The organism is Martinezella sp. CNPSo 3732 (assembly GCF_057784515.1).
Window position 1 is genome coordinate 677,580 of record NZ_JBXSOO010000002.1, and the last position, 93,586, is coordinate 771,165.

92 protein-coding genes and 7 tRNA genes (1 of these 99 running past the window's edge) are annotated in these 93,586 nt (G+C 61.5%); 73 read left to right on the forward strand and 26 right to left on the reverse strand.

All coding sequences use genetic code 11. The annotated features are described in order from the left end of the window. The 33 genes from AC13RM_RS08160 to AC13RM_RS08320 all read left to right on the forward strand — a co-directional run. Nucleotides 1-1,966 carry the 3' portion of a strawberry notch-like NTP hydrolase domain-containing protein gene (locus AC13RM_RS08160; protein ID WP_488554783.1) on the forward strand. Its footprint begins 2,360 nt before the window's first position, so the window shows 1,966 of its 4,326 coding nt (coding positions 2,361-4,326); its start codon lies off the left edge, out of view; its stop codon occupies nt 1,964-1,966. Next, the gene (locus tag AC13RM_RS08165; protein ID WP_488554784.1) at nt 1,966-3,000 is read left to right on the forward strand and encodes a DUF7146 domain-containing protein; all 1,035 of its coding nucleotides are present in this window, start codon (nt 1,966-1,968) and stop codon (nt 2,998-3,000) included. Before AC13RM_RS08160 ends, AC13RM_RS08165 begins: the two co-directional genes overlap by 1 nt. 309 nt (nt 3,001-3,309) lie before the next feature. Beyond that, a complete protein-coding gene (locus tag AC13RM_RS08170; RefSeq protein ID WP_488554785.1) occupies nt 3,310-4,233 on the forward strand; it encodes a DUF2493 domain-containing protein in 924 nt (307 codons plus the stop codon). Nucleotides 4,234-4,255: 22 nt separating this feature from the next. Beyond that, nucleotides 4,256-4,891 (forward strand): hypothetical protein, encoded by a 636-nt coding sequence (locus tag AC13RM_RS08175; RefSeq protein ID WP_488554786.1) that lies wholly within the window; start codon nt 4,256-4,258, stop codon nt 4,889-4,891. A 218-nt stretch (nt 4,892-5,109) separates the two neighbouring features. Next, on the forward strand, nt 5,110-5,274 hold the full coding sequence (locus tag AC13RM_RS08180; protein WP_162894760.1) for a hypothetical protein: 165 nt from the start codon (nt 5,110-5,112) through the stop codon (nt 5,272-5,274). 141 nt (nt 5,275-5,415) lie between these two features. Then, nucleotides 5,416-5,859 (forward strand): hypothetical protein, encoded by a 444-nt coding sequence (locus tag AC13RM_RS08185; protein ID WP_488554787.1) that lies wholly within the window; start codon nt 5,416-5,418, stop codon nt 5,857-5,859. 562 nt (nt 5,860-6,421) lie between these two features. Next, nucleotides 6,422-6,748: a DUF736 domain-containing protein gene (locus AC13RM_RS08190; protein WP_440143249.1), complete on the forward strand. Its 327-nt coding sequence runs from the start codon at nt 6,422-6,424 to the stop codon at nt 6,746-6,748. A gap of 185 nt (nt 6,749-6,933) precedes the next feature. Beyond that, the gene (locus AC13RM_RS08195) at nt 6,934-7,200 is read left to right on the forward strand and encodes a hypothetical protein (protein ID WP_047523486.1); all 267 of its coding nucleotides are present in this window, start codon (nt 6,934-6,936) and stop codon (nt 7,198-7,200) included. A gap of 84 nt (nt 7,201-7,284) precedes the next feature. Next, nucleotides 7,285-7,551 carry a DNA -binding domain-containing protein gene (locus tag AC13RM_RS08200; protein WP_488554788.1) on the forward strand — a complete coding sequence of 89 codons (267 nt, stop codon included), beginning with the start codon at nt 7,285-7,287 and terminating at the stop codon, nt 7,549-7,551. A 128-nt stretch (nt 7,552-7,679) separates the two neighbouring features. After that, on the forward strand, nt 7,680-7,991 hold the full coding sequence (locus AC13RM_RS08205; protein ID WP_488554789.1) for a transcriptional regulator domain-containing protein: 312 nt from the start codon (nt 7,680-7,682) through the stop codon (nt 7,989-7,991). After that, the gene (locus AC13RM_RS08210; protein WP_488554828.1) at nt 7,969-8,433 is read left to right on the forward strand and encodes a DUF2285 domain-containing protein; all 465 of its coding nucleotides are present in this window, start codon (nt 7,969-7,971) and stop codon (nt 8,431-8,433) included. Before AC13RM_RS08205 ends, AC13RM_RS08210 begins: the two co-directional genes overlap by 23 nt. 135 nt (nt 8,434-8,568) lie before the next feature. Then, on the forward strand, nt 8,569-8,850 hold the full coding sequence (locus AC13RM_RS08215; RefSeq protein WP_488554790.1) for a helix-turn-helix transcriptional regulator: 282 nt from the start codon (nt 8,569-8,571) through the stop codon (nt 8,848-8,850). A gap of 11 nt (nt 8,851-8,861) precedes the next feature. Beyond that, nucleotides 8,862-9,746, forward strand: a complete 885-nt coding sequence (locus tag AC13RM_RS08220; RefSeq protein WP_488554791.1) for a replication initiator protein A — start codon at nt 8,862-8,864, stop codon at nt 9,744-9,746. A 208-nt stretch (nt 9,747-9,954) separates the two neighbouring features. Beyond that, nucleotides 9,955-10,593 (forward strand): ParA family partition ATPase, encoded by a 639-nt coding sequence (gene parA, locus AC13RM_RS08225; protein ID WP_488554792.1) that lies wholly within the window; start codon nt 9,955-9,957, stop codon nt 10,591-10,593. Continuing rightward, nucleotides 10,590-10,844, forward strand: a complete 255-nt coding sequence (locus AC13RM_RS08230) for a ribbon-helix-helix protein (protein WP_488554793.1) — start codon at nt 10,590-10,592, stop codon at nt 10,842-10,844. The genes parA and AC13RM_RS08230 overlap by 4 nt, the downstream gene beginning before the upstream one ends. After that, a complete protein-coding gene (locus AC13RM_RS08235) occupies nt 10,841-11,362 on the forward strand; it encodes a DUF2840 domain-containing protein (protein ID WP_488554794.1) in 522 nt (173 codons plus the stop codon). Before AC13RM_RS08230 ends, AC13RM_RS08235 begins: the two co-directional genes overlap by 4 nt. Continuing rightward, complete coding sequence (locus tag AC13RM_RS08240; RefSeq protein WP_488554795.1) at nt 11,359-11,904, forward strand: S26 family signal peptidase; 546 nt, start codon at nt 11,359-11,361, stop codon at nt 11,902-11,904. Before AC13RM_RS08235 ends, AC13RM_RS08240 begins: the two co-directional genes overlap by 4 nt. A 36-nt stretch (nt 11,905-11,940) precedes the next feature. Beyond that, nucleotides 11,941-12,276, forward strand: a complete 336-nt coding sequence (locus tag AC13RM_RS08245) for a DUF736 domain-containing protein (RefSeq protein ID WP_488554796.1) — start codon at nt 11,941-11,943, stop codon at nt 12,274-12,276. A gap of 93 nt (nt 12,277-12,369) precedes the next feature. Beyond that, a complete protein-coding gene (locus AC13RM_RS08250) occupies nt 12,370-13,056 on the forward strand; it encodes a lytic transglycosylase domain-containing protein (RefSeq protein WP_488554797.1) in 687 nt (228 codons plus the stop codon). A 244-nt stretch (nt 13,057-13,300) separates the two neighbouring features. Beyond that, entirely contained in the window at nt 13,301-15,037 is a 1,737-nt protein-coding gene (locus AC13RM_RS08255; protein WP_488554798.1) for a relaxase/mobilization nuclease domain-containing protein, read from the forward strand. A 28-nt stretch (nt 15,038-15,065) separates the two neighbouring features. Next, a complete protein-coding gene (locus AC13RM_RS08260) occupies nt 15,066-17,057 on the forward strand; it encodes a conjugal transfer protein TraG (RefSeq protein WP_488554799.1) in 1,992 nt (663 codons plus the stop codon). A 7-nt stretch (nt 17,058-17,064) separates the two neighbouring features. After that, nucleotides 17,065-17,496, forward strand: a complete 432-nt coding sequence (locus AC13RM_RS08265; protein ID WP_488554800.1) for a ribbon-helix-helix protein, CopG family — start codon at nt 17,065-17,067, stop codon at nt 17,494-17,496. 220 nt (nt 17,497-17,716) lie between these two features. Continuing rightward, nucleotides 17,717-18,652, forward strand: coding sequence for a P-type conjugative transfer ATPase TrbB (gene trbB, locus AC13RM_RS08270; protein ID WP_488554801.1), 936 nt, complete (start codon nt 17,717-17,719; stop codon nt 18,650-18,652). Beyond that, nucleotides 18,649-18,981, forward strand: a complete 333-nt coding sequence (locus AC13RM_RS08275) for a TrbC/VirB2 family type IV secretion system protein (RefSeq protein WP_028745376.1) — start codon at nt 18,649-18,651, stop codon at nt 18,979-18,981. The genes trbB and AC13RM_RS08275 overlap by 4 nt, the downstream gene beginning before the upstream one ends. Then, a complete protein-coding gene (locus tag AC13RM_RS08280; RefSeq protein WP_065654630.1) occupies nt 18,981-19,262 on the forward strand; it encodes a VirB3 family type IV secretion system protein in 282 nt (93 codons plus the stop codon). The genes AC13RM_RS08275 and AC13RM_RS08280 overlap by 1 nt, the downstream gene beginning before the upstream one ends. An 8-nt stretch (nt 19,263-19,270) precedes the next feature. Beyond that, nucleotides 19,271-21,709, forward strand: a complete 2,439-nt coding sequence (gene trbE, locus AC13RM_RS08285) for a conjugal transfer protein TrbE (protein ID WP_488554802.1) — start codon at nt 19,271-19,273, stop codon at nt 21,707-21,709. Further along, entirely contained in the window at nt 21,706-22,470 is a 765-nt protein-coding gene (gene trbJ / locus AC13RM_RS08290; protein WP_488554803.1) for a P-type conjugative transfer protein TrbJ, read from the forward strand. The genes trbE and trbJ overlap by 4 nt, the downstream gene beginning before the upstream one ends. A 10-nt stretch (nt 22,471-22,480) precedes the next feature. Further along, nucleotides 22,481-22,867, forward strand: a complete 387-nt coding sequence (gene trbK-alt, locus AC13RM_RS08295) for a putative entry exclusion protein TrbK-alt (RefSeq protein ID WP_488554804.1) — start codon at nt 22,481-22,483, stop codon at nt 22,865-22,867. A 4-nt stretch (nt 22,868-22,871) separates the two neighbouring features. Then, the gene (gene trbL, locus AC13RM_RS08300; RefSeq protein WP_488554805.1) at nt 22,872-24,233 is read left to right on the forward strand and encodes a P-type conjugative transfer protein TrbL; all 1,362 of its coding nucleotides are present in this window, start codon (nt 22,872-22,874) and stop codon (nt 24,231-24,233) included. Beyond that, complete coding sequence (trbF, locus tag AC13RM_RS08305) at nt 24,233-24,916, forward strand: conjugal transfer protein TrbF (protein ID WP_488554806.1); 684 nt, start codon at nt 24,233-24,235, stop codon at nt 24,914-24,916. Before trbL ends, trbF begins: the two co-directional genes overlap by 1 nt. Nucleotides 24,917-24,918: 2 nt before the next feature. Next, nucleotides 24,919-25,941, forward strand: coding sequence for a P-type conjugative transfer protein TrbG (gene trbG, locus AC13RM_RS08310; protein ID WP_488554829.1), 1,023 nt, complete (start codon nt 24,919-24,921; stop codon nt 25,939-25,941). Further along, nucleotides 25,938-27,146, forward strand: a complete 1,209-nt coding sequence (locus tag AC13RM_RS08315) for a TraB/TrbI/VirB10 family type IV secretion system protein (protein WP_488554807.1) — start codon at nt 25,938-25,940, stop codon at nt 27,144-27,146. The genes trbG and AC13RM_RS08315 overlap by 4 nt, the downstream gene beginning before the upstream one ends. A 1-nt stretch (nt 27,147) precedes the next feature. After that, entirely contained in the window at nt 27,148-27,366 is a 219-nt protein-coding gene (locus AC13RM_RS08320) for a DUF2274 domain-containing protein (protein WP_488554808.1), read from the forward strand. Nucleotides 27,367-27,473: 107 nt separating this feature from the next. On the opposite strand, the gene AC13RM_RS08325 is transcribed toward AC13RM_RS08320, so the two are convergent. Next, entirely contained in the window at nt 27,474-28,430 is a 957-nt protein-coding gene (locus AC13RM_RS08325; protein WP_488554809.1) for a cupin domain-containing protein, read from the reverse strand. Nucleotides 28,431-28,925: 495 nt separating this feature from the next. Here AC13RM_RS08325 and AC13RM_RS08330 point away from each other — a divergent pair, with 495 nt between their 5' ends. Both AC13RM_RS08330 and AC13RM_RS08335 read left to right on the forward strand, forming a co-directional pair. Then, nucleotides 28,926-29,918, forward strand: coding sequence for a zinc-dependent alcohol dehydrogenase family protein (locus AC13RM_RS08330; protein WP_488554810.1), 993 nt, complete (start codon nt 28,926-28,928; stop codon nt 29,916-29,918). A gap of 419 nt (nt 29,919-30,337) precedes the next feature. Next, entirely contained in the window at nt 30,338-31,336 is a 999-nt protein-coding gene (locus AC13RM_RS08335) for a LysR family transcriptional regulator (protein WP_488554830.1), read from the forward strand. Nucleotides 31,337-31,384: 48 nt separating this feature from the next. On the opposite strand, the gene AC13RM_RS08340 is transcribed toward AC13RM_RS08335, so the two are convergent. Further along, nucleotides 31,385-31,903 carry a type IV toxin-antitoxin system AbiEi family antitoxin domain-containing protein gene (locus tag AC13RM_RS08340; RefSeq protein WP_488554811.1) on the reverse strand — a complete coding sequence of 173 codons (519 nt, stop codon included), beginning with the start codon at nt 31,901-31,903 and terminating at the stop codon, nt 31,385-31,387. Nucleotides 31,904-31,990: 87 nt separating this feature from the next. Here AC13RM_RS08340 and AC13RM_RS08345 point away from each other — a divergent pair, with 87 nt between their 5' ends. Together AC13RM_RS08345 and AC13RM_RS08350 are read left to right on the forward strand one after the other, a co-directional pair. Next, nucleotides 31,991-32,410 carry a DoxX family protein gene (locus AC13RM_RS08345; RefSeq protein WP_113233471.1) on the forward strand — a complete coding sequence of 140 codons (420 nt, stop codon included), beginning with the start codon at nt 31,991-31,993 and terminating at the stop codon, nt 32,408-32,410. Between the two features lie 296 nt (nt 32,411-32,706). Continuing rightward, a complete protein-coding gene (locus AC13RM_RS08350; RefSeq protein ID WP_374816992.1) occupies nt 32,707-32,895 on the forward strand; it encodes a hypothetical protein in 189 nt (62 codons plus the stop codon). Between the two features lie 199 nt (nt 32,896-33,094). Here the strand turns inward: AC13RM_RS08350 and AC13RM_RS08355 are convergent, their stop codons facing one another. From AC13RM_RS08355 to AC13RM_RS08370, 4 genes are all read right to left on the reverse strand, one after another. Beyond that, complete coding sequence (locus tag AC13RM_RS08355) at nt 33,095-33,229, reverse strand: hypothetical protein (RefSeq protein ID WP_285172779.1); 135 nt, start codon at nt 33,227-33,229, stop codon at nt 33,095-33,097. A 372-nt stretch (nt 33,230-33,601) separates the two neighbouring features. Next, nucleotides 33,602-34,708, reverse strand: coding sequence for a porin (locus AC13RM_RS08360; RefSeq protein WP_285172778.1), 1,107 nt, complete (start codon nt 34,706-34,708; stop codon nt 33,602-33,604). A gap of 960 nt (nt 34,709-35,668) precedes the next feature. Beyond that, nucleotides 35,669-35,742, reverse strand: a tRNA-Cys gene (locus AC13RM_RS08365). Nucleotides 35,743-36,576: 834 nt separating this feature from the next. Next, on the reverse strand, nt 36,577-37,017 hold the full coding sequence (locus AC13RM_RS08370) for a Rap1a/Tai family immunity protein (protein ID WP_285172777.1): 441 nt from the start codon (nt 37,015-37,017) through the stop codon (nt 36,577-36,579). 448 nt (nt 37,018-37,465) lie between these two features. Between AC13RM_RS08370 and AC13RM_RS08375 the strand changes: the two genes are divergently transcribed. From AC13RM_RS08375 to exoR, 5 genes are all read left to right on the forward strand, one after another. After that, on the forward strand, nt 37,466-38,116 hold the full coding sequence (locus AC13RM_RS08375; protein ID WP_488554812.1) for a protein-L-isoaspartate O-methyltransferase family protein: 651 nt from the start codon (nt 37,466-37,468) through the stop codon (nt 38,114-38,116). Nucleotides 38,117-38,369: 253 nt separating this feature from the next. Then, nucleotides 38,370-39,248 carry a PopZ family protein gene (locus AC13RM_RS08380; protein WP_488554813.1) on the forward strand — a complete coding sequence of 293 codons (879 nt, stop codon included), beginning with the start codon at nt 38,370-38,372 and terminating at the stop codon, nt 39,246-39,248. A 122-nt stretch (nt 39,249-39,370) separates the two neighbouring features. Further along, nucleotides 39,371-42,214 (forward strand): valine--tRNA ligase, encoded by a 2,844-nt coding sequence (locus AC13RM_RS08385; RefSeq protein WP_374816994.1) that lies wholly within the window; start codon nt 39,371-39,373, stop codon nt 42,212-42,214. A gap of 473 nt (nt 42,215-42,687) precedes the next feature. Next, nucleotides 42,688-43,947, forward strand: coding sequence for an OmpP1/FadL family transporter (locus tag AC13RM_RS08390; protein WP_113233354.1), 1,260 nt, complete (start codon nt 42,688-42,690; stop codon nt 43,945-43,947). Between the two features lie 683 nt (nt 43,948-44,630). Continuing rightward, on the forward strand, nt 44,631-45,434 hold the full coding sequence (exoR, locus tag AC13RM_RS08395) for an exopolysaccharide production regulator ExoR (protein WP_113233356.1): 804 nt from the start codon (nt 44,631-44,633) through the stop codon (nt 45,432-45,434). Between the two features lie 61 nt (nt 45,435-45,495). Here exoR and xth read toward each other — a convergent pair whose 3' ends face one another. Beyond that, a complete protein-coding gene (xth, locus tag AC13RM_RS08400; RefSeq protein WP_113233357.1) occupies nt 45,496-46,287 on the reverse strand; it encodes an exodeoxyribonuclease III in 792 nt (263 codons plus the stop codon). Between the two features lie 129 nt (nt 46,288-46,416). After that, a complete protein-coding gene (erpA, locus tag AC13RM_RS08405; protein WP_069611967.1) occupies nt 46,417-46,749 on the reverse strand; it encodes an iron-sulfur cluster insertion protein ErpA in 333 nt (110 codons plus the stop codon). Nucleotides 46,750-47,056: 307 nt separating this feature from the next. Here erpA and AC13RM_RS08410 point away from each other — a divergent pair, with 307 nt between their 5' ends. The 13 genes from AC13RM_RS08410 to AC13RM_RS08470 all read left to right on the forward strand — a co-directional run bounded on the left by AC13RM_RS08410 (nt 47,057) and on the right by AC13RM_RS08470 (nt 62,429). Beyond that, nucleotides 47,057-48,274: a deoxyguanosinetriphosphate triphosphohydrolase gene (locus AC13RM_RS08410; RefSeq protein ID WP_488554814.1), complete on the forward strand. Its 1,218-nt coding sequence runs from the start codon at nt 47,057-47,059 to the stop codon at nt 48,272-48,274. 56 nt (nt 48,275-48,330) lie between these two features. Next, entirely contained in the window at nt 48,331-50,091 is a 1,761-nt protein-coding gene (gene argS / locus AC13RM_RS08415) for an arginine--tRNA ligase (protein WP_113233472.1), read from the forward strand. Between the two features lie 61 nt (nt 50,092-50,152). Next, a complete protein-coding gene (locus AC13RM_RS08420) occupies nt 50,153-52,942 on the forward strand; it encodes an SPOR domain-containing protein (protein ID WP_488554815.1) in 2,790 nt (929 codons plus the stop codon). Between the two features lie 124 nt (nt 52,943-53,066). Further along, nucleotides 53,067-54,080, forward strand: a complete 1,014-nt coding sequence (nagZ, locus tag AC13RM_RS08425) for a beta-N-acetylhexosaminidase (protein WP_488554816.1) — start codon at nt 53,067-53,069, stop codon at nt 54,078-54,080. Between the two features lie 74 nt (nt 54,081-54,154). Next, on the forward strand, nt 54,155-54,952 hold the full coding sequence (locus AC13RM_RS08430; protein WP_488554831.1) for a segregation and condensation protein A: 798 nt from the start codon (nt 54,155-54,157) through the stop codon (nt 54,950-54,952). 40 nt (nt 54,953-54,992) lie between these two features. After that, nucleotides 54,993-55,685 carry an SMC-Scp complex subunit ScpB gene (scpB, locus tag AC13RM_RS08435; protein ID WP_374817080.1) on the forward strand — a complete coding sequence of 231 codons (693 nt, stop codon included), beginning with the start codon at nt 54,993-54,995 and terminating at the stop codon, nt 55,683-55,685. Nucleotides 55,686-55,929: 244 nt separating this feature from the next. After that, on the forward strand, nt 55,930-56,142 hold the full coding sequence (locus AC13RM_RS08440) for a twin-arginine translocase TatA/TatE family subunit (protein WP_488554817.1): 213 nt from the start codon (nt 55,930-55,932) through the stop codon (nt 56,140-56,142). A 55-nt stretch (nt 56,143-56,197) separates the two neighbouring features. Next, nucleotides 56,198-56,923 carry a Sec-independent protein translocase protein TatB gene (tatB, locus tag AC13RM_RS08445; RefSeq protein ID WP_440478662.1) on the forward strand — a complete coding sequence of 242 codons (726 nt, stop codon included), beginning with the start codon at nt 56,198-56,200 and terminating at the stop codon, nt 56,921-56,923. Continuing rightward, on the forward strand, nt 56,920-57,747 hold the full coding sequence (gene tatC, locus AC13RM_RS08450) for a twin-arginine translocase subunit TatC (RefSeq protein WP_113233365.1): 828 nt from the start codon (nt 56,920-56,922) through the stop codon (nt 57,745-57,747). The genes tatB and tatC overlap by 4 nt, the downstream gene beginning before the upstream one ends. 99 nt (nt 57,748-57,846) lie before the next feature. After that, complete coding sequence (gene serS, locus AC13RM_RS08455) at nt 57,847-59,130, forward strand: serine--tRNA ligase (protein WP_440478663.1); 1,284 nt, start codon at nt 57,847-57,849, stop codon at nt 59,128-59,130. A gap of 15 nt (nt 59,131-59,145) precedes the next feature. Beyond that, entirely contained in the window at nt 59,146-59,910 is a 765-nt protein-coding gene (surE, locus tag AC13RM_RS08460; RefSeq protein ID WP_113233367.1) for a 5'/3'-nucleotidase SurE, read from the forward strand. Between the two features lie 4 nt (nt 59,911-59,914). Next, nucleotides 59,915-60,568, forward strand: coding sequence for a protein-L-isoaspartate(D-aspartate) O-methyltransferase (locus tag AC13RM_RS08465; RefSeq protein ID WP_440478664.1), 654 nt, complete (start codon nt 59,915-59,917; stop codon nt 60,566-60,568). 169 nt (nt 60,569-60,737) lie between these two features. Further along, on the forward strand, nt 60,738-62,429 hold the full coding sequence (locus tag AC13RM_RS08470) for a peptidoglycan DD-metalloendopeptidase family protein (RefSeq protein ID WP_285172767.1): 1,692 nt from the start codon (nt 60,738-60,740) through the stop codon (nt 62,427-62,429). Between the two features lie 82 nt (nt 62,430-62,511). Here AC13RM_RS08470 and AC13RM_RS08475 read toward each other — a convergent pair whose 3' ends face one another. Next, nucleotides 62,512-63,384, reverse strand: a complete 873-nt coding sequence (locus AC13RM_RS08475) for an ATP-binding protein (RefSeq protein ID WP_095436266.1) — start codon at nt 63,382-63,384, stop codon at nt 62,512-62,514. 206 nt (nt 63,385-63,590) lie between these two features. Between AC13RM_RS08475 and yajC the strand changes: the two genes are divergently transcribed. The 5 genes from yajC (at nt 63,591) to AC13RM_RS08500 (ending at nt 68,447) form a co-directional block, all read left to right on the forward strand. Beyond that, the gene (yajC, locus tag AC13RM_RS08480) at nt 63,591-63,938 is read left to right on the forward strand and encodes a preprotein translocase subunit YajC (protein WP_488554818.1); all 348 of its coding nucleotides are present in this window, start codon (nt 63,591-63,593) and stop codon (nt 63,936-63,938) included. Between the two features lie 158 nt (nt 63,939-64,096). Next, nucleotides 64,097-66,640, forward strand: coding sequence for a protein translocase subunit SecDF (gene secDF / locus AC13RM_RS08485; RefSeq protein WP_488554819.1), 2,544 nt, complete (start codon nt 64,097-64,099; stop codon nt 66,638-66,640). A gap of 4 nt (nt 66,641-66,644) precedes the next feature. Beyond that, nucleotides 66,645-67,031 carry an Mth938-like domain-containing protein gene (locus AC13RM_RS08490; RefSeq protein WP_113233371.1) on the forward strand — a complete coding sequence of 129 codons (387 nt, stop codon included), beginning with the start codon at nt 66,645-66,647 and terminating at the stop codon, nt 67,029-67,031. A gap of 16 nt (nt 67,032-67,047) precedes the next feature. Continuing rightward, a complete protein-coding gene (locus tag AC13RM_RS08495; protein WP_440478667.1) occupies nt 67,048-67,908 on the forward strand; it encodes a phytoene/squalene synthase family protein in 861 nt (286 codons plus the stop codon). A 77-nt stretch (nt 67,909-67,985) separates the two neighbouring features. Then, nucleotides 67,986-68,447, forward strand: a complete 462-nt coding sequence (locus tag AC13RM_RS08500) for a hypothetical protein (protein ID WP_440478668.1) — start codon at nt 67,986-67,988, stop codon at nt 68,445-68,447. Between the two features lie 21 nt (nt 68,448-68,468). Here the strand turns inward: AC13RM_RS08500 and trmFO are convergent, their stop codons facing one another. The 4 genes from trmFO to AC13RM_RS08520 all read right to left on the reverse strand — a co-directional run bounded on the left by trmFO (nt 68,469) and on the right by AC13RM_RS08520 (nt 71,265). Further along, on the reverse strand, nt 68,469-69,905 hold the full coding sequence (gene trmFO, locus AC13RM_RS08505; protein WP_374817004.1) for a methylenetetrahydrofolate--tRNA-(uracil(54)-C(5))-methyltransferase (FADH(2)-oxidizing) TrmFO: 1,437 nt from the start codon (nt 69,903-69,905) through the stop codon (nt 68,469-68,471). A 117-nt stretch (nt 69,906-70,022) separates the two neighbouring features. Then, a complete protein-coding gene (locus AC13RM_RS08510) occupies nt 70,023-70,379 on the reverse strand; it encodes a VOC family protein (RefSeq protein ID WP_374817005.1) in 357 nt (118 codons plus the stop codon). Between the two features lie 290 nt (nt 70,380-70,669). Beyond that, entirely contained in the window at nt 70,670-70,813 is a 144-nt protein-coding gene (locus AC13RM_RS08515; RefSeq protein WP_015339701.1) for a DUF1127 domain-containing protein, read from the reverse strand. A 305-nt stretch (nt 70,814-71,118) separates the two neighbouring features. Then, entirely contained in the window at nt 71,119-71,265 is a 147-nt protein-coding gene (locus tag AC13RM_RS08520) for a DUF1127 domain-containing protein (RefSeq protein WP_015339702.1), read from the reverse strand. Nucleotides 71,266-72,127: 862 nt separating this feature from the next. Between AC13RM_RS08520 and AC13RM_RS08525 the strand changes: the two genes are divergently transcribed. The 4 genes from AC13RM_RS08525 to tig all read left to right on the forward strand — a co-directional run bounded on the left by AC13RM_RS08525 (nt 72,128) and on the right by tig (nt 75,874). After that, nucleotides 72,128-73,267 (forward strand): DUF2157 domain-containing protein, encoded by a 1,140-nt coding sequence (locus AC13RM_RS08525; RefSeq protein ID WP_374817006.1) that lies wholly within the window; start codon nt 72,128-72,130, stop codon nt 73,265-73,267. Further along, nucleotides 73,264-73,878 (forward strand): GDYXXLXY domain-containing protein, encoded by a 615-nt coding sequence (locus AC13RM_RS08530; protein ID WP_374817007.1) that lies wholly within the window; start codon nt 73,264-73,266, stop codon nt 73,876-73,878. The genes AC13RM_RS08525 and AC13RM_RS08530 overlap by 4 nt, the downstream gene beginning before the upstream one ends. 144 nt (nt 73,879-74,022) lie before the next feature. Beyond that, nucleotides 74,023-74,107: transfer RNA gene (locus AC13RM_RS08535), tRNA-Leu, on the forward strand. A gap of 279 nt (nt 74,108-74,386) precedes the next feature. After that, entirely contained in the window at nt 74,387-75,874 is a 1,488-nt protein-coding gene (tig, locus tag AC13RM_RS08540) for a trigger factor (RefSeq protein WP_374817052.1), read from the forward strand. Nucleotides 75,875-76,008: 134 nt separating this feature from the next. On the opposite strand, the gene AC13RM_RS08545 is transcribed toward tig, so the two are convergent. From AC13RM_RS08545 to phaC, 7 genes are all read right to left on the reverse strand, one after another. Next, nucleotides 76,009-76,818, reverse strand: coding sequence for a phytanoyl-CoA dioxygenase family protein (locus AC13RM_RS08545; RefSeq protein ID WP_374817053.1), 810 nt, complete (start codon nt 76,816-76,818; stop codon nt 76,009-76,011). A gap of 223 nt (nt 76,819-77,041) precedes the next feature. Beyond that, on the reverse strand, nt 77,042-78,445 hold the full coding sequence (gene sthA / locus AC13RM_RS08550; RefSeq protein ID WP_374817055.1) for a Si-specific NAD(P)(+) transhydrogenase: 1,404 nt from the start codon (nt 78,443-78,445) through the stop codon (nt 77,042-77,044). A 108-nt stretch (nt 78,446-78,553) separates the two neighbouring features. After that, the gene (locus tag AC13RM_RS08555; RefSeq protein ID WP_113233379.1) at nt 78,554-79,150 is read right to left on the reverse strand and encodes a dual specificity protein phosphatase family protein; all 597 of its coding nucleotides are present in this window, start codon (nt 79,148-79,150) and stop codon (nt 78,554-78,556) included. Nucleotides 79,151-79,407: 257 nt separating this feature from the next. Then, the gene (gene radC, locus AC13RM_RS08560; protein ID WP_113233380.1) at nt 79,408-80,265 is read right to left on the reverse strand and encodes a RadC family protein; all 858 of its coding nucleotides are present in this window, start codon (nt 80,263-80,265) and stop codon (nt 79,408-79,410) included. Between the two features lie 3 nt (nt 80,266-80,268). Further along, nucleotides 80,269-81,105, reverse strand: coding sequence for a type I methionyl aminopeptidase (gene map / locus AC13RM_RS08565; RefSeq protein WP_440478670.1), 837 nt, complete (start codon nt 81,103-81,105; stop codon nt 80,269-80,271). A gap of 2 nt (nt 81,106-81,107) precedes the next feature. Next, the gene (gene sfsA / locus AC13RM_RS08570; RefSeq protein WP_374817057.1) at nt 81,108-81,854 is read right to left on the reverse strand and encodes a DNA/RNA nuclease SfsA; all 747 of its coding nucleotides are present in this window, start codon (nt 81,852-81,854) and stop codon (nt 81,108-81,110) included. 11 nt (nt 81,855-81,865) lie between these two features. Beyond that, nucleotides 81,866-83,713 (reverse strand): class I poly(R)-hydroxyalkanoic acid synthase, encoded by a 1,848-nt coding sequence (phaC, locus tag AC13RM_RS08575; protein WP_374817058.1) that lies wholly within the window; start codon nt 83,711-83,713, stop codon nt 81,866-81,868. Between the two features lie 160 nt (nt 83,714-83,873). Here phaC and AC13RM_RS08580 point away from each other — a divergent pair, with 160 nt between their 5' ends. The 4 genes from AC13RM_RS08580 to recJ all read left to right on the forward strand — a co-directional run bounded on the left by AC13RM_RS08580 (nt 83,874) and on the right by recJ (nt 89,005). After that, nucleotides 83,874-84,326, forward strand: a complete 453-nt coding sequence (locus tag AC13RM_RS08580; protein WP_113233383.1) for a hypothetical protein — start codon at nt 83,874-83,876, stop codon at nt 84,324-84,326. 222 nt (nt 84,327-84,548) lie between these two features. Continuing rightward, nucleotides 84,549-85,769, forward strand: a complete 1,221-nt coding sequence (locus AC13RM_RS08585) for an LL-diaminopimelate aminotransferase (protein WP_374817060.1) — start codon at nt 84,549-84,551, stop codon at nt 85,767-85,769. A gap of 56 nt (nt 85,770-85,825) precedes the next feature. Next, nucleotides 85,826-87,145: a homoserine dehydrogenase gene (locus AC13RM_RS08590; RefSeq protein ID WP_113233384.1), complete on the forward strand. Its 1,320-nt coding sequence runs from the start codon at nt 85,826-85,828 to the stop codon at nt 87,143-87,145. 54 nt (nt 87,146-87,199) lie between these two features. Further along, complete coding sequence (gene recJ / locus AC13RM_RS08595) at nt 87,200-89,005, forward strand: single-stranded-DNA-specific exonuclease RecJ (protein WP_374817061.1); 1,806 nt, start codon at nt 87,200-87,202, stop codon at nt 89,003-89,005. Nucleotides 89,006-89,080: 75 nt separating this feature from the next. Here the strand turns inward: recJ and AC13RM_RS08600 are convergent. The 5 genes from AC13RM_RS08600 to AC13RM_RS08620 all read right to left on the reverse strand — a co-directional run bounded on the left by AC13RM_RS08600 (nt 89,081) and on the right by AC13RM_RS08620 (nt 91,128). After that, nucleotides 89,081-89,155, reverse strand: a tRNA-Glu gene (locus AC13RM_RS08600). A 128-nt stretch (nt 89,156-89,283) separates the two neighbouring features. Then, nucleotides 89,284-89,358, reverse strand: a tRNA-Glu gene (locus AC13RM_RS08605). Nucleotides 89,359-89,441: 83 nt separating this feature from the next. Further along, a tRNA-Glu gene (locus AC13RM_RS08610) sits at nt 89,442-89,516 on the reverse strand. A gap of 174 nt (nt 89,517-89,690) precedes the next feature. Beyond that, nucleotides 89,691-90,482, reverse strand: coding sequence for a hypothetical protein (locus tag AC13RM_RS08615; RefSeq protein ID WP_488554820.1), 792 nt, complete (start codon nt 90,480-90,482; stop codon nt 89,691-89,693). Between the two features lie 205 nt (nt 90,483-90,687). Next, nucleotides 90,688-91,128 (reverse strand): VOC family protein, encoded by a 441-nt coding sequence (locus AC13RM_RS08620; protein WP_374817063.1) that lies wholly within the window; start codon nt 91,126-91,128, stop codon nt 90,688-90,690. A gap of 197 nt (nt 91,129-91,325) precedes the next feature. Here AC13RM_RS08620 and AC13RM_RS08625 point away from each other — a divergent pair, with 197 nt between their 5' ends. The 5 genes from AC13RM_RS08625 (at nt 91,326) to AC13RM_RS08645 (ending at nt 93,293) form a co-directional block, all read left to right on the forward strand. Beyond that, entirely contained in the window at nt 91,326-91,904 is a 579-nt protein-coding gene (locus AC13RM_RS08625; RefSeq protein WP_015339721.1) for a cold-shock protein, read from the forward strand. 1 nt (nt 91,905) lies between these two features. Then, the gene (locus tag AC13RM_RS08630) at nt 91,906-92,418 is read left to right on the forward strand and encodes a DUF192 domain-containing protein (RefSeq protein ID WP_374817064.1); all 513 of its coding nucleotides are present in this window, start codon (nt 91,906-91,908) and stop codon (nt 92,416-92,418) included. Nucleotides 92,419-92,564: 146 nt separating this feature from the next. Beyond that, nucleotides 92,565-92,641: transfer RNA gene (locus tag AC13RM_RS08635), tRNA-Pro, on the forward strand. Nucleotides 92,642-92,819: 178 nt separating this feature from the next. Next, a complete protein-coding gene (locus tag AC13RM_RS08640; RefSeq protein WP_113233387.1) occupies nt 92,820-93,125 on the forward strand; it encodes an ETC complex I subunit in 306 nt (101 codons plus the stop codon). A 91-nt stretch (nt 93,126-93,216) separates the two neighbouring features. Next, nucleotides 93,217-93,293: transfer RNA gene (locus tag AC13RM_RS08645), tRNA-Arg, on the forward strand. Nucleotides 93,294-93,391: 98 nt separating this feature from the next. Here the strand turns inward: AC13RM_RS08645 and AC13RM_RS08650 are convergent. Further along, nucleotides 93,392-93,586 (reverse strand): hypothetical protein (locus AC13RM_RS08650; RefSeq protein ID WP_488554821.1); only part of this gene is annotated, 195 nt, incomplete at its 5' end.

Consider the following 93,586-nt stretch of genomic DNA (forward strand, 5'->3'; position numbering starts at 1 on the left):
CTTCGGCCATCTCCTCACCAGCATGAAGACCCCGACGCTAGTCCGCTCGATCGAGCAGGACCTGGCGGCCGGCCATTCCGCCGTCATCCAGATCGTCTCGACCGGCGAGGCCCTGATGGAGCGCCGGCTGGCCGAGATCCCCACCGAAGAATGGAATGACGTCCGCGTCGACATCACGCCGCGGGAATATGTCCTGGACTATCTCGCCCATTCCTTCCCGGTACAGCTCCACGAGCCGTTCTCCGACAGCGAGGGCAACCTGTCGTCGCGGCCAGTCTATCGCGACGGCCAGCCCGTCGAGAGCCGCGAAGCCGTCGCCCGCCGCGACGAGCTGATCGAACGCCTCGCATCGCTTCCACCGGTCCCCGGCGCGCTCGACCAGATCGTCCAGCGCTTCGGCACGGACGTCGTCGCCGAGGTGACCGGACGCTCGCGCCGCGTCGTGCGCAAGGGCGACCGGCTTGCCGTCGAGAATCGGGCAGGATCGGCCAATCTCGCCGAGGCGGCCTCGTTCATGGACGACGACAAGCGCGTCCTCGTCTTTAGCGACGCCGGCGGCACGGGCCGCAGCTATCACGCCGACCTCGCTGTCCGGAACCAGCGCCTGCGCATCCACTATCTGCTGGAGCCCGGCTGGAAGGCCGACGCGGCGATCCAGGGGCTCGGCCGCACCAACCGGACCAACCAGGCGCAGCCGCCGCTCTTCCGGCCGATCGCCACCGACGTGAAGGCGGAAAAGCGCTTCCTCTCGACTATCGCACGGCGGCTCGACACGCTCGGCGCCATCACGCGCGGACAGCGCCAGACCGGCGGCCAGGGCCTGTTCCGGCCCGAGGACAATCTCGAATCCCACTATGCGCGCGATGCGCTCCGCCAGCTCTACCTGCTACTCGTGCGCGGCAAGGTCGAGGGTTGCTCCCTCGATCGGTTCGAGACCGCTACCGGCCTGAAGCTGATGGACGACAACGGCATCAAGGACGAGTTGCCGCCGATCACGACCTTCCTCAACCGGCTGCTGGCGCTCACCATAGAGCTGCAGGGTATCCTGTTCACCGCCTTCGAGCAGCTCCTGACCGCCAAGATCGAGGGTGCGATCCGCAGCGGCCACTATGACATCGGATTGGAGACGCTGCAGGCCGAGAGCTTCGTGGTCACCGACAGCCAGGTCATCCATGTCCATCCCGGCACGGGCGCTGAGACGCGGCTGCTGACCATCACCCGCCGGGAGCGCAATCGCCCCGTCACGCTGACCGCCGCGCTCGACCACCTTGCCGATCCGCGCGCGCGGCTCCTGGTCAACGGTCGCTCCGGCCGGGCCGCAGTGCAGATGCCGGCCCCGTCGATGATGCTCGACGACGGCGAGATCGAACGCCGCGTCTGCCTGATCCGGCCGATGGAGCAGCATTATGCGCCGTTGCGGATGATGGACGAAAGCCATTGGGAGGACGCCGACCGCGACCGCTTCGCCGCCGCATGGGAGGCGGAGCTTGCCGACATCCCGGACTTCTCCGACAGCACGATCCATATCGTCGCCGGCCTGCTGCTGCCCATCTGGAAGCGCCTGCCGGACGAGTCGACCAGGGTCTACCGGCTCCAGACCGATGCGGGTGAGCGCATCATCGGTCGCCGCGTCTCGCCGGCCTGGGCTGCGAACGCCGCCACGCAGGGGGCTGGCACGCTGACGCCGGAACATGCCTTCGCCGCGCTGATGGAGGGCCGCACGATCCTCGACTTGGCCGAAGGCCTCCAACTTCGCCGCGCCCGGGTCATGAGCGCCTATCGGCTGGAGCTGACCGGCTTCACCGAGGCGATGCGCGAGCGACTGCGGGCCTATGGCCTGTTCAGCGAGATCATCTCCTGGAAGCTGCGCTTCTTCGTGCCGGTCGACGGCACCGGACCGGGCATCCTCACCAAGCTGCTCGACACCTATGCGGTGACGCGCATCTCAGAACGGGAGGCCGCGTGATGTCGCGTCACGATGCTTCCGATCTCGCGCAGCGTCTCGGCCGGCGGGCCGAAGCAGTGTGCCGCCATTACCTCTCCAGTGGACGGCGTGAAGGCCGCTACTGGCTGGTCGGCGATGCGCGCAACACGCCGGGCCGCTCGATGTATGTGCGGCTCAAGGACTCACCCAAGGGCCCGGCCGGCAAATGGACCGATGCGGCGACCGGCGAGCATGGCGATCTTCTCGACGTGATCCGCGAGAGCTGCGGCCTGGTCGATTTCAAGGACGTCGCCGATGAGGCACGGACCTTCCTCTCGATGCCGCAGCCAGAACCATTGCCGGCAAACCCGCGTCAGGCGCCCGCACCGCACGGGTCGCCCGAGGCAGCCCGCCGTCTGATCGGCATGTCGCAGCCGATTACGGGCACGCTCGTACAGGCGTATCTACGGGAACGCGGCATTACGGATTTACGCGGAACCGGAAATCTGCGCTTCCACCCGCGCTGCTATTATCGGCCCGACGAGCATTCCCCGACCGAGACCTGGCCGGCAATGATCGCCGCCGTCACCGACCTCCGCGACAGGATCACCGGGGCGCACCGGACCTGGCTCGACCCGCGACGCCGCGACAAGGCGCCGCTCGACACGCCGAGGCGGGCGATGGGCGATCTTCTCGGCAACGCGGTGCGCTTCGGCATCGGCGACGAGGTGATGGCGGCCGGCGAAGGCATCGAGACCGTCCTGTCCGTCAGGCAGGTCTTGCCCGACATGCCGATGCTGGCGGCGCTCTCCGCAGCCCATCTCGCCGCTATCCTGTTCCCGGACACGCTACGGCGGCTCTACATCCTGCGCGACGACGATCCGGCCGGTGACGGTGCGCGGGACAGCCTGGTCGAACGGGCGAACGCGGCCGGGATCGACGCGATTGTCATCTCTCCGCAGCTCGGCGACTTCAACGAGGATCTCCGCACCCTCGGCATCGACGCGCTCAGAAGCCAGACCCGGATGCAGATCGGGCCACAGGACGTGGCGCGCTTCATGGCTCTCGCGGCATAGCCGGCAAGGAGGAAAGTGGCGGCGGTGCCGTCATGCCCGTCCGGATGCCCCATATCGTCCGAGAGGACCGCGCCTCGGCCTTCGAGGGGGCGATCGGCCCACAGTCGGGCCGGCCCGGCAATGGCGGCGGCCGACTATTTTCCGGCGGCGCGTGCCGCGCCTTTCCATCGCGAGGCAAAATAGCCGGCCTTCGCCATCCTCCGCTGACGCTCCGGCCCTGCGCTGCGCTTCGGGTGCAGGGCCGTCTCGCCGGTGGGCTTCGTCGCCATGAAGGCCGCGACGGTCGCGGTCCTACCGACGGAGCATCCCATGAACGCGCATGACGACTTCGAACCACACCACGAATCCTCACCTACCGACCATGTCCTCAACGAGTTGCAGCTCCACGGCTACAGGCCCTTTTCCGACGAACCGGATCAGCGGCTTCTTCCGGACGGCAACGCGGTTGCGGGCGCCATCGCCGACATCTTCGACGCCCTGATCTCCACCCTGGAGGACACGCGCCTCGAACCCGACCTCGACGATCTCCTCTGGTCGACCGTGAACGTCTTCCATCGCGCCACCGACCGGATCGCACGCGAACTCGACGACAATGAGCAAGCCCAGAAGCGTTCGCAGAGGGAACAGGACGGCAGCGAGGTGAAGTCGGTCGAACTGGAGCGCCAGATCGCCGAGGGCCAGACGCTCATCGAGCGCCAAGCCGCTTTCGAGCTGATGCGTGATCAGGCCGCCGAACACTACGAACGCCACGTCGGCAAGGCATGGCTTCCGCGCAGCGGATCGAAGGTCAACCATCGCAATCTCACCTCGGCGATGATCGATAGCCGCGACTTCCTGATGGCGAAGAAGCGCGCCGATCAGGAGGTCCTTCTTCCTCCCGGCCCGAAGATCGTCGTCACCGGCGGGCTCGACTTCAACGATCACCGGCTCATTTGGGCCAAGCTCGACCAGGTGCATGAGAAGCACCCCGACATGGTCCTCGTTCACGGCAAGTCACCAAAAGGCGCCGAGAAGATCGCGTCGCTCTGGGCGAAGAACCGCAACGTGCCGCAGATCGGTTTTGCACCCGACTGGACGAAGCACGGTCGCGCCGCGCCCTTCAAGCGCAACGACGGGATGCTGGAGATCGTGCCGAAGGGCGTGATGCATTTCCCCGGCACGGGCATCAACGACAACATGGCTGACAAGGCCAAGAAGCTCGGCATCCCGGTCTGGAAGTTCGGCGGCGCGTGAGCGCCGTCAGACTTCGCAATACTTGCCGATCGCGAGTATTATTGCACGCCCGGATATCAGAAAGGAGACGCCGCTGAATCTCGACCTGGACCTTCCGCCGCGCTCAGAACCACTCGTCATTCCCTGGCCATCGCCGGGAATGCCCGGTGGATTCCTTCAATTCGACGATCCCGAGACTTGGCGGAAATTCATCGTCAGCCTCGGCATCGACGAGCGCATCCCGGACATCGTGCGCGCGAAGTTCGCACGAGCGCAGACGCTCTACCTCCTCGGCTGGGTCGACCTCGACGTGCTGAAAGCCGGCGAGCTTGCGGCGCTGATCGCCCTCGAACTCGCCACGATGGACCGATATGGCGACAAGATTCCAAAGAAGAGCCGGACCTTTGCGGCGTTGCTGAAACATATGGTCGACGTCGACGGCCTGACCGACGCGCACATCCCGATGACCGTCCGCACCGGCGGCACCGCGATCGGCTTCGTCACCGGAGACGCGAAGCCCAGCCTCAGCCAACGGCGCAACGGCATGGCGCATGGCGATCCCTTCGACGGACTGCCGGTCGGCGGGCTGCTCGAGCTGGTTCGCGACCTGGTCAACTATGCCTACCGGGACTTCATCGCCAACGCACCGGCATGGCGAATGCAGGCGCTTCCGGACTGACGGGACAGGGCCGGCTCCCGGCGCCGAGCACCACACCCGCTTCTCTGCGCTGATCCTTGGTCAGACTGGCCGCTTGGCGCCATCAACCCGTAAAGGGTCGGCTATGCGAGCATGCCGCCGCTACGGCTGCGCCTGCGCGGTGATTGCAGCGACCAGTCCGACACTTCGGGCGCCTGTCAGCGGGGGATGGTCCACCGCTCGAAACAGGAGCCGGGTCGATGTCCCTCAAGCAAGCGCATGCCTTCGCCTTCAGCCTCGCCACGTCGCTGATGGCCGCCATCGTCATCTTTCAGGCCGGCGACGGAACCCATTCGGTGATGCCCGCCAGCGAGTACGATGGCGACACCGCCGCGATCGTCCATGAGATCGATCCTTTCGCCTGACCGGGGCAACCCGGTCCGCCGAAGCGGAAATCGGCCGCGATTTCCGCTCCCGGCGCAGTCGATCTTCAGCTATAGTGCGGTCGCGCCGTGGTGGTGGTGGCAGGCGCAACCGTCAGACATTTTGGCACGGAGGCCACCACTATGATCATCCTCGCAATACTTGCATCTCTTGCAGCTATAGGCCTGCTTTGCTGGCTGTTGTTCACGCTGGCCGTCTTCGCGCTGCCAGCCTTCGCCGGCTTCGCCGCAGGAGGCTGGGCCCACGGCACCGGCGCCGGTGTTCCCGGCGCGATCCTGGTCGGCCTCATCGCCGCGGCCGTTACCTTCGCGGTCGGCCAGCTCCTCATCACCTTTGCGCGGCCGATGTGGCTAAAGCTCGGGGTCGCCGTCATCTTCGTCGCACCGGCCGCCGTCGCGGGCTTCCACGCCACCCATGGCATCGTGAAGCACCTGATGCCGTCGGACGCGTGGCAGATCGCATTCTCCGTCATCGGGGCCATCGCCGTCGGCATCACGGCCTTCGTCCGGGTCGCCGGAATGGCCACGGCCAGCAGCCCCACCAGCCGGGACCTCGCGCGGGCCTGACATCGCGCATGTCGTGCTGGTGCGGACCAGGGCGACGATTGAAGCGGCGATCCCCGTCAGGAGAGTGGGCGGTTGCGGGGCTGGAAAAGCGGATCGTCGTTCGGCCTTGAGAGCGACCCACGGCAGGCGCAGGCGCAGCGTCAGCCGTCATAGCTTGTGCGGAGATCCGGTTGATGCGGAAGCGTCCCTGCAGGCAGGCCGGGTCAGGACGCCGTGATCGGCCCGGACAAGGGCGCAACTCGCCAGTGTGGTTCGTGGCGATATTGTCTTGGCGGCAGCGGTGGGCCGCCATCTCTCCGTTTCTCACCGTCACGCGACCGCTCCAAACGGCCTCTCAAATGGCCTGATCTGGCCGAAGGCCGGCTGCGCCTCGATCGCCTATGACGCAACAGCCGCGTCAAACTTTCTTCCCCTGCCGGCTGCGCCGCCATTCCTCGCGGGACAAGAAAGCCCTCCTTAGCTGTCAGGCCCCTTCGGGGTGCGCCGTCGATCGCCTCCGGCCAACCGATCGCCATCGAGGCCGCAATGGTGCGGGCTCAGGAACGGAAAACGGAGACTTACAATGGCGACCATCGGCACCTTCAAGAAGACCGGCACGAACGAGTTCACCGGCGAAATCGTCACCCTCAGCGTCCAGGCCAAGAACGTGCGCATCGTCCCCGACCAGCGCGCCACCGGCGAGAACGCCCCCAGCCACCGGGTCCTGGTCGGCCGCGCCGAGATCGGCGCCGCCTGGTCCAAGCGCTCCAACGAGGGCCGCGACTATCTGGGCCTCAAGCTGGACGATCCGAGCTTCAACGCCCCGATCTACGCCAACCTCTTCGACGACGAGGACGCCGACACCTTCTCGCTCATCTGGTCCCGCCCGAACGGGCGGCGCGGCGACTGAGGCCGGCGTGAGGCCCCGGCCGAAAGGCCGGGGCCTTCGCTCTGCAAGGCGACCGAATCGGTTGAGCCGGATTTGCGGCGAACGGGCCTCTCACGACCGGCTTTGGCCTCGCCAAGGCGGCCAAAGGCGACTATTATAGTCGTTTTCGTGGCGTGCGAAGTTCGGACTGTAGGAGGTGGTCATGCATGATCACCGCCCGACAGTCACGGGCCGCCCGCGCGTTGCTTGGTTGGAATCAGGAGACGCTCGCTGACAAGGCCTTGGTATCGCTGACCGCTCTTAAGCGCGTCGAGTCCGAGAACGGGCTTGGCGTGCATGAATCCACGCGTGACCAGGTCCGACGCGCGCTTGAGGAAGCCGGAATCGTCTTCCTCAACTCCGATCAGGGCGAAGGGGTGATGATTGTCCGGCAAGACCGTCCACGGGCTGAGCGGCGCGCGCCAGTCGAATAATGCCGCCGATTGTCGTCGTCTTTACGATACCGCCGTCGTGCAAACTCTATCCGTTTCGGATATGACGCGGTGGGGACGTTAACTATGAGCGCTAAATCCGCCTTCCAAGATCAACCGCCGACCGACTCGCGGCTGACCGACTATGACCGTGCGCATCTGGCGACCTACCTTCGTCTGCTGGACGCCGAAACCGCAGGCGCCTCATGGGAAGAAGTCGCCGTGATCATCTTCGGCATCGATCCGAACACTGATCATGCGCGCGCCGAACTCGTCTACCAGAGTCATCTCGCCCGAGCGCATTGGATGACCGAAAACGGTTTTCGCGACCTTATAAGATCCTCATTTCATTAACCTTATAGCTTGCGGTGATGCAGCTTCCGCATCACCCGTGTTCACCTTCGGGCTTCCAAAACTGCCACTCAACCGCGAATCGTTAGCGCTTGTAGTTCTCGCGTTTAGCGAGGTGTGGGAGGCCAAGGATGCCGGAGCAAGGCACGTGGCGGATCTCAACCGCCTATGAGTATGTAAACGATCTCGATGCTCCGGACTTGGCCTGGGAATTCTTGAGGCGCAATCCTGAGTACCAGCAAGACTACAAGCGATTGAAAGGCCGCGGTCTCGACGAAGACAAGGCCGAGGTCGCTCTTGCCAACAAATGGGGGTTATCCTTTCGTTGCCGACCCCGATCTCTCGGCAACGGATGCAAAACCCGCGTGGACACCAGCAGCCGATCCGTGGACGCTGATCCTGCAGGGCCTCCCGGCGTGGATTGCGCCTGCAGCCCCGGCTGACGGTCCGGCGCTCGCCCCGGCAGGCGATACCGACGCACGCATCGCCGTGGGGGGCGAAGTGATCCGTGCGCGCATGGTCGGCATTGGCGATGACGCGCGGCCGCGCGCCGCCCTGATCCTCCTTGACGACGCGACGCCGGATCGGCTGGAAGCGCTCGCCCGATACTGGCGCGGCACCCACGAGCCGCCAGCGCTACCGGACCCGCGCGTAACGCCGCAGCGTCGCCAGCGCCTGCGCCAGATGCTGCGCGCCGTCGATGCCCGCCTCGAGCGGCAAAGCTACCGGGCGATCGCGATGGCGCTCTTTCCCCAACACCATATCGAGGCGGCCTCCTGGGCGGGTGACGCGTTGCGCGAGACGACGATCCGTCTCGCCCGCGACGGCATGAAACTCGTCCACGGCGACTATCGCGACCTTCTGAAACGGCCGCGCAAACCGTAGCCCCGTCGCCCCCGTCAGGGGGTGTCGATTATTCCCCGAAATCTTCGACATCGTGGATCGCGCCAGAGCGAACGACCGTGCGCTGGAACCGCCGCCGACATCCGGCAGCCCCCCAGCACCGCACGGAGCCCGATCATGGCCGAAAGCGCGACTGTCCACGTTCCTCCACGCTATCTGCGCACACCTGAAGCGGCGCGCTTCCTCGGCCTGTCGGGCCGCACGCTTGAGAAGCATCGCACCTACGGCACCGGGCCGGCGTTCAAGAAGCTCGGCGGACGCGTCGTCTACGCGATCGCCGACCTGCAGGCCTGGGCCAATCGCGGCACCAAGAACTCGACCGCCGAGACGGACGCCGTCCTGCCGGCGAAGCGCCACGAATCAGCCAGCGCGACCGGCGGTCACGCGCCGCAGCGCTGAGCCGATCGCAAATGTCGGCGCGCCATCACAGCAGCGAACGCGAACAGCTCGATCTCTTCCGGGCGCTGCCCGGCGATCTTGCGCCGCGCGACGCGCAGGACCTGATGGCGTACCCGTTCTTCGCGCTCGGCAAGTCGAAGCGGATCGCTCCGATCGACTTCAAGGCTGGCTCCGTCGTCATCCGCGTCGAAGCCGTGCCGGAGCACGGCATGGCGACCATCTGGGACGCCGACGTGCTGATCTGGGCCGCGTCCCAGATCGTCGAGGCGCGCGACCATGGCTTGCGGCCGTCGCGCCTGATGGCGACCACGCCCTACGAGATCCTGCAGTTCATCGGTCGTGGCGTCAGCTTGCGCGACTACGACCGATTGAAGGCCGCGCTCGACCGGCTCCAGTCGACGACGGTGGCGACATCGATCCGCCAGCCGACCGAGCGGCGGCTGCACCGCTTCTCTTGGATCAATGAGTGGAAAGAGCGTGCCGACGCGCGCGGACGGCCGCTCGGGCTCGAACTCATCGTGCCCGACTGGTTCTACGCCGCCGTTCTTGACGACGCGCTCGTGCTGACCATCGACCGCGACTATTTCGGTCTGACGGGCGGGCTTGAGCGCTGGCTCTACCGCCTCGTGCGCAAGCACGGCGGCAAACAGGAGTTCGGCTGGAGCTTCGATTTTCCGCATCTCCACGCTAAGTCCGGCTCGCTCTCGCCGCTCAAACACTTCGCCTACGACCTGCGCGACATCGTCCGTCGCCAGCCGTTGCCCGGCTACCGCCTGACCATCGAGCAGTGCCTCGGCGGTCCCGAAATCCTCTCCTTCAAACCCAACGACCCGCACGCGCTCGGCATCCCGCGCCAGCGTCGCCGCGCGATCGTCCGCTCTGGGGATAAGCTGTGAATCGTCTCGTGCTATCAGGGACCGGACCCATCGTGCCATCGAGGACCCGATCCTCGTGCTATCGGGGACCGGAATCGTCGAATCCGCTCGCTGAATCAGCAACTTGCAAGCCCCGTAACTTCTCTAACCTAGATTCCTTCGGAATCTTTCTAACGCAACGGCCGTTTTCGGCCGCTGTGGACGAGTCCCCGATCGCCGGGAGACCGTTATGATCGTCGCGCTCCTCAACCAGAAGGGCGGCGTCGGCAAGACGACGATCGCGCTGCACCTCGCAGGCGAATGGGCTCAGCGGGGTCAGCGAGTCACTCTGATCGACGCCGACCCGCAGGGCTCGGCGCTCGACTGGTCGCAACAGCGCTCGCGCGAAAACCTGCCACGGCTCTTCGGCGTCGTCGGCCTGGCCCGCGACACGCTGCATCGCGAGGCTCCCGAGATCGCCCGCGACGTCGACCACGTCATCATCGACGGGCCGCCGCGTGTCGCCGGCTTGATGCGCTCGGCGCTGCTCGCCGCCGACCTGGTGCTGATCCCGGTGCAGCCGTCGCCCTTCGACGGTTGGGCATCGGCCGAGATGCTGTCGCTGCTCGGCGAAGCCCGCATTTACCGGCCGCAGCTCGTGGCGCGCTTCGTCCTCAATCGCTGCGCCGCGCGCACCGTCATCGCCCGCGAGACGGCCGAGACGCTGGCCGACCATGATCCGCCGCTGCTCGCCGCCACGATCGGCCAGCGCGTCGCCTTCGCCGACACCGCGCAGAGCGGCCGTCTCGTCGGCGAGCTGGACGGTGACAGTCCCGCCGCGCGCGAGATCGCGGCGCTGGCCACCGAGATCGCGAGGATCGCGCCATGACCGCGGCGCCTCCGAAACGCGGCTTCGCCACGCGGCCGGGCGATCCCGAAGACTGGATCAAGGCGGCCGAGACGCCGCCGGCGCGAACCGCCGATGCCGCCATCTATTCGGCCCGCCTGACCATCGACGTCACGCCCGACCAGCGCGCCCGGATCAAGATCGCCGCCTTCCAGCGCGGCGTCACCGTGGCGGACATGCTGCGCGAGCTGCTCGCGCGCGAATTCCCCCCGAGCAACGGAGACGCGACATGACCGGCACCGGCGCCATCCATGCGCGCGGCGCGCCAGGTCCGGCCGCGCCGCCGCCCACTCACCTGACCGAGGTCGAACTCACCTGGATCGAAAAGCGCATCGAGAACTGGATCAGGTTCGGCCGCGAAGTCGGCGAACAGATCCTCGATCGCCGCCGGCGCGTGCTGCGCTTCGCGCCGGACAGCGTGTTCGGCTTCGTGCGCTGGGCCGCGAACGACCACGGCACCGTCGCATCGCATCTCGATGTGCTGCGCGCGGCGCTGCCGACCGAGCCGCAGCAAACCGTGCCGTTCGTGCGGCCCGGCGGCGACATCCTCCTGAAGGTCGAAGGCTGGCCGAAGGTGGAGCGCATGCTGCAGATGATCGACGCCATCGAGGCCGCCGGCATCGATGCGGCCGACGTCTCGCCCGATCACTGGCGGCACGTCCACAACCGCATGATGGCCGGCCAGCCGCCGCGTCCGTACACGATGGGCCACCACAAAGCCTTCCTGCTGCGGCGGAGGGTCGGCGCATGAGCCGCTTCGGCTATGTGATGGTCACCTACGTGATGACCATGGGCGTGGCGATCGCATCGTTCGTCCATTTCCCGACCAAGCTCATCTGGAACGCGTCCGCCAGCACGCCGATCGGGCTCTACAGCATCGCGCCGGCCGACCGCTTCGAAGTCACCGATCTTGTGGCCCTGCGCGCGCCCGAACCGCTCGCCGCCTTCATGGTCGAACGCGGCTATATCGGCCGTGGCGTGCCCTTGATGAAGCGGGTCGCGGGCGTTGCCGGCCAAGAGGTTTGCCGCCGCGATCACGCCATCACCGTGGACGGCGTGCCGGTGGGCGATGCGCTCGACCGCGACCATCGCGGCCGTTCGCTGCCCGTCTGGCAGGGCTGCCGCCGCATCGGCGAGGACGAGCTTTTCCTGATGAACTGGTCAGTCCCCGACAGCCTCGACGGCCGCTACTTCGGCCCGCTGCCGACCAGCACCGTGATCGGCCGGGCGACCCCGCTCTGGACCGATGAAGACGGCGACGGCCGCTACGTCTGGCGCGTGCCGACCCACTGACCTGCCGCTTCCAACCCCCTACCGAAGGAGACGACCATGACGCAGATCGGCCAATTCACCCGCACCAAGTCCGGTTATTCCGGGCGGCTCACCGCGCTCGGCATCGACGCCGAACTCGCGATCGTTCCGGCCGAGGCCTCCGACGCCGAAAACGCACCGGACTACCGTGTCCTGCTCGGCGGCGAGGAAGGCAGCGAGGTCGGCGCCGGATGGAAGCATGTCGGCGAGCGTGCCGGCGAGTACGTCTCCGTGCAGCTCGACAGCCCGCTGTTCCCGCGTCCGCTGCGCGCCAATCTCTTTCGCGCCGGCGACGACAACTCCACCTGGGGCCTGCATTGGTCGCGGCCGGCCAAGCCGCGCAAGGAGGACTGATCGGTGCGCGCCCTGCATCGATCGCAGCGGCACGGGAGCGGCGCGACCAACCCTCGCGCCGCGCGTCGGCTGCTCCTCCTGCTCCTTACCGGCATGTCGTTGTCGGGCATCGAGGCCGTGCCCGTACACGCGCAGACGGCGGCTCCGGCAGTGACGGAGGCCAGCGCACCGTTCGCTGAATTCGTCGCGGAGGCCTCGCAGCGCTTCGGCATTCCGGTCGCATGGATTCGAGCGCTCATGCGCGTCGAGAGCGCCAACGACATCCGCGCGATCTCGCCTAAGGGCGCGCAGGGTCTCATGCAGCTCATGCCCGACACCTGGGCCTATCTGCGCGCCCGGTATCGGCTCGGCAGCGACCCGTTCGACCCGCACGACAACATCATCGCGGGAACGGCATACATGCGCGAACTCTACGATCGCTACGGATCGCCGGGCTTTCTCTCGGCCTACAATGCCGGTCCGGGGCGCTACGACGAATTCCTCGCGGGCGGTCGCGCCTTGCCAGCCGAAACGCGCGCCTATGTCGCCCAGCTCGCACCCCTTGTCGGCGGCATGCCGTCGCCGGCCGTCGTCAATGTTGCTGCCGCCGACCCGCTGGCCTGGACGCGCGCACCGCTGTTCATCGGGGCTCCCGAGCGCGTTTCGACCGCAGCGACAGCGCCGGCCGATGCGCAGCCCGGTGACAGCGCTCCCGCTGTCCGGCCGCGCGATGTTTCGGCCGATGCGAACCCGACGGGCGGGCTCTTCGTCTCCCGGCGGGAGACGGCAGGCCCCCGATGAGGCGTTCATCCATCCCTCGCAGCATGGCGAACCCCGGCGCATCATGGAGGGCGTTGGGAGGGGAAGACGCAAGCACAACCGCACGATGGCAGGATAAAGGGGCGCGATGTGCGCTTGGGTTCGGTTGTGCTTTTTCAATAGGTTATGGCGCGATTTCGCGAGGTGAGCCTGATCGGCGCAGCCTGCGCGCTCGCGCTTTCTCCAAGGAAATCATCGGCTTTGCGCGATGTGCGGAGCCACGGCCATGAGCGACGAGCGCGAATTTCGCATTCGGCCAGGCCGCATTCGCTCGACCAGCGCCCAGCGCGCGCGGCCCTTCATCGCCCAGGCGCTCGCCGCCGCCCAGCGGGCGGGCGGCAGCGTCTCCCGGCAAGGGAAGATTGGGTCGGGCGCGCGGTCCCGGTTTGGGCGCGGCCAGCGCGCCTCGATCCAGGCCAATCGCCTGATCACCGCGCGCTCGCGCGGCGCGGTGATTAAGGCGCGCGTCGTTCGTCATGGCGGCCGCTCGGCGCCGCTCGCGACGCATCTCAACTATCTCCAGCGCGACGGCGTCACCCGTGACGGCGAGAAGGCCCGCCTGTTCGGTCCCGGCGGTGACGGCGCCGACGCCAAGGATTTCGCAAGCCAAGCCGAGGACGACCGCCATCATTTCCGCTTCATCGTCTCGCCGGACGACGCGCTGGAGATGTCCGACCTCAAGGGCTTCACCCGCGAGCTGCTCGGTCAGATGGAGAAGGATCTCGGCACGCGGCTCGAATGGGTCGCGGTCGATCACTGGAACACCCAGCATCCGCACGTCCATCTGATTGTGCGCGGCGTGCGCGACGACGGCGAGAACCTCGTCATCTCGCGCGACTATATAAAAGAGGGCATGCGCGACCGGGCGCGCGACCTGATCACCCAGGAGCTCGGCCCGCGCACCGACCAGGAGATCCGCCGCACGCTTGAGCGGCAGATCGATGCGGACCGCTGGACCAATCTCGATCGCCAGCTCGGGCGCGATGCCTATCGCACCGGCGTCATCGATCTCGCGCCGCATCCCAATCGCCAGCCCGACGAATTCCACGCGCTGAAGGTCGGGCGCCTGCGCAAGCTGGAGGGCCTCGGCCTCGCCGATGAGATCGGCCCCGGCCAATGGACATTGTCCGATAAGGCCGAGGCGACGTTGCGCGAACTCGGCGAGCGCGGCGACATCATCAAGCGCATCCACCAGGGCCTGATCGAGCGCGGCATTGATCGCGGTGCGTCGAGCTATGTGCTCGCGTCCGAAAGCCTCAGCGATCCGGTCATCGGCCGCCTGGTCGCCCGCGGCCTCGACGACGAGCTAAAGGGCACGGCCTTCGCCGTCGTCGACGGGATCGACGGCCGCACCCATCACATCAAGCTGCCGGGCCTCGACGCGGCCGGCGACAGCGCGCCGGGCTCGATCGTCGAGCTGCGCAAGTTCGACGACGATCGCGGCCAGCGGCGCGTAGCGATCGCGGTGCGCTCCGATCTCGACATCGAGCGGCAGGTTACCGCGACCGGTGCCACCTGGCTCGACCGGCAGGCTATCGCCCGCGAGCCCGTGGCGCTCGGCGGCGGCTTCGGCGCCGAGGTGCGTGACGCCATGGATCGCCGCGCCGAACAACTGGTCGGCCAGGGTCTCGCCGAACGCCAGAAGCGCGGCGTCAGCTTCCAGCCCGGGCTGGTCGACACGCTGCGCCGGCGCGAGCTGGACGCGGTGGCGGCGCGCATCGCCGCCGAAACCGGGCGTCCGCAGGTCAAGCCCGAGTCCGGCGAATATGTCACCGGCACCTATCAGCGGCGCCTGACGCTCGCGACCGGCCGCTTCGCCATGATCGACGACGGGCTCGGCTTCAGCCTCGTGCCCTGGACGCCTTCAATCGAAAAGCAGCTCGGCCGCCACGTCTCGGGCGTCGCCCGTGGCGACGGCGGCATCGACTGGAGCTTCGGCCGGCAACGGGGGATCGGCCTGTGATCACCATCCCGCTCGAAAGGACCCCGCCATGTCAGCCACCAAGATCCTTTGGGGACAGATCCTCACCGTCTTCACCATCGTTATCCTGACGACCTGGGCCGCCACGCAATGGACGGCCTGGAAGCTCGGCTTCCAGCCGCAGCTCGGGCCGCCCTGGTTCATGCTCGGCCACTGGCCGATCTACTATCCCTGGTCCTTCTTCCCATGGTGGTACTTCTACGACGCCTATGCACCGCCGATCTTCGTCGAGGGTGCCTATATCGCTGCGTCCGGCGGCTTCGTGTCGATCGCCGTCGCCATCGGCATGTCGGTGTGGCGCGCCCGTGAGGCGAAGAACGCCGAAACCTTCGGCTCGGCGCGCTGGGCGCGCCCCGACGAGGTGCGCGCCGCGAGCCTGCTCGGTGAAGATGGCGTGGTGCTCGGAAAATACGACCACCACTATCTCCGGCATGACGGGCCCGAGCATGTGCTTTGCTTCGCGCCGACGCGCTCGGGCAAAGGCGTCGGCCTGGTCGTGCCGTCGTTGCTGACATGGCCGGGCAGCGCCATCGTCCACGACATCAAGGGCGAGAATTGGACGCTGACCGCCGGCTTCCGCGCCCGCCATGGCCGGGTACTGCTGTTCGATCCGACCAATGTGAAGTCGGCCGCCTACAACCCATTGCTCGAGGTGCGTCGCGGAGAGTGGGAAGTCCGCGACGTGCAGAACATCGCCGACATCCTGGTCGACCCGGAAGGATCGCTGGAGAAACGGAACCACTGGGAGAAAACCAGTCACGCGCTGCTGGTCGGCGCCATCCTCCATGTTCTTTACGCCGGGGAGGACAAGACGCTCGCCGGCGTCGCCGCCTTCCTCTCCGATCCGAAGCGGCCGATCGAGTCGACGCTCGCGGCGATGATGAAGACCTCGCATCTCGGCGACGCCGGTCCGCATCCCGTCATCGCCTCGGCCGCGCGCGAGCTGCTCAACAAATCCGACAACGAACGGTCGGGTGTGCTTTCGACCGCGATGTCGTTCCTCGGCCTCTATCGCGATCCCGTCGTCGCGGAGGTGACGCGACGCTGCGACTGGCGCATCGCCGACATCGTCGGCGCCCGCCATCCGACCAGCCTCTACCTGGTCGTGCCGCCATCCGACATCGCCCGGACCAAGCCGCTCATCCGACTCATCCTCAACCAGATCGGGCGGCGTCTGACCGAGGACCTGCAGGCGAAGGGCAACCGCCATCGGCTGCTCCTCATGCTCGACGAATTCCCGGCGCTCGGCCGGCTCGACTTCTTCGAATCCGCGCTCGCCTTTATGGCCGGCTACGGCCTGAAGAGCTTCCTGATCGCGCAGTCGCTGAACCAGATCGAGAAGGCCTACGGCCCGAACAACTCGATCCTCGACAACTGCCACGTCCGGGTCAGCTTCGCGACCAATGACGAACGCACCGCCAAGCGCGTGTCGGACGCGCTCGGCACCGCAACCGAGATGCGCGCCATGCGCAACTATGCCGGCCACCGGCTGTCTCCCTGGCTCGGCCATCTGATGGTGTCGCGCTCGGAGACCGCCAGGCCGCTCATGACGCCCGGCGAGATCATGCAGCTCCCGCCGACTGACGAGATCGTCATGGTCGCCGGCACGCCACCGATCCGCGCGAAGAAGGCCCGCTATTTCGAGGACCGGCGTTTCAAGGAGCGGATCATGCCGCCGCCGGCGCTGACCAGGCTGGCGCAGCCGAGCGCCGACGACTGGAGCCGGTTGCCGCTTCCCGCTCGACCAGACGCGCTCATCGCCCAAGGCGCAGCCGCGGCCGAGGCCGGCGACGAAGATCCGACTGGCTCGGAGCGCCGGCACCAGCCCGAACTGGAGCGTGCCGAGCCGGTCGAGAAGAAGGCGCCGATCGAGAACGAGTTCGACGGCGGCTTCGATGACGATGTCGATGACGACGCCGCCCGCATCAGCCGCACCAACCAGATCATGCAGGGTGTCGCGCGTCAGGTCTCGCTCGATCCCAATGACGGCATGGACCTGTGAGGGGCCGATGTCGAAACCGCCGAAGAAGCAACGCCTGTCCGTCTATCTCGAACCCGAGGTGATGAAGGCGCTCGCGGCCCATGCCGCGCGCCGGGACCAGTCCCGCTCGCTGATTGCCGAGGCCGCGATCGCATCCTTCCTGTCGCCCGACGCGGCCGAGCGGCAGGAGGCGGCCACCACCAAACGCCTCGACCAGCTCGACCGGCGCATGACGCGCATGGAGCGCGATCTCGGCATCTCGGTCGAGATGCTCGCCGTCTTCGTGCGCTTCTGGCTCACTACGAACCCGCCATTGCCCGAGCCGGCACAGGCCGCTGCGCGCGCCCAGGCGGGCGAACGCTACGACTCGTTCGTCGCCGCGCTCGGCCGGCGTCTGGCCAAGGGCCCGAAGCTGCGGCAGGAGATTTCCGAGGACATCGAGTCCGCGCGCGACGCGTGATAAGCATCGAATACGGCAACTCAAGTATTCGTCGATCCCGCCGAACACCTGTCTTTCTACGCCACGCTACTACTACGCCCTGACACCTGTTGCCGAGGGCCGATTTCCGGTTCTCTTAATCATCCCCGATCCAGGGGCGGCCTGACGCGGTCCCGCAAAGAACGGGGATGACGTGGCCGCTTCTTCCGAGAAATCTGAGGCAATACTTCGCGGGGCCCGCATGCTGCGGACCGCACTCGGCCCCGCCATAGCCGGTTTCCTTGGAGACGTCAGCGTCGTCGAGGTGATGCTCAACCCCGACGGCCGTCTCTGGATCGACCGGCTTGCCGAGGGACTCTCCGACACGGGCGAGCGGCTCTCGCCGGCCGACGGCGAGCGCATCGTGCGCCTGGTCGCGCACCATGTCGGCGCCGAGGTCCACGCCGGCAATCCGCGTGTCTCCGCCGAACTGCCGGAAACAGGCGAGCGGTTTGAGGGCCTGCTGCCGCCCGTGGTCGCGGCGCCGGCCTTCGCGATCCGCAAGCCGGCGGTCGCCGTCTTTACGCTGCAGGACTATGTCGCCGCCGGCACCATGACCGCTGAGCAGGCCGAGATCCTGCGACAGGCCGTCGCCGATCGCCGCAACATCCTCGTGGCCGGCGGCACCTCCACCGGCAAGACGACGCTGACCAACGCGCTGCTCGCCGAGGTGTCGAAGACCTCCGACCGTATCGTCCTGATCGAGGACACCCGCGAGCTGCAATGCGCGGCGCCCAACCTGGTCGCCATGCGGACTAAGGATGGCGTCGCCACGCTGTCCGATCTTGTCCGTTCCTCGCTGCGCCTTCGGCCCGACCGCATTCCGATCGGCGAGGTACGCGGCGCCGAGGCGCTCGACCTGCTCAAGGCCTGGGGCACCGGCCACCCCGGAGGGATCGGCACCATCCATGCCGGCACTGCGCTCGGCGCGCTCCGCCGCCTCGAGCAGCTCATCCAGGAAGCCGTCGTCACCGTCCCGCGCGCGCTGATTGCCGAGACGATCGATCTCATCGCGGTCCTCTCCGGGCGCGGTGCGACCCGGCGCCTGGCCGAACTCGGTCGCGTCGATGGGCTCACGCCCGATGGCGACTACCGCGTCCGCCCCGCAACCCAGCCCCCCGAAGGAGAACCCGCATGATCCGCCGTGCCCTGCATTTTCGTCGCCATGTGGCGACAGCCGCATCCGTCCTCCTGGCCAGTGTCCTGCTCGCCCCGGCCGCCCACGCTTCCGGCTCCTCGATGCCGTGGGAAGCGCCGCTGCAATCGATCCTCGAATCCATCGAGGGGCCGGTCGCCAAGATCATCGCCGTGATCATCATCATCGTCACTGGCCTGACGCTCGCGTTCGGCGACACCTCGGGCGGCTTCCGCCGCCTGATTCAGATCGTCTTCGGCCTGTCGATCGCCTTCGCCGCATCGAGCTTCTTCCTGTCGTTCTTCTCGTTCGGCGGCGGAGCGCTCGTCTAATGGCGGGCCTGATCGAGAGCGGCGGCGACGTGCCGGGTTACAGCGTCCCGGTCCACCGGGCCTTGACCGAGCACATCCTGCTCGGCGGGGCGCCTCGGGCGCTCGCCATCCTCAACGGCACGCTCGCCGCCGCTCTCGGTCTTGGCCTTCGCCTCTGGCTGGTCGGCCTCGGTCTCTGGGCCATCGGCCATTTCGCCGCCGTCTGGGCGGCCAAGCGCGACCCACAATTCGTCGACGTTGGTCGCCGGCACCTCCGCATTCCCGGTCACCTGAACGTCTGAGGCGCGCCATGATGAACCTCGCCGAATATCGCCGCACCTCGACCCGGCTCGCGGATTTCCTGCCCTGGGCGGCGCTGGTCGCTCCCGGCGTCGTTCTGAATAAGGATGGCAGCTTCCAGCGCAGCGCGCGCTTCCGCGGCCCCGATCTCGATTCCGCAGTCCAGGCCGAACTGGTCGCCGTGGCGGGCCGCCTCAACAGCGCCTTCCGCCGTCTCGGCAGTGGCTGGGCGGTCTTCGTCGAGGCGCAACGTCACGCCGTCGACGCCTATCCGGCGAGCCGGTTTCCCGACGCCGCCTCGGCTATGGTCGATGCCGAGCGCAAGGCCGACTTCGAAGAGGACGCCGTCCACTACGAGTCGAGCTACTTCCTGACCTTCACCTTCCTGCCGCCGGCCGAGGATGCCGCGCGCGCCGAGAGCTGGCTTTACGAAGGCAAGGCCGAGCGCGGTGTCGATGCGTGGGAAGCTCTTCGCGGCTTCGTCGATCGCACCGACCGCATCCTGCAGCTCGTCGAAGCCTTCATGCCGGAATGCGCGTGGCTCGATGATGTCGAGACCCTGACCTATCTGCACTCGACCGTCTCGACGAAGCGCTATCGCGTGCGCGTTCCCGAGACGCCGATGTATCTCGACGCGTTGGTGGCCGATCAGCCGCTCACCGGCGGGCTGGAGCCGCGCCTTGCCGACGCGCATCTGCGCATCCTGACCATCGTCGGATTTCCGACCGCGACGACGCCCGGCATCCTCGACGATCTCAACCGGCTCGCCTTTCCGTATCGCTGGTCGACGCGGGCGATCCTGCTCGACAAGACCGACGCCACCAAGCTTCTGACCAAGATCCGCCGGCAGTGGTTCGCCAAGCGCAAGTCGATCGCCGCGATCCTCAAGGAGGTGATGACCAACGAGGCGAGCGCGCTGGTCGACACCGACGCCGCCAACAAGGCCGCCGATGCGGATCTGGCGCTGCAGGAACTCGGCGCCGACTATGCCGGACAGGCCTACGTCACCGCCACGATCGCCGTCTGGGATAACGATCCCCGCGTCGCGGCCGAGAAGCTCCGTCTCGTCGAGAAGGTGATCCAGGGCCGCGACTTCACCGCGATGCCCGAAACGATCAACGCGGCCGACGCTTGGCTCGGGTCGCTGCCCGGTCACGTCTACGCCAATGTCCGTCAGCCGCCGATCTCGACGCTCAATCTCGCCCACATGATCCCCCTAAGCGCCGTGTGGGCGGGGCCGGAACGGGATGAGCACTTTGGTGCGCCCCCCTTGCTGTACGGCAAGACCGAAGGGTCCACCCCGTTCCGGTTCTCCATCCATGTCGGCGACGTCGGTCACACGCTGGTGGTCGGACCGACCGGCGCGGGCAAATCGGTGCTGCTGGCGCTGATGGCGCTACAGTTCCGCCGCTACGCCCAAGCCCAGGTCTTTGCCTTCGACTTCGGCGGCTCGATCCGCGCCGCCGCCATCGCCATGGGCGGCGACTGGCACGATCTCGGCGGCGGCCTGACCGAGGGCTCCGCCGAAAGCGTCGCGCTACAGCCGCTCTCCCGGATCGACGAGGCGGCAGAGCGTGCCTGGGCCGCCGACTGGATCGTCGCCATCCTGATGCGGGAGACCATCCAGGTCACACCTGACGTCAAGGAGCTGATCTGGACGGCGCTGTCGTCGCTGGCGAGCGCGCCCGCGGCCGAGCGGACCATGACCGGCTTGTCGGTGCTGCTGCAGTCCAACGACCTGAAGCAGGCACTGCGTCCATACTGCGTCGGTGGACCCTATGGCCGCCTGCTCGATGCCGAGAGCGAGCATCTCGGCATCGCCACCGTCCAGGCCTTCGAGACAGAAGGCTTGATCGGGACGGCTGCGGCTCCGGCGGTGCTCTCCTATCTCTTCCACCGCATCGAGGACCGCCTGAACGGTGAGCCGACGCTGATCATAGTCGACGAAGGCTGGCTTGCCCTCGACGACGAAGGCTTCGCCGGCCAGCTCCGCGAGTGGCTGAAGACGCTGCGCAAGAAGAACGCCAGCGTCGTCTTCGCTACCCAGTCGCTGTCCGACATCGACGGATCGGCGATCGCGCCCGCCATCATCGAGAGCTGCCAGACCCGGCTGCTGCTGCCGAACGAACGGGCGATCGAGCCGCAGATCACTGCGATCTACCGCCGCTTCGGCCTCAACGATCGGCAGATCGAGATCCTCGCAAGGGCCATGCCCAAGCGGGACTATTACTGCCAGAGCCGTCGCGGCAACCGGCTGTTCGAGCTGGGCCTCGCCGACGTCGCGCTCGCGCTCTGCGCGGCGTCTTCCAAGACCGACCAAGCCGCCATCGACCGCATCGTCACCGAGCACGGACGCGAGGGCTTCCTCGCGGCGTGGCTGCGACATCGCGGCGTCGATTGGGCAGCCGACCTCATTCCCAACCTCACCAACCTGGAGAAACCATCATGAAACTGCGCCGTTACCGCGCCGCGCGTGTCGCTGCTGCACTGCTCGCCGCTCCCGCCGCGCTCGCGCCAGTTTTCGCGACGCCTGCCCAAGCCATCATCGTCTACGACCCAACCAACTATGCGCAAAACGTGCTGCAGGCGGCTCGCGCGTTGCAGCAGATCAACAATCAGATCACTTCTCTGCAGAACGAGGCGCAGTCCCTGATCAATCAGGCGCGAAACCTCGCCAGCCTCCCATTCTCGTCGCTTCAACAGCTTCAGCAGTCCGTGCAGCGGACCCAGCAGCTCCTTCAGCAAGCGCAGGGCATCGCGTACAACGTCCAGAACATCGACCGGGCGTTCCAGACAAATTACGCCGCTGGCAGCGCCTCAATGAGCGCGTCCGATCAGCAGCTCGTCGCTCAGGCGAAAGAGCGCTGGAACAACACCGTCTCGGGCCTGCAGGACGCGATGCGCGTGCAGGCCGGCGTCGTCGGCAACATCGACACCAACCGGACCCAGATGTCGGCGCTGGTCGGGCAGAGCCAAGGCGCCACCGGAGCCTTGCAGGCGACGCAGGCCGGCAACCAGCTCCTCGCGCTCCAGGCCCAGCAGCTCGCCGACCTCACCGCCGTCGTCTCCGCCAACGGCCGAGCCCAGGCGCTCGCCGAGGCCGAGCGGTCGGCGGCGGCCGAACAGGGCCGCGAGCAGCGCCGCCGCTTCCTGACGCCGGGCGTCGGATATCAGCCCGGCAACGCGCAGATGTTCCCAGGCAGCAACTGAGGGCGCGGCGATGGACGGTAAGTTGCTCGCGCGTATTGGCGCCATCGGTTTCGTGACCTTCGCGATCACGGCGACGGCCATCGAACTCTCCCGCAAGGACGAACCGCCGCTGTATCGCAGCGTCGCCGCGGCGGCCGAGACGGGCGTCGACCCGCTCAAAGCCGAGCTGCGGCGCTGCCAGCAGCTCGGGGAAGCCGGGACCCGTGATCCAGCCTGCCTTCAGGCCTGGGCAGACAACCGCGACCGCTTCCTGAAACCCTCGCAGGCCTTGCAGCCGCAGCCGGCACCGCAAGCGCCAGGTCCGCAGGGCCTGCCGCAGAACCCTCTGGCCCCGCGCGACCCCGCGGTCAACGAGACCGCGCCGGCGATCGAGTCCCATACGAACGAGGCGCGTTGAGACCATGGGCGGCACAGGCGTCATCGACCATTTCCTGGAGGTTTTCACCCGCTACATCGATAGCGGCTTCGGCCTCCTCAGCGGCGAAGTGGCCTTCATCGCCACCACGCTGATCGTGATCGACGTGACGCTCGCCGCGCTGTTCTGGAGCTGGGGCGCCGACGACGACATCATGGCGCGCCTGGTCAAGAAGACCCTGTTCGTCGGCGTGTTCGCCTACCTGATCGGCAACTGGAACAACCTGGCGCGGATCATCTTCGAGAGCTTCGCCGGGCTCGGGCTGAAGGCGTCCGGCACCGGCTTCACTGTCGCCGACATGATGCGTCCCGGCCGCGTCGCGCAGACGGGGCTCGATGCCGGCCGGCCGCTACTCGATTCCATATCCGATCTCATGGGTTACTGGAGTTTCTTCGAAAACTTCATCCAGATCGCATGCATGTTCCTCGCTTGGGCGCTGGTGCTGCTCGCCTTCTTCATCCTCGCGATCCAGCTCTTCGTCACGCTGATCGAATTCAAGCTGACCACGCTCGCCGGCTTCGTGCTGATCCCTTTCGGCCTCTTCGGAAAGAGCGCTTTCATGGCCGAGCGCGTGCTCGGCAACGTGATTTCCTCCGGCATCAAGGTGCTGGTTCTCGGCGTCATCATCGGTATCGGGTCGAGCCTCTTCTCCGAATTCACTGCCGGCTTTGGCGGCCGGACGCCGACGATCGACGAGGCCATGGCGATCGTGCTTGCGGCGCTGACGCTGCTCGGCCTCGGCATATTTGGTCCTGGCATCGCCAACGGCTTGGTATCCGGCGGTCCCCAGCTCGGCGCAGGCGCCGCTGTCGGCACCGGCCTTGCCGCCGGCGGCATGGTAGCAGCGGGCGCCGCCACGGTCGGCGCCGTCGCCTCTGGCGGCGCGGCATTGGCGGGCGGTGCAGCCGCCGCGGCCCGCGGCGGCGCCGCGCTGGCAGGCGGCGCATCGACTGCATACAGCCTGGGCGCCGCAGGGCAGACGGGCGCCTCGGGCGTGGCCAGCGGTTTGGGCGGGGTCGCCCGCGCCGCTGGCTCGGCTGCCACATCGCCGCTGCGGCGCGCCACCGAACGTGCGTCATCGAGCATGCGCTCCAGCTTCTCGAGCGGAGCCCGCGCCGCCTTCGAGGCGACGGGCGGGTCCTCGACCATGGGCACCGTCGGCGAAGCAGCGAATGACGCTGCGCCGGGCTCCGCCGCTCGCGGCGGCGATCAGCCGCCGGCCTGGGCCCGGCGCATGAAGCGCTCCCAACAGATGAGCCACGCCGTCTCGACGACCGTCCATGCCGTGCGCAGCGGCGACAGCCACGGCGGCGGCTCATCCATCAATCTCTCCGAAGGTGACCGCTGATGTTTCGACGACCCTCGACCCACTATGGAAAAGCTCCCGAACCCGAAACGCCATATCAGCGCGCCGCGCAGATCTGGGATGACCGCATCGGTTCGGCCCGCGTCCAGGCGCGCAACTGGCGCTACATGGCCTTCGGCTCCCTCTTCCTGTCGGCGGGGTTCGCGGCGGCGCTGGTCTGGCAATCGGCGCGCGGTACTGTCGTTCCCTGGGTCGTTCAGACCGACCGGCTCGGCCAGGCCCAGGCGATCGCGCCGGCTACGGCGGACTACCAACCGACCGACCCCCAGATCGCGTTCCACCTCGCGCGCTTCATCGAGCAGGTCCGTTCGATCCCGGCGGACGCCATCATCGTCCGCCAAAACTGGCTCCGCGCCTACGACTTCACAACAGACCGGGGAGCAGCGGCGCTCAACGACTACGCGCGCGCGAACGATCCCTTCGCCAAGGTTGGCCGCCAGCAGATCGCCGTCGACGTCTCGAGCGTGATCCGCGCGTCGCCGGGCAGCTTCCGCGTCGCGTGGACCGAGCGCCACTACGAGAACGGCCAGCTCGCCGACACGACCCGATGGACGGCGATCCTCACCATCGTCGTCCAAATTCCGCGCAACGCCGACCGGCTGCGCGCCAATCCGCTGGGGATCTACGTCAACGCAATTTCTTGGTCACGGGAGCTGGGGCAATGACGATGCCGATTTTCCGTAAAGCCGGAGAACCGGCTTTCCGTACTCACACATTGGCGGCTTTGCTGCTTTCCGCCTCGGCGCTTGCCGGCTGCGCGACGACGCAGAGGCCGCCCGAGATCAGCTACGACGACGCGCCTGCCGCCGTGCAGACGGTCGATCCGCCGGCGCCGGTCAGGGTGGTCGAGTTGCCGAGGCCGCTTCCGCTGCCCGGACAGATGAAGCCGGTCGAGGAATCGCGGCGAGCGCCCGAACCCGTCGATCCGACGGCTCGCGTCAACCAGGCCAATGCCGCCGCCCGCATCCAGCCGGTGCGCGACGGCTTCATCAACTCCATGCAGGTCTATCCCTTCACCCAAGGGGCGCTCTATCAGGTCTACACCGCCGTCGGGCAGATAACCGACATCGCGCTCCAGCCGGGCGAGCAGCTCGTCGGCTCCGGGCCGGTGGCGGCCGGCGATACGGTCCGCTGGATCATCGGCGACACGCAAAGCGGTTCCGGAGCGACTCTGCAGGTCCACATCCTGGTGAAGCCCACCCGCGCCGATCTGATGACCAATCTCGTCATCAACACCAATCTGCGCACCTATCACATGGAGCTGCGCTCGACCGAGCGTACCTATATGGCCTCGGTCTCCTGGCAATATCCGCAGGACCAGCTCATCGCCCTCCGTCGCCAAAACGCCGAAGCGCAGGCGACCCAGCCAGTCGCGACCGGCGTCGATCTCTCGCGCATCAATTTCCGCTACGAGGTGACGGGCGACCGCGCTGCGTGGCGTCCGCTGCGCGCCTATGACGACGGCCGGCAGGTCTTCATCGAATTCCCGAGAGGCATCGGTCAGGGCGAAATGCCGCCGCTGTTCGTTGTCGGCGCCGAAGGCAACACCTCCGAACTCGTCAACTACCGGGTCCGCAGCAACTACATGATCGTCGACCGGCTCTTCGCGGCCGCGGAGCTCCGCTTCGGCTCCGGCGACACCCAAAAGCGCGTCCGGATCACCCGCACCGACGGGAGGCCCGCGTCGTGAGCGATGACCGGAACGAGGAAGAGGAAGCCGCCGCGCCGCTCACGGAATCGGCGCCGGAGGCGACCGCGCCGATGCGGCTGCGCGCCGAGGCCCCGCGGGTCACGCGGCTATCGCGCAAGGTTCTGGCCGGGCTCGGCCTGGTGGCGAGCCTCGGCCTTGGCGGCGCGCTGGTCTACGCACTCCAGACCCGCAACGGCGGACGGGCGCCCGAGGAACTCTATTCAACGGACAATCGCTCGACGGCGGACGGCCTTCAGGGCCTTCCGCGCGACTATACCGGCGTGCCGCAGCTCGGGCCGCCGCTCCCCGGCGATCTCGGCCGGCCAATCGTCAGCGCTCAGAACCGCGGCCAGCCCGTGCCGGCGCCCGGCGTCGCGCCTGCGCAGCCGGGCATCAGCCCGGAGGAGCAGCGCCGCCTTCAGGAAATCGAGACGGCTCGGACCAGCAGGCTGTTTGCGGCCTCGGAGGCGCGCGCCACGACGCCAGCGACGATCAGCACGCAGACCCTGGCGCAGCCTGATCTAACGAGCCTTGGCCTCGCGCCGCCGGCGGCGACCCCTACGGCGCAGGAGCGGCAGCAGGCGTTCCTCAACGCTCCGGTCGACCGGCGCACCGTTGCGGCCGACCGGGTCGCCGCACCGGCATCGCCGAACATCCTGCAGGCGGGCGCCGTCATCTCGGCGGCGCTGATCACCGGAATCCGTTCGGACCTTCCGGGTCAGATCACGGCACAAGTCACCGAGAACATCTATGACAGCCCGACCGGCCGCATCCTTCTTATCCCGCAGGGCACCCGCGTCATTGGCCAGTACGACACCAACGTCCAATTCGGACAGAGCCGCGTGCTCCTGGTCTGGAACCGCCTGATCTTCCCGAACGGACGCAGCATCGTGCTCGAGCGCCAGCCGGGTGCGGACGCCGAGGGCTATGCCGGTCTTCAGGACGGCGTCGACTACCACTGGTGGGATCTGGCGAAAGCCGCCGGCCTCTCGACGCTGCTCAGCGTGGGTGCGGAACTCGCCACCAATGACGATGACCGGCTAATCCAGGCGATCCGGAATGGCGGTCAGGACACGATCAACGATGCCGGCCAGCAGATCATTCGCCGCCAGCTCAACATCGCGCCGACGCTCACCATCCGTCCGGGCTTTCCCGTGCGCGTGATCGTCACTCGCGATCTAATCCTCGAACCCTACGGAGCGTGAGATGACCAAGCTGAAGCTCGGCGCAATCCAAGACGAGAAGTCGGTGAGAGTGACCCTCGAGCTACCGGCGATTGTCCATCGCGACTTAGTCGCCTACGCCGAGGCACTTGCTCACCAGACGGGTCAAGGCGTAACCGAACCGTCCAAACTGATAGTTCCCATGATCCAGCGTTTCATGGCGACAGATCGAGGCTTCTCCCGGGCACGGCGTTTGAGTTGATGTGCGCGCAAACGAGGTAGCTCGCAATGCCGGCAAAAAATGCGCGACCAAGCGGAAGGGCACGTGGTCTGTCGGCGACGTAGAGGATTGGTAAGCGCTGAAGCGTGTTACGCGGGTTCGAGCGTGGTTTCTTCGGTACCGCCTACGCTTCGCTTGCCTTTGGCCTTCTGGCGCCATTGTCCAGGCGCCATTCCGGTTCTGCGCCGGAACGCCCTGCTGAGCGAGATGTCGCTGTCGTAACCGACCAGGTTGGCGATGTGCATCAGGCTCTGATCGGTGGTCGCCAGCAGCATCCTGGCACGATAGATCCGCCACCCCGTCAGGTAGTCGAGCGGTGCCTCGCCGACGACCGACTTGAACTGCGCCGCAAAGCTGGAGCGCGACAGGTTCGCCTGGCGCGCCATCTCTTCCACCGTCCAGCGCCGGCTTAGATCGGCATGCACGGCATGGATCACGCGCGCCAAGCGCTCGTCGCCAAGCGCCGCCAGCCAGCATGTCGTCTTCTGATCCTCCTGGCGGCAGAGGACACGCAACACCTGCACGAAAAGGGCGTTCGCAAGCTGGTCGATGACGAAACCGGAACCGTAATCGGCCTGTGACGACTCGCTTCCCATCAGGTGAAGCGTATTGCCGATCAGCGCGGCGTCGGTTTCCGCCAGTTCGAACGCAGCGAGCGGCGGGATCAGACTGAACAGGGGCTCCGCCGCCAGGGGATCGAAGGAGAACCGCCCCGACACGATCTCGGTCAGTTCGCCTTCACCGCCATATTCGATTGGATAGACCGGGGCGGGAAAGAGCGTCTCGCAGGCCATCGCCTCTCGGTTGGGCGCGTCACCCAGAATGAAGGCCACTTTCGGCTGGACGATCAGGCAGGTCCCCGCCGCGAGCTGAATAGGCTCATTGGCGCCTTCCCATTGCAGCCAGCACGAGCCGCGCGAGACCACGACGAGCCTGGCCTGGTCCCCTGTGTCGAAATGCACGCTCCAAGGTGCCCGGAACTTGAAGCATGCATATACCGAACTCTGCACGCGCATCTGGCCGATAATGTCGTCGAAGGGGCTCATGTCAGGGACCATACCAGACGATCGGATAGAAATACAGGGCATTAAATCATTCATCATCCGATGAGCGATGGCCTAAGCAAAGAAACCACAGGTCTTATTGGGGCCCGTGAATGCTTATCGGTTCGACACATTCGGCAGCCTCGACGGCTCGGCAGCACGAGAAAGCCTCTCATGGGTCATCCCATTGACGGCCGCTGGCGACATCGCTCCAGCCTTTAACCCGTCACGGAAAACCCGGTCCGCACTCTTGTTCAAAGAGGGCGCGCAGGTGGTCTCCGCAGAAGGGGTCGGCAGAGACGGGAATGGCTCGGCCGCAGAGGAAAGCTTCCTGCCCACGAACGTAAATCGTTTTCAGTTTTTCTGGGCCTGCGGCTTTCCTCCGGCGAACGGCAAAAAGCGCAGTTCTGGACGATTGGTTATAAATTCCGTCCATTTAGCCATTCATGCTCTTCTCTTCGGCTGTTAGCTTCGTTCAAAATCTGAATGGAGAACAAAATGAAAGTCTATCGTATCGAAACCCCCGGCAGCCTCGACGGCCTTGTGGTTCGCGAAGAAGCAGTTCCGACCCCGGGCGTGGGCCAAGTGCTGGTGCGTATAAAGGCGACCACCTTCAACTATCGAGACAGGTTCGTTCTCAATGGTTGGGTGCAGGGCGTGAAGAGCAATGTAGTGCCGCTTACCGATGCCGCCGGCGAAGTGGTGGCAGTGGGTGAGGAGGTGCGAAGGTTTAAGGTCGGCGATCGAGTCGTCAATTCCTTCTTCTTCAATTGGGCGGGCGGCCCACGTAATTTCTCCCCGGAGCAATATACCGTCGAGCGCGACGGCTGGCTGACCGAATACAAGGTTATCGATGCAGAGGCGTTGCTGCCGATTCCGGGTAATCTGTCGTTCGAAGAAGCCGCCGCCTTCGTTTGCGCGGGTACAACGGCTTGGTCAGCCGTGAAGGGGATCGGCGCGGGCGATACGATCCTGACGCTGGGGACAGGCAGCGTCTCGATGTTCGCCATCCAGTTCGCCAAGGCGGCGGGTGCGCGCGTAATCTCCACCACATCGCGTCCGGAACATGGCGAGCGTCTGAAGGCACTCGGCGCCAGCCATGTAATTGATTATGTGGCAGAGCCAAATTGGGGCGAAAAGGCGCGGACGCTGACCGGCGGTCGCGGCGTCGAACGGATTGTTGAGGTGGGCGGCGGCACTACGATCGCCCAGTCGATCAAGGCGGTGGCCATTGGCGGCCAGGTGTCCATGGTTGGCATTCTTGGCGGGATGGAAGGTGGCACCGACTACATGTCGATGTTCCTCAGCCTAGCACGCTTTGAAAGCATCCCAGTTGGTAGTCGCAGCGATCTTGAAGCCGCCCTTCGTGTGGCTGAGCAACACGATATTCACCCGGTCATCGACAGCACGTTCGCATTTGCGGACGCTAGAGCTGCGTTCACGCATTTCCTCGAGGGGCGCCCACTCGGGAAAATCATCATCCAGCACTGATGCGCACCGCGATCTTTCGAGCAGACGAAGAACTGATATCGCAGCCTTTTCTACCAAGAGATCGTTCAGCATCGCCATAACGGTGTGCGCTATGGTGCGATCATGGTCGATCGTATCCGCGCCGCGCCGGAATGGGTCTCACCTCTCGCCGACAGGGTCATGTGTTGCCCTGTCGGCCCTTCACTTTGCGGCGCACTGACCGCTGAGGCGCCCAGTGTCGCGCTTGCTAGAACTCGACGAGCGCAATTCTGCGCGGAACGATCAGTTGCCGGCACAGAAGATCGTTTTTCTGCGCACCAATCTAAGTGCGCGCCGTGAGATGAAATCAATTGGGAAATCATCATGAATTCAGACGGTACGCCACGAGCGTGCCGCCTGCTGAGCGCGAGTAGTACAAGGATGTCGCGAACTTGCCCGATATGTCTCTCGATTTCCGTTACCTGCGGTACGCTATGATCGCGGCTGAGCACGGTAGCTTTCGACGAGTCGCCCAAGTTATTGGAGTTTCGCAGTCTACTGTAAGCAGACGTATTATAATTCTCGAACACAAGATCGGGTTTAGCCTTTTCGAGCGAGATCACCGGGGCGTCCGGGTTACCGAGGCCGGCGCCGTGTTCCTAAGAGAGGCAGCAACGGGCGTCAGTCACATTGAGCATGCGGTCGGTGCCGCCCTTTCAATTCATCGGAACTTGGGCGATGAGATAAAGATCGGCACGCCAACGATCCTGAAATCGATGCCGTTTCAACGCATTTTTCGGCAGCTTCGAGATACCCACCCCAGGCTAAAGGTGCGAATGCTTGAAGGTACCACTCAAGACAATCTGTCGCGTTTAACAAACCGCAAAGCCGATATCGTTTTTGTCCTTGGGAGACAGTCCATCTCGGGTCACAAGTCGACAACGCTGTGGTTCGAGCAACTATTTCTTGCTGTGCCTGAAAGACACAAACTCTCTACGACTGACGATATTGTGTGGACTGATCTTCAGAATGAGACCTTTATAATAAGCAGCAGCGGATCGTGGTCGGAGATTGGCGAATGCATAATGCAACAATTGGCGGGCGCTGACTTCCATCCCAAAATCGACGTGCACGATGTCGGCACCGACGGGCTAATGAGCTTGGTGGCAATGGGCTACGGCTTAACTATTACAAGCCGATCTATGTCCGGCTTCGGGTGGACCGGTGTCGTGCTTAAACATATCTTTTGCCCGGAGGGTGACCTGCCCGTGCGAGCGGTATGGTCTCCATCAAACTCCAATCCCGCCCTGAAGCGCTTTATCGCGATAGCCAATTCTGTCTCTCGCGACGAGCTCGATATGTCGCCAAGTCCGCGCACCGGTAACGCTGGAGGTGTGGCCTCGCGAAGCAAGCTCGATTCGACCCGCCCGGAAAAAAGCCGACATAACCTTCGCGAATAGTCTCGAAGAAAATGCCTTGCTCAGGCGGACCCTCTCCGTATCGTGAACTCAAGCCGCATTAGGAATGGCCGCTCGGTAGCGCCCGTAGGCGACCTTGACGAGCAACCCTTCGTCGCACATGCGGGCAAGATAGCAGCGATGAACGCCAATGTCGGTCAGGTCCTTAGTCCTGACCTCGCCCTTCTCCCGGGCGAGGGCGACGGCGCGTTCCCTCAATGTTGGCTTGGGACTGCCGGCAAGTCTGATACGCTCTGCACGGTCGCGATCTCGTTTGCGAATCCGTACGGAGGGCCCTGGCGCACATTCGCGGGGAATATCGTATTCGTAGTTCGCCGATTCGTCGGTCCCGGCGAGCCACTCTTCTTCTACAGAATTGAAGCTTATATCGGCGCTAGCCCGCCCGATTGATTGCATCCTGCGTCTGTAATTCTCAAAGCTGATGAGTGCGCCCGGGCTTATAGCAGTACATTTTTGCAGTTTTATTGCGCATGCCTCGTGGCGCTGACTTCGGCCGCGGCTCGTCTGGTTCAATAGCCTTATCGTCGTTGACCTGTCTTTCTCATTCATGCCAGATTGCCGCCGCTTGTCAGTCAGGCGTCAGTTCCGATTGGCAATCGGGGGATGTGGGCGAGATCTGGCGCATTGGGGGATAAGATGGCTGAGAATGCGAGCTTTCGTGGTGGAATGGCGCTGGGATGGGTTCTTAGCGCAATTGTGACTCTTGCATTGGTGGCGGATGGGGCCGTTGATCTGTTTGCGCCGGCATGGATCAGGCCGCAGATTGAAGAGACGGGTTTTCCGGTAGGGTTGGCAACACCGCTCGGCCTAATCATCCTCGTCTGCGTCGTTCTTTACGCAATTCCGCGCACGGCCGTCCTTGGAGCGATCCTCGCGACCGGTTTCTTCGGCGGCGCTATTTGCGCCCATTTCCGTCTCGGAGAAATCGGGTCGCCTCCACAACTTATCAGTTTATTGCTCGGCGTCATGGCGTGGGCTGGTCTTTATCTTCGCGACGAACGTGTTCGGCGCCTGTTGCCCCTTCGTTCGGTGGACGACCGAAAATCGAATGCATAACTCATTCCGATTTTTTGCGGTGCAATAACAATATCTTGCACTGCACTTCCCTTCGTGCGGGATGGTGAATGGTAGCGGGCTAATGAGATTGTGCCAAGATGAAGCATCCGTGATTTTCAAGAGCCCGCAGAGGCGGCTCTTGGGCGGATACATGAGGTATTTCTGAAAAAATTAGTTCAAGGTATGGTTGCTCTCGCGAATGTGAGAGCATGTTCATGTGTCGTTAATGCGATGCGGCGCATGAACGTAATGCGCGATCCGCGCAGCATAGTCCCCCAATGCTTTAGAGGTTCGACATGAAAAATCTGATTCTTGCTTCTGCAGTAGCTGTGGCGTCGGTCTTTGCCTTCAGCGTGCCGTCTGAGGCCGCCTCGATGCATCATCATTATCGGCATCACCACTATCATCATCACTGCCATGTGAAGAAAGTGAAGCGCAAGGTTCATGGACGCTGGGTTGTGCGCCATGTGCGCGTCTGCCGCTGATCGAAAGACCTAGGAACCGGCGCAGGTTCCTCTTTAAGCGATACGGCCGCCGCCGGAATTCCGGTGGCGGCCGTATTGTTTCCATTATACCTCGAACTGACCCGCTGCCTACGTCTGGCGTGAGTTTGGCAGCCGGCATATCAGTCGCGATATGCCAACTGCTCGCAGCCGCCAGCGCACTAGGGTCGAATCTCGAATATCACGCCGCCATGGCGGCGATGATGATAGCGACGGTCGTCCCGCCATCTATCATCCCAATGGCGGCGGCGATCCCAGCCGCGATCACCATGCCAATGACGGCGATCGCGATCGCGCCAGCGGGGCCGGTCGTCATCGCGCCATCGGCGCGAGCCTTGTTCTTGCACGAGGATAATATCCGACGCGCGCGATATGGATGGATTGCTCGGCGGCGCGGCCATTGCGGGCAGGGCGGCGGGTAGCGCGGAACCTATAGCCAGCGTCACGCTCAAGGCGAGTGCAGCAAGGTGGTGTTTCAAGGTTCTAACTCCTGTATTCAGCCATGTCCCTTTTCATCGTTAAACGTCAGGGCAACGACTAGGTTCCCTTTTCGTTGTCTGGAGATCCTTGTGACACGCGTATTGATCGCTGGAGGAGCCGCTGATTGCGGGTGTTGCAATTAAAAAAGGGGGCCGGCAGGGAAAGCCGGCCCCCTTCCTTCTCTGATCGGAGGTCAAGTCTGATCAGGTTAGAAGTTGCGTTCGAAGCGCAGGATGCCCGAAACAGTGTCGTCGTGGGCATAGTCATAGTGAACGTAGGTCAGTTCCGGCTCGACCAGGAGGTTCTTGACCGGGTTGAACTTCAGGTTCGTGGTTGCTTCGAAGATCTTCGAGTCGCTATAGGCGAGCTGGAGGTTCCACTTCAGCTTGTCGTTGAACGGAACGCCAACGCCGCCCCAGACAGCCCAGTCACCCCAGCCGCACTTCGATGCATTGACGGTGCCGTTCGGCGCCGTGCAAGCGGAGACGTCCTGGTTGGTGCCTGCGTACTTGTTGAGCTTGTCGCCGTCGGTGTTCCAGCCGCCCATCAAGAAGGCCGTGAATGCGCCGAAGTCAGCGTCGACACGAGCCTTGATGGCGCCTTCTTCGACGATCGAGTCATAACCGCCGACGACCTTGAAGCCCCATGCGCCAGACTTGAAGCCAGCACCGGCAACGACGTCAGGAGCGTAGTGGTTGGTCCGGTCGTCCGTCCACCAGCTTGCACCGTAGGATGCCGAGCCCGTCGTGGCGGAGTTGGAATCTTCGAGCGAGATCACGGCCGAGAAGCCGTTGCCGCCGTCATATTCATAGGTCAACTGGTTGAGTTCGTACGGGCCGTCATAGATCACGTCGTCGTTGATGACGTCGCCGGCGTAGCCGATGTACAGGTTGTACTGCGAGTCCTTCTTACCAACGGTGAAGCCGCCGAGGCTGATGTAGGACCACAGCAGGTTGGTGGAGGTCGAGCCGCCGTCGTTCCAGTCCCAACGAACGATGGTTTCGGTCTTCAACGGACCGTATTCGGTGTCGGTCGCGGTGTCGACGTTCAGCTCGGCACGGGTATGCCACAGCGTGCCCTGATGGCTGTCACGATTGTAAGCGTTGTACCACTCACCTTCGGTACGTACCTTGCCACCGATCTTGAGGCAGGTTTCGGTACCCGGGATGAAGAAGTAGCCAGCACCGTATGCGTCGCAGATGCGGACGTATTCCAGCGGCTCGGGCTCAGCTGCTACGATCGCATCAGCCGCGTGAGCACCGGATACTGCCGCAAGTGCAGCAGCGGAGCCGAGAAGAAGGCTCTTGATGTTCATAATAACTCCAATCTTTCTTGATTGGGCATGAGATATCGCGCCGAGAAACGACGTGCCCAACCCCATCCCGTTCATGTTCCCTATCAGTAGGTGCGAAGTAATAAGCTTCGCGAACTATTTCCTGAACCTGCTTCAGTGATTTGGCAAGATACTAAGGGGATGGAACTATATGTGCACTACTTGAAAACCCGCGTTGTTGCAAAAATGACGCAATTCGCGGCGGTATCTGATCCAGCTTGTTTGCCATCTCGTTTGCATGGCTTGTCTTCTACGAGCCTGGAAAGTGTTTAAGTCTCTGGCTGTTAAGGCGATACGCGCGCTGATTTGGGGCGGGCGAGTGCAGGAGGCCGCAGCCACATGATTATGGTCAATCCTGAGACCGGGCGCAGCCGATTGCCTCTCAATCTGGATAGCAGCGCCGAGTCGCGGCTCGTCTGAGTCGCAAATATTGAAACGATTCTCGGCGAAGAAACCTGTGGCAGCGCGCATCACTCCATAAAAGAGAAGGTGAGAGCCGTCTGGCAATCGCGCTTGGTTGCGATGCGATTGACGGGCGCTTGGCCATGGTGCGTCCGACGACATTACTGGGGGCGTAGTCTCGTCGGACGCGGCACTGTCCGGTTCGTGGGTGGCGTACAAACCGGTAGTCCGAATTCTAGCAGCCACCATAGGTCTCTATAACCTACCTGAATGGGCTGGCAGTCCCAATCTCCAGGCGGGATGGCCGCGCCTCGCTTCGGCAATGATGCTTCAATCTTCAATGCCGCGTAAAGGCTGTGTGATCTTGAGTTTTACAACTATTTCGTGCGTCATGCCGGTTCGGCCAATAGATGGGACGGAAAACTGAACCGAGAACGGATTGCCACCTGGCTTCGGTGTAACCGAATGATTCAGGCCCAAATTGCCTTACCTGAAAATTCAGCAGAAAAATCAGTTATCTATGGAGGATTTAAGGGAAATTGGAGGCCTCGCCCGGAATCGAACCGGGGTGCAAGGATTTGCAGTCCTCTGCGTAACCACTCCGCCACGAGGCCATCCGAAAGCAATTTGCGTTGTGGTGGCGCGGATTTAGAATGATCCAAAGAAAACCGCAAGAGGCTTATTCTGAATTCCGTCCTTTTTTCACTCTGAAGAGAGAATTGCCTGCTGCTCTTGTGCAAGCCTTCAATGCGGATGATGAAACGCATTGCGCCCAGGACGGCAGGAGCGGCGTTCGATCTTCGAAATTCTCTACTGAATAAACATTATAAGCAACACGACACCGAGCAGTGTCAAAGCACCGAAGATTGGCAGCAGTCGAATCATAATCAGGCGAGCAAGTTTCTTGCGCTCGACGGATGTCAGCGCAGGCCACTGCGACTTCGGTAACGACATTGATACTCCCTATCCCCGTCTCAGCGTCGCATTCGAAACTGAAATGACGCTTAAGGTACAGCGGAGTTATGGGAGTTAAGGATGGCGGGCACCGGCGCTCCGGTTTCAGCATTGCGCTCAAGTGGCAAATGCAATCGGACGCCCATCCCGCTCGGTGGCGAAAGTGCGAAGCAAATGGATAGAGAGTTTGCGCGTCCATAAAAGCAAAAGCGGTCCAGTCTAGGGAAAAAACTGGGCCGCCTTTTGCTGGACTAGAGGTCAATCAAATTCAGCGTCCTAATTATAAGTGATACTTAGTAGTTGTCAACGCAAATGCGGTGTGAGGTCGTCGCGCATCAGCCTTCGCCCTGACTGAGATCTTCGCTTGAGCTGCCGGTCCCTTGCGCATTTGGTCCGCAGACGGGCAGGGCATGATCGCTTCGGATGATTCTCAATTCTCAGCGAAAGTTTTAGCTGTCTCGTGTCGGTTCTCAGCCGCCATTGCGGGAGAACGACTATTCCTCAAGGCAAGGAAAGGCGAATTTGTAGGCGCGTGCGATCAGCGAGCTGGCAGGCCGCTCGAGCTGCCAGGAGTGCTCCGCCATCCATTTGCAGGCTATTGTCGTCGCCTTTGTATTGCTCAGCTCGGGCGGCAGACAGAAAGCGCCGACGAACTGTTGAAGGTAGCGCTCGTAACGCGATGAGTTTTTCGGAGTCTGCTTCGTGGCCCGGATCGTCAGGTTCTTCGTTCGCTGGGCTTCATCGAGAATGCCCTGGATATAGACAGAAGCCAGCGTTCGGTCCTCTTCGCACCATTCGTCGAGCTGTTTTCCGGTAACGACATGTCCGATGATCGGAGCTGTCTCTTTCGGCTCGTCCTCGCTTGTCGTTTCCTCGCTCAACGCGACCTGAGGTAAGAGAAGGAGAAGCGCTGCGGCGAAGAGCGAAAGCCTCATTCGGAAAACCTACATCATCGAGGAAAGACTCGCGGCCAGAAAAACCACCAGCGGCAGCGACGTTACGACGAAAAGAACAAGAGAAACAGGCATCCCAGCCACCTTCTATTCAAATTTAATATCTGGGCCGAATGGCTTCGGGCCGGAAGGTCGATTGGTCACCACACCCGGCGGGTCCAATGTCCTGAAGCGTGGTCGCGTGAAGTTAACATTTTGCTAACGAGCGTCCCGGTCTGGGACGGCGCGGATTCGCAAGGTGTTGCAGATTCCGGGTGCCGAAAGGCACTGGCCAGAATTTAAGGGGCGATTGTTGTTCGTCGGCGACGCTTGGGCATGAATCTCGGCGCCTGTTGCGGCAATGCCTTGAAAGCGCGCCGTCAGGCGATTAAGACACGCGTAACAGAAAGTAGAGCCAGCCCGTTCGGGCTCCAGGGCGCAAGAGGATAAGATGGATTTCGAAGCAGCGCGCGTGAAGATGGTCGAGAACCAGATCCGGACGACGGATGTAACCTCCCATTCCGTGTTGAATGCGTTTTTCGCCGTACCGCGCGAAAACTTCGTACCGGAGAAGTCGAAGCTCCTGGCCTATGTCGATTGCGATATCGAGGTCGCTCCTGGACGCTTCCTCATGGAAGCCTCGCCGCTCGCAAAGCTGCTGCAGCTCGGCGCCATCACCAAGGACGACAAGGTTCTCGATGTCGGTTGCGGCACGGGTTACGTGTCCGCCATCCTGTCGCTTCTCGCCGGCAAGGTTATCGCACTTGAATCCAACGAGGAGCTTGCGGCTCAGGCGAAGGCCAATCTTGCCGCGCTTGGCTACGACAACGTGACTGTCGTGGGCGGCGACCTTGAAAAGGGGCATGCCGCCGACGCGCCCTACGATGTGATTTTCCTCAACGGCTCGATCGAGCAGTTGGCGCAGGGTCTGCTCGACCAGCTCGGCGAAGACGGTCGCCTGATCACGGTCATCGGCTATGGTCACGCCGCCCGCGCCACCGTTTTTATGCGCGAGCGGGGTGCCTTCTCGGAAAACGTCTTTTTCAACGCCTCGATCAAGCCGCTGCCGGGCTTTTCCAAAGCCAAGGAATTCGTCTTCTGATTTGCTGAACGATCTGCTTTTTGATCTTGCGACGGGCGCCTTTTGGCGCCTGTTTTTTATTGTCGCCGCCTGTGGCAGAATCGTGCTTAGCAGAGCGATTCGTCGTAGTCGTAACAAAACTGTGCATCACCGGGTTTAGTGCTTTTCAGGTGATTTTTTTCCCGAGGACAGTCATCTAGGGTGGCCCTGATTCGGGTGCCGCCTGGCGAGTTTGTGGTGTGAGTTTCCGGTCGCTGAATATGGGAAAACGGGGATGAATATGGCTCAGCCAAATGTAGTGCGTGAACCGTCCATGGAAGAGATTCTGGCGTCGATCCGCAGGATCATCGAAAGCAACGAACCCGTAGGCGCCAAGCCGACTCCCGCGACGCATTTCGCCGGCTCCGGCATGCGTGATGACGATATTCAATTGACTGTGGATGAAGAATTCGCTGCCGCCGATCGGGCGCGCGCAGCCGAACAGGATCCGCGTTTCGTTGCGGCAAACTCGCAGGTGCCGGTTGCAGACCCGGAAGCCGGCGGGCGCGGTCTGTCGCTGGCCGATGTTGCCGCGCGTGTCCGTGCCGCTTCCGAGCGCAATACCGCCGCATTGCTGAATGCCGGGCGGGAGCCGCCGCAACCGCGGGAGCTGCCGCCGGCCATGGCTGCGCGCCTTGCCGAGGTGCATGTCGAGCCGATCGCCGATGCCCCCCTGAGGCAGGCCATTACGGATGTTACCGCGCCGGTTGCTCCGCCTGTTATGCGGGCGGTGGCCGAGGTTGAACCTGAGATGGAAGATGAGAGGTCGATGGCTGCCTCTGCGGCGCCTCAGGCCGTAGCACCCGTCGAGACACCGATTTTTGAGGCGTCCGAACTAACCGTTGCCGCGGAAGCGGAGGCAGCATCCTTGCCATCGGCCCAGGCCGTATCCGCATCGCCGCTGATGTCGGAAGCCACCGGCGCGCAGGTTTCCCGCTCGTTTGAGGAATTGGCTGCCATCGTCGATGGCGGCCCGCGCCGCTCCCTCGATGAACTGGCACAGGAGATGCTCCGGCCCATGCTGCAGGAGTGGCTCGACGACAACTTGCCGACCCTTGTCGAGCGTCTCGTGCGCGAAGAAATCGAACGAGTGGCCCGCGGTCCGCGCCGCTGACGAGCCCGAGCTTCGGTTAGACGATCCGCCGCTCCGGGCCCCGGGGCGGCTTTTTTATTGACTTGCCCACGGCCATCCTATTTACAACCCGCATCACCCAGTCCTCTAGATCCGGTCCCAAAATGCTCGACAAAACATATGATTCCGCCACCGTCGAACCGAAGATCGCCCAAAAATGGGATGAGGCCGACGCCTTTCGCGCCGGTGCGAACGCCAAGCCGGGCGCGGAAACCTTCACCATTGTTATCCCGCCGCCGAACGTGACCGGTTCGCTGCACATGGGTCATGCGCTGAACAACACGCTGCAGGACATCATGGTGCGGTTCGAGCGCATGCGCGGCAAGGATGTCCTCTGGCAGCCGGGCATGGACCATGCCGGCATCGCCACGCAGATGGTCGTCGAGCGTCGTCTCGCCGAGCGCCAACAGCCGGATCGTCGCAAGATGGGCCGCGAAGCCTTCATCGAGAAGATCTGGGAATGGAAGGCCGAATCGGGCGGCCTGATCTTCAACCAGCTAAAGCGTCTCGGCGCCTCCTGCGACTGGTCGCGTGAACGCTTCACGATGGACGAAGGCCTGTCCAAGGCCGTTCTCGAAGTTTTCGTCACGCTCTACAAGGAAGGCCTGATCTACAAGGACAAGCGCCTGGTCAATTGGGACCCGAAGCTCTTGACGGCGATCTCCGATATGGAGGTCGAGCAGCACGAGGTGAAGGGCAATCTCTGGCACCTGCGCTATCCGCTGGAGCCCGGCGTTACCTATGAATATCCGATCGCCTTTGACGAGGAAGGCAAGCCGACCGAATTCGAGACGCGCGATTATATTGTCGTTGCGACGACGCGCCCGGAAACGATGCTCGGCGATACCGGTATCGCGGTCAATCCGGAAGACGAGCGTTATCGGGGTATTGTCGGCAAGCATGTCATCCTGCCGATCGTTGGCCGCCGGGTCCCGATCGTCGCCGACTCCTATGCCGATCCGACCGCTGGCACCGGCGCGGTAAAGATCACGCCGGCGCATGATTTCAATGACTTCGAAGTCGGCAAGCGCGCCGGACTGCGCGCCATCAACGTCATGGACGTCGATGCCTCGATCACCATCAAGGATAACGAGGACTTCCTCCAGGATCTCGATAACCCCGCAGCGCTGCATGGCGCTTGGGACGAGCTGGAAGGCAAGGACCGCTTCGAGGCCCGCAAGATCATCGTTCGCATCTTCGAAGAGGCGGGCCTGCTCGACAAGATCGAGCCTCATACGCATGCGGTGCCGCATGGCGACCGCGGCGGTGTGCCGATCGAGCCGCGCCTGACCGAACAGTGGTTCGTCGACAACAAGACCTTGGGGCAGCCTGCGCTGGAATCCGTTCGCGAGGGCAGAACCAAGTTCGTGCCCAGGAATTGGGAAAACACCTATTTCAACTGGCTTGAAAACATCGAGCCGTGGTGCATTTCCCGCCAGCTTTGGTGGGGCCATCAGATCCCGGCATGGTATGGGCCGGATGGTCAGGTCTTTGTCGAAAAGACCGAGGAAGAGGCACTGCAGGCAGCGATCCAGCATTATCTTTCGCATGAAGGGCCGATGAAGGCCTACGTCGAAGATCTGCTGGAGAACTTCAAGCCCGGCGAAATCCTGACGCGCGACGAAGACGTGCTGGACACTTGGTTCTCGTCCGCACTCTGGCCGTTCTCCACGCTCGGCTGGCCGGACGAGACGCCGGAACTGGCGCGCTACTATCCGACGAACCTCCTCGTGACCGGCTTCGATATCATCCCGTTCTGGGTCGTTCGCATGATGCAGATGGGTCTGCATTTCATGAAGGATGACAATGGCAATCCCGTCGAGCCGTTCAGCACGGTTTACATTCATGCTCTCGTTCGCGACAAGAACGGGCAGAAGATGTCGAAGTCCAAGGGCAACGTCATCGATCCGCTGGAACTGATCGACCAATACGGCGCCGATTCGCTGCGTTTCACGCTGGCGATCATGGCCGCGCAGGGTCGCGACGTGAAGCTCGACCCGGCCCGCATCGCCGGTTACCGCAACTTCGGCACCAAGCTCTGGAACGCCACGCGTTTTGCCGAGATGAACGGCGCCAAGAGCGATCCGCATTTCGTGCCCGAAGCGGCCGAGCTCACGGTCAACCGCTGGATCCTGACGGAACTGGCGCGTGCAGAGCGTGACGTTACCGAGGCGCTGGAAAGCTTCCGCTTCAATGATGCGGCGAGCGCGCTCTATCGCTTTATCTGGAATCAGTTCTGCGATTGGTATCTTGAGCTATTGAAGCCGATCTTCAATGGCGAAGACGAGAATGCCAAGGCGGAGGCTCAGTCCTGCGCTGCGTATGTACTCGAAGAGACCTACAAGCTTCTGCATCCGTTCATGCCCTTCATGACCGAGGAGCTCTGGGCGCACACGGCAGGCGAGGGGCAGGAACGTGAAGGCCTGATTTGCCACGCGGATTGGCCGGCGCCGTTCTATGCCGATAACGTCGCCGCCGATGAAATCAATTGGCTGATCGATCTGGTTTCCGGCATTCGTTCCGTTCGTTCGGAAATGAACGTGCCGCCGGCTGCAACGGCACCCCTGGTCGTTGTCGATGCCAATAGCCTGACGCGCGAGCGCCTGTTCCGCCATGACGCCGCTATCAAGCGCCTGGCGCGCGTGGAATCGGTTTCGCTTGCCGATACCGCACCGAAGGGTGCTGCTCAGATCGTCGTCGGCGAGGCGACGGTCTGCCTGCCGCTAGGCAGCCTCATCGATCTCTCCGCGGAGAAAGCACGCCTCGAAAAGGCGATTGCCAAGAACGATCAGGAGATCGCCCGCATTGTCGGCAAGCTTTCGAACGAGAAGTTCGTTGCCAATGCCAATCCGGACGTCGTCGCCGCCGAGCGCGAGCGCCTCGGCGAGCTCGAGGGGCAGCAGTCGAGCCTCAAGGTGGCGCTGGCCCGGGTCAGCGAGGCCGGCTAGGACATGCGGCGTGCGCTCAAGGGTGAGAAGCACAAGAAGCGAAGCTGAGAAATCGCGATTCGCTTGAGTAAGTAGAGATCTGGAATCGAAAAGGCACGCGGTGTTCGCCGCGTGCCTTTTTGTTTATTTCCTTCGATTCGATGGGATTGGGCGGATCTAACGCCCCGGATCCGCCACCAGTTTCGCACAGGCGAAACAGATTACCCCTAAAGTTGCTGGACATGCTCGAAAAGCAAAACTGTTGTCATATTGTAACAGAATTGTTGCCGTGAAGAATGAGATTCTATTAGGGGCTAAAAATGTTATTTCGAAAGAAAAAATTACCTACATCGATGGATTTTCAGAGGCGACGCTCGTTTTCTTACGTAAATCAATCACTCTCTTACATGGCCAGTGCTCTTGTGGGCCACATTGCCAATTCACGCGATCATCGCAACAATCGAACCACTGAATGCACATGTGGGGGAGATACAATGGCATTTTCTGTTGCGTTGAGGAGCGCAGTCACACTCGTTATCAGCTCGTCTTTCGCCACCGCTGCCTTTGCGGGCGGCCTTGATCGTGGCGGCTATGATATTGATCTGCTTTTCGACAAGGGCCGTTATGTGTTTGAGTCAGGCGTTACTTACGTCATGCCCGACCGTAAACTGAAGAACGCCAAGGACATCAATCCGGCCGACGGCAATCTCAATAACCGGAGCCGTTCGACGGATGCGGCGGAAAATTACGCCATTCCCTATGCCGCATTCAAGATCGGCATCACCGATGATCTCGACTGCATGGCCGACTATTCGCAGCCTTTCGGCGGCCACCTCAACGAAGGTGCAAATTGGGCCGGCGCCAATAACGAAACCGAAGTCAAGGTTCGCACGAACAACTATTCGGCCACCTGCTCGTACAAGTTCGATGCGGGTCCGGGTCAGCTGCGTCTGATCGGAGGCGGTTTCTATCAGGAAGTCAGCGGCTACAAGTCGCGCCTCGTCTACGCCACTCCGGCCCCGATTTCTGCCATTTACAACGGCATGGGTTCGCTTGACATCGACGGTCACGGCTGGGGCTGGCGCGCCGGTATCGCCTACGAAATTCCGGAATATGCCTTCCGCACGAGCCTCGTCTACAATAGCCGGGTCAAATACGACAATCTGAAGGGTAGCGTCGACCTGACCGAAGTACCGCCACCGGTCGTCCCCGGCTTCGGCGGCAAGGTAACCTCTGTTTTCGGCTCGGCCGATGCTCCTGATTCCCTCGAGTGGAAGGTACAGACCGGCATCGCGCCCGATTGGCTGGCCTTCGGCTCGGTCAAATGGACGAACTGGAGCATCCTGCAAAGCATCGCGCTGTGCCCGAGCTCCACGCGCAGCATATCCTGCAGGGCCAATGGCCCCACCGAGCTCACCTCGCTTGACTTGCTGTACAAGGACGGCTGGACGATCACTGGCGGTGTCGGACACAAGTTCAATGATAAGTGGAGCGGCGCCGTCAGCCTGACCTGGGATCGCGGTACGAGCGATGGCTATGGCATGAACTCCGATACATGGACCCTCGGCGCGGGCGTCGCCTACAAGGCGACAGAGCATGTCCAATTCAATTTCGGCGGCGCTCTCGGCCTCATGACATCAGGCAAATCCGGACCGGTCACACGCGGCGGTGTCGTCTACGGCAACGATGCGACCTATAGCTTCGGCAATGACTTGGTGGCGGCTCTTCAGACATCGGTGAAGGTCAGCTTCTGACGATAAGCCTTTGAATTGAAGGGAGCTTATTGACTGATCCTTCGCTCTATTATTGACGTCGCGAGCTTTTCCGAGTCTCGCGACGTTTCTTTGTCTGATCGGCAAAGGCGGAGCGCAAACCGCCTCTTTTGCCTGATTTATGGTTAAAGAAATCTCAAGTTCGATAAAATCTTTGTGACGAATTAGCAACACTCTATTTCAAGACATTGCAGCCACGTGATCAGATTACAATTTGTCCATTTCCCGCCACAAATGGGGAGCAGCGATTACGTGGGCACAGGGGCAAGCCTTGTAGAAAGTGCGTAAGCGGTCGATGGGTGAACTTCCACTTTGGCATAAGCAACAATTCGGGATCGGAGCCGCGATGCTTTCGACGCAGCCGAAAACGCGTTGTCTGCCAAGGAAAGTCGTCAGCCGGCCGATCTTTGGGCTCCATCATCGGAAGGCGAACGAGGGCGCTGCTTCGATGGTGAGATGCGATAGCGGCCGCACAAATGCTGGTTTGGACATAATTGCAAGCTATGCTCGCAATTGTGGCAACCAGCATCGGTTGGATGCCACAGGAAACGCCTTTTCGAAGGACGATCCAGTCTCGTGCGCCATCAGGGAAAACATTCGTGAAGCTGGCGGCGTTTATGCAAGTGCCGTGACAGGTCCGAATGGAGCGAAAGAAATCGACTGTTATGTTTAAGTCCGAGTTCATATCAGCGAGAGTCATGATGCTCAGCCTGTCCCTTGCCACCGCGTTGGTGCTTGTGGGTCAAGCCAAGGCATTCGATATCAATGCCGGTGTCACCAAGGAATCAGGTCCGTTCGATCTCTTCAAGTTCGGCTTCAAAGCCTACAAGAACGGACAGAAGGAAGAGGCAGTCGAAGCCTATCGCTATGCCGCTGAGAAAGGCCATACCGGCTCACGCTGGGCCTTGGCCAACATGTATGCCGATGGCGACGGCGTGGCGCAGAACGATTTCGAAGCTTTCAAGATCTATAGTGAGATCGCCCAGCAGGGTGTGGAACCGGGCTCGGAAGACACCGGCTTCTTCATCAATGCGCTGCTGGCGCTCGCGAGCTATTACAAGAGCGGCATCCCCAACAGCCCGGTGAAGATTGATCTCAATCAGGCCCGGCAGCTTTATTTCCAGGTGGCATCGACTTTCGGCGTTCCGGAGGCGCAGTTCCAGCTTGCGCAGATGATGCTATCCGGCGAGGGCGGCTCCACCAATGTTCAGCAGGCCAAGAAATGGCTGAACCAGGCCCGCAAGAGCGGCCATCCGGGCGCCATGGCCGTATTCGGCAATATCCTGTTCCAGGAAGGCCAATCCATCCGCGGTCTGGCTTTCATGACGGCGGCACTGGACAAGTGCAAGCCGAAGGACTGCAGCTGGATGGAAGACCTGCAGGAGCAGGCATTCTCCGTTGCCAACGAGAACGATCGCCGCGTAGCGGTCTCCATGGCCCATCAGCTGGATGTTGCCGGCTCCGATTGATCGCCGGCTTTACGGACGCCGTTGCTGCCGAGGCCAAGCGAGGTGCTTGCAGCCGGCCGGACTAGCTCCCGAAATCAAGATGCGCGATAACAGGCACGTGGTCCGACGGTTTTTCCCAGGCGCGCACATGTTTCTCGATTGCCGTTGCGGTGAGGCGATCGGCAGCCTCGGGCGACAGCATCAGATGGTCGATGCGGATGCCGTTGTTCTTCGGCCATGCGCCGGCCTGATAATCCCAGAATGAGTAAAGCTTGATTGCATCCGTCGTCGCGCGCACCGCATCGGTAAAGCCGAGATGTTCGAGCTGACGGAAGGACTGGCGCGTCTGCGGCAGGAAGAGGGCATCGCTCTCCCAGACCTTCGGATCGAAACAATCATGTGGCTCCGGAATGACGTTGTAGTCGCCGGCGAGTATCAGAGGCTCCTCCAAGGCCAGGCGATCCAAGGCGAATTTGCGCAGGCGCTCCATCCAGGCGAGCTTATAGGGGTATTTTTCGGTATCGACCGGATTGCCGTTCGGCAGATAGAGGCAGCAGATCCGCAAGGCGCCATGCCCTTCGACGGAAAATACCGCCTCGATGAAGCGGGCCTGTTCGTCGCTCTCGTCACCTGGCAAGCGGCGCGTCACTTCATCCGGCTTGGTCTTCGAGAGAATCGCGACGCCGTTGAAGCCTTTCTGCCCGTGCGTTTCGACGTGATAGCCAAGCGCTTCGATCTCCAGACGCGGAAAGCCTTCGTCGACCGTCTTGATTTCCTGCAGGCAGACGATATCCGGGTTCGAGTCCTTCAGCCATTGGCAGAGGTTCTCGATACGCGCTTTGACGCCGTTGATGTTCCAGGTGGCGATTTTCATGGGCGGCTCATTCCTTTTCTTCGCCCTGTTGTATCCGCAGCCGGTCGGCTTGACTACAGCCCATATGAAAACCGGCCCGGAGCGAAGGCTCCCGGCCGGTCATCAAATTGTGGAAAAAGAATGTGAGGATCAGATCGCGAAACTGGTGCCGCATCCGCAGCTTGCGACCGCATTCGGATTCTTGATCTGAAAGGATTGGCCGAGAAGATTGTCGACAAAGTCGATCTCAGAGCCTGCCATGTAGACCAGCGATAGCTGATCGATCAGGACGGTCGCATTGTCCTTTTCGACGACGATATCGTCATCCTCGGGGCCTTCAACGAGATCGAATTTATAGGAAAAACCCGAACAGCCGCCGCCTTCGACGGCAACGCGAAGGGCGCGCTTTCCGGCATCCGCGCCGACGATAGCAGCGATTCGCTTAGCCGCAGCATCCGATAGGGTAACACTTGTCTCAGTCATGTCTTCCTCCTACCGGGGTCAAGATCCGGAGAGAACCAATAAGCCGTCGAACTTTCAAACGGCTGATATCCGTAGCCTTTATCATGAAAGTCAGGCCGGTGACAGCTATGGTTTCGTGGTTGAGCCACACACCATTTTGCTGTTTTCTTGTCTATAGGTATGAAGGCTGCAAAGCGGCGTCAATGGGCCGGGATGTACGAAGAGCGCGCAGCATGTCGCCTCGACGGACAAGGCCGGGGACCGATTGCAGGGAAACGACTGTCGCGCTGATGGCGGTGCGGGAGCCAAATGCCGGAATGGATTGATAATGACGATTGATACGCATGCATTGGGTTTCGGATATGGGGAAAAGGCAGCCTATGCGACAAATCCCTGGGAATCGCGTGGAAGGCTCTATGAAGAAGGATCGAGCCCGACACGCTCCGAATTCCAGCGCGACCGCGACCGGATCGTCCATACGACCGCCTTCCGGCGGTTGAAACACAAGACGCAGGTCTTCATCGCTCAGGACGGCGATCATTATCGTACGCGGCTAACACATACGATCGAAGTTGCTCAGATCGCCCGCGCCCTGGCGCGAGCCCTGAAGCTGGATGAGGATCTGGCGGAGGGTGTGGCGCTTGTCCACGATTTCGGCCACACGCCCTTCGGTCATACCGGCGAGGATGCGCTGCATGAGGTGCTGCTGCCCTATGGCGGCTTCGATCACAACGCCCAATCCCTGCGCATCGTCACCAAGCTCGAGCGCCGTTATGCCGATTTCGACGGACTCAATCTCACCTGGGAAACGCTTGAGGGCCTGGTCAAGCATAATGGCCCGCTGATGACGCCTGACGGCAAGGGCACCCGCGGGCCCGTGCCGCAGCCGATCCTCGATTATTGCGAGATCCACGATCTGGAAATCGCTTCCTACGCCAGCCTGGAGGCGCAAGTCGCCGCGATCGCTGACGATATCGCCTACAACACGCACGATATCGATGACGGCCTGCGCGCCGGCTATCTGACCTTCGACATGCTGGAGGAGGTGCCGTTTCTCTCCAAGCTGATGGCCGAGGTGAGGGCGCGCTACCCGCATCTGGAGGCGAGCCGTTTCACCCACGAGATCATGCGCCGGCAGATCACCCGCATGGTGGAGGATGTCATTGCCGTTTCGCAGCAGGCGCTCGCCGAAATCAAGCCGGGCAATGTGGCCGATATCCGTGCCGCCGGCCGCATCATCGCGACCTTTTCGCCCGAGATGGCCGAGACCGACAAGCTGATCAAGCAGATGCTGTTCAAGCGCATCTATCGCCATCCCGACATCATGCGCATCCGTGCCGGCGCGGCCCAGATCGTTACCGACCTTTTCCACGCCTATATGGAAAATCCCAGGGAGATGCAGAGCCACTACTGGGTGGATCATATTGCCGGGCTCGCAATTGCCCCCAAGGCAAGGCATGTCGGCGACTATCTCGCCGGCATGACGGACACCTACGCCATCAGCGCCCACAAGCGCCTGTTTGACCAGACTCCCGATTTGCGGTAGGCAGCGGCGGCGCCGGGCCGATAGCGGCTCGCCGAAGCTAATGCGTGGACGATATGATGAACCTTTTCACCGACTTCGAAGTAAGAATTAAGAACGCTCTCGAACAAATTGATATCGTGCGAGAAAAGCGATCTGAAGTCGACTTCGGACGTATTGGCGTGGAACCGCCGCGAGATGCCAGCCATGGTGATGTCGCCACCAATGCGGCCATGGTTCTGTCCAAGCCGCTGGGCACCAATCCGCGTGCGCTTGCCGAAATCATCGTCGCCAAGCTGAAGGAAGATGCTGATGTTGCCGAGGTTTCGGTCGCTGGCCCCGGCTTCATCAATATCCGTCTTTCGGTCGGCTACTGGCAGCGGCTGCTGTCGACGATGATCTCCGAGGGTGAGAAGTTCGGCCGCTCCAAGCTCGGCGGCGGGCAGAAGGTCAACGTCGAATATGTCTCGGCCAACCCGACCGGGCCGATGCATGTCGGCCATTGCCGCGGCGCCGTCGTCGGCGATGCACTGGCGAACCTGCTGGCCTTCTCTGGCTATGAGGTCACCAAGGAATATTACATCAACGATGCGGGCTCGCAGATCGACGTGCTTGCGCGCTCCGTCTTCATTCGCTATCGCGAAGCGCTTGGCGAGCAGGTGGGCGAGATCCCGGCGGGTCTCTATCCCGGCGATTACCTGGTTCCCGTCGGCGAGGCGCTTGCCAGGGAATTCGGCACCAAGCTGCGCGGCATGCCGGAAGATCAGTGGCTGCCGATCGTCAAGGATCGGGCTATCGACGCGATGATGGCGATGATCAAGGAAGATCTGGAAGCGCTGAACGTCCATCACGACGTGTTCTTCTCCGAACGCACCCTGCATGCCAACGGCGCGGCGCTGATCCGCACCGCGATCAACGACCTGACTTTCAAGGGCTATGTCTACAAGGGCGCGCTGCCGCCGCCGAAGGGACAGCTGCCGGAGGATTGGGAGGATCGCGAGCAGACGCTCTTCCGTTCGACCGAAGTGGGTGACGATATCGACCGTCCGCTGATCAAGTCAGACGGCTCCTATACTTACTTTGCTGCCGACGTTGCTTACTTCAAGAACAAGTTCGACCGCGGCTTCAACGAGATGATCTACATCCTCGGCGCCGACCATGGCGGCTACGTCAAGCGGCTGGAGGCAGTCGCCCGCGGCGTTTCCGATGGTGCTGCGAAGCTGACGGTGCTGCTGTGTCAGCTCGTCAAGCTCTACCGCAATGGCGAGCCGGTGAAGATGTCGAAGCGCTCGGGCGATTTCGTCACGCTGCGAGAAGTCGTCGATGAAGTCGGCCGCGATTCGGTGCGCTTCATGATGCTTTACCGGAAGAATTCCGAGCCTCTGGATTTCGATTTCGCCAAGGTCACAGAGCAGTCGAAGGACAATCCGGTCTTCTACGTGCAGTACGCACATGCCCGCTGCATGTCCGTCTTCCGTCAGGCCAAGGAGGCCTTCCCAGACCTCGACATTGCCTCGCTTGACCTGTCGAAAGCTGTCATTGGCGCCATCTCCGATCCAACTGAATTGCAGTTGGTTGCGAAGATTGCGGAATTCCCGCGAATCATCGAAGCTGCAGCACAGTCTCAAGAACCGCATCGCATCGCTTTTTATCTTTACGATTTGGCCAGTTCCTTCCATGGACACTGGAATAAAGGTAAAGATTTACCGGAATTACGTTTTGTTAACGATAAGAACCGAGAATTGAGCATTGCCAGACTTGGGCTGGTGTACGCTGTCGCGTCGGTTTTGAAGTCGGGTCTTGGTATAACCGGGACCGCAGCACCGGACGAAATGCGATAAACGTCACCATTTACCCACATTGCGCTGGCATTAACTGTAGTGTTTGCGAGTGGAACGGGTGATGGCAGAAAAACAGTTGGCGTATCGCGCAAGCGGAAACGACGAGTTCTTTGCGGATGATGATCCGCTCGCAGAACTCGCTCGTATCGTGGGTTTTGAGCCGCGCCCCGCTGCTCAGGCAACTCCTGCGGCTCAGCGGCAGGAGCCGGCCTTCAACCTGGAAGATGAGCTTCTTCGCGAATTCGAGCGCTACGATACGCCGCGAATGAGTCCGGCAAATGACATCGCTGCTCCGGTCGAGCAGGTGTCTCCGCCGAGCCATGAAGAAGTTGCGCAATCCGCCGAGCCGGTGCGGACCGAACCCACGTTTGAAGAGCCAAAGTTCGAAGAACCTGCACTGCAGCCTGTGGCTCCGGTGAAGCCGACGATCGGCGCTCGCGATCTGATCGACGAGCTGGAAATGTCGATCGCGCCGGTTCTGCAGCCGGCGCCGAAGCCTGCACCTGTCGAACCGCAGCCGGCTGCTCCGGTGCTGAAGCCGACGCCGCAATCCGCTGCCGCTACCATACGGCTGCCCCTTGCCAACTTTACCCTCGCAACGCCCGCCGCCTCGCGTGAGCAGTTCACGCCGGCGGCCGCGCCTGCCGTTGCCCAGCCGGCCCCGAAAGCCGCTTCTGATGAAGCGCTGTTCGATGGCACCCTTGATTTCGAAGCGTTCGATCCCGTCGAGCCTCCGCACGCTCCTGAAGCCGTCTCGCAGCCTGCTGCATCCCAGCCGACCGCGGCCGTCTTCCGGGCACCAGAGCCGCCAAAGGTCGCGAAGGCCGATCCGGCTGCGCTTTCTGCCGAGATCGATGCTCTGCTCGCCGATGTGAATCGCTATCCGGTTCCGCCCAGAGCCAATGCGCCAGCAGCGAAGGAAGAGCCGGATTTCGGTAGTTTCGGTGCTTCGTTTTCCGAGCCTGCAGAGTTGTCCGCCGCTCCCGTGGCTGCCGCACGGCATGAAGAGCCGAAGCCGATTACCTTCGGTGCGGAGGACCCCTTTGCCGGTCAGGACTTCGAATTCGATCTGGCCGATATTGAAATGGAACTTGCCGGTCTCGATTTCGCTGAAGCCGAAAAGTCTCCCGCTGCGCCTCAGCAGGCTCCGGCCGCTCCCGTTGCAGAGCCGATCCTTTCCCGCGCAACGCCAGTTGCTCTGGTGCCCGCCGCTCCAGTGATTGCCGCAGCGGCGCCACAGCCGGTGCAACCCGCGCCGGCGCCGGTTGTGCCTGCCGCAAATGCTGCACATGCCGCAGTCACGGCAGCGCCTGTATTCGAGGCCGACCAGCCTCTGCCGTTCGATCCCACGGAAATCGCCGAGACGGAGGAGCGTGTCGAAACCTTCGAGGGTTCGCATGTTCCGCATCTGCCGGCGATCGAGCCGGAAGAGCCGATTGCGGTGCCGTCAGAATTTGAATTCGATCTCGATTCGGAAATGGCGAGCCTGCTCGGCACGCCGGCCAAGGAAACCGCATCCGAGCCGATCAAGCCGGCCGTTGCCGCCGCACTTGGCGGTGCCGCTGCCGCCGCTTCATGGTCCAAGAATGCGGCAGCCCAGCCTGCTGCGCCCGTCGCAAAGCAGCCGATCGAGGAGTTCGACGAGTTCGAGCGTGCGCTGGAAGAGGACTTCCGCCGCAGCTATCGTGAAGCGGCGACGCCTGTCGAGAACGTTGCCAGGATGACCTTGAATCCCGCCGCAAACCGTCGCCCGGTCCGCTCCGTGCGCGGCATGGTAACGACCGCCGCCGTCATCGTTGTTCTCGGCGTCGGTGCCTATGGCGCCTACAGCTGGATCCGTCACGGCGCGCCGATCTCCAGCTTCTCCGGAGAGCCGCGCGTGATTGCGGCCGACAGCGATCCGGTCAAGGTCGCTCCCGAAAATCCGGGTGGCACCGTCGTTCCGAATCAGGACAAGGCCGTCTACGATCGCGTCGCTGGCGATAGTACGGCGGCGCCGAAGCAGAAGGAGCTTGTCTCCTCCAACGAGCAGCCGGTTGACGTCGTCCAGAAGACGCTGATTCCCGAAGCGGTCTCTCCGGATGATAGCGACGGCGATCAGGTGACGTCGACGCCGGTCGGTGAAACCGAAGATCCGCGCCTGCTGCCGAACCAGAATGGTGGAAACACCAATGTCGCCGCCAATAACGACGATCAGGTGCCATCAGTCTCTCCGCGCAAGGTGCGCACGATGATCGTCAAGCCGGATGGTTCCCTGGTGCCGCGCGATGAGCCGGTTGCCGATACGACGACCGCAGCCGCCAAGCCGGCGAACAATCAGGTCGCATCGACCAATTCGCGCCCGTCTCAGGCAAATACTCCGGCAGCAGCCCAGTCGGATAATACCGATGCTGCCAGTGCCGAAAGCACGCCGATCCGCGTCGTCAAGACGAACCCGGTTCCGACGACACGTCCCGAGTCTGCCGCCAAGGCCAATACGGCTGCTCCGGCCCCGCAGGCCCAAGCCCAAGCCCAAGCTCAAGCTCAAGCTCAGCCCAAGGTTCAGCCGAAGCAGGTCGCATCGGCTAGCCCGGCGGCAGCCCCGGCCGCGGCTTCCGCTGCAAGCGGCGGCGCTTACGGCGTGCAGATCGCATCCCTGCCGACCGAGGCCGACGCGCAGAAGTCGCAGGCGAACCTCAAGGTCAAGTTTGCTGGTGTCATCGGCAATCACCCGCTGGAGATCCGCAAGGCTGACATCGCCGGCAAGGGCACCTACTATCGCGTCCGCGTCGTCGCCGGCTCGAAGGATGAGGCCGCGGCCATCTGCACCCGCTATCGCGCCGCCGGCGGCACCTGCCTGATCTCGAAGTAAAATCAGATACGAAATTTGGAAAACGGCGGGCATGGGCTCGCCGTTTTCGTTTGTAGCGTGCTCTTCCTGTGTATCCCCGCTTGACCTCACTCGCATTTCCCGCCGCAAGCCTTATGATTCGGATATGACCGAATCGAAATCCATGATCCTTGGCTGCAGCGGCCACACCATTACGCCCGAAGAGCGATCCTTCTATCAGGGGGAGCAGCCATGGGGCTTTATTCTGTTCGGGCGCAATATTTCCGAGCCGGCACAGATCGCCGATCTCGTTGCGTCCCTGCGTGACAGCGTCGGGCGAGATGCTCCTGTTTTCATCGACCAGGAAGGCGGCAGGGTGCAGCGCATTCGCCCGCCGATCCTGCCTCATTATCCCTCGGGGCAGGCACTCGGTGATATCTATCGCCAGGATCGCCAACGAGGCCTGCGCGCCGCTTGGCTGATGTCGCGGCTTCATGCCTTCGATCTGCTGAAATTCGGCATCAATGTCGATTGCCTGCCGGTGCTGGACGTGCCGGTGGAAGGGTCGAGCAACGTCATCGGCAATCGCGCCTATGGCTCCGATCCGGTGACGGTGACGGAGATGGGACGCTCGGCTGCGGAAGGTCTGAAAGCCGGCGGCATGCTGCCGGTGATGAAGCATATGCCCGGCCATGGCCGCGGTTTTGCCGATTCGCATCACGAGCTGCCTGTCGTCTCGGTACCGCGCGCGGAGTTGGAGGTGCATGATTTCGCCCCCTTCGTTGCAATGAAGGACGAACTCATGGCAATGACTTGCCATGTCGTCTTCACCGACATCGATCCGGACAATCCAGCCACGACGTCGCGCAAGGTGATCGAGGAGATCATCCGCGGGTATATCGGTTTCCAGGGTCTGCTTTTGTCGGACGATACCTCGATGAATGCGTTGAAGGGCACGATCGGCGAACGTGCAGCAAATATTATTGCAGGCGGATGCGATATCGTGCTGCATTGCAATGGCGTCATGGACGAAATGCAGCAGGTGGTTCGCAATGTTCCCGCTTTGGCGGGTGCTTCGCTGACAAGGGCCAAGGCGGTCGAAGCGGCATTCGGCAGAAATGATGGCGCCGATGAAGCCTCTATTCGGGCGGAATTCGACGCGATGTTCGCAGTGGCGTAAAACCGGACTTCGAGGAACGGACGGGTGACAGAGTGAGCGGCAGCACGGACAAGCTTCAGCAGGCGGCAACGCCGATGGACAAGCTCTGGCAGGAGGGCGAGACGCAGCGCGGCTCGCACGAACCGTCGCTTGTCGTCGACCTTGCCGGCTTTGAAGGACCGCTCGATCTGCTGCTGCATCTGGCGCGCACCCAAAAGGTCGATCTGTCCCGTATCTCCGTTCTGGCGCTGGCCGAACAGTATCTTCAGTTCATCGAGAGCGCCCGGCGCATCCGCATCGAGCTTGCGGCCGATTATCTCGTCATGGCGGCATGGCTCGCCTATCTCAAATCCAAGCTGCTGATCCCGCAGCAGAGCAAGGAAGACGGGCCAACCGGCGAGGAGATGGCGGCGACGCTCGCCTTCCGCCTGAAGCGCCTGGAAGCCATGCGGGATGCTGCCACCGATCTCGTCAATCGCAACCGCCTCGGCCGCGATATCTTCGCGCGTGGCGCGCCGGAACATATTCCGGATCGACGTCAATCCGCCTTCGACGCCAGCCTCTATGATCTGCTCACCGCCTATGCGAGCCTGCGTCAGCGTCAGGCTGTGACCCAGGTGACGATCGAGAAACGCCGTGTCTGGTCGCTGGCCGATGCCCGCGTTATTCTGGACCGGATGATCGGCGAAATCACCGATTGGACGGCCCTGGAACATTACCTGCTGAGCTACATGACGACTTCAAGCGAGCGGGCGACGGCGATCGCCAGCGCTTTTGCGGCTTCGCTCGAGCTGGTGCGCGAAGGGCAGCTCGAAATTCGTCAGGAAGGCGCGTTTCAGCCGCTTTACATGCGGCGCGGGCCGAAGCATTCGTCGTTGGAAGCAGCGGAATAGGGCAGGAAAGCGCGTGACGGAACCCGAAGACGAGCAGAATGTGGAACACGAAGCGGAGACGCCCGATGTTGACGATCGTCGGCTGAGCGAGGCCGAGCGGATCGCCGAAGCATTGGTCTTCGCCTCGGCCCAGCCGGTCTCCGAGGCGTTCATCGCCGAGCGGGTGGCGCGCGGGGTCGATATTGCCGCCGTCATGCAGAAGCTCAAGGCCGATTACGCCTTGCGCGGCGTCAATCTCGTTCAGGTGGACGGTGCCTGGGCCTTCCGCACGGCCGCAGATCTTTCCTTTGTAATCCGGCGCGACGAGAGCGAGGTGCGCAAGCTGTCGCGCGCGGCGCTCGAGGTGCTGGCAATCATCGCCTATCACCAGCCCGTCACACGCGCAGAGATCGAGGATATCAGGGGTGTACAGACCTCCAAGGGTACGCTTGATGTCCTGATGGAATCCGGCTGGGTGCGGTTCCGCGGCCGTCGCCGCACGCCGGGGCGGCCGGTGACGCTTGGCACAACGCGCGATTTCCTCGATCATTTCGGTCTCGAAGAGCTGCGGGATCTACCTGGTCTCGAAGAATTGAAGGGGGCAGGGCTGCTCTCCGGCCGGATTCCGGCCAATTTCAATATTCCCTCGCCATTGATGAGTGACGAACTCACCGAGGATGAAGATCCGATCACGCAGCTGGATCTGGAGGAACTCGGCATCCTGCCGCCAAGCGGCGCAAGTTCCAGCGATTGAATGTTGGCTGGCGCGCATAATGGGTTGCAGCCCTATCTGCAGATTTTCGTGAAACCGCCGGCAAAGTCTCTCTTTTGCCATCAGCGGGTGCGAATATAACAATCATCCTCTCGGCTTGGAGACGTTTGGGCGCCCGCATCGGCGTTCGTCATCCTGATATGCGTGGATGCACTACATTTTCGTGTTTGAAAAACATCCGCAAACGTCTTACATCGAAAAGACACTGTAATTGGGAGTTAAAGCAATGGGTTCTCTAAGCATATGGCACTGGCTCATCGTCCTGGCCATCGCGCTGTTGTTGTTCGGCCGTGGAAAGATCCCGGAGCTGATGGGTGACGTCGCCAAGGGCATCAAGAGCTTCAAGAAGGGCATGAACGACGACGAGGATACTTCGGCGCAGCCGACGTCGGCGGCGACGTCCCGCACGGTCGAGCACAAGGCTGACGAAACGAAGTAATCATGTCCGGCAAGCGTCAAACTAAAAGGTTTGCCGCAGGCCCAGGAGCCTTTGCATGTTCGATATAGGCTGGTCCGAGCTGGTGGTTATTGGCGTCGTGGCCTTGGTGGTGATCGGCCCCAAGGAATTGCCGGCGACCTTGCGGACAATCGGTAAGATGACGGCGCGAGCCAGGAAGGTCGCTGGCGATTTTCGTGCTCAGTTTGATGAAGCCATGCGCGAGGCCGATCTGGACGATGTGCGCCAAACGATCGCCGATGCCCAGAAGCTCAATCCGGTCAACTCGCTGCGGGAAGCCATGAACCCGCTACGGGAGATGGGCAATGAGATAAAGGCGGATCTGCAGCGTGTCGCTACGCCGGACAAAGCAGCGCCTGCCGCGACACCATTGCCGTCCGAGCCGGTTCCCGGCGTCTCGTCCGGCCTGCCGGAAGCACTTGCGGCTACCTCCGCAATGCCTGCCGCTTCGAGCAATCCGCCGCCGGCGGTTGCTCCGGAGGCAGTGGCACCCGTCGTTCCGCAGCCGGTCGCCGCTGTGAGTGAAGTTGCCGAGAAGCCGAAGGCCGCTCGCAAGCCTCGCGCCAAGACCCCGCTCAAGACCGAGGATGTTGCGGCGGCTGCCGTCCAGACGCCCGTCGTCGCGGAAAAACCAAAGCGAGCCCCGCGCAAGGTCGCGGTTACTGCTGCCGTAGAGAAGACGCCCCCAGCTCCCAGGAAGCGTCCGACTGCGACAGCCAGCAAGGCGACGCCTAGAACGCCCAAGAAGAAGGACCAGGCATGACGGGTGACATCGACGATAAGCCACAGCCGCTTATCGAACACCTTATGGAATTGCGCACGCGGCTGATCTGGTCGCTCGTTGCGTTCTTCGTTGCCTTTGTCGGATGTTTCGCGGTGGCGAAGCATCTCTTCAATTATCTGGTCTATCCCTATAAATGGGCCGTCGAATGGGCTCATCTCGATCTCGCGAAGTCTGAGCTGATCTACACGGCGCCGCAGGAGTTCTTCTTCACCCAGGTGAAGGTCGCCATGTTCGGCGCTCTGGTCATCTCCTTTCCGATCATCGCCGCGCAGATCTACAAATTCGTGGCGCCGGGCCTCTATAAGAACGAGCGCAATGCCTTCCTTCCGTTCCTGATCGCATCCCCCATCTTGTTCCTGATGGGCGCCGCACTCGTCTACTTCTTCTTTACGCCCATGGTCATGTGGTTCTTCCTGAAGATGCAGCAGACGCCGGGTGAGGGGCAGGTGGGTATCGCGCTGATGCCGAAGGTCTCGGAATATCTGAGCCTCATCATGACGCTGGTCTTCTCTTTCGGGCTCGTCTTCCAACTTCCCGTCATCACGACGCTGCTTGCGCGCGTCGGCCTGCTGACCTCGGCCTGGCTTGCCGAAAAGCGCAAGTTCGCGATCGTTTTCGCCTTTATCGTTGCAGCGGTGCTGACGCCGCCGGACCCGATGTCCCAGATCGGCCTTGCACTGCCGACGATCCTTCTCTACGAGATTTCCATCTACGCGGCGAGACTCGTGGAGCGCCAGCGTAGCCGGCAAGCGCTTGAAGAGAGTGGCGGAAGTTCCGACATCGCCAAGACGGACGGCGTCTAGGTGAAGAAGGCTTAGCCTCGTTTTCCTGCTATTGCCGTTTCGACCTCCGACCGAGACCTCGGTCGGAGTTATACTCATGTCAAACGACCTGGAACGAAGATGCTTGATATCAGATGGATTCGTGAGAATGCCGAAGCTTTCGATGCAGCGCTTGCAAAGCGCGGTGCGGAGCCTCAGTCGCAAAGCCTCATTGCGCTCGACGAGAAGCGCCGCTCCGTCATTCAGTCCGTCCAGGACATGCAGTCCCGCCGTAACGCCGCTTCCAAGGAAATCGGCGCGGCAATGGCGCAGAAGAACAGCGAGCTTGCCGAAAAGCTGAAGGCCGAGGTTGCCGACATCAAGATCTTGCTTCCGGCTGCGGAAGAAGAAGAGCGCACGCTGACGGCCGAGCTCAACGATGCGCTGTCGCGCATTCCGAACATACCGCTCGAGGACGTGCCCGCCGGCAAGGACGAGCACGACAACGTCGTCAAGCATGTCTGGGGCGCCAAGCCAACCTGGAATCATGAGCCGAAAGAGCATTTCGAGATCGGCGAAGCGCTCGGCTATATGGATTTCGAGCGCGCAGCAAAGCTTTCCGGTTCGCGCTTCACGGTATTGACCTCGCAGCTTGCCCGTCTTGAGCGCGCGCTTGGTCAGTTCATGCTTGATCTGCACACCAGCGAGCATGGCTATACCGAAGTCAGCGCACCGCTGATGGTACGCGACGAGGCGATGTTCGGAACAGGTCAGCTGCCGAAATTTTCCGAGGATTCCTTCAGGACCACGGACGGCCGCTGGCTTATCCCGACGGCGGAGGTTTCGCTGACCAATCTCGTTTCCGGCGAAATCCTTGATCAAGAGAAGCTGCCGCTTCGCTTCACGGCTCTAACGCCGTCCTTCCGCTCGGAAGCCGGCTCTGCCGGCCGCGACACGCGCGGCATGCTGCGCCAGCATCAGTTCTGGAAATGCGAGCTGGTATCGATCACCGATGCGGAAAGCTCCATTGCCGAGCATGAGCGGATGACGGCTTGCGCGGAAGAGGTGCTAAAGCGCCTCGGCCTGCATTATCGCGTCATGACGCTGTCGACCGGCGATATGGGCTTCGGCGCCCGCAAGACCTACGACCTCGAAGTCTGGCTGCCGGGGCAGGATACCTATCGCGAGATTTCGTCCTGCTCGGTCTGTGGAGATTTCCAGGCGCGGCGCATGAATGCCCGCTATCGCGGCAAGGACGATAAGAACACCAAGTTCGTCCACACGCTGAACGGTTCGGGAACGGCGGTCGGCCGCTGCCTGATCGCAGTGCTTGAGAATTATCTCAATGCCGACGGCTCGGTCACTGTCCCCGACGCACTCCTGCCATATATGGGTGGTCTGAAGAGGATCGAAAAAGCAGCATAATCGGGTGGTGGGGCGATGCGTATTCTTCTGACCAATGATGACGGCATTCACGCCGAAGGTCTGGCGGCATTGGAGCGCATCGCCCGCACTCTGTCTGATGACGTCTGGGTCGTCGCACCGGAGACGGATCAGAGCGGCCTTGCTCACTCGTTGAGCCTTTCCGAGCCATTGCGCATGCGCAAGGTCTCCGACAAGCATTATGCACTCAGGGGAACGCCGACCGATTGCGTCATCATGGCGATCCGCAAGGTCTTGGATATCAAGCCGGACCTCGTGCTTTCGGGCGTGAATTCCGGCTCCAACGTTGCCGACGACGTCACCTATTCCGGCACTATCGCCGGTGCCATCGAGGGCACGCTGCAAGGCGTGCGCTCCTTTGCGCTGAGCCAGGCCTATCTCTATGAAAACGGCGCGCGCGTCGTGCCCTGGGAAGTGGCAGAAGCACATGCTCCAGCTTTGCTTAACAAGCTCATGAACGTCGATCTGTCTGACGGGACCTTCCTCAACCTGAATTTTCCGAATTGCCGTCCCGACGAAGTCGACGGAGCGGAAGTGACTGCACAGGGCAATCTTGCCTTCAACGTGCAGGTCGAGGAGCGGGCCGATGGTCGCGGCTTCCCTTATTATTGGCTTCGCTTCGGTGAGCGGAGCGGCATCTTCCGTCCAGGGACCGATATTCAGGCGTTGAAACAAAATCGTATTTCGGTAACGCCTTTGAAACTCGATTTGACGGATTATTCGGCGCAAGACCGCGTGGCGCGGGCGCTCGGTATGGAGTAGCGGATTGACACCTCGTTTGGTGGAAAAAGAAGGCTTTGCGGCCGTGGTGTTGCGGCTGCGGGCGGAAGGCATATTGGATATCGATCTGATGACGGCGGTCGAGCAGACGCCGCGCCTGCCTTTCGTGCCGGCGCAATTTGCCGATGATGCCTATTCCAGCCGGACAATTCCGATCGATTGCGGCGCCTTCATGGAAGGCATCGATCTCGTGGTGCGTATTCTCCATAGCTTGAAGATCAAGCCTGGTCATCGCGTTCTCGAGATCGGCACGGGAAGCGGTTTCACGGCCGCTGTCATGGGACGAATCGTCGAGCGCGTGCTGACAGTCGATCGCTACAAGACGCTGACGACATCGGCGCAGCAGCGCATGGATACGCTCGGGCTGCGCAACGTTATCATCCGCCAGGCAGACGGCAGCGCCGGCCTGCCGGGCGAGGGCACCTTCGACCGTATCCTGGTGACGGCAGCTTTCACGACAATGCCGCGCTTCTATGCCGAACAGCTGGTGTCCGGCGGCTCGATGATAGCCCCGCTAATCGTCGATGAGCATACGTGTCGTCTGGTGCGACTGACGAAGACGGGAAGCCGATTCGAGCGCGAAGAATTATTCGACGTTCCCTACCAGCCCATCGTGCCCATGCTCGCCTCGTATCTTTGAGGCTCAAATCGCGCTGATGTCCCTATGAAACGGGCGATTGGTGCCGTTTCATTCTCTATGGTTAGCAATTCCTCAAAAAAACACATGCGACACCAGTGCTTTAACCGCATGGTAAGATTAACGCGCTTTAATCGACCCATAATCTGTTGCGTCTTAAGTGGGTCGAGTCATGGGTTTCAGTCTTTCTTCAAACGTCAGCAAATCGGCAGGGAAAGTCCTGGTGGCCGTTCTTCTGGCGAGCACTGCCACAGCTTGCAGTTCGGACACGACCCGCTTCAGCGGTCTTTTCAACAAGACGGACAATGTAACGACCGGTTCGATCAATCGTCGCGGTCTCAATGGTCCGAACGGGGATCCGGTGCCTCGGGCCGACGTCGCCCAGGCGGGCGGCTACGGCCAGCAGGATTACTCGCAACAGAGCGCGCCGGTGTCGCAGCCCTATCCGAATTCTCCGGCTCGTTATAATCCGTCTTATTCCAGCGCACGGGCTTCGACCGCTCCTGTCGCAATTCAGCGCACCGATCTCGCTCCTCCCAGCGCTTCCGCCAATGCCGGTCGCTCTCGCGCGGTATCGCAAGGGCAAGCCGAAGCGCTCGCGCAGCCGTTCCCCTCATCGCGTGGCAATGGTTCCCGCGCCGCGCCGGCACTTGCTCCCGACACCATGTCGACGGGCACGATCAAGACCGCCGCCGCGCAGCAGATGTCTCCGGGCTGGACGACGGTCAATGCTCCGAGCGTAACGCTGCATCAGGGTGAAAATATTGCGCTGCTATCGCGCCGCTATGGCGTTCCGGAAAAGGAAATCCTGCGCGCGAACGGCCTGCGCAATGGCGCTGCCGCGCAGCCAGGCCAGCAGATCATCATCCCGACGATGAATGGGGCCGGTGTCTCAGGTCCAGCCAAGATGGCCGCTGAAGCGACGGATCTTTCCAAGGGCGGCAAGATGCCCGGTCCGGCCAAGGCGCCACAGCAGGAAGCGCTCGCATTGCCTTCCGGAAACCAGATGCGCGGCAAGGCTCAGGCTGGCCTTGCCGATCCCAATAAGCTCGCAGCCGGTAATGGCAAGGGGCCGGCGCCGAAGGGCACCTATGTCGTCAAGCCAGGTGACTCGCTGGCGAGAATTGCCAAGGAAAGCGGTGTTTCCGTCGCCGAACTGAAGCGTGCGAACAACATGCAGGCAGGCGACAGCATTCGCATCGGTCAGGCGCTCGCCTTGCCGCACGGTGGCGTCGCTGCCGCAGATCCGGTGAAGACCGCTTCGATCGAGCCGCAGAAGGCATCGGCCAAGCCGGGTGCTCTCCCCGTCGAGCCGAAGCAGGCCGCCGCCGATCCGATTGCCAAGCAGGCACCCAAGGCGGTTGCCCATGCCGATGCGGCAGCGGATGCCCCTGCCAAGCCGAAGGAAGTTGCCTCCGCTTCGCCGAGCCAGTCCATCAACGATGCGGCAAAGTCGGATGCGCAGGCCGATGCGCCCGAGGCGACCGGCATCGGCAAATATCGCTGGCCGGTTCGCGGCGCCGTCGTCGCCAGCTATGGCGCCAACGTCAATGGCAGCCGCAACGACGGCATCGACATCTCGGTTCCAGAGGGCACGCCGATCAAGGCGGCCGAAAACGGCGTTGTCATCTATGCCGGCAACGGCCTGAAGGAGCTGGGCAACACGGTCCTCGTTCGCCACGACGACGGCACTGTCACGGTCTATGGCCACGCGGATGCACTGAACGTCAGCCGCGGCCAGAAGGTCCAGCGTGGCCAGACGCTGGCGACGTCGGGCATGAGCGGCAATGTCAGCCAGCCGCAGCTGCACTTCGAAGTCCGCAAGAATTCGGCTCCGGTCAACCCAATGACGTTCCTTGAATAGGTAGTGCGTCTCAAGGACTCTGCAAAAAGCCCGGTCACAGCCGGGCTTTTTGTCATTTATGGCGATGTTGATCGATCCAGGATCAATCCCGTTCCAGCACGATGCGCAATCGGCCGGCGAGATCCTGAATATATTGCCATGCGACGCGACCAGAACGGGCGCCGCGGGTCGTCGCCCATTCAAGCGCCTCGTGATGCATCTGGGCGCGGTCGAGATCGAGCTTGAAGTGATCGGCATAGGCATCGATCATCTGCAGATAGTCTTCCTGGCTGCATTTGTGGAAACCGAGCCAGAGACCGAAGCGATCGGAGAGCGAGACCTTTTCCTCGACGGCTTCCGAGGGATTGATCGCGGTCGATTGCTCGTTTTCCATCATATGGCGCGGCAGCAGGTGCCGACGGTTGGATGTCGCATAGAACAGCACATTATCGGGCCGGCCCTCGACGCCACCGTCCAATGCCGCCTTCAGCGACTTATAGGCAGTATCGTCATGATCGAAGGAGAGGTCGTCGCAGAAGATGATGATGCGATGCGGCGTTGCCTTCAGGATATCGAGCAGCACCGGCAGCGAGGAAATGTCTTCGCGATGGACTTCGATCAGCTTCAGCGACACGCCTGTCGCCCGACGCACATCTTCATGCACCGCTTTGACGAGCGAGGATTTGCCCATGCCGCGCGCGCCCCAGAGCAGCACGTTGTTGGCCGCGAAACCTTCGGCAAAACGAAGCGTGTTTTCGTGCAGGATGTCGCGCACGTGATCGACGCCGCGGATGAGGGTCAGCGCCACACGGTTCGGCCGTGGCACCGGCTGCAGATAAAGCCGGGCAGGGGCCCAGACGAAGCAGTCGGCGGCATTCCAGTCGTTGACGGCCGGCGCTGGCCCGGCCAGGCGCTCGACAGCGTCGGCCAGGCGACGGACTTCGGCAAGTATCAGGGCGTTTTGGTCTTCAGTCACCGTTTCCTCCTGAATATTGAACAAGAAAGTCGTAAAATGCGCGCGCTGTCTTGCCGGGTATCATGCTCCTTTGGGGGGTGAAAGGCTAACAGACCGGGAAAACGGTACGGTTGACGGCTGTTTTTGTTGCATTCGCCATACGCGTAACTATATTCCGGCCACCCGACGCGGGGCGCGTTCCCGCTCGGAATTCAAGGGAGTTTTCGATGTTTATCACCAACGCATATGCGCAGAGCGCGACAGATTCGGCCGCGAGTGCCTTCGGCGGTTCCGGCTTTGAAATGATCATCCTGTTTGTGCCGCTGATGGTCGTTTGGTATTTCCTTCTCATCCGTCCGCAGCGCGCGCAGGCGAAGAAGCGTGACGACATCCTGAAGAACATCCGCCGCGGTGATCAGATCGTCACCAGCGGCATCGTCGGCAAGGTCACCAAGGTCATCGACGAAAAGGAACTGGAAGTCGAGATCGCTGAAGGGGTGCGCATCCGCGTTGTCCGCAGCGCCATTTCCGAGGTTCGCGTCAAGGGTGAGCCCGTCAAGGCGGACGCCGCGTAAGGCTCCTTCGAAAGGCGGCTCTAGCCGCCGCTGTGCGTCCTCGAAATTCGAGATCGACTTTCTTGAAGGATTGTGCACAAATTCAAGGTGTTACTGCGCCCTTTGCATTTTCGGTCGAAAGGGAGGGCGCGGTAGGGAAGCCCTAATTCGAGAGAGCGATGCTGCACGTCTCCTGGTGGAAGACCGCCCTGATTTGGTTCGTCGTTCTCTTGAGCGTGCTTCTGGCCGCTCCCAATCTGCTTGGTGAGCGCGCACTTTCATCCTTCCCGGCATGGTGGGCACATCGTAAGATCGAGCTTGGCCTCGATCTCCGCGGTGGATCTCATCTGCTGTTGAAGATCGAACGGGGCGATGTCGAGAAGGATCGCCTGGAAAGCATTGTCGGCGATATCGCGACCCGATTGCGTACGGTCAATGTCGCCTATTCGGGCCTCACCGGCACCGGTCGCAAGATCCAGCTTCGCATCAATGATCCCGCACAGGTCCAGCCGGCCTTGACGGCACTGCAGCCGTTGACATCGGGACCGGATAAGCCGTCCGTGGTTCTGTCTCAGGGTGACAACGGGGCGCTGACGCTCGATATCACCGATGCCGACATTAATAGCCATGTGTCGACTGCGATCGCTCGTGCGATGAAGGTCATCCACGCCCGCATCGCACAGCTCGGGGTAGGCGAACCTCTAATCCGCCGGCAGGGATCTGACCGCATCGTCGTGCAGGTGCCGGATCTTGCCGATGCGCAGCGGCTGAAGAACCTTCTCGGCCAGCCGGCCAAACTCAGCTTCCGCCTTATCGATCAGTCGATGTCGGTCCAGGACGCCATGGACAAGCAGCCGCCGGCTGGATCCGATGTGCTGTTTTCCGAAGACGATCCGCCTGTGGGTTATCTGGTACAGCGGCAGCCGCTGCTCTCAAACATTGATTTTTCCGATGCAGTCGCGGTCGTTGACAATCAGAAAGGCGAAGGCACGGTCTCAGTCAAGCTGACGCCGGAGGCGACCCATCGCTTTGCGCAATCGACGGCCAGCAATCTCGGCAGGATCATCGTTGTGGTGCTTGACGATCAGGTCATCTCCGCGGCCTCTCTGAAGACGGTCATCGCAACAGGCGAGATCGATGTTCCCGGTGATTTCACCGCCCAAGGCGCACAGGATCTGTCCGTCATGGTCAAGAGCGGACCATTGCCTGCGACGCTGACGACGGTCGAGGAGCGGACTATTCAGCCGGGCCTCGGCGGCGAAACGGCGCGTTATGGTCTGATTGCCTGTATTGCCGCTGCGGTCTTCGTCGCCGCACTGATGATCGGCTTCTATCGCCTGCTCGGCATCATCGCGACCATCTCACTCGTCATCAACATGATCATGGTCGCAGCGCTCATGGGCCTGCTCGGCATTACGCTCACCCTGCCGGGCGTCGCAGCCATCGTCCTCATCATCGGCATCGGCCTCGACGCGCTGGTGCTGATCTACGAGCGCGTGCGTGAAGAGGAAAAGAAGACCCATCTTCTCGTCGATGCGCTGCGCCATGGCTTCAACCGCGCGGCTGCGACCGTCGCCGACGCCAATCTGACGGTTCTGATCGTCGCGGCCATTCTCTTCTACGCAAGCACCGGCGCAGTGCGCGGCTTTGCCGCCACGTTGATGGCGGGTGTCGTCACCACCTTCTTCACTTCATGCTTCGTCACACGGTCGCTGGTGAATATGTGGATCTCGCGCCGCAAGCCACGCACTTTGCTTGTTGGCGTGCGCAGCGGCATTTTCGACAATGCCAATATCCGCTTCATGGGTATCCGCCGCTATACGTTTACGGTCTCCGCGGCTCTTTCGGTCGTCACTCTCATTGCCTTCGCGACGGTCGGCATGCACCTGGGCATCGATTTTGCCGGCGGATCGATCATCGAGGTCCGGGCCAAACAGGGCGTTGCCGATCCCGTCGACATTCAAACCCGTCTCGACGCCGTCATTCCGGGCGACGTGCGCGTCGAGCGGCTTGCCGATCGTCTTGGTGCAGTGATCCGTGTTCATGCGCAGGAGGGCGGTGAAAACGCCGAGCAATCCGCCGTCTCGCTCGTTCAGGACGAGCTGGGCAAGGACTACAATTTCGCCCGCGTCGAAGTGGTCGGTCCAGCCGTCTCGGGTGAGATCACCGCTACGGCCTCCCTTGCCGTCCTTGCGGCTCTGGCGGCAATCCTGATCTACATATGGGTACGGTTCGAATGGCAGTTTGCCGTCGGCGCGATCATCGCGACGCTGCACGATGTCATCCTGACACTTGGTCTCTTCGTGCTATCAGGCATGGAATTCAACATGACGAGCATCGCCGCGATCCTCACTATCGTCGGCTACTCTCTGAACGACACCGTCGTCGTCTATGACCGCATGCGCGAGAATTTGAAGCGCTATTCGCAGATGCCGCTGCCGATTCTGATCGATGCCTCCATCAATCAGACATTATCTCGTACCATTCTGACATCGGCGACGACGCTTCTGGCGCTGCTCGCCCTCTACATCTTCGGCGGCGAGGTGATCCGTGCCTTCACCTTCGTCCTGCTTTTCGGCGTCGCTGTCGGCACTTTTTCGTCGATTTATATTGCGGCGCCCGTGCTGATCCTGTTCAAGCTGCGCCCGGACAAGTTCCAGACCGGCGGCGAAAGCAATGGACCCGCGGCCGGCAACATCCAGTCAGGCAAACCAGCGGTGTGATACAGTGGCTAAAGGTATAGAAATTCGAAACGCGCACTTCCCGGGCCGCGCACCGATCGACGCTTACGGCAATGGCGGCTTCCGCTTTGCCGACATGTCGCATCGTGGCTCTCTGCTCTGCCTACCCTCGGGCATCTATGGCTGGGACATGCTTCAGGGCGATGCGCTGACGTCGGACCGCTTCCAGAAAGTGCTCGATGAAGCTGCCGAGATCGAAGTGCTGCTCGTCGGCACCGGTACGGAACTGCGCCCGCTGCCGGCCGAGCTGAAGGCTGCCTTGCGCGCAAAGCAGATTTCCTCCGACCCGATGAGCACCGGGGCGGCGGTGCGTACCTTCAACATCATGCTGTCCGAATCGCGCGCCGTGGCTGCGGCGCTGATCGCCGTCTGACGTCGGATCCAAGAGTATGACGACATCAGCTGCGCCTCGGAGCAACCGGGACATCTGCCTCGCCACGCTTCGCGACACCGATCGCGATCGCTATCTCGCCTGCCTGCTGGCGCCGGAAGAGAAGCGTCCTGCGCTGGCCGCGCTCTATGCCTTTAACGCCGAGTTGGCCCGTATTCGCGATCTTGTGCATGAGCCGCTGCCCGGCGAGGTGCGTATGCAGTATTGGCGCGATCTTCTCGAGGGGCAGTCCCACGGCTCGAGCGAGGCGAATCCTCTAGCCTCCGAGCTTCTGACAGCCATCGAGCAATATCGCCTGCCGCGCCAGACACTGATCGACATGATCGATGCCCGCATCTTCGATCTCTACGACGATCCCATGGAGAGCCGCAGCAGCTTGGAAGGCTATGCCGGCGAGACGGCTTCGGCCCTGATCCAGCTTGCGAGCCTGGTCTTGTCGGCCGATGAGGCGAAGCGCTCCGCCGACGCTGCCGGCCATGCCGGCGTCGCGCAGGCAATCGCCGGCTTGCTGCTTCTGATGCCGCTTAATCGCCATCGCGGGCAGGTGTACCTTCCGCTGGAGATTCTCTCGGCGACCGGGCTCAATCGCGACAGTTTTCTCGCCGGTGAAGACAAGCGGCGCATTTCGGCAGCGGTCGAAGCCTTTGCCGGTCTTGGCCGCGACCATCTGGTCAAGGCGAGAGCAGCAGGCCCCGTACCGCAGGTGGTGTTCCCCGCCTTTCTGCCGGCTACCTTGGCAGAGCCTGTCTTAAAGAAGGCGCAGAAGCTCGGTGCCGGCATCTTCGATCATTCCCTGGCGATGCCGCAATGGCGCCGGCAGCTGCGCATGGCGATAGCGTCGATCACAAAGAAAATCTAAAATACGACAAGCTCGCGCAAGTCTGGCCCAGTATGAAGAATGCCGGGCACTGAATTTGCATTTCAGGGGGAGTTGCCATGGGTATTATCGTCTGGTGCATATTGTTCGCGATCGTCATCTTCATTGCCTATTACGCAACGCGTATGGCATCGCAGAACAAGGAAGACGGCTTGCACGATACCGGCCTCGCCATTCTGGAGTTCGGCCGCGCCTTTCCGACCGAGGCGATCCGCCAGTTGCAGACGACAGCGGACGGGCAGGCGGTCTTCGTGCGGCTGCACGACGACAAGGCCGGCTTCATGCGCAATGTGCGCAATCACTTCAGTGTCCATCTGATCGAGCCCGGCCGGGCGCATGCCAAGATCTCGGGAACCGGTCGTGGCTTGACCGTCGATTTTCTGGATGCGCCTCACCACAACGGCACGTTCGAATTCAAGACGCCTGCCGAAGCCGCGGAAGTATCGCTCTGGCTGCTCGGCAATTATGTGGCGGGTGACGACGCCAAGCCGCAGGAGCAGGCGTCGCCGGCCAAGGCTTGAAAATCCCGAAGCTCGGGACGGTTAGGCGCTCTCCGCGAGAACCGGCGTCTGCATGCCCAGCCATTTCGCGCAGTCGGCAAGCGCACGCTTGGCGATCAGCTGCCGCTTCATGATGGTCTTGTCCTTGCCGCGAAAGCGTTTGACGCCTTCCGGCTTGACGATCGAGCCCGGCTCTAGTTCCGGGAAAAGCCCGAAATTGATATTCATCGGCTGGAAGGAGCGCTTGCCCGGCTCCTCGTCGGAGATGATATGGCCGCCGGTGATGTGGTTCAGCAGCGAGCCGAGCGCCGTGGTATCCGGTGGCAGCGAGGGTGCTTCGCCCTTGCGCTCGGCGGCGGCGAAGCGGCCGGCGAGCAGGCCGATGCTGGCGCTCTCGACATAGCCTTCGCAGCCTGTGATCTGGCCGGCGAAACGCAGGCCCGGGCGCGATTTCAAGACCAGCGAGCGGTCGAGCAGGGTCGGCGAGTTGATGTAGGTATTGCGGTGCAGGCCGCCGAGGCGTGCGAACTCCGCATTTTCAAGGCCCGGAATGAGCCGGAAGATCTCCGCCTGCGCGCCGTATTTCAGCTTCGTCTGGAAACCGACCATGTTGTAGAGCGTGCCGAGCGCATTGTCCTGGCGCAGCTGTACGACGGCATAGGCCTTGACCGTCGGATTATGGGCATTGGTGAGCCCCATCGGCTTCATCGGCCCGTGGCGCAGCGTCTCACGCCCGCGCTCCGCCATGACCTCGATCGGCAGGCAGCCGTCGAAATAGGGCGTGCCTTCCCATTCCTTGAAGCCGACGGCGTCGCCGGCGATTAGCGCATCAACGAAGGCGTTGTATTGGGCCTCGTCCATCGGGCAGTTGATATAGTCCTTGCCGGTGCCGCCGGGGCCGACCTTGTCGTAGCGCGACTGATACCAGCAAATGTCCATGTTGATGCTGTCGCGATAGACGATCGGCGCGATGGCATCGAAAAAGGCGAGCGCATCGGCCCCGGTTTCGGCCTGGATGGCGCTCGCAAGGCCGGGCGCCGTCAGCGGCCCGGTGGCGATGATCGCCTGATCCCATTCCTTTGGCGGCAGGCCTTCAATCTCCTCGCGGACGATGTTGATCAGCGGGTGATTTGCAATCGCCTGCGTCACCGCAGCCGAGAAGCCGTCCCGATCGACAGCAAGCGCGCCGCCGGCTGGCACCTGGTGCTTGTCTGCGCATGCCATGATGAGCGAGCCCGCCATGCGCATTTCCGCATGGATGACGCCGACCGCATTGCTGGTTGCATCGTCTGAGCGGAACGAATTGGAGCACACCAACTCGGCAAGATCGTCCGTCTTGTGTGCTTCGGTGCCGCGTATGCCGCGCATTTCATGCAGGATGACGGGTACGCCAGCATTGGCGATCTGCCATGCGGCTTCCGAGCCGGCGAGGCCGCCACCGATGACGTGAATGGGGGAGTGAGAAGTGATCTGTGTCATGCGCGCGTCATTATCACGGGCGGGCCGGCGATCCAATGCTTTGCTAAGGCATGTCGCGCAAAACTGGGCGGCGGTCTTATGGCAACCTTAGTCTCTGGTCCGCCTGCTTAGTGCGAGCTATCTATCGAAAGACCTTGAGGGCGGTTCTGCAAGAGTGATGCGGTTTCCGTCAGGGTCCGCCAATTGAGCGATCTTTCCATAGTTGCCTTGCGATTCACCCGTGAGCTTCACGCCAAAGTCTTGGAGCGATTTGCGAGCTTCCTCCATTTTCGGCACGACAATGGTTAGCCTGCCGTACCCCGCATTCTCCTTGTCATGGAAGATTTGAATGTTCGCGCCTGCGACATTGCGCCATTGGATCAAGCCATCCATTGGACGATCGTCAGGTCCTCGGTCGAAAAGTCGCGTATAAAACGCCTCCGCCCTATCCATGCTTGCCGTCGCGAGTGCTGCGTAAATTCCTTGAATCTGCATTCTCCGCCTCCCTGCTTAAGAGGTTTCCACCTGTAAATGAGAAAGGGGCGGTTCCGTTCCAAGAGCGCGCGTGATGGCGGCAGCGGCTATGTCCATTCGGCGCACATGGCTACCGTGGCGCAGTATGATTGGCGGCAATGATACAAGACGGTAAGGGCGGTGAGCGGCTCGCCATTGATTAACGAAAGCTCTGCGAGGCGATTAAATTGTACGGAGCTTCTAATAATCGCCGGAATCAAAAACGGCGCCAAAAGGCGCCGTTTTGAGGCAGTCTGCTCAGTCCGTTCCTATTAACGGAAAGAACGAGCAGCGATGTTGCGGATTTCGTAACGGCTGACGCCGATGTCCGAAAGGGTCTGGCTGGAGAGGTTGCCAAGTTCGTTCAGAGTGCGGCGGTAGCTGATCCAGTTCTTTGCAATGCGAAGCGGGTTCATGATCTTTTCCTCGGTATCTTGTTTGCGGGCGGTACGATTACCGCCTCAGCGCTTGCACTCTATATAGGCGCGAACATGCTGATTGTGCAGTGCAAAGAAGATGCGTCTGCTATGCGTTTGTGCAATATGACGCCCAAAAAGCAGTCGATGCTCAAAATTTGTGTGCTTTGCAGATAAGGAATAGCTCGCGGTGGAATCGGTTATGCTGCGCTTGCTCAGTCAATAGGCAAAAAAGAACGCCCGCCGCGGAGGTCCGCAACGGGCGTTGAGAAGGCTTTCGCTGTTGGGCGAAGCCTATCCGGCTATTAACGGCCGGTGGCTTCGCGGGCAACGCGATGGATGTCGGCGCGGTCGATGCCGAGGTCGTGCAGTTCACGCGAGCTCATGCGGCCGAGTTCGTTAACGGTCTGACGATACTTGCGCCAGTTGTTGAAAGAGCGGGTCAGGTTCATTGTAGTCCCTTTCGAGGATCAAGGGATCGAGCAGTTCCGTGATTGGTTCCGTCGTCGATCTAATGGATTTAAATATATGCTGCGGCGCGAAAACTAAAAGAGCGAAAGCTTCATGCCACCTATGCGTCATATGCAAGCCTTATGGGTAATTTGCCTAAGATGGCGGCTGCTTTATGTGCGTATCGCGGCCAAATGAAGAACTGCTTGAGAGGCTCGCTTCAGGGCAATGCCTGGCTTTCGCAGGTACTTTCCATTTGTTGCCGGCATTCGGCCATGTTTTGGCCAGCCATGCTGTTTGGGGAGGGCTGCATCGGCTGTTTTCCGCCTGCGGATCTTCGCTCGACTGCTTGCGCGCCAGGCTCCGGTATTTGTCGGCCCATCGGGGCGCTCGAAGCATATAAAGCCGATTTAGGTGGGAAAAATAACGCCCACCGCGGGAGGAGGATGCGGTGGGCGTCATTTGAGGTGATTGACGACTGGGAGGAGGAGTGTCGTCAATCTATCGGAGCGCACTGGGAGGAGGAGTGTGCGGCTCCGAATTCCGTGTCGGGATAATTATCCCGAGGCTTTCCGATTTGCGTCGGCACGGCGCGCCACCGCCGTCTTGTTGTTTGATAAATAGTATGACTTTTTAAATTTGTGCAGCGCAATAATTTCATGGGAGGCATGAGCTGCGTGCATATCTTGAGTCGGTATCTCTTTACCGGCCGTCAAGATACTGCATGATCCCTTAATTCCGTATTAATATGGCACATATTCCTGTGAGCCGAAGCCTCTGCCGGAAAGGCTCGGCTCGCATCAATTGCACGGCGATTTGTGCTAACTCTATCGCGAGCAGAATCGCAGCGAGGGGAAGCCGGGCATGTACAGGGGCAGGCTGGAGAGGGATCTGAAGATCTGGACCGACAAGGGCCTGGTCGATGCGGGGGCGGCCAAAGCCATCCTCAGCGAGTATGACGGTCGCCAGACGAGTTTCAGCGCCGGCCGGGTGCTGACCATCATTGCCGCCGTACTTCTCGGCCTTGCCATCTTGCTGTTCATTTCCGCAAATTGGGAGGCCCTTCCGAGAATTGCCCGTCTGCTGGGGCTGGTTGCGATGATATGGGCCTTCTATCTCGCGGCGGCATATTTGTTAGCCCAGGGGCGTCCCGTCGTTGCAGCCGGATTGTTGATCCTCGGCACCTTGAGTTTTGGTGGAGCCATGGCCCTGGTTGGCCAGATGTACAATCTGTCCGGCGACGAAGTGAGAATGATGCTCGTCTGGTTCGCGGCAGCCTGTATTGTTGCGGCGTTGTTTCGTTCCTCGGCGCAAGTCGGGCTCGCCGGTTTTCTCGCCTGGGCATTTTGCGGCGTCTATCTCTGGGGGCATTTCGACGAATGGTATGGGATCATGCCTTGGATGCCGCCTCTGATGGCCATGGTCCTGATTGTGCTTGTCCGCTATGTCGACGCGCCCATGGCTCGCCATTTGGCCTATCTCATGCTCGTCGGCTGGCTGACATGGCTGTTTGGCCGCCATGAGGGATTGAATACCGCAATCCTGTTTGCCGCTCTCGGCATGGCGACGTTTCTCGTCGTCAGCGTCCCCGCTTCGCCGCTGGTGCCTTTTGCCTGCAAGGCCGGCGCTGCGCCGGCCTTCTATACTTTTCTGATCGCATCGATCGGCTTCTTCCTGGTCCATGCCGAGATCAGCAATGGCTCTTTTGAGAATAATGTCTGGATCGAAGACAAATTGCCGCTCGTCATCGTGGCGGCAGCGACATTGGCGAGCTCCGTGGTCGCCATCGCGCTCAGCGACCGCGACAATGGCGCGGTGCGCTATCTCGCCTATTTCGTCTTCTCCTGCGAGATTCTTTACCTCGCCAGCGAGACGATAGGCTCGATCATCGGCACGGCGGGCTTCTTCCTCATCGCTGGCGTGCTTGTAGCGATTGCCGCCTGGCTGGTCATCCAGCTGGAACGGCGCTTTTCCGATAATGGCGGACAGGGGACGCGGGCATGACCGATATCGCTGAGAAGAGCCCGACCATCGGTTCCCGCCGACTATGGATTGCTGCCATCATCATTGCCGCTCTGCAGACGGCGGTTCTCGGTTATATGGTCGGCGAGCGTGCCTGGGGTCTGCGGAGCGGCGTCGAGGTTCTCTTGAAGACCGCGCCGGTCGATCCGCGCGATCTTCTGCGCGGCGACTACGTGACCTTGAACTACGACATCTCACGGGTTCCATTCTCGACGATGGTCGAGGGACCAGCGAAAATGAGCCGAAGTGCTGCGATACTGTCCGTTCGCCTGAAGAAGCAGGATGACGGTTACTGGGGCATCGCCGAATCATCCTTCGGAGCGCTCGATCCGAAACCCGATACGGTCGTGCTCAAAAGCCTGCCTGTCGACTATGTTTTCTATGGTGAAGCGACCGATCCCCAGCAGGCGATTGTCGGGGTCACCTATGGCATCGAGCGCTATTATGTGCCCGAAGGGCAGGGACGCGATATCGAGAGCGCCCGCAACGACAATCGCGTCGCCATTGCGGTGCGGGTGTCTTCCGATGGGGTTGCCCATATCAGAAGCCTGCTTCTCGACGGCAAATCCGTTTATGAGGAGCCGCTTTACTGACGATATCTGCGCAAAGAATCCCTATAAGCTTGAGCCTCGTCGCGGAACCGTCATTTTTCCTTTGCGTGGTTTGAAACGGGTGATATAGAGACGCCGCGCTCCGGAAGCCCCCATGGGCAGGCATCGCCATGCGGTTTTGGGAACGCGGGTATGGTGAAATTGGTAGACACGCCAGATTTAGGTTCTGGTGCCGCAAGGCGTGGGAGTTCAAGTCTCTCTACCCGCACCAACACTGTCTTGTGGACGGGGGGAGGTTCTCGAAGCCTGTCTTCCGATATGCCGCAGGACGCGCATCTTGCCCAAAGCATCCCGCTTTCGATGAGGAAAGTGGATAAGATGTTTTGGCTCCTGACGGGATAGAGCTGCCTTTTGCGCGTTTGTTTGAAGGCGCGGCGCTCTTGCAAGGTGAAAGAGAATTGCATCCAAGCCACGCTCGGGATTTTCCGGCGTCGTGCTCATCGAAACGAACGGCAGGCTGGGCACGGCCGCCATGAATGAAGGTAGGACAATGCAGGTTATCGAAACGCTCGCTGAAGGGCTGAAGCGCGAAATCAAGGTGGTCATCCCGGCCAAGGACATGGAAGTGCGCATGAACGAGCGCTTGGCCGAGGTCAAGGACAAGGTCCGCATCAACGGCTTCCGTCCGGGCAAGGTTCCGGTCTCGCACCTGAAGAAGGTCTACGGCAAGTCGATCATGGCCGATCTCGTCAACGAAATTGTTCGTGACCAGCCGCCGGCGATCCTGACCGAGCGCGGCGAAAAGTCGGCAACCCAGCCGGAAATCGCCATGACCGAAGACCAGGAAGAGGCTGAAAAGATCCTCTCCGCTCAAGCCGATTTCGAATTCACGCTGTCTTATGAAGTCATCCCGGCGATCGAACTGAAGCCGGTGGGCGGCATCAAGGTCACGCGCGAAGTCGCCGAGATCGGCGAAGACGAAGTGACCGAGCAGATCCTCAAGATCGCCGAAAGCGCCCGCAGCTACGAGGCCAAGAAGGGCAAGGCCGCCAATGGCGACCGCGTCACCATCGATTACCTCGGCAAGGTCGACGGCGTTGCTTTCGACGGCGGCAAGGATGAAGACTCGCAGCTCGTCCTCGGCTCCAACCGCTTCATCCCGGGCTTTGAAGAACAGCTCGTCGGCGTCAAGGCTGGCGATGAGAAGGTCATCACCGTAACCTTCCCGGCCGACTATCCGGCCAAGAACCTCGCCGGCAAGGAAGCCACCTTCGACATCAAGGTCAAGGAAGTTGCGGCTCCCGGCGACGTTGAAATCAACGACGAACTCGCCACCAAGCTCGGTCTGGAATCGGCCGACCGCCTGAAGGAGATCGTTCGCGGTCAGATCGAAAGCCAGTACGGCTCGGTTACCCGCCAGAAGGTTAAGCGTCAGATCCTCGACCAGCTCGACGAAATGTATCAGTTCGACACGCCGCAGAAGCTCGTCGACGCTGAATTCGCCAGCATTTGGCGCCAGATCGAAACCGACCTCAGCGAATCCGGCAAGACCTTCGAAGACGAAGACACCACGGAAGAAAAGGCTCGCGAAGAATATCGCAAGCTCGCCGAGCGCCGCGTTCGCCTCGGCCTCGTTCTCTCTGAAATCGGCGAGAAGGCCGGCGTCGAAGTCAGCGAAGACGAACTGCAGCGCGCGCTTTATGCCCAGCTGCAGCAGTTCCCGGGCCAGGAAAAGGAAATCCTGGAATTCTTCCGCAACACACCGGGCGCTTCCGCAAACCTGCGCGCGCCGATCTTCGAAGAAAAGGTCATCGATCACCTGCTGACCGAGGTCAACGTTACGGACAAGACCGTTTCCAAGGAAGCGCTGCTTGCCGACGACGAAGAAGAAGACAAGCCGGCCGCGAAGAAGGCTGCTCCGAAGAAGAAGGCTGCCAAGGCTGAAGTGACCGAAGCTGCCGCCGAAGGCGAAGAAGCCGCCGCTCCGAAGAAGAAGGCCGCTCCGAAGAAGAAGGCTGCTGAAGACAGCGCCGAATAATCGGCCTTTCTTCTGGACTGAAAGTAGGCCCTGCCGTTCGCGGCGGGGCCTTTTTGTTGTCGCTCACCCCGATCCTCTCCCAGCAAGCAGGGAGAGGATCGGGGTGAGGGCTACGAGCTGTCTGCTCGATGCGATTATTCCCTACCCAATGCGCGGCGGATGGCGATTTCCACCGGACTATAGGCTCCGTCGAGTCGCTCCAGCTGATAGGGCTTGGCAAGCCCGATCGAAGGTTGCGCCATGAAACGCGGCGCGGCTCCTCGATGCTTCTGTGCGGCATGAACGAGGAAGGGATGGCAGATGTAGACTGTACCGGCCTTTCCCGTTGCCAGTGTGTGAGGGCGGTCTGCTCCCATGTGCTCAAGCATCATATGAGAACGTCCGTGCTCTCCCGCAGGTTCGAGATAGCACGCCATATCCATATGGGAGCCGACGCGGATGCGGGTTGGCGCATCGTCTTCACCGACATCGGAAAACAAAAACAGCGTAAGTAGAGCGCGCCCTCGCGAGGTGACATTCACGCGCCAGGCCGAGAAGTCCGTTTTCTCGTCCGGATCGCAATCGTCACCCGGAAAGCTGAGGTCGACATGCCAGCCGGCATCGCCGGGATCGTCCGGATGCGGGAACCGGACAGGGAAGGTACCCAGCCCATCTCTTGGCAGCCATCGCCCCCGCCCGACCAGTTGATCGAAAGCGGTGTGCAAAATGGGCATGTTGGCGATGGTGCGGAATGGCTCGCCGCCATAGCCCGGCAGCCGGATGACCGGAAATCTCCAACTTGCCGGATCGTGCTCGCTGCAGGGAATATCGCGCCACATGATGGCGCGGGCTTTGGCAGCCTGTTCCCGTGAAAACGCACCATCGATGCGTATAAAACCATGTTCAATGAAATCGTTTACCTGCGCGTCGGAAAGCGCAGCCGGATACTGTCTTTGGGATGGCATGAAATCTCTCTCGATCATCGCGCCGTTTTTCGCCCTTCCTGTGCGGGCATCACGGCTGTTTAGGCAAAGACCTACCCGGCCTTGCGGCCGTTGAGGCGGTCTCGTCTTCATTTGGCTGCAAGCCTGGGGATCAGCGGCTTATGAAGAAGACCGAAGCGATGTTGAGAATGCTCATCATGCCGACAGGCTAGTGAGCTCCGTCGGCATGGTCAATACTGACCTATTAAAGTTCCGACTTGATGTCGCCCATGCGGTTCCAAGCGTCGAGGCCGGCGATTTTATAGGCTTCGGCAAGCGTCGGATAGTTGAAGGTGTTTTCGACGAAATATTCGACGGTGCCCTTGAGGTTCAGCACGGCCTGGCCGATGTGCACGAGTTCGGTGGCGCCTTCGCCTACGATGTGGACGCCGAGCAGACGGCGTGTCTTCAGTGAGAAGATCATCTTCAGCAAGCCGGTATCGAGGCCCATGATGTGTCCGCGCGACGTCTCGCGGAAGCGGGCGATACCGCATTCATAGGGGATATGCCGCTCCTTGACCTCTTCTTCCGACAGGCCGCAGGTGGAAATCTCCGGCACGGCATAGATGCCGTAGGGGAAGTATTTCGGCGGCTCCTTGGCGATGGCGCCGACGGCAACGCGGGCGGCGATGCGGCCCTGTTCCATCGAGGTGGAGGCGAGGCTCGGGAAGCCGACGACATCGCCGGCGGCGAAGATATGCGGAACCTTGGTGGCGAAGGTTTCCGGATTGACGCTCAGGCGGCCGCGCGCATCGGCTTCGAGGCCGGCTGCAGCAAGATTAAGGGTATCGGTTGCACCCATGCGTCCGGCGGCGAAGAGCACCATGTCCGTGGTGATGCGGCGGCCATTGTCCAGCGTCAGTTCGACCTTGCCGTTCTGCCGCTCCACCTTCTCGGCTTTCTGGCCGAGCAGCAGCTTCATGTTGCGATCGCGCAGCTGATAGGTGAAGTCCTCGACGATCTCTTTGTCGATGAAGTCGAGCATGGTCGATTTCGGATCGATCAGCGTCACCTGCGTATCGAGCGCGCTGAAGATCGTCGCATATTCGATGCCGATAACGCCGGCGCCGATGACGACCATGGAGCGCGGCAGCTGCTCGATATCGAGCAGTTCGTCGCTGTCGAGAACCGTCTTGCCGTCGAAGGGCATGTAATCTGGACGGAAGGGCTTGGTGCCGACTGCAAGCAGGATGCCGGCGGCGGATACGGTGACGACCTCGCCATCATCCTTGACGATCTGCATCGTCTGCGGATCGACGAAGCTCGCCTTGCCTCTGATGTGCTGCACGCGATTGCGGGCGAACTGGTGTTCCAGCACCTCGACTTCGTGGTCGAGGGTGATCAGCAGACGTCGGCGCAAATCTTCGGCGCTGATTTCCTGTTTGACGCGATAGGCGCGGCCGTAGAAGCCGCGTTCTCGCCAGCCGGAAAGGTTGAGCGCGGTTTCGCGCAGCGTCTTGGAGGGAATGGTACCGGTGTGGACCGAGACGCCGCCGACCCGTTTGCCTTGCTCGACGACGAGCACCTTCTTGCCGAGTTTGGCGGCTTGGATAGCGCCTCTGCGGCCGGCAGGGCCGCTACCTACGACTAGGAGATCGAATTGGTCCATCGGAAAGCCTCGGATGACTGGAATGGGGAATCAATGTCGCAATGCAACATGCTCCGTCAACCGGTAGCTTCTCAATGTTACAGATTATCTAACGGGAAAGTTTGGTGTTCACGACGCCGAAAGGCCGAGCCAGGGTTCCAGCTTCTCGAAAGTACGGTCCATGGCATAGGCACGCGTGAAGGAGAACGGCAAGTGACCATAGATGATCGACATCTGGCCCTCTGCGGTAGCCTCATTCGTCTTGGCAATGGCGGCAAGGTAAAGTGCGGAGGCTAGACCGGTTCTGTCCGCTCCGGCCTGGCAATGAATGAGGATCGGCTTCGGCGCATTCCGCATGATCTCGACAAGCTGCGCGGCTTGCGCCTGGGTCAACTCTCGGGCCGAAGACATATGGAAATCGATATGGCCGATGTTGAGCGCTTTCGCCTCGGCGATTTCGGTATCGTACCAATGGTGCCCGCTATTGTCGCCACGCAGGTTGATAATGGTTCTGATGCCGTATTGCTTCTGAAACTCGGCGATGTTGGTGGCCGACGGCTGCGAAGAGCGGTAGAGCTCACCGGCGATGACCGGATGGAAATTCGTCGTCCAGAGCATGTGAGCATAGAAGCCGCCGGCAACCACGAGGAAAGCGCCTGCCGCGACAAGCGCGCCGCGACCGATAGAAAGGAGGCGATGAGCAAGCACTGGCGACATCTTCGGCATTCGATCTCCACATGGCCGACGCCCGCAGCGGATAGGCCAAATCAAAACAATAGCTTCCGCCGGTGTATATGCCGATCGGATGCGATGATCTTTCTGCCAGATGATGCTGACGCTGAACTGAAAAATTGGAGCGGCGATCGCAACGGCAAATTCGGAGGACCCGTAAATATACGGTTTATGCCGAATCCATATTATCATTTAATATCAAATTGATGCTGTGATTTCTTAAATATATTTATCGCTTTTGATGCGAAATTCTAAATTAAACGTAATGCACGAAAACTGACATGACCGTTCTTGCCGATAATAACGTGGTCGTGAACAGTGATGCCTAACGGCTTGGCTGTATCGATGATGGTCTTCGTCATGTCGATATCGGCGCGAGATGGGGTCGGATCACCGGACGGATGGTTATGGACCAGAATCACGGCAGAAGCGGAAAGCTCCAGCGCGCGTTTGACGACCTCGCGGGGATAGACTGGCGTATGATCGATCGTGCCGAAGCCCTGCACCTCGTCGGCGATCAAAGCATTGCGCTTGTCGAGAAACAAAAGGCGGAACTGCTCGCGGGCTTCGTGAGCCATGGCGGCATGACAGTAATCGATAAGCGCTTTCCAGGAGGAAAGCACCGGCTTGCCGGTCAACTCGCTTTTCAGCATGCGCTGCGCGACGCTTGCGACCAGCTTTAGGTCGAGGGCAACCGCGTCGCCGACGCCGCTGACCTCCGTCAACAGGTTGACCGGCGCGCCGAATACACCGCCAAGCGTGCCGAAGCGGGCAAGCAACGCCTTGGCGATTGGTTTCGTGTCGCGTCGTGGGATCAGCCGGAAAAGCAAGAGCTCGAGAATTTCGTAGTCCGCCAATGCCGCATCGCCACCGTCGCGATAGCGATTGCGCAACCGGTCGCGGTGACCATGATAATGAGCTTCGACGTTGGTTGGCGCGGATTTGGCTGGTGGAGCGGATTTGGAAGTCTGCGAGGCGGGCTTGGCAGGCTGCTGGGGGAAGAACAGCCGCTCGTCCAGCAGTGGAGCTTCTTCCAAAGTCTCCAGCTTCCCGCCTCTTTCGAGGGGCATGTCGCCATGTCCGTTGGAAGAAGCGGGACGTTTCGCCATGAATTATCCCTGCAGCGGCGGCAGGCCGGGACGGTCGAGGCCGCCCGGCGACAGGGTGAAGATCTCGCAGCCCGCCGCCGTGACGCCGACCGTATGTTCGTACTGGGCCGAAAGCGAGCGGTCGCGGGTGACGGCCGTCCAGCCGTCGCCGAGCACTTTCACATGCGGCTTACCGAGATTGATCATCGGTTCGATGGTGAAGATCATGCCTTCGCGCAATTCCGGTCCATCATTGACGCGGCCATAATGCAGGATGTTCGGCGAGTCATGGAAGAGGCTGCCGACGCCATGGCCGCAGAAATCGCGAACGACCGAGCAGCGCTCGCCCTCGGCATAGGTCTGGATCGCCTCGCCGATGGCGCCGGTGCGGGCACCGGGACGCACGGCGGCAATGCCGCGCATCAGGGATTCATAGGTAACTTCCAGCAGCCGTTCGGCTGAGCGCTTGATTTCGCCGACCGGATACATGCGGCTCGAATCGCCGTGCCAGCCCTCGAGCACATAGGTCACGTCGATATTGACGATATCGCCCTCGCGCAGCGGCTTGTCGTTGGGAATGCCGTGGCAGACAACGTGGTTGATCGACGTACAGGAGGATTTCATGTAGCCGCGATAGTTCAGCGTCGCCGGATAAGCGCCGTGATCCATGCCGAATTCGAAAACGAACCGGTCGATAACATCGGTCGGCACACCAGGCTTGACGATCGCGGCCAGTTCATCGAGGCAGCGGGCGGTCAACTGGCATGCCTTGCGCATTCCTGCAAAGGCATCCTGCCCGTAGATGCGGATAGCGCCCGTATTCTTCGCCGGCGCCGTTGCCGCTTCGATGTAGTTCACCATGGTCAGCCTTCGGTAGAGATCTTAAACTGTTCTAATGCAGCTATGCCGGGTTCGTCTATCGGGATCAACCCGGCAGGCGCGATTTCCGTCGGCGAGACCCTGCATTTCAGCGCATAGACTTCGACGTCACGCGCCAAAGCACGGTCAAACGCCCGGGCGTAGACCGGATCGAGATCGCCACAGATCCGGAAGCGATCGCAATCATTGCGCTGAATCACGAACAACATGACGGCGCGGAAACCAGCCTCGGCCATATCGCCGAGTTCTTCCAGATGCTTGGCGCCGCGTGCCGTCGCCGTATCGGGGAACTCTGCAAGACCCGGCTGCCGCATGAAATGGACGTTTTTCACCTCGACATAGGTGGTTGTCCGCAAAGGGTCGGTCAAGAGTAGGTCTATGCGGGAGTTGCGGCCGTAGTTCTGCTCGCGCCTGACTGTCGTGTACTTGCCGAGATCGGAGACTTGCCCAAGCGCGATCGCTTCCGCCGCGATGCGGTTTGGCATGGCGGTATTGACGCCGACCGTAGTGTCGTCGGCTTCGATCAGCTCGAAGACATGACGGTATTTTCGCTTCGCGCCCTCGTGTTCGGAAAGCCAGATGCGCGAACCGGGTGTTGTCAGTCCAAGCATTGATCCGGTATTGGGGCAGGAGCCGGTGATGAAGGTGCCGTCCTCCAGCTCGGCATCGAAGAGGAAGCGCTTGTAGCGCGAAATCAGGCGGGCAGGGATGAGAAGCGAAGGAAATTGCATAATAGGGTGACTTATGCCCGTTCCATGACGAAGCTGCCGGGTGCCTCCTCAAGCGCATTGAGGGCCTTGCCGCCTGGTTGGCGCGCTGCCGCCATGCGATGGTCTTGCGCGAGGATCCAGGCATGCCAATGCGGCCACCAGGAGCCAGGCGTCTCCTTTGCCCCGGCGAGCCATTCCTCATAGTCGCCGCCGGTCGGGCCTCCCGTCCAGAACTGGTATTTATGCTTGTCGGGCGGATTGACGACGCCGGCAATGTGACCGGAGCCGGTCACCACAAACTCCACCGGACCACCGAAATACTGGCTGCCGACGAAGACGGATTTGGCCGGCGCGATATGATCCTCGCGCGTTGCCAGATTGTAGACCGGGATGCGCACGTCCTTCAGCGACAGCGTCTTGCCGTCGAGCACCATTTTGCCCTGGCTCAATGCATTGTTGAGGTAGCAGTTGCGCAGGTAGAACGAATGGTTGGCAGCCGCCATGCGCGTGGAATCGGCATTCCAGAACAGGAGGTCGAAGGGTAGGGGTTCCTGTCCCTTCAGATAGTTATTGACGAAATAGGGCCAGATCAGTTCGGAGGCGCGCAGCATATTGAAGGCCGTCGCCATCTTCGAGCCTTCGAGATAGCCGAGCACATTCATCTGCTCTTCGAGTGCCGCAATCTGCTCTTCATCGACGAAAACCTTCAGATCGCCGGCGAAGGTGAAATCGACCTGCGTCGTCAGGAAGGTAACTGTGCGGATGCGTTTGTTCTTTTCCTTGGCGTGGAGGGCAAGCGTGGCCGCGAGCAGCGTGCCGCCGACGCAATATCCGACAGCATTCACCTCTTGCTCGCCCGTTGCCTTTTCGACCGCCTCAAGGGCGAAATCGATGCCCTCGCGGGCATAGGAGGTCCAGTCCTTCGCCGCATGACGATGGTCGGGGTTCACCCAGGAAATGACGAAGACTGTGTGACCCTGCTCGACACACCATTTGATGAAGGATTTCTGCGGGTTGAGATCCAGAATGTAGAATTTGTTGATCCAGGGCGGGCAGATCAGCAACGGCCGCTTCAACACCTTGTCCGTCGCCGGCTCATATTGGATCACCTGGCAGACATCGCTTTGTGCGATCACCTTGCCTGGAGTCAGCGCCATGTCGCGGCCGACCGCGAATTTCGTCATGTCCGTTTGCCGCAGCCGCAGCTCGCCGTGGCCTAGGCTGATATCCTCCGCCAGCATCTTCATGCCGCGTACGAGATTCTCGGCATTGGAAGCGATGGTTTCGCGGTAGACCTGCGGATTCGTCGCGACAAAATTGGTCGGCGAAAAGGCGGCGGTGATCTGCTTCGTGTAGAACGCCGCCTTGTGACGCGTATGCTCGTCCAGCCCCTCCGCTTCGCCAACCAGCTTTTCCGCCCAGTTCGACGTCAGAAGATAGGTCTGCTTCAGGAAATCGAAGAAGGGGTTCTTCTGCCAGTCTTCATCGGCAAAGCGCCTGTCCTTCACCGGTTCGGCTTCGACCTCGGCGGACGAATCGCCGCTGAGACGCTGCATGGTTTTCGTCCACAGGCCGAAATAGCCCGACAGAAGATGCGTTTGCGCTTCCAGCGTCCTACGCGGGTCGGAAAGCCAGTATTCGCCGACCTTGGAGAGCGTCTTGACCATGTCGGTGAAGGGATCGGCAACCGTGTCGACCTTCTCGCCGCGTTCACGCGGCGCAAGCCAGGCCGAGGCTGCCTTGCCGAGATTTTCCAGCGCACGGGCAAAGTTGACGGCCATCGCTTCGGGATCCCTGACGATGTAAGGCTCGACTGACTTTGGATCAAAGCCGGGGAAGCCGCCATTGCCTTCATTCTTGTCCCGCTTGCTGTCGGTCACGCATCATCCTCCCGGCGGCAGCTCGTGTCTTGTTTTCCATTTGTACATCTTGCGGGAAAAGGAATACAAGTCGAATGAAACGCAACCCTGCTCTTGCTTTGCTGCTGCGACAAATTTAACAGTCGCAACCCACAGCAAGGAATAGCGCAGGAAGACAATTATGGGCGGCGGCATGGTGGCAAGACTGAACCGGTATTCCGTACTCTGCGGTGCAATGTGCGGAATTCTCGCATTGACGCTCGCGGGCTGCTCGACGCCCGAGGAAAAGGCGGCCTTCGCCAAGCGCAAGCAGCCGCCTCAGGCTGTCATCGTAAAACCCGCCAAGGGCACGCCGGTGGTGGAAACCAGCACGCAGCAATATTACAAGGACGGCTATCCTTCCTTCAACGCGCCGCCGACCGCGGCAAACGTCCAGATCAACGATCAGCAGGCCGGCGATCTGGCTAAGCAGCTGACGGCACTTGGATCGCAGCGCAAGGCTGGCGCGATTTCTGAGGCCGAGTACCAGAAGCGCGTCGCCGAGATGCGCAAGCTCGCAGCCGAACATGGCCAGGATACGCTGCAGGAAATTCAGAAAGAGGGCAGCGCACAGCCGGCCCCGACGCAGAATTAACCTTGCGTTTCAGGCGATTTGGACGCAAAGCGTTCGGATAGGCCGAATTTGGATGTATCTGGCCGGCGGATTGCACTTTGCGTGCATAGCCGCCCAAGATTCACCTTATCTTTCGAGATAGCATGAATACGGCGCCGCGAGTCCCAAGTTCGTATCGCGGCTGGCCGGGAGATCAACGAACTTCAGCGCGGTTTTGAGGGCCGCTGTCCCATGGGGAAAGAAATGGAAGAGTTTCATAAAGTCCGGCGTTTGCCGCCCTACGTTTTCGAACAGGTCAACCGTTTGAAAGCGAGCGCGCGAGCGGGCGGGGCGGACATTATCGACCTCGGCATGGGCAATCCAGATCTTCCGACCCCCAAGGCGATCGTCGACAAGCTGTGCGAAGTAGTCCAGGACCCGCGCACGCATCGCTATTCCTCCTCCAAAGGCATTCCAGGCCTGCGTCGTGCCCAGGCCGCCTATTATGCCCGTCGCTTCGGCGTGAAGCTCAATCCGGATACGCAGGTGGTCGCCACCCTCGGCTCCAAGGAAGGCTTCGCCAATATGGCGCAGGCGATCACGGCGCCGGGCGACGTCATCCTCTGCCCGAACCCGACCTATCCGATCCATGCCTTCGGATTCCTTATGGCCGGCGGCGTGATCCGTTCGATCCCGGTCGAGCCGGACGACAGCTTCTTCCCGCCTCTGGAGCGGGCCGTGCGCCACTCGATCCCGAAGCCACTTGCGCTCATCCTGAACTATCCGTCGAACCCGACGGCCTATGTCGCGGCGCTCGATTTCTACAAGGAAGTCGTCGCCTTCGCCAAGAAGCACGACATCATCGTGCTTTCGGATCTGGCCTATTCGGAAATCTACTTTGACGACGCGCCGCCGCCGTCGGTGTTGGAGGTTCCGGGCGCCATCGACGTGACGGTCGAGTTCACCTCGATGTCGAAAACCTTCTCCATGCCCGGCTGGCGCATGGGCTTCGCCGTCGGCAACGAGCGGCTGATTGCGGCGCTGACGCGCGTGAAGTCCTACCTCGATTACGGCGCCTTCACGCCGATCCAGGTAGCAGCGACCCACGCCCTGAACGGCGATGGTTCCGACATCGCTGAAGTGCGCAGCATCTACAAGCGTCGTCGCGATGTTCTGGTCGATAGCTTCGGCAAGGCCGGCTTCGATGTGCCGCCGCCGGCCGCGACGATGTTTGCCTGGGCGAAGATCCCGGAAAAGTTCCGTCATCTCGGCTCGCTGGAGTTCTCCAAGCTGCTGGTCGAGAAGGCCGACATCGCGGTTGCTCCGGGCATCGGCTTTGGCGAGCAGGGCGACGATTATGTCCGCATCGCGCTTGTTGAAAACGAGCATCGCATCCGTCAGGCGGCGCGCAACCTGAAGCGCTTCCTCTCCTCTGCGGACGAGACGATGCACAATGTCATTTCGCTGAACGCTCACCGTTCATAATATCGCGCGGCAGCCGTTTCCGCGGCTGCCGTCCCAATACTGATCAGGAATTTTCCATGGCAGATGCCCTCAAAATCGGCATTGCGGGCTTGGGCACCGTTGGTGCCTCGCTCGTCCGCATCATCCAGAGCCGCGCTAACGAGCTTGCCGTTACCTGCGGTCGTCCCGTCAAGATCGTCGCCGTCACAGCGCGCGATCGCACGCGGGATCGCGGCATCGATCTAACGGGTATTGAATGGTTCGGCGGTCCGGTCGATCTGGCGCAGAAGGCCGATATCGACGTCTTCGTCGAGCTGATTGGCGGCTCCGAGGGTGCTGCTAACGCTGCCGTGCGTGCGGCGCTTGCACGCGGCCTGCATGTCGTCACAGCCAACAAGGCGCTGCTTGCCTATCACGGTGTCGAGCTTGCGCAGATCGCCGAAGAAAAGGGCGCGCTGCTGAATTTCGAAGCGGCCGTTGCCGGTGGCATTCCGGTCATCAAGGCCCTACGCGAATCCCTGACCGGCAATACGATTTCCCGCGTCTATGGCATCATGAACGGCACCTGCAACTACATCCTGACCCGGATGGAGAAGGAAGGCCTGTCCTTCGCCGATTGCCTCAAGGAAGCCCAGCGCCTCGGCTATGCCGAAGCCGATCCGGCTTTCGACATCGAGGGCAACGACACGGCGCATAAGCTCGCCATCCTGACGACGCTTGCCTTCGGCAATCGCATCGCGGCCGACGACATCTATCTCGAAGGGATCACCAACGTCTCCATCGAGGATATCCGCGCTGCTGCCGATCTCGGCTACCGTATCAAGCTGCTCGGTGTTGCCCAACGCACCGAAAGCGGTATTGAGCAGCGCGTGCATCCGACCATGGTGCCGCTCGATTCGGTCATCGCCCAGGTCGATGGCGTCACCAATGCCGTGGCGATCGAATCCGATATCCTCGGCGAATTGCTGATGGTCGGCCCCGGCGCCGGCGGCAACGCGACGGCCTCCTCCGTCCTCGGCGACATCGCTGATATCGCCAAGAGTCGGCCGGGCGAACAGCGCGTACCGGTGCTCGGCCATCCGGCCAAGGCGCTCGAGCCCTACCGCAAGGCGCAGATGCAGAGCCATGAAGGCGGCTATTTCATCCGCCTGACCGTGCTCGACCGTACCGGCGTCTTTGCAAGTGTCGCGACCCGCATGGCGGAAAACCATATTTCACTCGAATCGATCGTGCAGCGCTCCAAGCAGCATCTGGCACCATCCGATCACCAGACGATCATCCTCGTCACCCACGCGACGACGGAGGATTCGGTGCGCAAGGCGGTTGCGGCAATCAAGAATGAAGGCTATCTCGTCGGCGAGCCGCAGGTCATCCGTATCGAACGGCCGAAAGAATAGTCTCAGTAGCGGCGGCGTACCTCAAAGGGACGCCGCTCTCAAATTCCGGGAGAGATGGTGGAGCAACCGGTCGATCCAGTTCAGCGGGCATTTCTGGGTGTCGAGCGCTCGGTATCAGGCAATCGCTGGGTATCCAGGCTCGATCAGGCTGGCCAGAACAGGGCGCTTGCCATTGCGCAGACACATGGCCTGCCGGAGCTGATCGCCCGCGTGCTTGCCGGCCGCGGCGTCGGCCTCGACGAAGCCATGGCCTTCCTTGATCCGACCATCCGCGGCCTAATGCCGGACCCGCATCTGCTGACCGATTGCGAAAAGGCTGCACGACGGCTGCTGCACGCGATCGGGAAGGGCGAGACAATCGCGATCTTCGGCGATTACGATGTCGACGGCGCTGCGTCCTCGGCGCTCATCTATCGCTTCCTGAGCCATTTCGGCGTTCCCGCCAGCATCTACATTCCCGATCGCATCTTCGAAGGCTACGGCCCCAATCCCACTGCCATCGGCCAGCTCATCGACAATGGCGCCACACTGATTGTCACGGTCGATTGCGGCTCCACCAGCTTTGAATCGCTTGAGGTGGCGAAGGCGCGCGGTATCGATGTCGTCGTCATCGATCACCATCAGGTGGCGCATGAGCTGCCGCCATGCCATGCACTGGTCAATCCAAACCGCGAGGATGATCTTTCGGGGCAGGGGCATCTCTGTGCCGCCGGCGTGGTCTTCATGGTTCTCGTCGCGGCCCTGCGGCTGTTGCGGGAGGCGGGCGATTCCCGCGTGCGATCCATCGATCTGCTTGCCTGGCTCGACATCGTCGCGCTTGCGACCGTCTGCGATGTCGTGCCGCTGAAGGGCTTGAACCGCGCCTATGTCGTCAAAGGACTGATCGCCGCCCGCCATCAGGGCAATCTCGGGCTCGCAGCACTGTTTCGCAAAGCCGGTCTCAACGGCCCCGTCTCGCCCTACCATTTCGGCTTCCTCATCGGTCCGCGCATCAATGCTGGCGGCCGCATTGGCGATGCGGCGCTCGGCGCGCGCCTGCTGACGCTGGACGACGGCGGCGAAGCGGAAACCATCGCCGCGAAGCTCGATGAGCTCAATCGCGAGAGACAGGCCATGGAGGCCGCCATGCTGCAGGAGGCCGAGGCAGAGGCCCTGGCGGAGTACGGCAATGGCGACGGCGCCTCCGTCATCATCACGGCGCGGGAGAACTGGCATCCGGGAATCGTCGGCCTAATTGCCTCACGTCTCAAGGATAAGCTCCGCCGGCCGGCCTTTGCCATTGCCTTCGATTCATCGGGCAAGGGCACAGGCTCCGGTCGCTCCATCAACGGCTTCGACATGGGTCGCATGGTGCGCGCAGCCGTCGATGCCGGTCTGCTGGTCAAGGGCGGCGGCCATGCGATGGCGGCCGGTCTAACGGTGGAGCGAAGCAACCTCGGCAAGCTGCGCGCCTTCTTCATGGAGAAGGCGGAGAAACAGGTGGCCGGTCTGGTTGCCAACGAAACGTTAAAGATTGACGGCGCGCTCGGCGCAAGCGGCGCGACCGTGGAGCTGATCGACAGGCTTGAGACCGCCGGCCCTTATGGTTCGGGCCATCCACAGCCCGTCTTCGCGCTTCCGAGCCACCGCTTGCGCGATTCTCGCCTCGTCGGCCAGTCGCATATCAAGATTACGCTGGAGGCGCAGGACGGTGGCCGGGTGGATGGCATCGCCTTCCGCGCGGCCGAGACGCCCTTGGGCGATCTGCTGATGTCGTCGCGCGGTGCACAGATCCATGTCGCCGGCACGCTCGGCGCCGATCACTGGCAGGGAAGTCGCCGCGTGCAGCTGCGCGTCACTGATGCGGCGAAAGCTCCGTAACGAAACGACGTCCGATATCGCATGAGCACAAAGGCGCTTTGCGAAGCAAAATCATCAATTTAAAAGGAGAAACAGTGGCACGCCCTAGGGGAGTCGAACCCCTCTTTACAGAATGAAAATCTGTCGTCCTAACCGATAGACGAAGGGCGCGTGCTGTGGCGCCCTTATAGTCAGCACCTTTCATTCCCGCAAGCGGAAAAACGAGAAAAATCGCAGAAAAATCTATGACTAGGCGATGATTTTTCGAGGTGCTTGTGGAAAACGTTGAGCCGCGCGGTTGGTACGCCCTAGGGGAGTCGAACCCCTCTTTACAGAATGAGAATCTGTCGTCCTAACCGATAGACGAAGGGCGCATGCTGCACGGCCTAGATAGGAATAGCCTATTGCGTCCGCAAGCGGTAGCTTAAATGAATCGACTATGGGAGAAGAACAACAGTGGCACGCCCTAGGGGAGTCGAACCCCTCTTTACAGAATGAAAATCTGTCGTCCTAACCGATAGACGAAGGGCGCGTTCAGCTGTTGTGTGGCGCGCTTATAGCGGGGTGATTTCATTCCCGCAAGCGGCAAATTTGCTTTTTTGTGGAAAAAAATGACAGATGGGTGAAACTATCCTCGGTGCTGAATAAGTGAGCCTTAACAGGCCCTTGCCGGCGACATCGAAGATTCCTTGGAAACGCGGGTCTTTTACTGACCGCTTGCGCCCTGCACGGGCTGAACCAATAGCTTGCCGTTTTGAGGCTGGTTCTTCGACGCGATGAACTGCGCCAGCGCCGCTGCCTGTCTGCCGTTCAACTCATGGACATTCGGGCCCGGCGTTGCCGCCGCTCCGGACGCCGTCACCTGGGCAATCGGCTGCGGCGAACCCGAGGCCGGCGAGGTCGCATTGCGAATGACGGGCGGGGGAAGCATGTCGGCCGATGTGCGGCCGTTCGGCACGGCGGCATCCATCGTCTGCGGCGCCGCTGTCTGCATAGCGGTTGATGGCGCGCTGTAAACGCTGCGCATCATCGGCGTGATCGCCTGGCCGCCGTCGGTCTGTGTCTTGGCAAGCGTCCCATCCGGATTGACGGCAATGGGCGGCGGTGCGGAAAAGATGCTGCTTCTGCTCGCATTGACGCCGGTCGGCTGCGTGACCAGGCCGGCAATACCGCTTTGCCCGTCCGCAGTCGGGGCCGTAGGCGCAGGATAGAGTGCCTGGTTCTGCTGGGCAACGATCTGCTGACGTGTACCGTTGACGCTGTGGACCATCGGATCACGATAGGCGACATCGGCCTTGCGTCGCCGCGCATCGGCCTTGCTGTTCATATCGGCTGCCAGCTGTTCTGCCACGGTCAATGGCACGACCGGCGTAGCTTGCGAAGTCTCGATCGGCTTTTTGGCCGTGGTCGCACAGCCGGCAATCATCACAAATGAGGCAAGAACGGCAATTGTGCTTGCTAGCTTCTTCCCGCCGTATAAAATCTGTTGATCGCACATAGGACGTTCCCTGCAAAAATGGCTTGCATCGGAACGGCCTCCTGCGAGGGACGACGATACCGCGCGCGCCGACTGGGAACGATGACTGCGCGATATCCGATGCATGATGCTTCGAGTCGTCCAAGCATGCCGGAGGATGGGCGTGGGCTGCAAGCGCGAAACGGATGGCTCCGCGCGTGCCGTAAGCCTCGCGAAAGCTTAGGCTTTACCAGGAGCCGGTGTTGGCCATGGAAGCCCAGGGCTCGGCCGAGGGAAGATTGGCGCCCTTCTGCAGGATCTCGATGGAAATGCCGTCCGGAGAACGCACGAAAGCCATGTGACCATCGCGGGGAGGACGGTTGATGGTGATGCCGTTGTCCATCAGCTTTTGGCAGGTCGCATAGATATCGTCGACTTCATAGGCGAGGTGGCCGAAATTGCGTCCTCCGCTATATTCCTCCGGGTCCCAGTTGTAGGTCAGTTCCAGGCTGGGGGCACCGTTGCTGCGAGATGATTCGGCGTCCTCCTCGGCCGCAAGGAAAACGAGCGTATAGCGACCTTTCTCGTTTTCGTAGCGGCGGGTTTCGGTAAGCCCGAATAGGGTGCTATAAAAATGCAACGAGGCGTCGAGATCGGTGACGCGGACCATCGTATGGAGATAACGCATTCTATTTCCTCTCTTAATGTTGAGCTGGGCGGATCTTCGATCGCGACACCAGCTTCGCGCAAGTCTTGGAGCAATAATCTTAGGGTGGGAATAAACGAAAACTAGGACTTGCGCTTTTCCGTTACCAAGATGTTAATCTTGATATCAGGGAATCAGTTAACCGTAACAGTGTGACGCGTAATCGAGGGCTGACTAGGATGGGTGACAGAATTTCATCGAAGGGAGTTGTCGACTTCGAGGAGATGTCGGGTGATACCGTCGAGCTCATCGAAATCTCAGGCGTCGTCAAATGGTTCGATGTCGCCAAGGGCTTCGGTTTCATCGTGCCTGACAATGGCATGCAGGATGTGCTTCTGCATGTGACGTGTCTACGCCGCGACGGTTATCAGACGATTCTCGAAGGAACCCGCATCGTCGCGCTGATCCAGCGCCGGGAGCGCGGTTATCAGGCGTTCAAGATCCTCTCCATGGACCAATCGACCGCGGTGCATCCCTCGCAGATGCCGCCTGTTCGCACGCATGTGCAGGTGACGGCGACGAGCGGTCTGGAGCGCGCGCTGGTCAAGTGGTTCAACCGCACCAAGGGCTTCGGCTTTCTGACGCGCGGCGAGGGCACCGAGGATATCTTCGTGCATATGGAAACGCTGCGTCGCTTCGGCCTGGCCGAGCTGCGGCCGGGGCAGGTGGTTCTTGTCCGCTTCGGACCGGGTGAAAAGGGCCTGATGGCGGCGGAAATCCACCCGGATGCGCCGAGCCCGGTCACGCGGCCACATTGACATGAACAAAGCCGGATTTCTTGGAATTTTGAAAAGCGCCATTTTGGCGCTTTTTCTCGTTGGGGCCATCGCTCCATCGTCTTTCGCGGCACAGAGCGCAGGGCAACAGTCGATGGCTTTCGATTCGGAACCGCTTTCGATCGCATCGCCCAAGGGCCAGACGCATAAATTCATCGTGGAACTGGCCTTGACGCCGCCACAGCTCGAATTGGGCCTCATGTATCGCGACAACATGCCGGCCGATCACGGCATGCTGTTTGATTTCGGCACGCCGCGGCCCGTCATGATGTGGATGAAGAACACCAAGTTGCCGCTCGACATGCTGTTTCTGGATCAGAAGGGTATCGTCACTCATATCCAGGAAAACGCCGTGCCCTATTCTGAAGCGATCATCAGCTCTGGCGGGCCGGTTGCCTATGTCATTGAGCTGAATGCCGGCATCGCTCGCAAACTCGGCCTCGCCGTTGGCGACAAGGTGACGAGTGCCACCATCTCGGCAAAGCTCGGTAAGTAAATTTCATCGGGGAAGATGTGCCGGCCGAGATTTTACCTGTTGCAGCGGGCAGATGAACCGTGTATCTCCCCACTGCGTTCCGCAGGACTAAGCGTTCGGCGGTGCGGAAATCAGCTCATGATCGCATTTTGATCATGCTGACGGTGCGGAGTGTAGCGCAGTCTGGTAGCGCATCTGGTTTGGGACCAGAGGGTCGGGAGTTCGAATCTCTCCACTCCGACCATTTAAAATCCCCTCATTGAAGTCTTTGAATTCGTCCCGGTGGCGGCTGCCTTTTTGCTTGAAAACAAAGGGATTCGCAGCTAAGCAAAAGTCGTGTTCGCGTGATCTGTAAGGGATCGCGCCAAGGCAAGAGAAGCAAGAAGGCGGATCATTCCGCTCGTATCGGAGGCGCTGCAGCAATGCCTGCCAAGATTTATCGTCCTGCAAAAACCGCCATGCAATCCGGCAAGGCCAAAACCAATATATGGGTTCTGGAGTTCGATCAGGAAACGCCGCGCAAGATCGATCCGATCATGGGCTATACGTCCTCGGGCGACATGCGCCAGCAGCTCAAGCTCACCTTCGAGACGCAGGAGCAGGCGGAAGACTACGCCAAGCGCAACGGTATCGAATACCGCGTCGTCGCTCCGAAGGATCCCATCCGGCAGACCGTCTCCTATTCCGACAACTTCCGCTTCAATCGTATCCAGCCCTGGACTCACTGAAGCCAGGCACTTATTGAACGCCGGCCATTGAGTTTGGCGGCGGTTTCAGGCATGTGTTGCCCGCCGCACCTAACGTGCGGCCAGGCCTTACGGCCCCTTAGCTCAGCTGGATAGAGCACTTGCCTTCTAAGCATGTGGTCGCAGGTTCGAATCCTGCAGGGGTCGCCATCTTCCCGATTGTCCATACCGAAGACATAGGTAACAGAGCGTACCTAAGACATCGGTGACACCTTTGGGCCGAAAGGGTTCGTTCTGGCTGTTCGCATTCAGTTCGCCACCGTCGGCCAGCCGCCGGCAGCTTTTGGCCTTGTAGCGTCGACCGCCATCTGGATAAGGTCGTAGCCGTACATTGCTCCGGCCAGCTTGATGACGATGATAGCGACACTCAAGAGAGCTAATCCGCCGATGATCCTGTCGCCTTTTTTCACGGCCCGCTTCCCCGACGTCTCGTGAATCCCGCG

What these genes read in the sequence shown, in the direction of transcription:
- AC13RM_RS08260 (WP_488554799.1), top strand. Translation starts at nt 15,066, where the DNA reads ATGTCAGCCACCAAGATCCTTTGGGGACAGATCCTCACCGTCTTCACC.
- argS (WP_113233472.1), top strand. Translation starts at nt 48,331, where the DNA reads ATGAACCTTTTCACCGACTTCGAAGTAAGAATTAAGAACGCTCTCGAA.
- AC13RM_RS08555 (WP_113233379.1), bottom strand. Translation starts at nt 79,150, where the DNA reads ATGCCGAAGATGTCGCCAGTGCTTGCTCATCGCCTCCTTTCTATCGGT.
- sfsA (WP_374817057.1), bottom strand. Translation starts at nt 81,854, where the DNA reads ATGCAATTTCCTTCGCTTCTCATCCCTGCCCGCCTGATTTCGCGCTAC.
- AC13RM_RS08580 (WP_113233383.1), top strand. Translation starts at nt 83,874, where the DNA reads ATGGGCGGCGGCATGGTGGCAAGACTGAACCGGTATTCCGTACTCTGC.
- AC13RM_RS08470 (WP_285172767.1), top strand. Translation starts at nt 60,738, where the DNA reads ATGGGTTTCAGTCTTTCTTCAAACGTCAGCAAATCGGCAGGGAAAGTC.
- AC13RM_RS08190 (WP_440143249.1), top strand. Translation starts at nt 6,422, where the DNA reads ATGGCGACCATCGGCACCTTCAAGAAGACCGGCACGAACGAGTTCACC.
- AC13RM_RS08615 (WP_488554820.1), bottom strand. Translation starts at nt 90,482, where the DNA reads ATGTGCGATCAACAGATTTTATACGGCGGGAAGAAGCTAGCAAGCACA.
- AC13RM_RS08545 (WP_374817053.1), bottom strand. Translation starts at nt 76,818, where the DNA reads ATGCCATCCCAAAGACAGTATCCGGCTGCGCTTTCCGACGCGCAGGTA.
- AC13RM_RS08620 (WP_374817063.1), bottom strand. Translation starts at nt 91,128, where the DNA reads ATGCGTTATCTCCATACGATGGTCCGCGTCACCGATCTCGACGCCTCG.
- AC13RM_RS08495 (WP_440478667.1), top strand. Translation starts at nt 67,048, where the DNA reads ATGACGACATCAGCTGCGCCTCGGAGCAACCGGGACATCTGCCTCGCC.
- serS (WP_440478663.1), top strand. Translation starts at nt 57,847, where the DNA reads ATGCTTGATATCAGATGGATTCGTGAGAATGCCGAAGCTTTCGATGCA.
- AC13RM_RS08360 (WP_285172778.1), bottom strand. Translation starts at nt 34,708, where the DNA reads ATGAACATCAAGAGCCTTCTTCTCGGCTCCGCTGCTGCACTTGCGGCA.
- AC13RM_RS08185 (WP_488554787.1), top strand. Translation starts at nt 5,416, where the DNA reads ATGATCATCCTCGCAATACTTGCATCTCTTGCAGCTATAGGCCTGCTT.
- AC13RM_RS08355 (WP_285172779.1), bottom strand. Translation starts at nt 33,229, where the DNA reads ATGACGACCGGCCCCGCTGGCGCGATCGCGATCGCCGTCATTGGCATG.
- AC13RM_RS08585 (WP_374817060.1), top strand. Translation starts at nt 84,549, where the DNA reads ATGGAAGAGTTTCATAAAGTCCGGCGTTTGCCGCCCTACGTTTTCGAA.
- AC13RM_RS08165 (WP_488554784.1), top strand. Translation starts at nt 1,966, where the DNA reads ATGTCGCGTCACGATGCTTCCGATCTCGCGCAGCGTCTCGGCCGGCGG.
- tig (WP_374817052.1), top strand. Translation starts at nt 74,387, where the DNA reads ATGCAGGTTATCGAAACGCTCGCTGAAGGGCTGAAGCGCGAAATCAAG.
- xth (WP_113233357.1), bottom strand. Translation starts at nt 46,287, where the DNA reads ATGAAAATCGCCACCTGGAACATCAACGGCGTCAAAGCGCGTATCGAG.
- trbJ (WP_488554803.1), top strand. Translation starts at nt 21,706, where the DNA reads ATGAAACTGCGCCGTTACCGCGCCGCGCGTGTCGCTGCTGCACTGCTC.
- AC13RM_RS08625 (WP_015339721.1), top strand. Translation starts at nt 91,326, where the DNA reads ATGGGTGACAGAATTTCATCGAAGGGAGTTGTCGACTTCGAGGAGATG.
- AC13RM_RS08390 (WP_113233354.1), top strand. Translation starts at nt 42,688, where the DNA reads ATGGCATTTTCTGTTGCGTTGAGGAGCGCAGTCACACTCGTTATCAGC.
- sthA (WP_374817055.1), bottom strand. Translation starts at nt 78,445, where the DNA reads ATGGACCAATTCGATCTCCTAGTCGTAGGTAGCGGCCCTGCCGGCCGC.
- AC13RM_RS08420 (WP_488554815.1), top strand. Translation starts at nt 50,153, where the DNA reads ATGGCAGAAAAACAGTTGGCGTATCGCGCAAGCGGAAACGACGAGTTC.
- AC13RM_RS08250 (WP_488554797.1), top strand. Translation starts at nt 12,370, where the DNA reads ATGTCGTTGTCGGGCATCGAGGCCGTGCCCGTACACGCGCAGACGGCG.
- AC13RM_RS08525 (WP_374817006.1), top strand. Translation starts at nt 72,128, where the DNA reads ATGTACAGGGGCAGGCTGGAGAGGGATCTGAAGATCTGGACCGACAAG.
- AC13RM_RS08245 (WP_488554796.1), top strand. Translation starts at nt 11,941, where the DNA reads ATGACGCAGATCGGCCAATTCACCCGCACCAAGTCCGGTTATTCCGGG.
- AC13RM_RS08430 (WP_488554831.1), top strand. Translation starts at nt 54,155, where the DNA reads ATGGACAAGCTCTGGCAGGAGGGCGAGACGCAGCGCGGCTCGCACGAA.
- recJ (WP_374817061.1), top strand. Translation starts at nt 87,200, where the DNA reads ATGGTGGAGCAACCGGTCGATCCAGTTCAGCGGGCATTTCTGGGTGTC.
- AC13RM_RS08230 (WP_488554793.1), top strand. Translation starts at nt 10,590, where the DNA reads ATGACCGCGGCGCCTCCGAAACGCGGCTTCGCCACGCGGCCGGGCGAT.
- AC13RM_RS08325 (WP_488554809.1), bottom strand. Translation starts at nt 28,430, where the DNA reads ATGAGCCCCTTCGACGACATTATCGGCCAGATGCGCGTGCAGAGTTCG.
- AC13RM_RS08380 (WP_488554813.1), top strand. Translation starts at nt 38,370, where the DNA reads ATGAATATGGCTCAGCCAAATGTAGTGCGTGAACCGTCCATGGAAGAG.
- nagZ (WP_488554816.1), top strand. Translation starts at nt 53,067, where the DNA reads ATGACCGAATCGAAATCCATGATCCTTGGCTGCAGCGGCCACACCATT.
- trbB (WP_488554801.1), top strand. Translation starts at nt 17,717, where the DNA reads ATGCTGCGGACCGCACTCGGCCCCGCCATAGCCGGTTTCCTTGGAGAC.
- radC (WP_113233380.1), bottom strand. Translation starts at nt 80,265, where the DNA reads ATGGCGAAACGTCCCGCTTCTTCCAACGGACATGGCGACATGCCCCTC.
- AC13RM_RS08630 (WP_374817064.1), top strand. Translation starts at nt 91,906, where the DNA reads ATGAACAAAGCCGGATTTCTTGGAATTTTGAAAAGCGCCATTTTGGCG.
- trmFO (WP_374817004.1), bottom strand. Translation starts at nt 69,905, where the DNA reads ATGACACAGATCACTTCTCACTCCCCCATTCACGTCATCGGTGGCGGC.
- AC13RM_RS08520 (WP_015339702.1), bottom strand. Translation starts at nt 71,265, where the DNA reads ATGAACCTGACCCGCTCTTTCAACAACTGGCGCAAGTATCGTCAGACC.
- AC13RM_RS08240 (WP_488554795.1), top strand. Translation starts at nt 11,359, where the DNA reads ATGAGCCGCTTCGGCTATGTGATGGTCACCTACGTGATGACCATGGGC.
- yajC (WP_488554818.1), top strand. Translation starts at nt 63,591, where the DNA reads ATGTTTATCACCAACGCATATGCGCAGAGCGCGACAGATTCGGCCGCG.
- AC13RM_RS08280 (WP_065654630.1), top strand. Translation starts at nt 18,981, where the DNA reads ATGGCGGGCCTGATCGAGAGCGGCGGCGACGTGCCGGGTTACAGCGTC.
- AC13RM_RS08500 (WP_440478668.1), top strand. Translation starts at nt 67,986, where the DNA reads ATGGGTATTATCGTCTGGTGCATATTGTTCGCGATCGTCATCTTCATT.
- AC13RM_RS08375 (WP_488554812.1), top strand. Translation starts at nt 37,466, where the DNA reads ATGGATTTCGAAGCAGCGCGCGTGAAGATGGTCGAGAACCAGATCCGG.
- parA (WP_488554792.1), top strand. Translation starts at nt 9,955, where the DNA reads ATGATCGTCGCGCTCCTCAACCAGAAGGGCGGCGTCGGCAAGACGACG.
- AC13RM_RS08170 (WP_488554785.1), top strand. Translation starts at nt 3,310, where the DNA reads ATGAACGCGCATGACGACTTCGAACCACACCACGAATCCTCACCTACC.
- AC13RM_RS08335 (WP_488554830.1), top strand. Translation starts at nt 30,338, where the DNA reads ATGTCTCTCGATTTCCGTTACCTGCGGTACGCTATGATCGCGGCTGAG.
- AC13RM_RS08350 (WP_374816992.1), top strand. Translation starts at nt 32,707, where the DNA reads ATGAAAAATCTGATTCTTGCTTCTGCAGTAGCTGTGGCGTCGGTCTTT.
- AC13RM_RS08220 (WP_488554791.1), top strand. Translation starts at nt 8,862, where the DNA reads ATGTCGGCGCGCCATCACAGCAGCGAACGCGAACAGCTCGATCTCTTC.
- AC13RM_RS08590 (WP_113233384.1), top strand. Translation starts at nt 85,826, where the DNA reads ATGGCAGATGCCCTCAAAATCGGCATTGCGGGCTTGGGCACCGTTGGT.
- tatB (WP_440478662.1), top strand. Translation starts at nt 56,198, where the DNA reads ATGTTCGATATAGGCTGGTCCGAGCTGGTGGTTATTGGCGTCGTGGCC.
- AC13RM_RS08255 (WP_488554798.1), top strand. Translation starts at nt 13,301, where the DNA reads ATGAGCGACGAGCGCGAATTTCGCATTCGGCCAGGCCGCATTCGCTCG.
- trbG (WP_488554829.1), top strand. Translation starts at nt 24,919, where the DNA reads ATGCCGATTTTCCGTAAAGCCGGAGAACCGGCTTTCCGTACTCACACA.
- AC13RM_RS08180 (WP_162894760.1), top strand. Translation starts at nt 5,110, where the DNA reads ATGTCCCTCAAGCAAGCGCATGCCTTCGCCTTCAGCCTCGCCACGTCG.
- trbF (WP_488554806.1), top strand. Translation starts at nt 24,233, where the DNA reads ATGTTTCGACGACCCTCGACCCACTATGGAAAAGCTCCCGAACCCGAA.
- AC13RM_RS08370 (WP_285172777.1), bottom strand. Translation starts at nt 37,017, where the DNA reads ATGAGGCTTTCGCTCTTCGCCGCAGCGCTTCTCCTTCTCTTACCTCAG.
- AC13RM_RS08340 (WP_488554811.1), bottom strand. Translation starts at nt 31,903, where the DNA reads ATGAATGAGAAAGACAGGTCAACGACGATAAGGCTATTGAACCAGACG.
- AC13RM_RS08640 (WP_113233387.1), top strand. Translation starts at nt 92,820, where the DNA reads ATGCCTGCCAAGATTTATCGTCCTGCAAAAACCGCCATGCAATCCGGC.
- AC13RM_RS08235 (WP_488554794.1), top strand. Translation starts at nt 10,841, where the DNA reads ATGACCGGCACCGGCGCCATCCATGCGCGCGGCGCGCCAGGTCCGGCC.
- AC13RM_RS08195 (WP_047523486.1), top strand. Translation starts at nt 6,934, where the DNA reads ATGATCACCGCCCGACAGTCACGGGCCGCCCGCGCGTTGCTTGGTTGG.
- AC13RM_RS08265 (WP_488554800.1), top strand. Translation starts at nt 17,065, where the DNA reads ATGTCGAAACCGCCGAAGAAGCAACGCCTGTCCGTCTATCTCGAACCC.
- AC13RM_RS08385 (WP_374816994.1), top strand. Translation starts at nt 39,371, where the DNA reads ATGCTCGACAAAACATATGATTCCGCCACCGTCGAACCGAAGATCGCC.
- trbK-alt (WP_488554804.1), top strand. Translation starts at nt 22,481, where the DNA reads ATGGACGGTAAGTTGCTCGCGCGTATTGGCGCCATCGGTTTCGTGACC.
- AC13RM_RS08515 (WP_015339701.1), bottom strand. Translation starts at nt 70,813, where the DNA reads ATGAACCCGCTTCGCATTGCAAAGAACTGGATCAGCTACCGCCGCACT.
- map (WP_440478670.1), bottom strand. Translation starts at nt 81,105, where the DNA reads ATGGTGAACTACATCGAAGCGGCAACGGCGCCGGCGAAGAATACGGGC.
- AC13RM_RS08410 (WP_488554814.1), top strand. Translation starts at nt 47,057, where the DNA reads ATGACGATTGATACGCATGCATTGGGTTTCGGATATGGGGAAAAGGCA.
- AC13RM_RS08530 (WP_374817007.1), top strand. Translation starts at nt 73,264, where the DNA reads ATGACCGATATCGCTGAGAAGAGCCCGACCATCGGTTCCCGCCGACTA.
- erpA (WP_069611967.1), bottom strand. Translation starts at nt 46,749, where the DNA reads ATGACTGAGACAAGTGTTACCCTATCGGATGCTGCGGCTAAGCGAATC.
- AC13RM_RS08320 (WP_488554808.1), top strand. Translation starts at nt 27,148, where the DNA reads ATGACCAAGCTGAAGCTCGGCGCAATCCAAGACGAGAAGTCGGTGAGA.
- surE (WP_113233367.1), top strand. Translation starts at nt 59,146, where the DNA reads ATGCGTATTCTTCTGACCAATGATGACGGCATTCACGCCGAAGGTCTG.
- secDF (WP_488554819.1), top strand. Translation starts at nt 64,097, where the DNA reads ATGCTGCACGTCTCCTGGTGGAAGACCGCCCTGATTTGGTTCGTCGTT.
- exoR (WP_113233356.1), top strand. Translation starts at nt 44,631, where the DNA reads ATGTTTAAGTCCGAGTTCATATCAGCGAGAGTCATGATGCTCAGCCTG.
- trbL (WP_488554805.1), top strand. Translation starts at nt 22,872, where the DNA reads ATGGGCGGCACAGGCGTCATCGACCATTTCCTGGAGGTTTTCACCCGC.
- trbE (WP_488554802.1), top strand. Translation starts at nt 19,271, where the DNA reads ATGATGAACCTCGCCGAATATCGCCGCACCTCGACCCGGCTCGCGGAT.
- AC13RM_RS08200 (WP_488554788.1), top strand. Translation starts at nt 7,285, where the DNA reads ATGAGCGCTAAATCCGCCTTCCAAGATCAACCGCCGACCGACTCGCGG.
- tatC (WP_113233365.1), top strand. Translation starts at nt 56,920, where the DNA reads ATGACGGGTGACATCGACGATAAGCCACAGCCGCTTATCGAACACCTT.
- AC13RM_RS08330 (WP_488554810.1), top strand. Translation starts at nt 28,926, where the DNA reads ATGAAAGTCTATCGTATCGAAACCCCCGGCAGCCTCGACGGCCTTGTG.
- AC13RM_RS08345 (WP_113233471.1), top strand. Translation starts at nt 31,991, where the DNA reads ATGGCTGAGAATGCGAGCTTTCGTGGTGGAATGGCGCTGGGATGGGTT.
- AC13RM_RS08215 (WP_488554790.1), top strand. Translation starts at nt 8,569, where the DNA reads ATGGCCGAAAGCGCGACTGTCCACGTTCCTCCACGCTATCTGCGCACA.
- AC13RM_RS08205 (WP_488554789.1), top strand. Translation starts at nt 7,680, where the DNA reads ATGCCGGAGCAAGGCACGTGGCGGATCTCAACCGCCTATGAGTATGTA.
- AC13RM_RS08440 (WP_488554817.1), top strand. Translation starts at nt 55,930, where the DNA reads ATGGGTTCTCTAAGCATATGGCACTGGCTCATCGTCCTGGCCATCGCG.
- AC13RM_RS08275 (WP_028745376.1), top strand. Translation starts at nt 18,649, where the DNA reads ATGATCCGCCGTGCCCTGCATTTTCGTCGCCATGTGGCGACAGCCGCA.
- AC13RM_RS08510 (WP_374817005.1), bottom strand. Translation starts at nt 70,379, where the DNA reads ATGCAGATTCAAGGAATTTACGCAGCACTCGCGACGGCAAGCATGGAT.